We start from the raw sequence: 107,164 nt of genomic DNA on the forward strand, positions 1-107,164 counted from the left end.
TATCGCCGAATGACATTCAAAGCTCCTACCGCACCGGTCAAAGCTTTGAATCACATCCAGAAATCGCTGGGAATCACTTTCGGGCATCCCGTAGCCCCTTGTGGGAGAGGGTGGCTCGCCGCGATAGCGGCGAGACGGGTGAGGGGTATCTCTCCGCGAGCGCCCGTCTCACAGCTGATCTCGCGGACAGAGACCCCTTATCCGGCGCCATAGCCGAAGCTTCGCTTCGGCGTTCTTGAGAACGGCGGCCGAAGGCCACCTTCTCCCACAAGGGGAGAAGGGAAGAACGAGTCCGCGGCGGCGGCTCACCTCAATTAAACGCCATGCCGCCGCTCAGCGCGATGGTCTGACCCGTCATGTAGGCATTGTCGACCAGCAGCATCACCGCCTTCGCCACCTCCTCCGCCGTGCCGAAGCGGCCGAGCGGGATGCGGCTGACGAGCTGTTGCTGTCCGCTCATCATGTCGGTCTCGATCAGCGATGGCGCCACCGCGTTAACGGTGATGCCTTCCTTCACCAGCCGCGCGGCATAACCCCGCGTGAGGCCCTCCATGCCGGCCTTGGACGCGTTGTAGTGCGGCCCTATCGAGCCGGCACCGCGCGCAGCCCCAGAGGAGACGTTGACGATGCGGCCCCACGTCCGGGAGCGCATCGACGGCAGCACGGCCTGCGTGCACAGGAACACGGATTTCAGATTGACCAGGATGGTCCGGTCGAAATCCTCTTCGCTGAGATCATCGATGCCGCGCGTGATCGCGATGCCCGCATTGTTGACGAGGATGTCGATCGGTCCGAGTCCGGCCGTGACGCGCTCGACCATGCCGGCCACGGCCTCGCGCTGCGAGACGTCGGCTGCGGCGACGATGGCGCGGCCGCCGTGCTCGCCGATTTCGCCTGCCAGCTGCTCGGCCTGACCGATCTGCTCGCGGCAGTTGATCGCTACGGCGGCACCGGCTTCGGCCAGCGCGCGACAGACGGCCGCGCCAATTCCGCGCGAGCCGCCGGTGACGAGCGCCGTGCGCCCCTTCAGACTGTCTGACATGAGAAACTCCGATCCGATCACAGCGGGATCGTCGGGCGTCAGCCACTGCCGTTCAAGTCAAAAGGCCGCTACATGAATTAGCGCCGCCGGCGCGCCCTGGTGCGCGCCGCCTTCTTGGCGGCGGCGGAGCGGGTCTTGGCGCCTTTGGTGCGGCTCGCTTTCCGCGCAGCGGCCGAACGTGACGCCGCGGTTCGCCGGCTCGCGGCGCTCTTGGCCTGTTTTGACAACGCGCTGCGCGACGCCGTCGAGCGCGGCTCCTTCTTCAGGACATTTTCCACGGCGCGCGGCACGCGCGGCCGGCGCTTCGGGGTGCGCTTGCCCTGGCCGACCTCATAGGCATATTTGGCGCTGCGGCGCGTCGATTTCTTGGTGCGCCCCTTGCGCGGCGGCGGCAGATCGACGCCGGCGCGGCGTGCCTCGGAAAGGCCGATGGCAATGGCTTGCTTTGTCGAGCGCGCGCCGTGCTTGCCTTTACGAATCTTGTCGATCTCGTCCTTGACGAATTCGCCGGCCTGCGTGCTCGCAGATTTGCCGGCGCGCTTGTCCTGCTTCGCTTTGCGAATGATTTCCTGTCTTGGCATGGGTCGAGTTCCCTTCGAGATGACAGGGATGTCTCACCGCAACGCATAACCCGGACGATTGATCCTTTTCAGTTCCTCAGCGCCGCCAGCAGTTCGTCGGGGCGCTCGGCCATGATCATGTGCCCCGCGCCCGGCACGATGACAGTCTTCGCATGCGGGATCGCCGCCGCCAGCGCCTTGCCGGCTTTCGCGGGGGTCATCATGTCTCGCTCGCCGAGAATCAGCGTGGTCGGGACCCTCACGCTCGCAGCCGCGGCAAGTGCATTCGCATAGGCATTGCAGGCCGACAGATCCCTGAACAGCACGCCCGGCTCGCAATGCTTCAACACGGCCTGCGCGCCGCCATGCATCCAAAGGCCCGGCGCGAGGCTCCCGCCGAGCTCGGCCTTGAAGCCGAGACCCCAGATCGAGACCATGTCGACGGCGTCCTGGTCATTGGCTTCTGCGGCTTTGAGCAGATCCGGGCCGACGGTCATGGTCGCGGCGGTGCCGATCAGGCTCAGCGCAGAAACCTTGTCCGGATGCCGCGCCGCCGCCTCCAGCGAGATCAACGAGCCCATGGAATGGCCGATCAGGTGGGCCTTCGCGGCGCCGGCCGCATCCAGCAGCGCCGCGGTCCAGTCGGCCATCTCGGCGATGGTCGACAGCGACGGCCCGGCCGAGCGCCCGTGGCCGGGCAGGTCTGGCGCCAGCACCGAAAAGCCGTGATGGGCGAACCAGCGCGTGTGCAGCCCCCAGGTCGAATGATCGAAGCCGGCGCCGTGAATGAAGGCGACCGTCGGCAGCGACTTGTCGAAGTCGCGGCCGCCGGTTGTGACAAACACATCGGTACCGTTGACGGAAACCTTCATGGCGTCAGACCTTTTGCGAGATGCGCAGCGCTTGGTTGAGATCGTCGATGATGTCGCTTGCCGTCTCGATGCCGACCGAGAGCCGCACCAGCTCCTCGCCGATTCCGGCGGCCTTGAGCTGCTCGGCATCCATCTGCTGATGTGTGGTCGAGGCGGGGTGGATCACCAAGGTCTTGGCATCGCCGACATTGGCGAGATGGCTGATCATGCGCAGCGATTCGATGAACTTGCGCCCGGCGGGCCGGCCGCCCTTGATGCCGAAGGAGACGATGGAGCCGGCACCGCGCGGCAGCAGCGCCCTTGCGAGCTGAAAGTCCGGGTGGTTCTCCAGCGAGGGATGCAGCACCCAATCGACGGCCTTGTTGGCTTTCAGCGCGTCCAGCACGAGGTGCGTGTTCTGCATATGCCGGTCCATGCGCACGCCCAGCGTCTCGATGCCCTGAAGCAGCTGGAACGCGTTGGTCGGCGACAGGCATGCGCCGAAGTCGCGCAGGCCCTCGGTGCGCGCGCGCATGATGAAGGCCGCGGTGCCGAACTGCTCGTCGAAGACGATGCCGTGATAGCCGCCATAGGGCTCGGTCAGTACGCCGAACTTGCCGGAGCCGCGCCAGTCGAAGCGGCCGCCGTCGACGATGGCGCCGCCGATCGCGATGCCGTGGCCGCCGATCCATTTGGTCGCCGAATGCATGACGATATCGGCGCCGAGCTCGATGGGGCGGCTGAGATAGGGCGTGGCGAAGGTGTTGTCGATCAGCAGCGGAATTTTTGCCTCATGCGCGATCGCCGCGACCTTGGGAATGTCGAGCACTTCCAGCCCGGGATTGCCGATGGTCTCGCCGATCACGAGCTTCGTGGTCGGCCCGATCGCGGCGCGGAACGCGTCGAGATCGCGCGGCTTGACGAAACTGGTGGTGATGCCGAAGCGCGGCAGCGTATGCGCCAGCAGGTTGATGGTGCCGCCATAGAGTGAGCTCGATGCCACGATGTGGTCGCCGGCGTTCAAAAGTGTCGCGATCGCCAGATGCAGCGCGGCCATGCCGCTGGCGGTGCAGATCGCACCGACACCGCCTTCGAGCGCCGCGAGCCGCTCCTCCAGCACACCGGTGGTCGGATTGGAGATGCGCGTATAGATGTGGCCGGCACGCTCCAGGTTGAACAGCGCGGCGGCGTGATCGGAATCCTGGAACACATAGGACGTGGTCTGGTAGATCGGCACGGCGCGGGCGCCGGTTACGGGATCCGGATGCTGGCCCGCATGCAGGCTCAGGGTCTCGAAGGCAGGCGGCTTTGGCGCGGGCATGCGTGGCCTCGTTGGTCGATCGGCGGAGGCCGCCCTTGTGCCACAAAAAGAAGCGCTGCGTCAGCCCATTGACAGCGCCTCTAAGACCGGATCGCCTGCGCGATAAACCCGGCCTCGCGCAGCAAGATCTCCGCGTCTGGTAGCTTCGAACCTCTTCTCGTTGGCCGCGACGATTCCGCGCGTCCTGCGCCGCATCGCGGCGAGGATGGCGATGATGCAGTTCGCGTTCGGCCAGCTCACGGTCAGCCTCCAGCACATCAAGGCCCAACGCGCTCACGCTCCCTTCTGCCCCGCCAGCCGATCCCGCACCTCGGCCGCAATCTCGAACGAGCGCAGCCGGGCGGCGTGATCGTAGATCTGGCCCGTCGTCATCAGCTCGTCCGCGCCGGTCTCGGCGATCAGTGCCTTCAGCTTCTCCTCCACGATTCTGGGCGAGCCGACCGCGGAGCAGGACAGCGCCTGGCCGACACCGGCCTTCTCCGCCGGTGACCACAGCACATCCATGTCGTCGACCGGCGGCGGCAGCGGGCCCGGCGTGCCCCGGCGCAGATTGATGAACTGCTGCTGCAGCGATGAGAACATGCGCTGCGCCTCGGCGTCGCTATCGGCGGCAAACACGTTGACACCAATCATCGCATAAGGCTTGTCGAGTTGCGCCGAGGGCTCGAAGCGCGCGCGATATTCGCGCAGCGCCGGCATCATCATCTGCGGCGCGAAATGCGAGGCGAACGCGAAAGGCAAGCCCAGCATCGCCGCAAGCTGCGCGCCAAAGGTGCTCGATCCCAGGATCCACAGCGGCACCTTCGTGCCCATGCCCGGCACCGCGCGGATCGCCTGGTTCCGTTGCACATCGCCGAGCAGCGCCTGCAATTCCAGCACGTCATGCGGAAAGTTCTCCGCAGCCGTGGCAAGGTCGCGCCGCAGCGCCTTTGCTGTGAACTGGTCGGTGCCCGGCGCCCGCCCGAGGCCGAGATCGATCCGTCCGGGAAAGAGCGATTCCAACGTGCCGAACTGCTCGGCGATGACCAGCGGCGAATGGTTCGGCAGCATGATCCCGCCGGACCCGACGCGGATGGTTTTCGTTCCCCCCGCGATATGGGCGATCACCACTGACGTCGCCGCGCTTGCGATCCCCGTCATGTTGTGATGCTCGGCCAGCCAGAACCGCTTGTAGCCCCAGGCCTCCGCATGCCGGGCGAGATCGAGCGAATTGCGAAACGCCTGCGCGGCGTCGCCACCTTGGCGGATGGGCGCGAGGTCGAGCACGGAGAAGGGGATCATGTGTGGTACCCGTGAAGGGCGCGTGTGCGCGGGGCCTCACATATAGGGGCCCAGGGGTGGGAATGCTGCTCGAACTTGTCGCGCGACTTTGATCTTGACGGAGCAGCGCATCCTTCGCGCTGCAGCCCGCGCCGCCCGTTCACAACACTGTTATTGCGATCTATCGCGCCCTTCGTCTCAACTGGGCGTTTTGCGCCTGTTGTTGTAGCTTGCCGGAGTACTGCTCGGTTGCCAGGAGGAACTGACATGACCACGGTCGTACTCAACCGCCGCAACCTCCTCGCCGCTGGCGGCTCGGTGCTCGCAACCGGGGTTTTGGCGAGCGGAGTTTCCGGGCTGCTGTTGCCCGCCCGTGCCGAAGGTCTCGCGCCGACCGAGTCGATGTCGGGCGGGGCGAACAACTATCGCAAGGGCGCGGCGATCGTGGAGCGGATCGGAAAGGGTGGCTTCTGGATGAGCGGTACCGTGCGCCGCGCCGGCGACGGGGCTCCGCTCGCCGGGCAGCGCATCCAGATCTGGGCGCACACCGTCGAGGGGCAGGAGCACGAGCCGCAGAGTCATGGCGCCACGCTCACCGACAAGGACGGCAAGTTCCGGCTCGAGATGCCGCAGATCATTCCCATCTTCGGCCAGCCGCATGGCCACCTCGCCTATGACAGCGGCGAGTTCAAAACCGTCTTTCTGCGTCCGGTGATGCGGAGCGCAAAGGAAACCAGCCTCGAGGCGCACTTCGTCCTGCAGCCGGCTTGAGCCGCGAATTGCAAATGAAGGGATGGGAATCGGCCCGGGCGATCCTGATCTGGGTCGCCCTTGCCTTGGCCATTTGCGTGCCGATCGCCGCCGCAGCAGGAAGCGACCTGCTCGCTTGGCGCGGTCCGGTCTACATCCTCGCCGGCTTCGCAGGGATCGTCGCCCTCGGTCTTGTGCTCGTTCAGCCCCTATTGATCGGCGGATATTTGCCGGGGCTGTCGGCTTATCGCGGACGGCGTGCCCATCATTGGATCGGCGGCGCGCTGGCCTTTGCGGTGGTGATCCATGTCGCCGGCCTCTGGATCACCAGTCCGCCCGACATGATCGACGCCCTTACCTTCTCATCGCCGACGCCATTCTCGCCCTTTGGCGTGGTCGCCATGTGGGCCATCTTCGCTGTCGCGCTTCTGGCTCTCTTGCGGCGGCGGCTGGGATTGCGGCTGCGAACCTGGCGCATCGTCCATATTCCCCTCGCGATCGTCATCGTCGCAGCCAGCGTGGCCCATTGCCTGCTGATCGAGGGGACGATGGAGACGATCTCGAAGGTTGTGCTTTGTGCGCTCGTTCTCGGGGCGGCCATCAAAGTGATGGCTGATCTGGTTTGGAGAAAGCGGAGGCTGCGCGGAGAGGGCATTGCGCGGCAGTAGGCGTCGGATGGGTAGGGCACTTGCGAAACCCATCGTGCTTCGTCATCGGCAAGCCTCGACGGGCTTCGCTGCCGCCTTGGCTCTCTGCGCTACGGCGGACAAATCGCTCTCCCGATCGCACGAGCTGGACGTGATCAGAGATCACGATTTGTCGTGCGCGTACTTCTCCAGAAGCAGCCGATTATATTCATCTCTCACGGCTCTCCGCGAAATATGCCCTTTTCGGTCTTTGGCAATCTTCAGAAGATCGGGATCAGTCGGTGCCCGTGATTTCCGCCTAAATCTCGCAAAGAGTGGGGTCGTAGGCGCCGACGTCCTTCCAAACAGCCGGTCAAACCATCCCATTGTGTCCTCCCGGACAGACGGCAGATTACGACATTATCACCATGAATTTGAGGGTCAAACGGATTGCGTCCGCGGCTAATGGCCCCGGATTACGCTTGCACTCCATCCGGGTTGCGCCACTGGAAAAAGCGAACGGTGCGCGGCGGGAGTGTTGCGTGGCGGCAAGCGTAGGATGAGTAGAGCACTTGCGAAATCCGCCACGTTTCGCCGCCGAACGGGTTTGGTGGATTTCGCTACCGTTTTCACTGCCTGAGCTACGGCGGACAGATCGCGCTAGCCATCCTACGCGTATTTTGTTGGCCTCTTCTTGCGAACACGTCGGGCATCGTCAGCGCCGATGTCTGCTGCTCTGCTTGCCGCAGATGGCGACGGGGCGTATCCTTGCGTGATGGCTGTCAGCGCTCCTGATCTGAAGGCGTTCCTGCTCGCCACGCCGTTCTTCGGTGGTCTCCCGAAACCGAGTCTCGACCTCCTGATCTCGATGCTGGTCGAGCGCCGCTTTGATGCCGGAGCAACCGTCGTGGCGGAGGGCGAGCAGGGACGCTCGATGTTCATCGTCAAATCCGGTCGGCTGGCGGTGCGCAAACGGGCGAATTCGGGGAGCGTCATCCCAATTTCCGCTCTGGAGCCTGGTGATTTCTTTGGTGAAATGACGCTGATTGAAATGCAGAATCGCTCCGCCACGGTGATGGCGGAAGGGCCGACGGTGCTGTACGAGTTGACCGCCCAAAAGCTCTACGCTTGCTACAAGGCCGATATCCACGCCTATGTGATCGTCCTGCAGAACATCAATCGCGAATTGTGCCGACGGCTGCGCCGTGCCGACGAGCGCTTCATGGGACAGCGGATGCGTGACGACAATTGACCGTCCGTAGACGGGTACAGCGCTTGCGAAACCCATCATGCTTCGTCACTGAGGCAAGGCCTCGATGGGTTTCGCTTCGCTCTAGCCATCTTACGAGCTAGCAGACGTCGACTTGGTCTGTGCTTCACTAACGCTCCGTTAAACAGCGAGCCATAAAGCAGCCTAGCGGATTGTGAGTAAAACAACTCGCATGCGCTACGCTCGTGAAGGAATTGGTTGCGCCTCAAGTGCGTCGCTATTGCGAGATATTGAAACAAGAAGCCACTCAAAACTGTCGAGCCGATTAAGAGTATGGACCAGCTTTTTACGGCCAAGTTAATAGTTAATCTCCTCGCAGGGGGGCTAGTGGTCTTCGTTGTCTTAGCGCTGCTCAGGTCCGTGATAAGTGGTGGCAAGCGGGTTGTTTGGGAAATTCTGCGAGTTACGGCAGGACTGGTATGCATGTGTATGGTCGGGCTTTCCCGGCATGGCAACATCGGTCCATGGGGCGCGTGGGTTGGCTTCGGCGGCATCGTTGCATTGCTATTGGCAAGTCTATTCGTTGGTCGCTCGTACAGGTTCAAGGGAAAGCCGCCGTAACAAAGCTGATATCGGGTCACTGCAATTTTTACCCGTCGGGCAAAACACCCGCCCCATACAAAACCTCATCAATCCCCTGCCGTAAAAATATTCCACTTTACCGAAATTCGGAATTGCGGCATTCTCCCACCCATCCCGGCCCGAGGAGAGGGACGATCGTACGTCGTCACGAAACGTGGGCGGGGGTGCGGTGGACGCGGCAGCGTCGGGCATGCCTAGGCGAGGCCAGGGCGAGATGAACCTCGTGAGGTCCTTGACTGCGTGCGGACGGACGGCGCCCGTGTCCGGCGAAGCCCTTTGGGTGAAGCCGGATTGCTGCGTACGGCAAAACCGTGTGGTCCTGACCGTCGTTGCTACGGTCAAGCCTTGCGGAGATGCTTTGAGGCTCAACCGGGCCTCGCGGCATCGCCAATTCGCGAGGTGACGGAGGCCAGAAGGAACTCGGCTCCGGGGAGAGCAGGCATAAGCCGTCAAACCACTGCGCAGGGAAGGCCGTGTGTTCGGCTTCACCTGTATGCCGCTGTGCAGTTTTTCTGCGTGTGCTTTCGCACAGCGGACCGTGGGTGCCAGCCGGCACCCGGCCTTCCCTGCGCCCTCTTCACCGAAGAGGGGCGCGGAATAGAGCAAAACTCGGGCGCATCGAGCCACGAGAATGCCTTGTCATGTGTGGAACACTGGTGCTGCCGGACAGGATTGAACTGTCGACCTCTCCCTTACCAAGGGAGTGCTCTACCACTGAGCTACGGCAGCAGATGCTGGCACAGAATCGGGCCGCCACCAGGCCCGCCAAGCGGGGCGATGGATGCCACAAGGCCCCCTCATGTGCAAGCTTGCCGGCCCTGCCAAATCGAGAAAATCGGCGCGGTTGCCCGACCGAGGCGGCCTTATTGCCCCGAAATGACCGATTTTGGGGTGATTTTTCTGCCGGCGAGCCCCAGCCATCTGGCCAGTTGGTCCCGCCCTCGAATTCGACCAAATCTCGCTGGCTTCGTTGCGCCGGCCTCTTGTACCTCTTGAGATGTCGTCATTCGGTGGCATCCTGCCGCCGACAACGTGATGGGCCACGATGAGCGACGAGACTGACAAGACGCGGGCCGCTGATCGCCGGCAGGACCGGCTGAAATCGGCGCTGCGCGAAAACCTGAAGCGGCGGAAGGTGCAGGCGCGCGAACGCGCCGCAGGGACCGAGCCTTCGCAGAACGACGATGATTCCCTGGGTAAGGGGACCGCCGGCGAGACCGGCAGTTGAAGGCCGGCGGCTAACATTTTGGAGTGCATCGAAGTGGCAATGGGGCAGGACGGACAGCAACGAACCGACCGCGACGCGCTGATGTCGCGGTTCACCCGTCCCGAGCAAACCTTTCCGACGCTGGCATCAGCCGAGATCGCGCGTATCAGGCATTTCGGCGAGGTCCGCAGCTATGCCGACGGCGAGTTCCTGTTCGAGACCGGCAAGCCCGGGCCCGGCATGTTCGTCGTGCTGTCTGGCCATGTTGTCATCGCCCAGCGCGACGGGCTCGGCCATGTCACGCCCGTGATCGATCAGGGGCCGGGGCAATTCCTCGCCGAGCTCGGCCAGCTCTCGGGACGGCCGGCGCTGGTCGACGGACGCGCCGAGGGCGATGTCGAGGTGCTGCTGGTACGCCCGGACCGGCTGCGCGCGCTGCTGGTGGCCGAAGCCGAGCTTGGCGAGCGCATCATGCGCGCGCTGATCCTGCGCCGGGTGAGCCTGATCCAGGGCGGCATTGGCGGCCCCGTGCTGATCGGTCCGTCGAACTCCGCCGGCGTGGTGCGCCTGCAAGGCTTTCTCACCCGCAACGGCCAGCCGCATCATCTGCTCGACCCCAACAGCGAGCATGACGCCGCCGAGATCATCGCGCGCTATTCGCCCGAGCCGGAGGATTGGCCGCTCGTCGTCACCGCCGACGGCACCGTGCTGCGCAACCCCAGCGAAACCGCGCTTGGCCGCGCCATCGGCATGATCGGCGGCGCGAAGGATGACCGCATCTACGACGTCGCAATCGTCGGCTGTGGACCGGCAGGCCTTGCGACGGCGGTCTACGCGGCGTCCGAAGGGCTGTCCGTCGCCGTGCTCGACACCCGCGCCTTCGGCGGTCAGGCCGGCGCCAGCGCGCGCATCGAGAATTATCTGGGCTTTCCGACCGGCATCTCGGGCCAGGCGCTTGCGGGTCGCGCCTTCACCCAGGCGCAGAAATTCGGCGCCGAAATCATGATCCCGATGTCGGTGAAGTCGCTGGACTGCTCGCGCAGCGCCGGTACGTTCGCGCTGGCGCTGGATTGCGGCGACACATTGCGGTCACGCGCGGTGGTGGTCGCGAGCGGCGCGCGTTATCGCCGGCCCGAGATCGAGAACCTCGACAAGTTCGAAGGACGCGGCGTCTGGTACTGGGCATCTCCTGTCGAGGCGCGGCTCTGCGCCGGCGAGGAGGTGGCGCTGGTCGGTGCCGGCAATTCGGCCGGCCAGGCCGCCGTGTTCCTGTCGGGGCATGCGAAGAAGGTGTTGATGATCATCCGCGGCGGCGGCCTGGGCGCGAGCATGTCGCGCTATCTGATCGAACGCATCGAAGCGACGCCGAACATCGAATTGATATTCAACACCGAGATCACCGCGCTCGAAGGCGACGAGGCTTCGCTGCTGCGCCGCATCCGCTGGAAAAGCCGGCTTTCCGATGACGAGGATTCTGCCGATATCCGCAATCTCTTTCTGTTCGTCGGCGCCGATCCCGCCACCAACTGGCTCGACGGCTGCGGCGTCACGCTCGACCGCGGCGGCTTCATCGTGACCGTCGCGCAATCCGAGCAGAATCAGGGCCGGCTGGTGGCGCCGCTCGAGACCTCCGTGCCCGGCGTCTTTGCCGTTGGCGACGTCCGCTCCGGCTCGGTCAAGCGCGTCGGCGGCGCCATCGGCGAAGGCGCGCAGGTCGTGGCCTCCCTGCACGGCTATCTCGGCGACGCCGCAAAACCGGCGCTTTAGGCAAGCAGAAGACAAGGGAATGTAGCTTGCCATCTTGTCGGCAGCTACAGACTATCCCCTCATCCTGAGGAGCGCGCCTAAGCGCGCGTCTCAGGCCCCGAACCACGATCCGGCCCTCATGGTTCGAGACGCGTGCTTCGCACGCTCCTCACCATGAGGGTCTAAACACAATATGTTCAAGGGAGGACTAAATGGCTGAACTCGTCGTGCTCTACAAGACGCCCAAGGATGCTGCGGCCTTCGACAAGCATTATGCCGAGACCCACATCCCGCTCGCCAAGAAACTGCCCGGCTTGAAGAAGTACGCGGTCAGCACCGGCCCGGTCGGCTCTCCCGCTGGTCCTTCCGGAGTCCACCTCGTCGCCATTCTCACCTTCGACAGCGTGGCCGCCATTCAGGCGGCATTCGGCAGCGCAGAAGGCAAAGCGGCAGCGGGCGACGTGCCGAAATTCGCCAGCGGCGGCGCCGACCTGCTGATCTTCGACACCAAGGAAGTGTGAACCACGCGCAAGGGCGGCCCGCATATCGCGGGCCGCTCTTCGAAGATGAATCAAGTTCGTCGAAAACCTGCTGTCGTTTGTGACAGCGCTGCAAAAAATCCGAGCACGCGTTTGTCTTTTCGCACGATGGCGCATGGCTCGGGGCGCATGTGCGGCGCCATCGCATGTGGCAATCCGATGAGGACCGTAATATCAATCGCCTGACCTCAATGCTGGACACGTAGGAGAGACGTCATGGTGCTTGGGTTGAGCCTGTCTGCGTTTACGATGATCCATGCCGTCATCAGCCTGATTGCCATCGTCGCGGGCCTCGTCGTGATGTTCGGCCTGCTCGGCTCGAAGTCGATGCCGGGCCTCACCGCGATCTTCCTGCTGTTCACTATCCTGACCAGCGCGACCGGCTTCCTGTTTCCTTTCGAGAAGCTGCTGCCGTCGCACGTCATCGGCATCATCTCGCTGTTGCTGCTCGCGATCGCCTGCATCGCGCTCTACGGCATGAAGCTCGCAGGCGCCTGGCGCCCGATCTATATCGTGACCGCGATGGTCTCGCTCTATTTCAACGTCTTCGTGCTGGTCATCCAGTCGTTCCTGAAGGTGCCGGCGCTCGCCGCGCTCGCGCCCGCCGTGCCGCCGGCGCCGCCCTCGGGTCCGGTGTTCGCGGTGGTACAGGGCATCGTGCTGGTGTTCTTCGTGCTGCTCACCATCGGCGCCTGGCGCCGCTTCAGGCCGATGGCGTTTGTCTGATCGTTCAAGGAGCCTAGCAATGCCCACCATCACCACCAAAGACGGCGTCGCGATCTTCTACAAGGATTGGGGCTCGGGCCAGCCGATCGTGTTCAGCCATGGCTGGCCGCTCTCGGCCGACGACTGGGACGCGCAGATGTTGTTCTTCGTCTCGCACGGCTACCGCGTCATCGCGCATGACCGCCGCGGCCACGGCCGCTCGGCGCAGGTCGCCGACGGCCACGACATGGATCATTACGCCGACGACCTTGCCGCGCTGACCGCGCATCTCGACCTCAAGGACGCCATCCATGTCGGCCACTCCACCGGTGGCGGCGAGGTCGTGCACTACATCGCGCGCCACGGCGAGAGCCGCGTCGCGAAAGCGGCGCTCCTGGCCGCGGTGCCGCCGCTCATGGTGCAGACCGCGGCCAATCCCGGCGGCCTGCCGAAGAGCGTGTTCGACGGTCTCCAGGCGCAACTCGCGGCCAGCCGCACGCAATTCTATCGCGACCTCCCCGCCGGCCCGTTCTATGGCTACAATCGTCCCGGCGCAAAGCCGTCGGAAGCGGTGATCCAGAACTGGTGGCGCCAGGGCATGATGGGCGGCGCAAAAGCGCATTACGACGGCATCGTCGCGTTCTCGCAGACCGACTTCACCGAGGACCTGAAGAAGATCAACGTGCCGGTGCTGGTCATGCACGGCGACGACGACCAGATCGTGCCTTACGCCGATTCCGCACCGCTGTCGGCCAAGCTGCTGAAAAACGGCATCCTCAAGACCTACAAAGGCTTCCCGCACGGGATGCCGACCACGCACGCCGAGACCATCAACGCGGACCTCCTGGCGTTCTTCAAGGAGTGAAGCTTCGCGTGCTCCGCCGGATCTCACCATCGCTCGTCACCGCGCCATGATCCGCGTCGCCCGGGAGAGGTAAGATGCTGAAAATGGAGGATATCAATAGCCTCTAGTCCGCTGCGCAGATAGTTTGGCGCGGAAATTTCGGCGCTCGCGCGCGTTGAGTCCCGTCCGCCCTTGAAGGAGAAGCGTCGGCGATGTCTCCCCAGCTCAAACTGATCGCACTTGACGCCGACGATCTCGCTGTCATCTCGACCCATGTCCAGGACGCCCGTGTCCAGGCCTCCGACATCATCTGGCGGCAGAGCGAGAAGCGGCTTGTCGTCGGCATGAGCCGGCTGGACTGGGAGCAGACGTTGGAAGGCGAGGCCGAGCCGCGCCGGCTGGTCGCCGCGCTCCGCTTCGACCGCGTGCTTGCCTGCAAGTCGCGCAACATCGACCTCGCCGCGCCGGACAAGGTGCTGGACCTCGTCGGCATCGAGTTTCACCCCCAGGGTGGCCGCAGCGAGGAGCCCGGCGGCAGTGCCCTGCTTCTGTTCGCCCAGGGCGGCGCCATCCGCCTCGACGTCGAATGCCTGGAATGCGAGCTGACCGACCTCGGGACGGACGCGCTGGGGGCGGGTCCGGGGATCGAGGGGTGAGAATGGCATGCCAAGCCAACGCATTCCGCTGTCGTTCTGGCGAAAGCCAGGACGACAGCGGAGGGAAACGACCCGGCCCAAGGGTTGACGCCGCTTCCCCGCCGCGCCATTGAGCAGGGGTCGGGTGAGCCAATCCGCCCCAAAGACCAGCCAGAAGCCCAGCCAAAATGCCCGTTCGTCTCGACCGCAGCAGCGCCGATTTTGACCAGCGATTCGCGGCCTTCCTCGCCGCCAAACGCGAGGTCTCGGCGGACGTCGAGGCCGCCGCGCGCGCAATCGTCGACGACGTCGCCAAGCGGGGCGATGCGGCCCTGCTCGAGGCCACGAAAAAATTCGACCGGCTTACGCTGGATGCCGCCTCCCTGCGCGTCACCGCCGCCGAGATCGAAGCCGCGACAAAGGCCTGTGATGCCGCGACGCTGGACGCGCTGAAGCTCGCGCGTGACCGCATCGAGATCTATCACCGCCGCCAGCTTCCGACGGACGAACGTTTCACCGACCCGCTCGGCGTCGAGCTCGGCTGGCGCTACACCGCAATCGAATCCGCCGGCCTCTATGTGCCCGGCGGCACCGCGGCCTATCCGTCCTCGGTGCTGATGAACGCCGTGCCCGCGAAGGTCGCCGGCGTTGCGCGCCTCGTCATGGTGGTGCCCTCGCCCGACGGCAAGCTCAACCCGCTGGTGCTGGCGGCAGCCCATCTCGGCGGCGTCACCGAGATCTACCGGGTTGGCGGCGCACAGGCCGTGGCCGCGCTCGCGCACGGCACCGCGACGATCGCCCCGGTCGCCAAGATCGTCGGGCCCGGCAACGCCTATGTCGCCGCCGCAAAGCGGCTGGTGTTCGGCAAGGTCGGCATCGACATGATCGCCGGCCCGTCCGAGGTGCTGGTGATCGCCGATGACACCGGCAATGCCGACTGGATCGCCGCGGATCTGTTGGCACAGGCCGAGCACGATGCCAGCGCGCAATCGATCCTGATCACCGATTCCGCGCGGCTTGCCGCCGAGGTCGAAGAGGCAGTCGCGGCGCAGCTGAAGACGCTGCCGCGCGCTGCGATCGCCGGCGCCTCGTGGGCCGATTTCGGCGCCATCATCATGGTGAAGGATATTGCTGGCGCCATCCCGCTCGCGGACGAGATCGCCGCCGAGCATCTCGAGATCATGACGAGCGATCCCGATGCGCTCGCCGCCAAGATCCGCAATGCAGGTGCGGTGTTCCTCGGTGCGCATACGCCGGAGGCGATCGGCGATTATGTCGGCGGCTCCAACCACGTGCTGCCGACAGCGCGCTCGGCGCGGTTCTCCTCGGGCCTGTCGGTGCACGACTTCATCAAGCGCACCTCGATCCTGAAATGCGGCCCGGATCAGCTGCGTGCGCTAGGTCCGGCCGCGATGACGCTTGGACAGGCGGAAGGGCTGGACGCCCATTCGCGCTCGATTGGATTGCGCCTCAATCAGTCATGACAAGGCCGCCCGAACAGGACGACTCGACCAATCGCATCGTCGGCGTCACGCTGGACGAGGACTCGATCGGCCGTTCCGGGCCGGACATTGAGCATGAGCGCGCGATCGCGATCTACGACCTGATTGAGCAGAACTTGTTCGCGCCCGACGGTGCGGAAGGGCAGGGCCCGTTCACGCTGCATATCGGCATCACCGGCAACCGCCTGATGTTCGACATCCGCCGCGAGGACGGCACGCCCGTGGTCGCGCATCTGTTCTCGCTGACGCCGTTCCGACGGATTGTGAAGGACTATTTCATGATCTGCGACAGCTATTATCAGGCGATCCGGACCGCGACGCCGGACAAGATCGAGGCCATCGACATGGGCCGCCGCGGCATCCATGACGAGGGATCGCGCACGCTCCAGGAGCGGCTGAAGGGCAAGGTGCGGGTCGATTTCGAGACCTCGCGCCGGCTGTTCACGCTCATTACTGTCCTGCACTGGAAAGGCTAAGCGCGATGGCGGCGCCGCCACGCGCACGCGATCCGCAATCGGTGCTGTTCGCCTGCGCGATGAACAGCGTGCGCTCGCCGATGGCAGCGAGCCTGTTGCAGCACATGTTTCCGCAGGGCCTCTACGTGAAGTCGGCCGGTGCCAGGAAGGGCGACCTCGATCCATTTGCGGTGTCCGTGATGGCCGAACTCGGCCAGGACATCTCTGCCCACAAGCCGCAGACCTTCGAGGAGCTGGAGGATTGGGAGGGCCTGAACTTCGACCTCATCATCACATTGTCGCCGGAGGCCCACCACAAGGCGCTGGAGCTGACCCGCACGCTCGCCGCCGAGGTCGAATACTGGCCGACGCAGGATCCCACCACCATCGAAGGCAGCCGTGACCAGAAGCTCGCCGCCTATCGCGCGGTTTGCGATCAGCTCTTGATGCGCATCCGCAGGCGGTTCGCGAAGGTGGGTGCGGCGAGCGGATAGCATGCGGCGTGCGTAACACCCGCGTCACAGAGCGCACGCACACGCGTGTTGGCAACTCTCGAATCACCAAACCTCCGGTTCCCGGGTTGTGAAACCGGCCCCCTTCCGATAGGTTCCGCGCGCAATTCACCCCGCTTCATCCCCCAAATCACCTGATGCTCGGCCGCCCCAAATTCGTACTTGCCTCCGGTTCGCCGCGGCGCCTTGCGCTGCTCAATCAGGCCGGCATCGAGCCGGACGCGCTCCGGCCGGCCGACGTCGACGAGACGCCGAAGCGGGGCGAGCTGCCGCGCGCCTGCGCCAACCGCCTTGCGAGGGCCAAGGCCGATGCGGCGCTCAAATCGGTGCAGCTGGATGATGAGCTGCGCGGCGCCTTCATCCTCTCTGCCGACACCGTGGTGGCGGTCGGCCGCCGCATTTTGCCCAAGGCCAACCTGGTCGACGAAGCCGCGCAGTGCCTGCGGCTGCTCTCGGGCCGCAACCACCGCGTCTACACCGCGATCTGCGTCGTCACGCCGCGCGAGGCCTTTCGTCAGCGCCTGGTCGAGACCCGCGTCCGCTTCAAGCGCCTGTCGGAAGACGACATCCAGGCCTATATCGGCTCGGGCGAATGGCGCGGCAAAGCCGGCGGCTATGCTGTGCAGGGCATCGCCGGCTCGTTCGTGGTCAAGATGGTCGGCTCCTACACCAACGTGGTCGGCCTGCCGCTGTACGAGACCACGACCCTGCTCGGCGGCGAGGGCTTTCCGATCCGCTTCGGCTGGCTCAACGCCACCGCGCTGTGAGCACGACAGCGCCGTCGACAAAAATCGCGAAACAACCCCATGCGCAGTAGAATGGCCCCACCGGCCCGCCGCGCGAACGCCTGCGCCGCCGAGGAACCCGTTTTCCCGCCAGGCTGTTGAACTCCTTCACCTCGTGTAAGCGCCGACACCATGAACGATCACCTCAAAACGCCCGCCAAACCCCTCAAGACCTGCCCGATCTGCGGAAAGCCGCAGTCGCAGGCGACCCGCCCGTTCTGCTCCTCGCGCTGCCGCGACGTCGACCTGAACCGCTGGCTGAAGGGCTCCTACGTCATCCCCGGCCGCGACGACGAGGTAGACGACGTAGAATAGAAAGCAATATCAATGATTTGTTGAGTTCAGGAACGCCGCGCGCAGCCGCGGCGATACTGCCCCACCTTGTGCACAGCCGGGCCGCGCCCGGCGCAGCCTTCAGGCGAAGGCGGGTGGACAGGCCGCTCTCGGCCCACTATAAACCGCCCGCTCGATGGGCTTTGGCCCCTCTCTTGGAGCACGCCCAGGTAGCTCAGTTGGTAGAGCATGCGACTGAAAATCGCAGTGTCGGTGGTTCGATTCCGCCCCTGGGCACCAACTACGCTTTCTCGCGCTGAAGCACGAAGTTAAGTAAGGCCAAGATCGGCACGCGTTACGCGCGCGCTGGCCGTTCCTGGCTGGGCATATGCGACGGTCTACCTGCACCTCCAGGCGAACGCCGGAGCGGCGCAGAATTTCGTCACCAGCAATGGCGCGCGCGGCTCGGTTGTGACCGGACTCAACGCGCATGGGGACGCCCTTGCTCTTGGCATCACCTACACCTCTCCCTTTTCGGTCCTGGGCGGCCAGGCCGTCTTCTCGCTCATCACGGCGCCGGGTAACGTCGGCATCGGCATCGACGCCCAAACCCTCTAGCAAGCCGGCGTTGCGCAAATGAGCGCCATCTCCGCCGGGTCACTTCAATGCGGCACTGAGCCAGCATCGCTGCAGATGGCCTGAAAGGTGGCAGTTCGACGTCCCAAGAGCCCGCTGCTCTGCCGCATCCGCTCGCTGTACGCGCCCGGCTGCAGCTGATATGCTCTTGGCCATAGGACGGTAAATGGCAGCTGGCCACAGACTTTCCCGCGATGCCGGCCTTCTGATCGGATTCGATCCCGCTCGCATCTTCTCGCAACGCCTCGATATAACGCTGAACAAATTCGTCTACGGCTGCCGCGTCCCTCGCTCACATTGGGAGATGTGCCATGGCTGCATCGGACTGGCGTCTCGAAGGCGAATGGATGAAGAATTGCACCTGCGCGTTTGGCTGCCCCTGCGATTTCAATGCGCCGCCCACCAAGGGCTATTGCAAGGGAATGTTCGGCATGCGGATCGCCAAAGGACATTTCGAGGGAACCAGGCTCGACGGTCTCTGCTTCGCGATCACGGTCGATTTCCCCGGCCCGCTGCATGAAGGCAACGGGACAATCCAGCCCATCATCGACGAACGCGCCGCGCCGGAACAGCGCCAAGCGTTGTTCAATATCTTTTCAGGCAAGCATTCGGCCGAGGGTACGTTTTTTCAGATTGTCAGCCTCATCGTCACCAAGATCCACGATCCGATTTTTGCCCCCTTCGAATTTTCCTTCGACAAGGACGGCCGCGTCGCAAAACTCATCGCCACGGGCGTGCTCGAGACCGACGTCGAGCCGATCAGGAATCCGGTGACGGGTGATCCGCATCGCATCCAGGTGGTGATGCCCGAGGGATTCGAGCACAGGGCTGCCGAGGTCGCGTCCGCCAACATCCGCTCGACCGGTGCGATCCCGTTCGAGACCCAGGGCACGCACAGCTCGCTCGCCCATGTCGTGCAAACGCCCGAGGGCATTGCGGCATGATGCGGCGCTGACATCGAGACGAGGCCTCGGTGTCGGCGCCTCATCGCGATCCTGGAAAAATCCATGCGGGGGCGCGTGATGCTGGAACGCCTACTTCACCGCGACCGGCTGATCGTCGCGATCGGGACCGCTACGGTGGCGGCGCTCGCCTGGGCCTATCTCGCCGGGGGCGCCGGCATGGACACCGAGATGATGGCCGCCATGCCGGACATGGCGCCAATGCCGTGGACGCCACTCTACGCTGCGCTGCTGTTCGTGATGTGGTGGGTGATGATGATCGCGATGATGGCGCCGAGCGCGGCACCCACCGTTCTCTTGTATGCGACCGTCAAGCGCAAGCAGGAGACTGCATCCCGGGCCGCAATCGACGCCTGGATCTTTCTCGCCGGTTATCTCGTGACATGGGCGGGGTTCAGTGTTGTCGCGGTCGTGGCGCAATCGGCGTTGGAACGCTTGGGATTGCTGTCGATGGCGATGGCCAGCACCAGCGCAATCTTGGGCGGCAGCATTCTGCTGGCCGCAGGCCTCTACCAGTTCACGCCGCTCAAACATGCCTGCCTGCGCTACTGCGACAGCCCGCTGCTGTTTCTCAGCCGGCATTGGCGGCCCGGCACGCGCGGAGCATTCCGGATGGGAGTTCGCCACGGCAGCTATTGCGTCGGCTGCTGCTGGTTTCTGATGGCATTGCTGTTCGTCGGCGGCGCGATGAATCTGGCCTGGGTCATCGGCATTGCGCTCTATGTCGCCGCTGAGAAACTGCTGCCGCTCGGCCGGCGATTGAGTTATGCGGCGGGCGCGGTCCTCATCCTGTCCGGCACGATCGTTCTGGCGCGCGCGATGTGAGAGGCCGGGACCGATGACCAATGCTATCGCCTTCCAGCCGCCTCCGTGGTCAAACTGATGTCGTCAGAAGGATTGAGCTTTGCCCCAACCAAAGCTTAAGGCTGCTTCACCTGGCTTCGCGCTATGAACAGCACCCGCGCGGCGCTTGCGGCCGCGGCGCCACCAAAGTCGTGGCGACGGGCCGTGAGGAGGCTCAGCTCCACTTCGCTCCCTTGGCAAGGTCCTTCCAACAACCGTCTGCGCGTGGCGCCTATGTCCATTCGCAATTGTGAGACTTGAGCACGAGCCGCGTTCCCGCCTCCGTGCTATTGCTGCTCCTCGCAATCCCGCGAGGCCCCCATGCTCCCTACTCCCGCCGACATCTTCACCGAGCCCGAGGACGTTTCGCCCGACGGCCTTGCCAATCTCGGTCCGCTCCGCCGTCTCGCCGGCAGTTGGCACGCGGACAAGGGCCTCGGCGTCAATCCGAAGGCGGAGGGGCCGGAGCAGCGTGCCAAGGCTGGCGGATCGGCGGCCTGAGACCGGAGAATCACATGAAGCCTTATGTCATCTGCCTGATGCACGCCAGCCTGGATGGCCGCACGCATCCCAGCCGCTGGCGTCCGAAGGGTGCGGGCACGGATTGGTTCGAGAAAATCCATGACGAGCTCGGCGGCGACGCCTGGGTGATCGGCCGCGTTACTGGCTCGGAATTCGCCAAGGGCAAGCCGTATCCGACCGGGACGAGCGAGAAATTTCCGCGCGAGAACTGGTTCGCACGACGCGATGCGAAAAGCTTTGGGGTCGTGCTCGATGCGCAGGGCAAGATCGGCTGGGGCCGCTCCGACATCGGCGGGGATCCAATTGTCGTCGTGCTAACCGAAAGCGTGCCGGATTCGCATCTCGCAGGGCTGCGCGGCGAGGGTGTGTCCTACGTCTTCGCCGGCAAGTCCGAGATCGATCTGGCGCTGACGCTGGACATTCTCAGCCGTGAGCTCGGCGTGAAGCGTCTGTTGGTGGAGGGCGGAGGTATCGCCAATGGCGCGTTCCTGCGCGCGGGTCTCATCGACGAATTCAATCTGATCCTCAGCCCCGCGGTGGATGGCGCGAGCGGCGCGCCCTTCGTGTTCGACTCGGCGGCCGCGGACAGCGACAAGCGTGCGCCCATCGTGGCGATGACGCTGGAGAGCACGCGCGAGCTCGGCGGCGGGGTCCTGCTGCTGCGCTATCTGATCCAGAACGACCCGCAGGCCGTGGCCAAGTAAGCGCCGGCATGTCGGAATCATCGGAGCACATCGTCATCGTCGGCGCCGGCGCCGCCGGCCTGATGGCAGCGCGGGAGCTGGCGCGTGCGGGCAGACGCGTGACCATCCTGGAGGCGCGCGAGCGCTGCGGCGGGCGCATCCATCCGCTGCCGGGATTGCAATTCGGCTATCCCGCCGACGGCGGAGCCGAGTTCGTCCATGGCGAGGCGCCGGTCACGCGGGCTTTGCTGCGCGAAGCCGGGCTGTTCCTTCAGGAGATCGAAGGGACGCAATGGAGCTTTGACGGCACAAGCCTCTCGCGTGAGGACCGCCACGATCCGCATGAGGCGGAGCTGCAAGCCGCGCTGCGGGACTTGAAGAATGATCTGACTGTGGCCGATTTCCTGCGCCGTCATTTTGCCGGGGAGGACTATGCGCGGCTGCGCCATTCGATCGAGCGGATGGTCGAGGGCTATGACGCGGCAGACCCCGAGCGTGCTTCGACGCTGGCGTTGCGCGAGGAATGGATGGATGGCGGTCACGCTCCGCAGGCGCGCATCAACGGTGGCTATGCCGCACTGATCGATTTTCTGGCGGCCGAGTGCCGCGCCTGCGGCGTTGCGATCCGGCTCGGTTGCGCCGCGTTGGCGATCGTGGAAGAGGGCGGCGCCGTAGCGATTCGCTGCGCCGGCGGCGATGGGCTTGTCTGCGACCGGGCGATCCTCACCGTGCCGCTGCCGCTGCTGCGCGAGATCGCGCTGCCGGCGAGCGTAAGCGCGAGGCTTGCTGCCGCCGACGACATCGGCTTCGGCAACGTCATCAAGATCCTGCTTTGCTTCGCGCGGCCATGGTGGCGCGACCGACAAGACGACCTCGTCGACATGACCTTCCTGCTGTCCGACGAAGCGATTCCGGTGTGGTGGACGCGATATCCTGACCAGCATCCCCTGCTCACCGGCTGGTTCGGCGGTCCACGGACGGCGGCGCTGTCGCATCTCGATTCGAAAGGACTGATCGAGGCCGGGCTCGATTCGCTCGCCGCCATCTTCAAGCGGCCACGCGAGGACATCGCGCGCGATCTCGTGGCGGCGGCCGCGAGCAATTGGGCGCACGATCGCTTTGCCCGCGGCGCCTATTCCTGGGCGACGCCGCGGACGCGCGAGGCGCAAGCGATACTCGCCCGCGCCGACGGCTTGGTGCTGTTGTCCGGCGAAGCGCTCTACCGCGGCCGCGATATGGGCACGGTTGAAGCGGCGCTGACGAGCGGCCTGGAGACGGCAGGGATGATCTTGCGGAGCTAAGAAAGAAGGCCCGCATCTCTGCGGGCCTTGCGGGCCCTTTTCGTCTTACCAGCGACCGCCGCCGAAGCTGAACGTTACGCCGGGACCACCGCCGTAATATCCGTACGGGCCGCCGCCATAATAGCCGTGGTGCCGCGGGTAATAGCCGTAGCTGCGGTAATGGGGGCGATAATGGCCATGGTGGTGATGACGCCAGTGATGATGGTGCCGATGGCCGTGATAATGGTGCCTGTGCTGCGCGCTGATGTCGGTCGATCGGCTGTCTTGCGCGTTCTGCTTCGCGCTCGAATTATTGGCCGCGTTCGCCGCAGATCCCCCGGCAAGCGCCGCAGCACCGATGGCCATCGCGACAAAGAGATACTTCATGTCATCACTCCGGTTGAATGTCGTGTGACAACAGATGAGCATGCAACGCGTTCCCACCAGAGCGGGCGTCGAAACGACGCAGCGTCTGACGTCCGGTTCGTGCGAATGACGCGTGTCGTCGGATTTATTGTCGCAAGGTAGGCGTTGTTGCGCCGCTGCCATCATGCCGCCGCGAACAGAGGATGCTACTTGAACGGATCCTGAATCGACGGCGCCGATTGCCGGATACGGCGCACGCTGACCGGCGTGCCGTCGGAGACGAACAAGAGCTCGTAGCGCCGGCCTTCGCTGTCGGTGGCGGAGCAGGTGACGTCGTTCACCTTCCTGGCGGCGAAATTGCCGGTCTGGCGGCAGATTCCGGTGGAGGTCTGCTCGGACGGCACCGGCAGGCCGTCGACCTTGGGACGGTCCTTGGAGTTGAGCAGCATGCGGTCGATCGGCAGCTCGTAGGAATTGTCGTCGGCGCGCTTGCCGTTCTCGCCCGAGAACGACACCACATGATTTGCGTCGGTGGGATCGTCGACCGCGACCGCGAAATTGACCCGGCCCTTGTCGCCATGGGCGTAGGCGATCGTCTTGCAGGCATAGGTGCGCCCGGCGACTTTGAGCGTCTTGCACTTGCCCGACATCAGCGCCAGCAGGTCAATGAAGGCGTTCTGCTGCTCGAGCGGATTTTTGACGGGAATGGGAGCGGAAGACTCGGCAAAGCAAGGGCTTGCCAGGGCAATGAGGGCGGCACCGAGGACCGGTCGGCGGAGGCGCATCGGAAGGCTCATATGCCAGAGAACCAGGGAAAAGCTCCGTCCGATAAGCATCGAACCGCAAATTGGCTGCGATCCCGTGTGCCTTGCCCAACCCATCTGGAATACCACCGCGTCATCCCAACGGCGATTCGCCGAAATCGCCCAGCCTGTCCCAGCCGGCACTTGCCGTCAGGCTAGTGTTTTTTTGGTGGCAGAGCTAGCCCATCGCCGCCTGCCAACGCCGATCGCGCAAGGATGGCCGGCGGTGCAGGCGGGCGTCGAGCACGGCGCGGGCGCGGGAGAGCTCGCCGCTGCGCATCAGCGCGACGAGGTAGGTGTCCTCGATCAATTCGCGCTGGGCGTGGCTGCCGCCGATGCGCACGACGTCAGCCAGCACCGGCGCGAGCGTTTTCACGCACGCCGTGTAATCCTCATCCGCAAAGGCCAGAAGCGCGCGGCAGATCGCGGGCACCACCGGGCCGGCCGGCAGCTTGCCGTCCGCGAGCCGCTGTTCGATCACCGCAAGGCGCGCGGCAAGCGCCTCGTGATTCTGCGTTGCGGCGGCGAGCAGGGCCATGTGGACGTCGGCGAACGGCAGGCTCGACTTCGGAAACAGCTCTTGCGCGGTGGCATCGGCATCGAGCCAGAGCGCCTTCGGTACGGTGTGGCCGTAGGTCGAGAGGCGCCACAACAGCGATGCGGCGTCGGTGATGACGTTGAGCGGCGGCGCCTGCGTCACCGACGGCTGGAGCACGTCGGCATAGATCGACAGCGCCCGGGCTGCATCGCCGTGCTCCAGCGCGCCGAGCGCCTGGTGCCAGCGGATGTGACCGTGCAAAATTCCGGCCCGGTCGTAACACGGGATCCAGTCGTCAACGAGACGATCGGCCGCCTCGAACGAGCCGTCCTCGAACATCGCATGCAGCACGGCATGCGCGGCATGGGCGTTCGCCCGGCGCAGTCCGAAGCCGCGCTCGGTGACGTCGCGGCCGCGGGCGACGTCGCCATCCTCCGTCATCGCCCAGCCATACATGGTGAGAAACCACCAATCTTCGCCATAGTGCTGCGCGACGCTCTCGCAGAGCTCATGCCGGGCGCGGTCGTGATCAGCCATGCCGGAGAAGGCGAACAGACCGAACGCGCCGAGCGGCAGCGACAGCACCAATGCATCGCGCGGCCATGTCTCGACGTGCTTGCGCGTCGCCGTGATCGCCTCGGGCAGCCGTCCCGCGATCGCCAACGCCAGCGTCTCGACATGGGAGCGCTCGCGTTCGGTGCCGCGTTTGGCCACGAGCTCGCGCGCGATCGCCGCCTTGCCGCGCGCGAGATCGCCCTGCTGGTAGAACGCGTGCACGCGGGCGCGGGCGATATGGGCCAGCGCGAAATCCGGGTCAGTCGCAATCGCGCGCTCCAGCGCCTCTGCCGTGCCGGTCCACCCCGAGAGCATGAGGTCGACGCCGTCGCGATAGGCGGAGGCTGCCGCATCGGATGTGGTGGAGAGCGGCAGGCCGTAGCGGTCTTCGTGAGCCATGGTCGTCTCCGCAGTTCAAGCCGTCCGCGCCCGGCGTCCTTCGATCGGATAGGCGGGATCGTTGTAGCCTGGCGTCGAGGGATGGCCCGGCACGACCAGCCGGTCGATCAGTGCCTCGTCCTCTGCGGTGAAGCGATAGTCGAGCGCGCGGATGTAGTCGTTCCACTGTTCTTCCGTGCGGGGGCCGGCGATGATGGAGGTCACGAAAGCGGAGTTCAGCACCCAGGCGACCGCGAACTGGCCGGCGGTGATGCCCTTGTTCTCGGCGTGATGCTTGATCTCTTGGGCGAGCTGGAGCGATTCCGGCCGCCATTCGGTCTGCATCATGCGGGTGTCGTTGCGGCCTGCGCGCGTCTCCTTGTCGGGGGGCGCATCGGGCTTGTATTTGCCGGTGAGTACGCCGCGCGCCAAGGGACTGTAGGGCACGATGCCGAGGCCGTAATAGGCGCAGGCCGGAAAATGCTCGACCTCGGGCATGCGGTTCATCGCGTTGTAATAGGGCTGACTCACCGCGGGCCGGTCGATGCCGAGCCGGTCGCAGATGTTGCAGATCTCGGCGACGCGCCAGGCGCGGTAGTTCGACACGCCGAAATAGCGCACCTTGCCCGCGCGGATCAGGTCGCCCATCGCGCGCACCGTCTCCTCCAGCGGCGTCGCGTGGTCTTCCTTGTGCAGATAGTAGATGTCGATGTGGTCGGTGCCGAGCCGCGTCAAGCTCTCGTCCGCTGCCTGCAACACCCAGCGCCGCGACAGCCCGCCGCGATTGGGATCGTCTCCCATATCATGGTTCATGCGATTGGCGAGTTTTGTGGCGAGCACCCAGGCGTGACGATTGTGGGCAATCGCGCGTCCGACGACCTGTTCGGATGCACCCTTCGCATAGGCATCTGCGGTGTCGATGAAATTGATCCCGGCATCGAATGCCTTCGCGACGATCCGCTTGGACGCGGCTTCATCCGTCGGCCCGCCGAACATCATGGTGCCCAGACAAATCGGCGACACTTTCAGGCCGCTACGGCCAAGCTGGCGGTATTGCATGGGCTGTCCTCGATATTGGTGGAGGGCAGCATAGCCAGCAACGCCGGTCATTGCGAGTGTAGCGAAGCAAATCCAGAGATGTGTCTGCGGAGGGATTCTGGATTGCTTCGCTGCGCTCGCAATGATGGTGGGCACGCTTGTGCCTCATATTTAGTGTCATCGCCCGCGAAGGCGGGCGATCCAGTACTCCGAGACGGTTGTGATTGATTGAGGGGCCGCGGCGTGCTGGATTCCCCGCCTTCGCGGGGAATGACAGCCGTGGGTGTGGAATTTACCCCGGCCCCTTCAAGAACTTGAACACGCCATTGGCCATCACGATGCAGCGGTCATCGACCGAGACCTCGGTGCTCATGAAGATCAGGCTGCGCGTCGCCCGCACGACGCGCGGGCGGGAGATCAGGATGTCGCCGATCTGGCCGGCCTCGACGAAATGGGTGTCGAGCTGCACCGTCGCCATGAACTCCTTGCCGGAGACGTAGCGGGCGGTCATGCCGCAGGTGCGGTCGGCGAAGGTCATCATCACGCCGCCCTGGACCATGCCGCGGCGGTTGTGGTGCTTGTCTTCGGTGGCGAGCGCGAACTCGTAATGGCCGTCGACCTTGCGTTCCCACAAGGGGCCGATCAGGTGCATGAAGCCGGTGGTCTCGAGAATGGTCCAGCCCTCTGATTTCAGGCTTGCGGCGGCCTTGTTGGTCATGTCGTCGTCCATTCCTGTGCGGCCCTTGCGATCTCATTTCATCGAGGCCGGACGTGGTGTAGTCAAGCATCATGAGACCGTTCGACGATGCCACACGGCGGAATATCGCCGCCGCCTGCGCGGCCTTCGCGCGCCTGCCTGAGGAAGAAGCGCCGGCGGCATTGAAGCGTGCCGCGGTGGCAGTTGCGCTGACCGCGGCAGGCGAGGGCGATGACACTGCGTTGCTGCTCACGCTGCGCGCATCGCATCTGCGTGCCCATCGCGGCCAATGGGCCTTGCCGGGCGGACGTTGCGATCCCGGCGAGACGCCGGTCGAGGCGGCGCTGCGCGAGCTCGACGAGGAGCTTGGCCTTCGCCTCACCAGCGCCGACGTGCTCGGCACCCTCGACGATTATCCGACACGCTCCGGCTATCTGATCACGCCGGTCGTGGTCTGGGCGTCGGATAGCGCCGTGATCAGGCCGAACCCGGACGAGGTGGCGTCCGTCCATCGCGTCGCGCTCGCCACGATCGAGCGCGAGGACGCTTTCGACTTCGTCGCGATCCCCGAAAGCGCGCGACGCGTGATTCGCTTCCATCATCAGGCGAGCCTGATCCACGCGCCGACGGCCGCGCTCATCTACCAATTCCGCGAGGTGCTGGCGGGCCGGCACACCCGCGTGACTGAGCTGGAACAACCGGTGTTCGCCTGGAAATGACGATGGTAAACGGCACGTTAACGTGACGGTTACCGGATGCCTGCTAAGAGGGCAGCATGCATCACCCACCGATTCGACGCGCCCTGACGCTGGTTCCATTCGCGCTCGTGCTGCTCGCACCCGCCGCGCGCGGCGGCGCCGATGCGCTTCCGCCCGCCGTCAGCAATGCCAACGCTCAGCTCCTGTCGCAGTTTTTTGCGCAAGGTGGGGCCTCGCCGGCTGTGCTCGAATATCGCCGCAAGCTCGCGGAATATCAGGCGGCGCGGGCCGCCTTCGACGCCGAAGCGGGCGCCTATTGGAGCCAGATTTCGGAGAAGCGCCGCACCCGCAACGCCAAGCGGCGCAGCGGCCAACAGATCACGCTCGACGATTACGTGCTGGAGCATCCGCCGCTCTACAGCGGGCCGAAGCGCCCGGTGAACCCGGAGCCGGAGGAAGCGCCGGAGCGCCCGCCACGAAAGCCCATTCCGGTGGTCGCTGATTTCCTGCGCGCAGCGCAGGAGCTCTACCAGTTCACGCCGCAGCGCCCGACCAACGAGGTCGAGTTCAAGCGCGCCTATGCGCGCTACGCGCTCGCCTCGGGGCTGACGCGGGAGCAGGCCGTGCGGGTCTACTCGTTCGAGACCGGCGGCACCGGCAGTTACGACGTGCAGGCGGGAATCGAGCATGGTGGCAAGCGCGCGATCTCGACCGCGATGGGCTACAACCAATTGCTCACCACCAACAGTGTCGAGCTCTTGGCCGAGCAGGGCCATGAATTCATCCGTGCGCTTTCGGAGAAGGTGGCGCGCAGCTCGGGCCCGGCGCGCCAGGCGCTCGAGCACAAGCTCGCGGTACTGAAGAAAATGGTCGCGCATGCGAAGTCGGTGCCCGACACCTGGTCCGAGCACGAGAAGATCGGCAACACCGCCCAGGGCTGGGCCATGCATGCCATGGTGCTCGACGTCGATGTCGGCCCGATGCTCCAGACCCACAAGCTCCTGACCTCGGTGCTGTTCGCGCGGGCCAAGGGCTATACCCGGCCGCTCAGCGCGGCCGAGCTCGAGATGATGAACCTCACCGGCGATGGCACCGGCCTCGACATGGTGACGATGCCGCAGGCGATGCGCGAACAGGTGCCGACCTCGAACTTCTTCCAGCGCGGCGGCTACGAGCGCAATCCGGTCGCGATCCGCCACAACACGGTGGCGAAGTTGCTGGCGGTGACGGATGATCGCATGGACTCGAACAGCAGCAAGGCCGGCGCAAAGGAGCTGGCGGGGGCGTTTTAGTGAGCGCTGTCGTAGGTAGGCAAAGCGAAGCGTACCCACTGGAATACTGGATCGTCCGCCTTCGCGGACGATGACGCCGAGTGTGTGGCGCCGCTATCGCCCACCAGGTCAAGCCCTACTGATCCGGCCCGAACTTGAACTTGCCGTCGCCTTCGAGATACGGGCCGGTGCGCATGTAGAGCTGGCCGTTGTGGCCGATGAAGAACAGCGTCCCCTTCGGCACTTTCTTGGCGCCCTTCAGCAGCTCGCCGGCATTGCTGGTGCCCATCTTATAGGAATAGGTCTTGCCCTCCTTGTCGTAGGCGTAGCCCGTGTCGGGCTTGAGCTCCCACGGCGTTGCCGCGGTCTGCGCCAGTGCGGGCGCGGCAACGGCGCCGAGCGCGACTGCAATTGCAAATGACTTGGTTGAAAATCCCGTCATTCCCATCCTCCCACCGTCGGGACATTCTGGGTTTGAACAAATCACGAACGGTATTTCCGGGTCAATTCGCGAAAGCGCCGCAGCGCATCACGTCTCGCCCAGCGGTTTGTGATTTTCCCTTCGTCCCCTCGCGACTATGTTCCGCTTTCCGTCTAGAACGCAACTCGACAAATTATGGGTGGGGATGATTCGGATGCGCCATGTGATTAAACTCTGCTGGGCTGCTGCATTGTCACTGACGGCGCTGGCACCAGCCGCCCGGGCCGATGATTACCAGCTCAGCCACAACCAGCGCATTTCGTGCAGCCGCGGCCTTGCCCCCGGCAAGCTGAACACCGCGACCTGCAAGTCCTACACCTATCTGTTCAACACCAAGACCTCGGAATATTTCCGCTGCCAGGTCTCGCTGGCGCTGACCCGCGACAACAAGGAAGTCATCAACGTCCAGACCGACGGCGGCTGCACCAGGAAGCCGCGCATCTTCGAGACCGACGGCAAATACGATTTCGACGCCACCGAGACCGAGCCGCCGAACACCAACTCGTTCTTCGGCCCCGGCGGCTATTCGGTCTGGGCCGCCGATGCCAGCGCGCAAAAGGTGCGCGGCTGCATCATCATCTCCTCCGGCCTCGGCTCCGATATCTCCAAGTGCCTGGACATGACCTTCCAGTGAGGGTGCGCTCCCTCCTGCTTGCGGGGAGTGTTGGCGAGAGCGGGCATCCGCGGTCGGGGCAATCCCCCTAGAGGAGAGAGCCTCGCGACCTCTCCGCGAGCGGGAGAGGCGAGCGCTGCGCCACCTCGCCGCACCCCGCCGGGTTCCCCAAAAAAATCGAGCCGGAACGGCCGTTTACCGCAGTCCTGTTTTGCCTTTTGGATGGGTTGACCCGTCCCCTTCATCCGGCCAATTTCGCCGCCGGTTTGGGGAGTACAACAACCATGAAACGGACGATCTTCGGCGTAGCCGCGGCTCTTGCTCTGGCGGCGTCGGCGCCTTGCGCTCAGGCGCAATCCTTCATCAATGTGCTGACCGGCGGCACCTCCGGCGTCTACTATCCGCTCGGGGTCGCGATCGGAAAGATCTACGGCGATAAGATTCCGAATGTGAAGACGCAGGTGCAGGCCACCAAGGCGTCGGTCGAGAACCTCATCCTGCTGCAGCAGGGCCGCGGCGAGCTCGCCTTCACGCTGGGTGACTCGCTCAAAGCCGCCTGGAACGGCGAGGAGGAGGCGGGCTTCAAGACCAAGCTCGACAAGCTCAGGACCATCGGCGCGATCTATCCGAACTACATCCAGATCGTTGCGACCACTGAGTCCGGCATCAAGACGCTCGCCGACCTCAAGGGCAAGAGCCTCTCGGTCGGCGCGCCCAAATCCGGCACCGAGCTCAATTCCCGCGCGATCCTCGCCGCCGCCGGCATGAGCTACAAGGATCTCGGAAAGGTCGAATATCTGCCCTTCGCCGAGTCCGTCGATCTCATGAAGAACCGCCAGCTCGCTGCGACGCTGCAATCGGCCGGCCTCGGCGTCGCCTCGCTGAAGGACCTGTCGACCTCGAGCCCGATCACGGTGGTGTCGGTGCCGAAGGAGACCGTCGACAAGATCGGCCCGCCCTTCATCTCCGCGATCATTCCGGCCAACACCTACACCGGGCAGGACAAGGACGTGCCGACGGCTGCCGTCGTGAACTACCTCGTGACCAGCTCGGCGGTGTCGGATGATCTCGCCTATCAGATGACGAAACTGGTCTACGAGTCGCTGCCCGAGCTCGCCAACGCGCATGCAGCCGGCAAGGAGATCAAGCTCGAGACGGCCGCCAGCGGCAGCCCGGTTCCGCTGCACCCCGGCGCGATCCGCTATTACAAGGAAAAGGGGCTGATCAAGTAATACAGGTGCCATGGCCGGGCTCGACCCGGCCATCCATCCACCAGGATTCATCTTTCGATGGATGCCCGGGTCAAGCCCGGGCATGACGATTTCAGGGCGCGGGGACATATCGATGTTGCAGGCAGAGGGCACCGAAGCTGCGCCCATCAAGGTCGAGTTCGACAATTTCGAGCACGGCTTTCCGGAAGGCTTTGGTCCGGGCTGGTGGGGCCATCTCGCTTACTGGATCGGAATCGCGTTTGCCACCTTCCAGCTCTATGTCGCCGCCTTCAACTATCTGCCGAGCCAGGTGGTGCGCGGCGTCCATGTCGGCTTCCTCGTGCTGCTCACCTTTGGCCTGATCGGCAATTTCACCGCCAAGAGTAATTTCGGCCGTGCGCTCGGCTGGGTGATCGGCGGCGCCGGTTTTTTCTGCGGGCTCTATCAATGGATCTTCTATGCCGACCTGATCGCCCGGGACGGCGATCCCACGCGGCTTGATCTCGTCGTTGGCACGCTGCTGGCCGTGCTGATCTTCGAGGGCACGCGGCGGCTGATGGGCGCGGCGCTGCCGCTGATGTGCGGCGCCTGTCTCGTCTACTGGTTCTTCGGCCAATATCTGCCGTCGCCGCTCAACCATCGCGGCTATGATTTCGACCAGATCGTCACGCATCTGTCGTTCGGCACGGAAGGCTTTTACGGCGTGCCGATCTACGTTTCGGCGACCTACATCTTTCTGTTCATCCTGTTCGGCTCCTTCCTGGAGCGCGCCGGCATGATCCAGCTCTTCACCGACGTCTCGCTCGGCCTGTTCGGCCGCACCCGCGGCGGACCTGCCAAGGTTGCTGTGTTCGCCTCGGGCATGATGGGCACGATCTCCGGCTCCGGGGTTGCCAACGTCGTCACGGTTGGCCAGTTCACGATCCCCTTGATGATCAGGTTCGGTTACCGCCGCGCGTTCGCGGCGGGCGTCGAGGCGACGGCCTCGATGGGCGGGCAGATCATGCCGCCAGTGATGGGCGCGGTTGCCTTCATCATGGCCGAGACGCTCGGCGTGCAATATTCGGAGATCGTGAAGGCGGCGGCAATTCCTGCGATCCTGTATTTCGCCTCAGCGTTCTGGATGGTGCATCTGGAAGCCGGCAAGCACGGGCTCGTCGGCATGAAGCGCTCGGAGATCCCGAGCGCCTGGAAGGCGCTGGTGACGCGCTGGTATCTCGTGTTGCCGCTCGCCGCGCTCGTCTACATGCTGTTCGAAGGCTTTACGCCGCTCTATGCCGGCAGCATGGGCCTTGCGCTGACCGTGGCGCTGATCCTGGGGACCAGCATCACGGCCGGCATGTCCGCGACGGTCATTCGCTACATCTTCTGGATCGGCCTCGCGCTGGTCGTCGCCGCGCTGTCGCGCGACGGCCTCCAGATCGTGCCGGTCGCTTGCGTCGTGGTCGGGCTCATCGTGATCACGGCGTTCGTGCGCGGCGGCTTTGCGGCGTTGCGCGCCTGCCGTGATGCCTTGGCCGAGAGCGCCAAATCCGCCATCACCGTCGGCATGGCCTGCGCCATCGTTGGCGTCATCATCGGCATGATGTCGCAGACCGGTGTCGGCACCATCTTCGGCGGCTGGGTGATTGGCCTCGGCGAGAAGAGCCTGTTCTTGGCGCTGATCATGACCATGCTGCTGTCGATTCTGCTCGGCACCGGCATCCCGACCATCCCGACCTACATCATCACCGCCGCGCTCGCCGCGCCGGCGCTCGCCAAGCTCGGCGTTCCCCTGATCGCGAGCCACATGTTCGCGTTCTATTACGGCATCATGGCCGACCTCTCGCCGCCGGTGGCGCTCGCCGCGCTGGCGGCGGCACCGATCGCGAAGGAGAACCCGGACAAGATCGGCTGGGAGGCGATGCGCATCGCGCTCGCCGGTTACGTCATCCCCTTCATCTTCGTCTATTCGCCTGCGCTGATGCTGCAGGCCGGCGATCCCATGGCGGCCAAGCTCGGCTTCTACGGCGCGGTGGCACTCGCGAGCTTCAAGGCGCTGGTGGCGATTGCGCTGTTCGGCATGGTCGCGATCGGCTTCCTGTTCACGCGGCTAACGCTGGTCGAGCGGCTGGTCGCGCTCGGCGCCGCGTTCTGCCTGCTCGGCGAATTCCCGTTCAGCGACACGGCCGGCTTCGTGCTCTCCGCGGCGCTGGTGCTGTGGCAATGGCACCGGCGTCCGCCGGCGGCGGTCGAGGCAGTGTGAGCCTCTGCTTGGCAACGGCAGGCGGCGTCAAGGCGCTGGCGCTGTCCGCCTTCACGTTGGCCTGGACGCATTCGATCGCGAAGGTCGAGTGGCAGGAAGACTGGCGGGCCACGCCCGCCGGCCTCGAATTGGTGCAGGCCCGCGTCAAGGGCACTGGCCCCGGTATGGAGCCGCCGCCCGCGGCGCGGCTGGTCGACGGCTGGTTTCAGTGGCAGCCGAACCGCGCGCCGATGCCGGAGGTGGTGCTGGGCAATTCGGGCACGGCGGGGGAGTGGCGGCTGTGCCATGCTGGAAAGTGCCGGACATTGTCAGAGATTGTCGGCCATCCGATCGGTGCTAACGTCACCAAAATGAGCATCTGCGAACAACAATAGAAATAAGGGAGATCACGATGGATCGGCTCAACGGCAAGGTTGCCATGGTGGTGGGCGCCGGCTCGATTGGACCCGGCTGGGGCAACGGCAAGGCGACCGCGGTGACCTTTGCGCGCGAGGGCGCGCAGGTGTTTTGCGTCGATCGCAACGGTGCGGCGGCCGAGGAGACCGCGAAGATCATCAATGGCGAAGGCGGCAAGGCGACGGCATTCACGGCCGACGTCTCGCGGCCTGCCGAGATCGAGGCGATGGTGGCGGCGTGCCTGAAGGCCCATGGCCGCATCGACGTGCTCGACAACAATGTCGGCATCGCCGAGATGGGCAGCGTGGTCGAGGTGACCGAGGAGAGCTGGGATCGTGTCTTCAGCGTCAACCTCAAGAGCGCCTATTTCGCTATGAAGCACGTCATTCCCGTGATGGTGAAGCAGGGTGGCGGCTCGATCATCAACATCTCCTCGATCGCTTCGATCCGCCACATGGGCATCTCCTACGTCACCTACGGCGCCTCGAAGGCGGCGATGAACCAGATGACGCGCACCACCGCGATCGAGTTCGCGCGCCATCATGTGCGGGTCAATGCAATCCTGCCCGGCCTGATGAAGACGCCGATGGTCGAGCACTCTGCCGGGCTTGCCGCGAGCTATGCCAAGGGCGACGTCGAGGCGATGTGGCGCGCGCGCGATGCGCAGGTGCCGATGGGCCACATGGGCGATGCCTTCGACGTCGCCAACGCCGCGCTGTTCCTGGCGTCGGACGAGTCGAAATACGTGACGGGGATCGAGCTCGTGGTTGATGGCGGGATCACCTGCAAGGCGGGGGCCTAGGCGCCGCCGTCGTGCCGGATCTGCGCTTCGCTCATCCGGGACGACAGCGGAGGTGAGAGCTACCTACTGTGCCAGCGCCAGAATCCCGCCCGCAAACGCGTGCCAAGCCGCCGTCTCGCTGACCGGCCAGTTCAGCACCTTCACCGCCAGCAGTGCGAGCGTGCCGTAGATGTAGACGAGATGCACGCGGCCCATGGTGCGCCAGTCGCGCACCATGGCGACGAGGAGCAGGAGCGAGGCGACGGCGGCCGGCGCGATGGTGACGGGCACCGGCGGCGGCCCCGGCGGTCCTGGAGGCGCGAGGAAGGTGAGGAACCAGCGCGCGATCGCGGCATCCAGAATTGACACCGCCGCGAGCAGCATCAGGCGCTTGTGGACCTCGGGTCTCCGCGCGTTCACGATCGCGAGCACGAATACCATCGCGAAAAACGCGATCCCGCTCATCGGGACGATCGAGAACGCGATGCCGGCCTCCTTCTGCCCGAGCGTGGCGGAATGCTGCATCACATGCACGGAGGCCAGGAAGCCGAAGATCGTCATCGCGGTCGCGAGCGAGACTCCGGCGATGCCGAGTGCGCGGTGATTGGCCACGCGGCCCGAGGCTGCGAGCCAGGTCTGAAGCACGAAATAGAGTGACCAGGTGAAGAACAAGAGACCGTGAAAATGAATCACGGGACTTGCGGAGAATGTCCGGTTGGCAAGCGGCACCCAATAGGTCGGTGCAAAGCCCAGAAACGCGGTAGCCGCGCAAGCGAGCGACATATGGGGATAGAAATATCGTGCTGGCGACGCATCACGCGCGCGGACACGACGGTCGTCGATCAGGGTCGTCATCTGGAATGAGTCTGGCAAGGCGGGGTTTGGTTCAATCCCGCTGTCGTCCCGCACAAGTGTAAGCGCAGATCCGGGACGATGAGACTATCCCCCCGCGCTCAATTCGGCGCGATCGAGCTCTTCCTCAAGCTTGTGGAACGCGTCGTCGCCGATCACCTCGGTCGCGCGCAGGTCGAAGATCGATTTGCGCGCGGCTTCGATGGCGCGGCGGCGCAGGGGATCGGCGGGCAGCTCGCCATTGGCGATGCCGCCGTTCGGATCGTTTTCCGCCTGCATCAGGATCGCGCGATATTCGAGCCGCAGGATTTCCGCTTCCTCCGACGGATCGCTCTCGATGGCGTCGAGCGCGGCGCGATAGGCGACCGCGCGTCCGCGCGCGACCTCGATGCCGACGGGATCGTCGTCCCTGAGGGCGAACGTCAGGATCAGCGGCCGCAGCGTCAGGCCCTGGATCACCAGCGAACCCAGCACCACCGCAAAGGCGATGAAGACGATGAAATCCCGATGTGGAAAGTGTTCCGGCAGGGCAAAAGCGGTGGCGAGCGTGACGAGGCCGCGCATGCCGCACCAGGAGATGATGAGGCCGCCCTTGGCAGAGGCGACCTGCTTCGGATCCTTCGGGCGATAGATCCGCTGCGCGATCAGCGCGCGGAGCGTCGTCCGGTAGAACGTCACCCAGAGCAGCCGGACCAGCACCACCGTGAGCAGGATCCAGGCGGCGGCGACGCAATATTCCCAGCGCACGTCGGCATCGAGCCGCGTCCAGATCGGTCGCATCTGCATGCCGATCAGCATGAAGGCGAGCACGTTGAGCACGAACACCATCGTCTCCCACACCGCATAGGAGGGCACCCGTAGCCGCGCCGGCATGCGCAGCCCCGCCCTGCGTGCCATCGTCATGGCATAGACGACGATGGTGAGAATGCCGGAAAGCCCGAGATGCTCGGCGGCGATCCAGACCAGGAAGGTGGTGGCGAACTGCAAGATGATCGCGCTCGGTGCCTCTTTCACCCGTTCGATGAACAGCGGAACAATGCGGCCCGCGAGCAGGCCGGCGATGACGCTGCCAACCAGCGCCAGCGCCATGGTCGGTGCGACCTGGCTCCACGTCAGGTGCTCGGTAGCAACCGCGCCGACCGCGATGCGATAGATCAAGAGCGCAGTCGCGTCGTTGAGCAGGCTCTCGCCCTCCAGGACCTTCACCATCCGGTGGGGCAGCTTCACTTGGCTGAGGATCGCGACCGCAGCCGCGGCGTCCGGCGGCGCCACGATGGCGCCGAGCGCGACCGCGGCAGCCCAGGGCATATCGGGCATCAGCCGGTGCGCGACATAGGCCACGGCGGCCGTGGTCAAGCCGACCGCGGCGACGACCAGGGTCGAGACCGGAACCCAATTGTTGCGCAGATCGCGCGGCGAGGTGTCGAACGCGGCATCGAGCAGGACCGGTGCGACAAAAAGCGCCAAAGCCAGGTCCGGCTCCAGCGTCCAGGACGGGCTCGACGGCACGAAAGCGATCAGCGCGCCACCAATGGCGAGGAAGGTCGGGTAGGGGACCTTGATCCGCCGCGCCAGCGCCGATAAGCCGACGGCGCCGAGCAGAAGCACGATGATCCATTCGAATGTCGACACGATGATTCCCGAAACCGATTTGAGCGGCGCCACAAGCTAGCACCAATCCGGCCGTAATGATGGATAGTGGGGCGACCGGCAAGATTGAAGGCAAGACGTTCCGATCGTGACGAACATGCGTTCCTTTCTCATTCGACTGTCAGGCGCGGGGTTGCTCTGCGCGCTCTCGGTCGCCGCGGCCCATGCCGCGACGGGCGGCGAGCCGGTCGCGGTGGCGCAGGTCGATGTCGCGCCATGCCTTGCGGCGACCGCGGCCGACGATATGGACAAGGCCCTCACGGCCTGCGCGGCAGTGATCGACGATGAGAAGACCGCGAAGGAAGACCTGATCAAGGCACTGGTCGCGCGGGGCGCGCTTTATGCGCGGCACGAGCAGATCGACCGTGCGATCGCGGACGACAGCCGGGCTCTGCAGCTCGATCCCGGTCTCGCCGACATCTTCAACGCGCGCGGTGAGCTCTGGCTGAAGAAGGGGGACAGGCCCAAGGCAGTGCAGGATTTCGGCGCGGCATTGAAGATTGATCCCAACCACGAGAAGGCCAAGGCCAATCACAAGGCAATGGCGCGCGAGCTCGAGCGGATCGGGGCGCAGATGGCGGTCGCCGGCAAGCCCAGCTTCAATTGCGCCCGTGCGCGACGCGCCGTGGAAAGGGCGATCTGCGGCAATCGCGAGCTCGCCGATCTCGACCGGGAGATCTTTGCCGCCAATGAGCGCGTGGTCCGGGAGACGCGCAATGCGGGTGAAGCCAAGACGCTCCAGCGCGCGCAGGATGAATTCGTCGCGCGTCGCAATGCCGGATTCGGCCGGCCAGGGTACGACCTGAAGAAGGCGATGCAGGAGCGCCTGCAGCGGCTGAACGGTGTGGACGAATATTGACGGGACCTCCGCCTCTCTCCGCAAGCGGGGCGAGGGAGTGCGGGCAGCTCTCCGCACGCCCGATTTGAACCCATCCTTTGCCACCAGACCGCAAATCCGGCGTCGGATCGCTCCGCGGCCCTCGTCGCGCGCGCCGAAGCGAATGTGCGCACCTCCGCGAGGTCGAGAAGGTGATCTGTGCCGATCCGCAACTCGGCGTGCTGGACCGCCAGATCGCCGAGACCTACGAGCGTGTGCTGCGGGCTGCGACAGCGCGTCTGGCGGCCGACCTGCGCAAAACCCAGCGCGATTTCCTCACGACGCGCAACGCGAGCTTCGGCCGCCCCGGCTATGATCTGAAGAAGGTCCCGAAGGACCGCCTGCAGTGGCTCAATGCGATGGCAAGCTGAGAAGCACTGAAGAACCGAAGTCGCACGGCGGGCTCGGTTAGCTCTCCCGCTTGCGGAAGAGATCGATGTCTCCCCGGCGGTGCGAAGCATCTTCCAGAGCGCGGCGGGTGAGGGCTTTATCGCCTTGCAGACTTCCTCCATAGGCCTCCCGACGCGGAGGCACCCCAGCCTCCTCGCAGGCGGAAGAGGGAGTGCCGATGCGCGCAAGCTCTACGCCTCTCCTCCAAAAGGCCCATCCTTTTCGGCTTGAACCGCGGCCCGTTCCCGGGAAAATACGCGTCAAGCAAGGCCGGCACTTGATCCTAGTCCTGGCGGGACGCTTCTCCTGCCGTCAGGTCAAGACGAGGCGACCAAAGGGAACGGGAGCGCGGGAATGAACATCCAGGGCAAGAGTCTCTATCACGAGGTCCATGCGCGCTCGCTGGCCGATCCGGAAGGATTCTGGGCCGAGGCGGCCAAGGAGATCGACTGGATCGAGCCGCCGAAAACGATCTTCGATGCGACGCAAGGAACCTACGGCCGCTGGTTCACCGGCGGCGTGGTCAACACCTGCTACAATGCGCTCGACCGCCATGTCGAACGCGGCCGCGCCGACCAGGTCGCGCTGATCCATGATTCGCCGCTGACGGCCAGCATCACCAAATTCACCTACGCCGAGCTCTTGAGCGAGGTGCAGGCACTCGCCGCAATCATGCAGGATTTTGGTGTCGCCAAGGGCGATCGCGTCATCCTCTATATGCCGATGGTGCCGGAGGCGGTCGTCGCGATGCTCGCCTGCGCGCGCATCGGCGCGGTGCATTCCGTGGTGTTCGGCGGCTTTGCTGCCAAGGAGCTCGCCACCCGCATCGACGATGCGCAGCCAAAGCTCATTCTCTCCGCGAGCTGCGGTGTCGAGCCTGGCCGTATCGTGCAGTACAAGCCGCTGCTCGACGAGGCGATCAAGCTCGCGAGCGCGAAGCCGAAGGCCTGCATCGTGCTGCAACGTCCGCAGCACACCTGCGACCTCACTCCGGGACGCGACTATGATTGGGCGAGCCTGCGGCGCAAGGCGCTGAACGACGGCAAGAAGGCGCCCTGCATGCCGGTTGCCGCGACCGATCCGCTCTACATCCTCTACACCTCGGGCACAACGGGCATTCCCAAGGGTGTGGTGCGCGACAATGGCGGCCATCTCGTCGCGGTGAAATGGTCGATGTTCAACCTCTATGGCGTCAAGCCGGGCGAGGTCTGGTGGTGCGGCTCGGACATCGGCTGGGTGGTCGGTCACAGCTACATCGTCTACGGCCCGCTGCTGCACGGCGCGACCTCGATCATGTATGAGGGCAAGCCGGTCGGCACGCCCGATGCCGGCGCGTTCTGGCGCGTCATCAGCGAGCACAAGGCGGTCGCCTTCTTCACGGCGCCGACCGCTTTCCGCGCCATCCGCAAGGAGGATCCCGAAGGCAAATTCATCCGGCAATATGATCTCTCGAAATTCCGCACGCTGTTCCTCGCCGGCGAGCGCGCCGATCCGCCGACGGTGGAATGGGCGGAGCAGCAGTTGAAGGTGCCGGTGATCGATCATTGGTGGCAGACCGAGACCGGCTGGTGCATCGCCGGCAACCCGGTCGGCCTCGGCATGCTGCCGGTGAAGCACGGCTCGCCGACGGTGCCGATGCCGGGGTATCAGGTCGAGATCGTCGACGAATCCGCAAAGCCGGTCGGCCCCAACACCATGGGCTCGATCGTCATCAAGCTGCCGATGCCGCCGGGCTGCCTGCCGACGCTGTGGAATCAGGACGCGCGCTTCAAGGAAGCGTATCTCAGCGAATTCCCCGGCTATTACAAAACCTCGGACGCCGGCTACAAGGACGAGGACGGCTATGTTTTCGTCATGGGCCGTACCGACGACATCATCAACGTCGCCGGCCATCGCCTCTCCACCGGTGGCATGGAGGAGATCCTGGCGTCGCATCCGGACGTGGCCGAATGCGCCGTGCTCGGCATCAAGGATGCGATCAAGGGCGAGGTGCCCTGCGGCTTCCTGGTGCTGAAAGCGGGCGTGACGCGTTCGCCCGCCGAGATCGAGAAGGAGATCGTCGCGCTGGTGCGCGACAAGCTCGGCCCGGTCGCCGCCTTCAAGCTTGCGATCACCGTCGGCCGCCTGCCCAAGACGCGCTCCGGAAAGATCCTGCGCGGCACCATTAAGAAGATCGCCGACGGCGAAGCCTGGACCATGCCGGCGACGATCGAGGATCCGAAGGTGCTCGACGAGATCGGCGCGGCGCTGAAGGGACGGGTGTGAATTGTGCGCTCCGGTCGTCATGCGCGGGCTTGACCCGGGCATCCATCAATGAGCAGGCAATTGCCTTGATTTCGATGGATTGCCGGGTCAAGCCCGGCAATGACGAATGAGACAGGACCGATCAATGTCAGCCAAGCTCGCGCAGTATGGCGCCATCTTCCTACTCGCCATCGCACTCTCCGCCTGCTCCGCGCGTTACCAGACGCCTATAGCGGTCGGCGGCGACGATGACGACGCGGTGTGCCAGAGCCGCGGTTATGCGCAGGGCTCGCCGGAATACGTGGCCTGCCGCAAGGATCGTGATGTCCAGCGCAATGCGGCCACCGCGCGTGCCGATCGCCGTCAGCGTGATCTCGGCGAATACATGCTGAACCATCCCGAACGGCCGTGAGTGCCGACCCGGAATTATCGTGCCGCGCCGCTTGCTCGCATTCACGTCTCCCATGATGCGCCTGCAACGCAGCAGTCGAAATCCTTGTCCGCTCTCTGTTCCGACGTTGACTCGCGCAACAACGCGCTACAAATAGCTGAAGGAGATGCTGACCTTGACGGTGCGGTTGGCGCCGTCACATCGGCGAATGTGAACACACGGGACGCGGCTAGCCGGCGTGCACCGTCCGCGGATGCCGATCATGCAGCAGCTTCGCCAGGTCGTCGCGATCGCCAGGGCGGTCTCTGACGGCAATCTCGAACAAGGCTTCCTGGATATCCCGGGGCATGTCGCCCCACGCTGCCAGGACAGCGCGTCCCAGCATCAACGCAAAATGATCTTCGTCGTCCCGCATCGCTGATCCTCCGCGCTGGAAACAATGCGAGGTCGGCCGCATCGTTCCCGGCAGAGGCGTCGCGAAAGTTCCCCTCGCAAACAAAAACGCGGCGGATCGCTCCCGCCGCGTTCGAACCGGATGCAGTGCAGGGAAGTGAGCCTACTCCTGCTCGTTCTCCTGCTTCTTGCCGCCGAGCGTCTTGAGCTTGGCGAATACCGCGTCGACATTGAGGTCGTCGCTGGATTTCTGCGCGGGCTCGTACTCGTCCTTGCGGGTGGTCTCGGAGGCCGGCAGCAGCGTGGCGCCGCCATAGGCTGCGTCGATCGGCTTTTCCTTGGCTGCGCGCTGCACCTCGAAATCGAGCTCGATCTGCGAGCACAGGCCGAGAGTGACAGGGTCGATCGGGGTCAGCGCCGACGTGTTCCAATGGGTGCGGTCGCGCACGCTCGCGATCGTGCTCTTGGTGGTGCCGACCAGACGCATGATCTGGGCGTCCTTCAGCTCAGGATGGTTGCGCAGCAGCCAGAGGATGGCGCTCGGGCGCTCGTGGCGGCGCGAGACCGGCGTGTAGCGCGGGCCCTTGCGCTTGGGCTGGGGCGGCAGCACCACCTTGCTCTCCTGGAGGCGGAGCCGGTAGTCCGGGTTCTTCTCGCCCTTCTCGATCTCCTCGCGGGTCAACTGGCCGTTGGAGAGCGGGTCCATGCCCTTGATGCCCTGGGCCGCGTCGCCGTCGGCGATCGCGCGCACCTCGAGGGGATGCATCTTGGTGAAATCGGCGACCTGGTCGAAGGTCAGCGCGGTGTTGTCGAGCAGCCAGACGGCGGTCGCCTTGGGCATCAGAGGTGCGTTGCTCATGGCAAATCTCCTTTGTGCTTCGCCCACCCCTCTGGAGGCGAAACCGGTGGTCATCAGCGATGACAGGGAATTCGCGCTATATAAGCCCGGAGGGGGTAGCCACGCAATGGTTCTGCTATAGATAGTGCCTTGACAGCGCCCGAAAGGGGGCCCAATTCCCTCTGAAGTGCCTGTAAAGTCCAGGCAGACTGTTTTAAAGCCCAATCCATCCATCGACCGCCCCCCGCCAGAAGGCGAAACGGGTGATTCGGTCCCGAGATCGCTCAATGTCAGCCAAACCAGACCTCAAGATCGTGCTTTGTTCTCCCCGCGGCTTCTGCGCCGGGGTGGTCCGGGCGATCGACACCGTGGAACGGGCGCTCGATAAATACGGTGCTCCCGTCTATGTTCGCCACGAGATTGTGCACAACAAGTACGTCGTCGATGGGTTGAAGAAGAAGGGCGCGATCTTCGTCGAGGAGCTCGCGGAAATCCCTGAGAATACCACCGCGCCAGTGGTGTTCTCGGCCCATGGCGTGCCGAAGTCGGTTCCGGCCGATGCCCAGTCCCGCAATTTGTTCTCGCTGGATGCGACATGCCCGCTGGTGACCAAGGTGCACCGCGAGGCCGCGATCCACTTCAAGCGGGGCCGCGAGATCTTCCTGATCGGCCACTCCCATCATCCTGAAGTGGTCGGCACCCTCGGCCAGCTTCCAGTCGGCGCCGTGACCCTGATCGAGACCGCCGAGGACGCCAAGACCATCACTCCAAAGGACCCCAACAACCTCGCCTTCGTGACCCAGACCACCCTGTCGATCGACGACACGGCGGAGATCGTGGCGCTGCTCAAGGAACGCTTCCCGAACATCAACGGGCCACACAAGGAAGACATCTGCTACGCCACCACCAACCGCCAGCTCGCGGTGAAGAAGGTGGCGCCGGTGGTGGACGCCCTGATCGTGGTCGGCGCGCCGAACTCGTCGAACTCGCAGCGCCTGCGCGAGGTCGCCGAGCGTGAGGGCTGCAAGACCGCGGTGCTGGCGCAGCGCGCCGCCGACATCGACTGGGGCAAGTTCGACAACATCGCCAGCCTCGGCATCACCGCGGGGGCATCCGCGCCGGAAGTGATCGTCGAGGAGATCATGGACGCGTTCGCAGAGCGCTACACGCTGCATGTGGAGACGGTCTCGGCCGCGGAAGAGAACGAGTTCTTCCCGCTGCCGCGCTCGGTGCGCCCCGAAGCCGCCGCAGAGTAAATCTGCATGGCGGTCTACACCGACGTTGCCGCCGATGAGCTTGCGGATTTCCTGAAGCAATACGATCTCGGCGAACTGCTCTCCTACAAGGGCATCGCCGAGGGCGTCGAAAACTCCAACTTCCTGCTGCACACGCGCCAGGGAAACACGCAGGCCTCGTTCATCCTCACGCTCTATGAGAAGCGCGTGGCGAAGAACGACCTGCCGTTCTTCCTCGCGCTGATGACGCATCTCGCCGAGCATGGCATCAACTGCCCGTTGCCGGTGAAGGCGAGGGACGGCGATGCGCTGCGCGAGCTGGCGGGCCGGCCGGCCGCGATCATCACCTTTCTCGAGGGCATGTGGCCGCGCAAGCCGAATGTGGCCCATTGCGCCGGCGTCGGCGAGGCGCTGGCGAAGATGCACCTGGCTGGCGCCAACTTTGCGATCAAGCGCGCCAATGCGCTCTCGGTCGCGGGCTGGCGGCCGCTGTTCGATGCCGCCGCAAGCCGCGCCGACGAGGTGCAGCCGGGTCTGCGCGCTTTTCTCGCCGCCGAGCTCGATCATCTCTCGAGCGGGGTCTGGCCCACCAATCTACCGGAGGGCGTGATCCACGCCGACCTCTTCAACGATAACGTCTTCTTTCTCGGCGACCGGCTCTCGGGGATCATCGACTTCACCTTCGCCTGCAACGACATACTGGCCTATGACGTCGCGATCTGCCTCAACGCCTGGTGTTTCGAGCCGGATCATTCCTTCAACGTCACCAAGGCGCGCGCCTTCCTCAATGCCTATGGCCGGGTGCGAAAGCTCTCCGAAGCCGAAGAGGCGGCGCTGCCGCTGCTCGCGCGCGGCGCTGCGATCCGTTTCCTGCTGACGCGGCTGGTCGACTGGCTCAACGTGCCGCCGGGCGCGCTGGTGCGGCCAAAGGATCCGCTGGAATATGTCCGCAAGCTGCGCTTCCACCAGAGCGTGACGAGCGTGCGCGACTATGGGCTGATGCCGTCAGGACTGGTGGCGTGAGCGAGCGTCCCAACGTCACGATCTATACCGACGGCGCCTGCTCGGGAAATCCCGGTCCGGGCGGCTGGGGCGCAATCCTGAAGTTCGGCGACAAGGAGAAGGAGCTGAACGGCGGCGAGCGCCACACCACCAACAACCAGATGGAGTTGATGGCGGCGATCTCCGCGCTCGAAGCACTGAAGAGGCCGTGCACGGTCGATCTCTATACCGACAGCCAATATGTCCGTCAGGGCATCACGGGGTGGATCTTCGGCTGGAAGCGCAACGGCTGGCGCACCGCCGACAAAAAACCGGTGAAGAATGTCGAACTGTGGCAGCGTCTCGATGCCGCGCTGAAGCAGCACGAGGTCCGCTGGCATTGGGTCAAGGGCCATGCCGGGCACCCGGAGAACGAGCGTGCCGATCAGCTGGCGCGGGACGGGATCGCGATGGCGCGGTTGCAGCAGAGAGTGCAGGAGTAAGCGTCTCGGGCGTCGCCAAGCTCTCTCCAGCGTCATCGTCCGGCCAACCGAGGGTGAGGCTACTACGCCGCCCCGATCACGATCCCGACCGCCAGCACGATGGCGCCGCCGAGCACGATCTGGAACACGGCCTGGAGAAACGGCGTGTCCATGTAGCGCGAGCGGATGAAGGCGATCGCCCACAATTCGAAGAACACGACGACGCAGGCGATGGCGGTCGCGACCCAGAATGCGTTGGCCCAGCTGTCGGGCACGAGATAGGGCGCGGTGTGGCCGAGCCCGCCGAGCGTCGTCATTGCGCCGCAGGTGAGGCCGCGCAGCCAGGGCGAGCCGCGCCCCGTGAGCGAGCCGTCGTCGGAGAGCGCTTCCGCAAAGCCCATGCTGATGCCGGCGCCGATCGACGCCGCAAGGCCGACCAGAAACGTCTGCCAGTTCTGATGCGTGGCGAAGGCTGCCGCAAACAGCGGCGCGAGCGTCGAGACCGATCCGTCCATCAGGCCCGCGAGGCCCGGCTGCACATATTGCAGCACGAACATCCGCCGCCGCGTGCGGTCTTCCTCGGCGCGCACGTCGGGCTTGAGGATCTCGTCGGTGAGCGCGACGGCCCGGTTCTCGTGATGCCTCTCTTCCTCGGCGAGATCGCCGAGCAGGCGGCGCACACCGACATCCTCGGCCTGCTCGGCAGCCCGCGCGTAGAAGCGCTCGGCTTCGAGCTCCATGGTCTCGACTTCCTTCCGGATCGTGTCGAGCGGCAGGTTCTTGGTCAGCCATATCGGGCGCCGGCGCAGGAAACCCTTCACGTCCTCGCGGCGGATCGGCGGCAGATGCGTACCAAACCGCGCCTCGTAGAGCTGGAGCAGGCGATGCCGGTGGCCGCGTTCCTCCTCGGCCATCTCCTCGAAGATCTTGGCCGTGTCCGGGTAGCGCTCGCGCAAGTCCTCGGCGAAGGTCATGTAGATGCGGCTGTCCTCCTCCTCGGAGGAAATCGCGACCGCAAGCACCTCGCGCTCGGTCAGGTCGGCAAAGTTCTTCACGACGGCCCTGCCATTAGTTTAGAACTATTCTAAACTATAGGCCGCCGCGGTTCCCCGGTCAAATCAGCCGGTGCGGGCCTTGGCGAGGAAGTCCAGCAACAACCGGCTGACTTCGGCCGGCTGCTCCTGCTGCACCCAATGACCGGCGCCATCGACGAGATGGCAGCCGAGCATCTTCGTGCACGCGCGCGCCTGCATCGCCTCGAACGCGCCGGGGCGCTGATAGGTGCCCCAATCCTGCTTGCCCGAGATGAAACAGGAGGGCACGTCGATGCTGCGGCCAGAGAACAATTGCAGTTCGCGATTGAAAGCGCCCGAGGTGCCGCAGCGATACCATTGCAGCCCGCCCTGGAATCCGGTGCGGCCATATTCGGCGCTGTAGTAGGCGAGCTCGCGATCCGGCAGCCATTGATTGGCGGCGATCGCGGCCGGCGACGGCATCTGCTTGGCCACCGTCTCGGCCATCGTCTCGTTCAGGTCCATCACGTAGTAGGTCGGCAGCTTCGCCAGTTCATTCGCCGACCATGACGCCAGCGGATACGGCTTGTTGTCGGACCAGTCCGCGCTCTTGTGATGATAATAGGCGCGCAGGAAATCGTGTACGCCCTGCGGCGCGCAGTGCATGTCGGCGTTGGCTGCGCGTGTCGAATAGTACCATTGATAGTGTTTTCGCGGACGCGGCAGCGCTGCGAGCTCGCGATGAACGGCGTCTTCGGCCGCGGGCTTTGCCGGCGTGTCGACTGTGTTGAAAGGCAGCGGCGGCGGTCCGCCGAACGGCGCGCTCATCATCGTCACCGAGCGAAACACGTCGGGTCGGATCAGGGCGCACCAGGCCGCGACCGCGCTGCCGAAATCGTGGCCGACCACATCGAGCTGCCGGTAGCCGAACGCCGCCACCAGGGCGAGCGCATCACGCACCAGGTTGAAGAGCGAGAAGGGCGCGAGATCGCCGTCGTACTCGGCGCGCCATCCCATCGTGCGCCCATAGCCGCGCTGGTCCGGCGCGATCACGTGATAGCCCGCCCCAGCTAGCACCGGCATCACCTTGCGCCAGGAGAAGGCCAGCTCGGGAAAGCCGTGCAGCAGGAGCATGCAGGGCCGGCCCCCGGTCTCGAACCCGGCTTCCAGCACATGCATGCGCAAGCCGTTGATGCCATCGACATAGCGTGCGCGGATGCCCGCGGGGAGCGGGATGTCGGGGAGATCGGCCATAGGCGCTTCCTCGTCATGGCCCGGCTTGTCCCGGCCATCTACGTTCTTCGTTGCCGTTGATTGTAAGAACCTAGATGCCAGGCACAAGCCCGGGCATGTGAAGAGAGGCCGTTCCGCTAGGCCGCCGCGCAGACGAAGCCGCTGCCCTTGCGCTTGATCTTGCCCACCGACGGCGATGGGAAATGCGCCGTGCAGCACAGCGTGTCGGTGTCGCAATAGCGCTCCAGGAAGCCGCGGCGCGTTTTCGCCGCGGTCGCCTGATCGACGTCGAACTTCATCGACAGCTCGGGATAGAGCGCCTGCAACGGCGAGTGGATGAGATCGCCGGAGAACACCGCATCGTCCTTGCCGCGTCCGGCAGTGAAGGCGACATGGCCCGGCGTGTGGCCCGGCGTCGGCAGGATGCGGATGTGATCGCCGATCTGATGGTCGCTGCCGACGAGTTCGTGGCGCCCCGCCTCCACCACCGGCAGCACGCTGTCGGCAAAGGGCGGGATCTCCGCCTTCGCATTCTGCTCGGTCCAGTAGTCGAACTCACGCTTAGCGAAGACGTAGCGCGCCTTGGGGAAGGTCGGCACCCAGCGGCCGTTCTCGAGCCGGGTGTTCCAGCCGACATGATCGGCATGCAGATGCGTGCACATCACGAAGTCGATGTCGTCCACCGATACGCCGGCAGCATTGAGCCCGCGCAGATACGTGTCGTCGGTCTTCATGTGCCATTTCGGCCGCTGCGGCCGCGGCTTGTCGTTGCCGATGCAACTGTCGATCAGAATGGTGTGATGCGGCGTCTTCACCACGTAGGACTGGAAGCACAGGATCAGCGTGTCCTGCTCGTCCAGTGCCTTGGCCTGCCGCATCCATGCCCGGTTCTCGGCCAGCACCTCCGCCGTCAGCCCGGGAATGAACTCCAGCGCCGGGAAGAACGGGACTTCCTGCTCGATGACGCGATGGATGGTGAGCTCGCCGACGGAGTATTTGAGGCTCATGAGAGCTCCTGCGAATTATGCCGGAGGCGGCGCCGAGATTTTCACGGAAGCCCGCTCCAGCATTCTCTGATGGAAGGCGTCGAGCTTCGGATAGGCCTTGCGCCAGCCGCAATCGGCGAAGCGGAAGTCGGCATAGCCGAGCACGCAAACGAGGCCGATCTGCGAGATGTCAAACGGGCCGTTCAGAACCTCTGGCATATTCTCGAAGCGTGCCATGCCGGTCCAGGCCCTGTTCCAATGGTCGTCCGACCATGCCTGCCATTGCAGGCCCTGCGGCCGCACCATCTTCTCGTAGCGGCACAGCAGCATGGAATCGAGCATGCCGTTGAGCAGCGAGTGGTTGGTCTTGGTCTTCCAGCGCCGCGGCCCGTAGTCCGGGATCAGGCTGCCGCCGGCGATCTCGTTGAGATATTCGACGATGACGTAGGAGTCCAAAATCACGTCGCCGTCGTTGGTGATCAGCACCGGCAGCTTCTTCAGCGGCGTGATGCGCGAATAATCCTCGTTGGCCATGCCCGGCGCGACCGTTGCGGGCACGAGCTCGATCTTGTCGATCAGCCCGAGCTCGATCGCAGCGATGCGCACCTTGCGGGCGAAGGGCGAGGCGGGGGAGAAGGTTAGTTTCATCTGAATAACCTCTATCCAAACATACAAGCCTCATCCTGAGGAGCGCGCCTCTTCGCGCGTCTCGAAGGATGGAATGGGAGGCGTTCTCTCGTCACCCGGCCAATGCGTCGAGTGACCGTGTTATTGGCGCATCCTTGACGCGCATTGCGCGCTCCTCAGGATGAGGCGGAGACGCCTACGCCGCGATGATCTCCTGGCGCTGCTCGCCGAGACCTTCGATGCCGAGCGTGACGACGTCGCCGACATTGAGGAAGGTCGGCGGCTTCATGCCGAGGCCGACGCCGGGCGGGGTGCCCGTGGTGATGATGTCGCCGGGCAAGAGCGTCATGAACTGCGAGACGTAGGAGACGCACTTGGCCATCGAGAAGATCATCGTCTTGGTCGAGCCGGTCTGGCGGCGCTGACCGTTGACGTCGAGCCACATCGAGAGCTCCTGCACGTCCTTGATCTCGTCCTTGGTGGCGAGCCATGGGCCGAGCGGGCCGAACGTGTCGTGCGACTTGCCCTTGGTCCATTGGCCCAGGCGCTCGGTCTGGAAGTTGCGTTCGGAGACGTCGTTGCAGACGCAATAGCCGGCGACGTAGTTCAGCGCGTCGGCTTCCGAGACATATTTGGCGCGGGTGCCGATGATCGCGGCGATCTCGACTTCCCAGTCGAGCTTGGTCGAGCCGCGCGGCTTCTCGACCGGATCGTTCGGGCCGGAGAGCGAGGTGTTGGCCTTCATGAAGATGATCGGCTCGGTCGGGATTGCAGCGCCCGTCTCCTTGGCGTGGTCGCTGTAATTGAGGCCGATGGCGACGAATTTCGAGATGCCGGTGACGGGTGCGCCGAAGCGGGGCTTGCCGGACACCGCGGGCAGCGAGGCGGGGTCGAGGCCCGCCAGCTTTTTCAGAGATTCCGGCGCATAGGCCTCACCGGTCAGGTCCTTCACATGCGCCGACAGGTCGCGCAACTGGCCGGATTTGTCGATCAGGCCGGGCTTTTCCGCACCCTTCTCGCCATAACGAACAAGCTTCATTCTCGTTTCTCCCTGGGAATGGACCGATCGGTTGAACAGCTTCATGGAACAGGGCGGCGGGAAATTCAACCGCTCACTGCCGGGCGTTTCCGCATTACACCCCCTCATCCTGAGGGCCCGTCGAAGGCGGGCATCTCGAAGGATGGCCGCGGGCGGGGCCTTCATGGTTCGAGACGCGCGAAGACGCGCTCCTCACCATGAGGAGTACCGTCACCCCAGCGCCACAAACCTGAACGCATCTCCATCCCGCTTGATATGCCCGGCCGAGAAATGCCCGCCGATCACCAGCGTCGGCGTGTCGGCAAAGCGGCCGAACAAGTCGCGCCGCGTTTCGGCCGATTGCGCCTGGTTGGAATCCGCGGTCGAGGACCAGTCGAGATGCGCCATCTGGCAAGGATGATGAGCGACGTCGCCGGTGAGCAGAGCCTGCTCGCCGTCGGACTGGATCAGGATGCTCATATGGCCGGGGCTGTGGCCTGGCGTCGGGATCATGCTGATCTCGTCGCAGAGCCGGTGGTCGCTCGCGATAAGATCGGCTCTGTCGGCATCGATGATCGGCTGCACGGAATCATTGAACACCGCTGCCTTGTCCGGTTCAGCGGAGTGGTCGCGCCAGTGCTCGTATTCGGTCTTGCCGAAGACGTACCGCGCCTTCGGGAATGTAGGCACCCATCGGCCGTCGACCAGCGTCGTATTCCAGCCGACATGATCGACGTGAAGATGCGTGCACAGCACCGTGTCGATGCTGTCAGGCGCAAAGCCTGCCGCTGTCATCGTCTCCAGAAATGGTGTGCTGCGATGATTCCAGGTTGGGACGTTGCGGCCCTGCTTGTCGTTGCCGAGCCCGGTGTCGACCACGATCCGGCGCGTCGGCGTCTCCACCACCAGCGAATGGATCGACATCTTCAGCCGGCCTTCTTCGGTGGCGAAATGCGGGATCAGCCACGGCAACTTCTGGATCTCTGCGTTCCCTGCGAGCGGCAGGATGAAGCGGGTCGAGCCGACCGTCTCCAATTCCACCACCTTCGTGATTTTGACCCTGCCCACCTTCCACCGCATCGGCGCCTTCCCATGTTCTTGTTTTGGTGCCGAAACATGCGGCCTTCCGCCATGGAGCGCAATGGATCATCTGACGCGATGCGGCGTTACCGCGGGAACCGGAGGAGGAGCCATGCCAGAGCTTGCAATATCCGCTGAAAAAGTCGCTTTCATCATTGAGAAGGCGCGCGAATTGGACGTCAAGGAGGGCGATTCCGATCCGGATTCCGGCTCGAACCCGAGCGATGACGATGCGCTCGACGTTCTCGAGGACGACGGCTCCGATCCCGTCGTCCAAGAGCTCGGGAGCTTCATGATTGCCCTGAACGAGGACGAGCAGCTCGATCTCGTCGCGCTGACCTGGCTCGGCCGCGGCGACGGCACGATCGATGATTGGGACGATTTGCGCACCCGCGCAGTGGAGGCGCGGAGTGAATATCGCAGTCCGCGCCGCGAAACGGTGCGCTATCTGCTCGGCGAGCCCATGCTGGGCGATCTGCTCGCCGACGGTCTCGACGCATTCGGCATCGACTGGACCGACGAGCGCACCACCGCTGATTCCTCGGCTCCAAGTCAGCAGGACGAAGACGAGCCGACCAAGCAGCGGTGAGACGGAGAGTGCTCTCCCCGTAAGAACGGGGAGAGCGAGATGCGCGACTACAGCGTCCCCGGGAACGCGCCGCCATCCAGCAAAATGTTCTGCCCGGTGATGAAGCCGGCCTTGGCGCCGCACAGGAAGGCGCAGGCATAGCCGAACTCGTCGGGCTGGCCGAATCGGCCGGCGGGGTTCTGCTTGGCGCGCTCGGCCAGGATCTGCTCCGGCGTGACGCCGCGCTTGTCGGCCTCGGCCTTGGCGGTGCCCGTCAGGCGGTCAGTCTCGAACGGGCCAGGCAACAGGCCATTGATGGTGACGTTGTTGATCACGGTCTTGCGCGACAGGCCGGCGATGAAGCCGGTGAGGCCGGCGCGCGCGCCGTTGGAAAGGCCGAGGATGTCGATCGGCGCCTTCACGGCGGCCGAGGTGATGTTGACGATGCGGCCGAACTTGCGCGCCATCATGCCGTCCACCGTCGCCTTGATCAGCTCGATCGGGGTGAGCATGTTGGCGTCGATTGCCTTGATCCAATCGTCGCGAGTCCAGTTGCGGAAATCGCCGGGCGGCGGGCCGCCGGCATTGTTGATCAGGATATCAGGCTCGGGGCAGGCCTTCAGCACGGCCTCGCGGCCTGCCGGCGTCGTGATGTCGCCGACGATCTCGGTGACGGTCACGTCGGGATAGGCTTTGCGGATGTCGTCGGCCGTCTTCTTCAAGGCCTCGGCACCGCGCGCGGTTAGGGTGACATGAACCCCGGCCTCGGCCAGCGAGATGGCGCAGGCGCGCCCGAGGCCCTTGCTGGATGCGCAGACGATGGCGCGGCGACCTTTGATCCCAAGATCCACTGTTTCACTCCCGTAATGTCAGATTGGTTTTGGACAGCGGCTACTCTATCCAACCTCGACGCTGCTGATAAGGGACGGGCCCGCTTCAAAATGCATGGCGCGCGTTGCGGCGATGCAAATGCGCAGGCATGGTCCGGAAGAATTTATCGCGGTTTTCCGAAGAGATCATGCCCAAACAACAAAGCGCGATCTTATCGCGCTTCAGATGCGCCGCTCCTGCTTGAGGCGGTCGATCGCGGCAGCCGCCTCCGGCGGCAGCGACTTGAATCCCATCTGTCCTACCGTCGAGAACAGCGGGCGCAGATGCGAGCCGGCGAGAAAAGGCGGCTGGCGGTTGGCCGGCACGATCTGGTCGAACACCGCTACCAGCGTGGTGGCGACGAGGCCGACCCTGATGGTGCCGAGCGCGGCGCCGCCGAGCCGGTCGCCGATGCCGGCCTCGCCGATAGTGTCGTTCAGCGCGGTGCGGCCGATATGCCCGAGCAGCATGCCGATCACCACGAAGATGGCGAAGAACCAGATCCAGTTCTGGAGCAGCGGTGAATTCGCGTTGGCTGCGATCTGCGGCGCGATCAGCGGCATCAGCGCCACCGCCATCGGCGCGGCGAGCAGATAGGCGAGGATGGTCATGGCGCTGCGCAGCAGCCCGGTCCTGAAACCGAGGCCGACCGCGATGGCGAGTGCCGAATAGACCGCGAGATCGAAACTGTTCATGCCTGCGAGCCCACCTCGGCGAACGCTGCTGCGCTGGAACGAATGAACGCCAAGCCGATCATTCCGGTTTCAGATCGCTAAAATCGTCTGTATTGATGGCTTCAAAAGCTCAGGGATTACGCCCAAGGAAATCGTCATGGCAGACCTATTCGACGTCAGTAAAGAAACCATCCTCGTGACCGGCGCGAGCCAGGGGCTGGGGCGGCAATTTGCCCGGGTGCTGGCGGCGCATGGTGCATCCGTCGCGCTTGCGGCGCGGCAGACCGACAAGCTGAAGAGCCTGGAAGAAGAGATCCGCGGCACGGGTGGTCGCGCCGCGGCTGTCGCGCTCGACGTCACCGATACCGCGTCGATCGCCAGGGCGGTCGATGCGGCGGAAGCCGCGCTCGGGCCTGTCACCGTGCTGATTAACAATGCCGGCATCGCCATCGAGAAGCTCGCGACCGAGCAGACCGAGGCTGATTGGGATGCCGTGATCGGCGCCAACCTGAAGGGCGCCTACTTTCTCGCGACGGAAGTGGTGCGGCGCATGATTGCGCGCAAGCAGCCGGGCAACATCGTCAACATCGCCTCCGTGCTCGGCACCGGCGTGCTGAAGGCGGTCTCTCCTTACGCGATCTCCAAAGCCGGCATCCTCCAAGCGACCAAGGCGATGGCGCTGGAGCTTGCGGGCCAGAACATCCGCATCAACGCGCTCGCGCCCGGCTATATCGATACCGAGATGAACCACGCCTTCTGGTCGACGCCCGCAGGCGAGCGCCTGACCAAGCGCATCCCCCAGCGCCGCGTCGGCGCCGAGTCCGATCTCGACGGCGCGATCCTGCTGCTGGCGTCGAACGCCTCGCGCTACATGACGGGCAGTGTGGTGACGGTGGACGGCGGGTTCTTGTTGAATTGAGTTACGCTGCGCTATTGGCGCGCGAGAGCTTTACTCCGATCTCGTCCCGGACAAAGCAACAGGCATCAGATTGCGTCCCGCGGCCGCCGCGACCCGGCTCGGCCGCGCCCGCGCGACCATGGCACGAAAGGCATCCTCCAGTGCCTGCACAGCGGGGTGTTTGTCAGGGACTGTCCAAGGGGTGGTCCAGGCACGGTCCTGGCAGCATTCCCCAAAAATGACGATGCACCCTGATTTTGCTGCGGCCAAGCTGGCTCTATGCGGAACTCCTGGCAAGTGCATGCCAAGCGGCCCCAAAACCGGTCCATCCGCATGTCACAAAGTCGAAAAAAACGTTCCCGCAGCCCTTTCCAAAGGCGGCCCGCCTTGTTACATACGCCCCGCACCCGACGGGCTTTGCCCCGGGTCGCCTTCCAAGGAAGCCTTTGGGACGGACGAAGCAAGCCACGCGAACAGCGCCGGCCTCAACCGATCGTCCCCGGCCTTTGGCGAAGGCAAAGCAAGTGTTTAACGCGGGGTGGAGCAGCCCGGTAGCTCGTCAGGCTCATAACCTGAAGGTCATAGGTTCAAATCCTATCCCCGCAACCAAATTCGGATTGACCAGATCTGATACGAAATGGCCCGCATGAAGCGGGCCATTTTTGTTCAGTAAATGTTTGTTTGCTAAAGCCCGCCCCTCAAAATTCCCTAACCACCTTCCCGTCCGCGCCCACCAGCGTCGACGGCGCCTCCCCAAACACCAGCCCCTCCGGCTGAAACTTGATCGTCTTCCCGCCCTCGACGAACTCCGCAAAATTGCGCGGCGTCGCCGAGTGCACGCCGTTCGCCAGGAAGTCATCGATCTCGTAACAGGTGTCGGGCTTGCCACCGGAGCCTTCGCCCAAAAACTTCTGGAAGGTCTGGCTCGCGATCTTGGCCTTCTTGCGTGCCGACCAGTTGGTGTAGCGGCGGTAGAGCTTTGGCAGGATCACCGGGCCCTTGTCGGTCGCGAGCACAGCGGTCTCGCCGGCCCTGGGCTCGCGCAGGCCGAAGTCGAAGGCGCCAATCGTCTTGGCGAGATGTTTCCAGACCGGCAGCTTCTTCGCGCGCGCCGTCTTGGCGAGCGCGAGGAAGGCCCTGATCTCGTCCTCATTCATCGAGGAGTAGAACGTCGGATAGGCAAAGCCCTGCTCGACCAGCCAGTGATTGATGTCGATGGTCTCGCCACCAATCGTCACCTCGATGTCGCCGACCAGCCGCGCATAAGTGTCGAACACCTCGTTCGGCGCATCGACATGGGTGAACACGCGGCAGGGAAGGGTGACTTCGCCGGGACGGCTGAGGAAATCGTGCAGCACCTTGCTGGCGGTGGCGCCGAGGAATTGCCGGTAGGAATGCGTGACCTCGTGATAGGCCTGCCGCTTGGCCTCCGTCAGCCCCTTCTTCTCGGCCGTCGAGAGAGGCGAGGGCTGGTAGTGCAGCTCCGGTGCGTCGATGCCCTGGAGGCGGACGGTGAGCTTGCCGTTCTTGATCGGTGCCGTTGTGGTCCGGCCCTTGACCTTGGCGCCCCCGAAGGCGTGGGTCGGCTGGAATGGCGAAGAGTCGTTCTTGCGGAAGCGGATCGCGTCCGGCGCGATGGCCACCACGACCTTGGTGGTGTCGGCGTCCGACCGCCCCTCCGGCCAGAACTGGCCGACATCAATCGTACCTTCAACCTCCAACAGTCCAACGGGCATTGGCCGCTCCTGTCACGGCGCACGACGACTTCTGAGGAAGCGATTCGCGCGAACAGTGAGGCGTAACCGAGCATCTTCGTGCGACAGGCCCATGACGGCGGCCAGGACAGGCGCGACGCGTTGCCGCCGTGGCGCCAGCTCTCGGCTACGCCATGCTGGCAACGACGTTGTCACGGGGGCATGCGCTCGAAGGGGTAGAGCGCCGGACGGCAGGCCTTGGGCGAGTGGCGTCAGTCGCAATAAGGCGCCCGCGCGCCTGTCGCGCGGGCGGCAATGGGTTCTTGAACCAAGAAGAATGCTTCTGAAGATCACGATCGGTGCGGACAGACCATCGTCAGATAGAGCAGCGTCGGCGCCTTGTCCTCGCCATTCCTGTACTCCCACTCCAGCCGGATCTCGTGGCGGTGCGCATAGGCATCGCTCGCCTTGTGCGTGATGATGTTCGTCTTCATCGGGATCGGCGGTTCGGAATTGAAACATTTCCGGACGCACGCATCGAGCAGATCGCATCGCGTCAGAGGGATGACACCGGGCTCGTCCTTGGACAGCGGGGCCGTGTTCGGCTGGGTGCTGAGGTCGACGCGGGCCCGGCCCTTCTCCTTGTGCCAGTACTTGGCGCTTCCCTGCGGCCACTTGGATGGCGGGTTCAGGATCAGGTGGTACTGGCCATATTCCAGCGTCGGCAGATCGATGTCGTCCGATTCCTTGAGCTTGGCGACGCTCTTTTTCATGTTCGCCAGGGGATAGTAATTTCTGTTCATCAAGTCTCGAAATGCCTTGCCGCTATATACCAGTCCGGCCATCGCCTCTTTCCCCGATATGCCTGTTGTCAAAACTTGGTGCTGGCGGCCGAAATACGCGTCACGCTGCCGCCGATCACACATTCGTTGTGTGCAGGCACGCTACCACCCACGACTGCACTTCGTCCAGAGAGCCACGATCCGGTAACATCGCGTATCGCGCAAGCCCGATTGCCATGCATTCCTCTATGGGTAATGTACGCCAAACGCCTCGCAGGCGTTGGAAGCGGGACTGCCGAGGCAGTTCGTTGAAGGGGCTGAAATGCATTGCTTCGCGTGTCAGTCGACGATTGATCCCGGCGATAGCTGGTGCTCCAAATGCGGAGCGGCGGTGCGCGAGCGTGTTGATCCCGACAGCGAGCGACGCTTTGTGACCATTCTGCGCGCTGACGTCGTCGATTCCACGGGACTTGTTGCCGAGCTGGAGCCCGAGGCGGCGGTGTCGCGTCTCGAACCGGCTCTTGCGGCGATGAGAGGCGCGGTGCGCCAGTTTGGCGGCATCGTCAGTAAAGAGTTGGGCGACGGGTTGGCCGCGGTATTCGGCGCTCCGATCGCCGACGACAACCATGCCCCGCTAGCGTGCCACGCAGCCATCGAACTTGTCCGGCGTGTCGGCAGCCTGGGGGACCCGGGGCTTCAGGTCCGGGTTGGCCTCCACTCAGGCCATGTAGTGGCCTACATGGTCGCCAGCGAATTTTCCAAAGTCTATGAGATCGGCGGAGCCGCCCAGCATCTGGCAGCCCGGCTGGAAGCCGCGGCCGAGGCGAACCAGATCTATGTTTCGCAAGCCTGCCAGGAGCTCGCGGACGGACATGTGCGCTTTGAATTCCTGGGCCGAAAAGCGCTCCGTGGTTTTGGCGAGCCCATGCCCGTGTACCGGATCATGGGCGCGAGCGATCTGTCGAGCTGGCGGGTCCGACGTGCGCGCAGCGTTTCCCGTTTCGTCGACCGCACGACGGAGCGGGCATTGCTATGGCGCGCGACGGAAAGGGTCGCCGCCGGCCGGCAAACGGTTCTGCTGATGGGGGATGCCGGCATTGGTAAGTCGCGGCTCGCACATGAGTTCGCCCAGGACCTTCGAGCCAGCGGCTGGCGGCTGATCGATGCCGAGTGCAGCCCGAATCTCCAGGGCGCTCCGTACAGCGCCCTCAAGCGCTTGTTGCTGTCGGTATTTGATGCAGCTGGGAGGGATCAGACCAGGACGGATAATCCCAGAGGCGCGTTGCCGGTGGTGCAGCAGCGCGCCATCGATGCGGTCCTGGACTTACCGATTTCCGATCCGCAATGGGACGAATTGGAGCCTCACGCCCGCGGCCGCGCGATTTCAGACGCGAGCTGCGCGATCGTCGCGAGCGTCGCCCGTCGCCAACGCACCGTCCTTCTGATCGAAGACCTGCATTGGATCGATCGGGCCAGCGACACGATTGTGGCCACCCTCTCCGGGCTGCAAAGCCCCGATTTGCTTGTGCTGCTGACGACGCGGCCCAACGGAATGCCGGTGTGGATCGCAAATTGTCAGGCGGAGATCGTGGCGATGCGGCCTCTCGACGACGATTCGGGTCTGGCCATGCTCGCGGAGATGCTTGGCCCCGCTACCTCGAATACGGACCTGAAGAATCGGATCATCTCTCACACGGCCAACGTTCCGCTGTTCATCGAGGAGGTCTGCCGCAGTCTGAAGGACAGCGGCCTGCTTCTTGGCCAGTGGGGTGATCTTTCCGTTGTGCGTCCTGTGGACGAGCTCGGCATTCCCAGCAGCATTCAAGGTGTGATCGCGGCACGGCTCGATCGCGTGTCTCGGCAGGAAAGGTCACTTCTTCAGATCGCCGCGGCGCTCGGACGCCGGGCCAACCAAGCCATGTTGCGGAAAGTAGCGGCCCTGCCGGAAAAAGTCCTGCAGGATTGCCTCGCCGCACTCGACCGGGCCGAATTGCTGGTCAAGATCGACAGTGAGTTGGAGGACTCGCTCGAATTTCGGCACGAGATGGTCAGGCAGGTGACCTACGATTCGATGGTCGAGAAGGTGCGCGAAAGCATCCATGCCAGCATACTTGCCGCCCTCGAAGGCGACGAGGCATGGGCCGACGATCCGGATACGCTCTGCTATCACGCGACGCGAGCAACGGACTGGCAGAAGGCGTTCGAGCATGGCAGGAGCGCTGCTCGAAAATGCCTGGTTCGCTCGGCCTATGCCGGCGCGGTCGACTATTTCGAGATTGCGATGGGATCTCTCGACAAGACCCCAATGACGCACGCGCGAGAGGTGGACGCCATTGACATCCGAATGGAAGCACGTCTGGCCTTTGCCGGATCTGGGCGCGTCGCGGAAGCCCTGGATCTGGGAAGGGAGGCCGAACGGCGAGCCGATGCGATCAACGACATTGAGCGCAAGGTCGCGGCCATGACCATGAGGGCGGGCGCACAGAACTTCTATGGAGCGCCGGTCGAAGCTGTCGCGATCGGGGAAGACGTGGTGGATCTGGCCGAAAGCTCGGGCAATCCCGGCTGGCGCAACCTCGCCCAATATGGTCTTGGGCAGGCCTATTTTCTTTCCGGCCGCTACCATCACGCCGAGAAGATGCTGGCCACGGCCCGCGCCCATCTCGCGAGTCCAACAGCGAGTGCTCCGATCGGCACGACCCCACGATCTTTGCTCCTCCTTTGCTGCATGATGAACAGCATCACCCGCACCGTGATGGGCGAGCTCGATGTCGCCGAGCAGCTCCAGCGTGAGGCCGCTGCGATAGCGGGGGAGACGGGTCGTCCCTACGACCGCGTCGCAGCCGCCTATAGCGGCGGCTGGCTGAAGCTGGGGCAGAATGATCCGGCAGCCGCCGCTTCCATCCTTGAGGACGGGTTTGTCCTCGCGCAGAAGCACGGCATCCGGCTGTTCGTGCCGGTGCTCGCCTGCCATCTCGGCATGGCCTATCTGGACCAGGGCCTGTTCGACCGGGCGCGGGGCATGTTGACCGAGGCGCGCGAGGAGGCGAAGGCGGTCGGCTATACCTCGGCGGTGCTGCGCAGCTCGATCTACCTGGCGCTGGCGACCTGGCGCCTCGGCGATGCCGGGACTGCGCAGAACATGCTGCGCGAGGCGCGCAACACGGCGCGCCAGCAGGGGTTTTCGGGCCTCGAGGCCGAGGCCCTGCTTGGCGAAGCCGTGGTGACGCCGGCGTCCAGCGCCGAAGGCAAGGCCGCCGTCCTCGCCGCGCTGCGCGCCAGCATCGCGATCGCCTCCGAGAGCGGCGCGCGGCCGCTCCAGCACAAGGCCGAGGCGATGCTGAACGATATGCTGGCGCGGGGCGACGAGCTGACCTGACCCCGACAGGGTCCGCGACGGCACCGCTGCGGCCGACCTCAGCGTCACTGCGAACGAACTGAGGCCGACCGACGGGTTCTATGCTTGCCGCGAGCCTCACTTCACCAGCGGACAGCCACCGTCCTTCAACGGCCGAAACGCCTGGTCGGTGGGCACCTCGGCGAGCAATTTGTAGTAGTCCCATGGCACCTTCGATTCCTCCGGCTTCTTCACCTGGAACAGGTACATGCTGTGCACCATGCGGCCGTCCTCTCGCAGTACGCCGTTGTCGGTGAAGGCGTCGCGCACCGGCAGCTCGCGCATCTTGGCCATGACCGTCTTGGTGTCCTTCGTGCCCGCGGCCTGCACGGCCTTGAGGTAATGCAGCGTGGCGCTGTAGGTCGCGGCCTGGTTCATCGTCGGCATGCGCTTGACGCGCTCCAGGAAGCGCTTGCCGAAGGCGCGGGTCCTGTCGTTGAGATCCCAGTAATAGGCCTCGGTGACGATCAGCCCCTGCGCGAGTTTGAGCCCAAGGCTGTGCACGTCGGAGATGAACATCACGATCGCAGCCAGGTTCTGGCCGCCGGCGACGATGCCGAACTCGCCGGCCTGCTTGATCGCGTTGATGGTGTCGCCGCCGCCATTGGCGAGCCCGATGATCTTGGCCTTGGAGGCCTGGGCCTGGAGCAGGAATGACGAGAAGTCCGCGGTGTTGAGCGGATGCTTGACGCTGCCGAGCACCTTGCCGCCAGCCGCCCTCACCACTTCGCCGGTGTCGCGCTCGATGGAATGGCCGAACACGTAGTCCGCGGTGAGAAAGAACCAGCTGTCGCCGCCGTTCTTGACGATGGCGCTGCCGACGGTGTGGGCGTTGGAATAGGTGTCGTAAGTCCAGTGAGCGGTGTAAGGCGAGCAGGATTTCCCGGTGATGTCGGAGCTGGCCGCATCGGTTACGATCATGATCTTTTCGTACTGCTTCGACAGCTCCATCACCGCGAGCGCAGTGGCCGAAGTCGGCAGGTCGATGATCATGTCGACGCCCTCGGTCTCCCACCATTTGCGGGCGATGGTGGAGGCAACGTCGGGCTTGTTGAGCACGTCGGCCGAGGCCAGGTCGATCGGCTTGCCGAACATCTGTCCGCCAAAATCCTCGATCGCCATTTTGGTGGCCTCGACGTTCCCCATGCCGCCGATGTCGGAATAGACGGAGGAGAAGTCGGAGAGCACGCCGATCTTGAGCGGTGCCTGCTGGGCAGAAGACGGGCTGGTCGCGAGCACGGCGAGTCCGGCCGCGAAAGCGGCACGCATAATCCGACACATGGCATTTCCTCTGATATTTATAATTGGTGCACCAGCCCAGATTGCCTCTCTGAAGTGCCAATTCTTGCGTAACGGCGCCGCGCTCACCGGCTGAATTGACGCGGGCGATCGCGCCAACTACGGTTTGCGCAAACATGGGAAGCGTGCGCATGCAACCCGCCTGACGACTGTTCGGGCCGGCTCCGCGCAGATCGCAAATCAGGGGACGGAAATGACCAGCGATACCGCAGCCACCATCGCGAAAGCCCGCGAGCATTCCATCGGCGATCTCCTACGTCGGTCGGCAGGCCGCGAGCCGAGCAAGCTCGCGGTGAGCTGCGGCGATGTGAGCTGGAGCTTTGCCGAGATGGACATGATCTGCAACCGGCTCGGCCGCGGCTTGGTCCGTCTCGGCGTCAAAAAAGGCGACCGTCTCGCCGTGCTCTCGCGCAATTCGCACGCCTTCGCGGCGCTTCGCTTTGCCGTGGCACGGATCGGCGCCGTGCTGGTGCCGATCAACTTCATGCTCAATCCGGACGAGATCAACTTCATCCTGAAGAGTTCTGGGGCAAAGCTGCTCGCAACCGGTCCTGATTTCGTCGAGCCAGGGCGCGCGGCCAGCGCCAAGGATTGCGCCGTCGAGAAGATGATCTGGGTGCCGGGCGAGGATCCGGCCACGGCACCTTCGGGCCTCACCACCTTCGATGATATCTTGCATGCCGACGGCTCGTTCCTGGACGCGTCGGTCGACAGCCGCGATCTCGCACAAATCGTCTATACCAGCGGCACGGAATCGCTGCCCAAGGGCGCGATGCTGACCCATGAAGCCGTGATGTGGCAGTATGTTAGCTGCATCATCGACGGCGGCATGAGCGTGGATGACAAGTTCCTGCACGCATTGCCGCTCTATCATTGCGCCCAGCTCGACGTCTTTCTGGGGCCGCAAATCTATCTCGGCGCTTCCGGCGTGATCACGGGCAAGCCGACCGCCGACAACATCCTGGCGCACATCCAGGCGCACAAGATCACCTCGTTCTTCGCGCCGCCGACGATCTGGATCGCGATGCTGCGCTCGCCGAATTTCGACAAGACCGACCTGTCAAGCTTGCAGAAGGGCTATTACGGCGCTTCAATCATGCCGGTGGAGGTGCTGCTCGAACTGCAGCGCCGCCTGCCCAACGTCAGATTCTGGAATTTCTACGGCCAGACCGAGATTGCGCCACTCGCGACCGTGCTGCGACCGGAGGATCAGTTGCGCAAGGCCGGCTCGGCCGGCAAGCCGGTGCTCAACGTCGAGACGCGGGTGGTCAACACTGCCATGGAGGACGTCAAGGTGGGTGAGGTCGGGGAGATCGTGCACCGCTCGCCGCATCTGCTCTCCGGCTATTACAACGATCCGGTGAAGACCGCGGCGGCGTTTTCAGGCGGCTGGTTTCACTCGGGCGATCTCGCGACCGTCGACGACGAGGGCCACATCACCGTGGTCGATCGCGTCAAGGACATGATCAAGACCGGCGGCGAGAACGTCGCAAGCCGCGAGGTCGAGGAAATGGTCTACCGCATCCCCGCTGTGTCCGAGGTCGCCGTCGTCGGCCTGCCCGATCCGCGCTGGATCGAGGCGGTGACCGCGATTATCGTGGTCAAGAACGGCGAGACGCTGGACGAAGAGGCCGTCATCAAGCATTGCGCCGGCCAGATGGCGCATTTCAAGGTGCCCAAGCGCGTCATCTTCGTGGATAGCTTGCCGAAGAATCCGAGCGGCAAACTGCTCAAGCGGGAGCTGCGCCAGCGCTTCGTCGGCGGCGACACGCTCGACAAGGCGATCCAGAAGAATTTTGGAACATGAACGCGCTTTTCGCCTCTCCATGCGTGCCGGGAGAGCTGGAATTTGAGAGAGAATCCCGGGTGAGGGAGCCCCGCGACTCCACGGTCAGCCTTGGAACAACAGCGTTTCCACATCGTCATTGCGGAGATGCGCCCTCAATACTTCTTCACCGTCGCGGCGAACGCCAGCCACAGCGCCATCGAGGCTAGCCCAAAGCTGCCGAGCAGCAGGAACGTCGGGCCGTAGCCGATCCATTGCGCGATCCAGCCACCGAGCGCGGGACTGAAGCTCGCGCCGACGCCCTGCACCGTGATTACCGCGCCTTGGCCTAGATTGATGCGACCGGTTCCGTTAAGCGACCGCGCGACCATGCCGGGGACGGCAACGGTCTGGAGTCCGGTGCCGATGCCGTCGAGCACCTGCATCGGCACGACGCCCCACCATCCCGTGACGAAGAAAGCGAGCACGCCGCGGATGGGCAGGAACATGAAGGAGATGAGGATCACCGGCCAGTAATTGCGCTTGCTCGCGGCCTTCATCGCGATCAGCGAGGTCACGATCATCACGCCCTGCGCGATCACGACAGTGGTCGCGACGAAGCTCGGGCCATTGGCCTGGCCGTCGGCCACTGCCGCAAGTCCATAGAGTGGCACGATCGCGGCATTGCCGAGATGGAAAAGGGCGAGCGCGAGTGCCAACACGAGCAGCGGCTTGTGCTTGAGCAGCATCGTCATCGCATCCGGCGGAGCTTTGGAATCGTCCTCCTTGCTGCCGCGCGCGGCGCGATCGTCGATCGCCTTGGCAGGAATCATCAGCACGCAGGCGATCGCGATCGCGCCGAATATGGCCGCCAGCACGAACACGGCGACATAGCCGAACTTGTAGCCGAGATAGCCCGACAGCGCGGCGCCGACCATGTTGCCGGCGTGGTTGAATGCCTGATTGCGGCCGTTGAGCGCGTTGAAGCCCTTCTGCTTGGCGATGCCGAGCGTGATGCCTGTCACCGCTGGCACGATCGCGGCGCTCGCCAGCGATTGGGCGACCTGGGAAAAGGTGACGGCCCAGAAATTTTGCGAGATCAGGATGATTGCAGATGCCAGCACCACGCAGATGCCGGGGATGACGACCCACATGCGCTTGTTGCGGCTGGAATCGATTAAGCCGCCGATCGGGGTGGTGATCAACATGCCCGCGACGTTGCCGATCGTCAGTGCAGTGCCGATCAATCCACTCGCCCAGCCGCGCTCCTGGAGGAAGACGCCGACGAACGGCCCGATGCCCGACTGCATGTCGGCCATGAAGAAGTTGAGCGCGAATAGGGGCCAGATACGAGACGGTGAAGGGCGCGATGTCATCGAGACGCTGAACGCAATGCTGCCGATCGAATAGGATCTCGCATGAGGCGGAGGGTTCGGGCCCATAGATGCCCGGGCGGACCAGAACCTAACCTGCGCTCGTCGCGTTGGTTCCGATCGCCCTTGCGATCGCAGGACCGCGACGTCATGTCATACTTGCGACTGTCTCAATCAGGATCTCGGCCATGCCACTCTGGACTTGCGAAACCTGCGGCGCGCAATTTCCGGACAGCGGACGTCCGCCCGCATCCTGTCCGATCTGCGAGGACGAACGGCAGTTTGTGGGCTGGAAAGGGCAAAGTTTCCTGACGCGCGAGGCGCTGGCAGAACGCCACGGCGTCGTCTGGCGCGACGATCTCGGCCTGACCGGCCTCTCGCTCGAGCCGAGCTTCGCTATCGGCCAGCGCGCGCTGCTGGTCCCGCTCAGCGGCGGCTGCATGATGTGGGACTGCATACCGCTGGCAACACCAGAGGCGATTGCGCATGTGCGTTCGCTCGGCGAACTGAAGGCGATCGCGATCTCGCATCCGCATTATTATGGCGCGCTCGCCGACTGGAGCGAGGCGTTCGGCGGCGTGCCGGTCTATCTACACGCAGATGATCGCCAATGGGTGACGCGGCCGCATGCATCGATCGTGCACTGGACCGGCGATTACCACCGCATCTCCGACGACGTGCTGCTGCTGCGCACCGGCGGTCATTTCGCCGGTGCCACCGTGTTGCACTGGCGGCATGGTGCGGACGGCAGGGGCGCGCTGCTCACCGGCGATATCGTGCAGGTGACGATGGATCGCCGGTTCGTCAGCTTCATGTATTCCTACCCCAACTACATGCCGCTCAACGCCGCCGCGGTGCGGCGGATCGCATCTGCCGTCGAGCCGCTCGCCTTCGACCGCATCTATGGCGCCTGGTGGGGCCGCAACGTCGCCGCAGGCGCCAAGGCCGCTTTTGCTGCCTCGGTCGCACGCTATCTGGCGGCCATCGCCTGAGTCACATGCCGGTTTGGGAGCGCTTGCCGCGCCAGAATAACTGTACTATAAGTACATTATTGAGTGCGGGCGCGATGGCGCGCTGGTGGATTCGGCATGATCGGTGCATTGCCAAACGCCGCACGCCTTGCGATGCGTGAGCGGGAGTTTGGCCCATGACGGCAGCGAGCGATTACGAGATATTCGAGGCCGGCGACGTCACGCTCCAGTCCGGCACCGTCTTTCCCGGGCTGAAGCTCGCCTACAAGACTTATGGAACGCTGAGCTGGGCCAGGGACAACGTCATCCTCTACCCGACCTCCTTCAGCGCGCAGCACGTCGACACCGAATGGCTGATCGGGCCCGACGGCGTGCTCGATCCAACACGCTACTTCATCATCATACCGAACCTGTTCGGCAACGGCCTGTCCTCATCGCCGTCGAATACCGCCGCGCCGTTCCCGAAGGTCACCTATCACGACGCGATCTCGGTCCAGCACCGGCTGCTCACCGAATGTTTCGGCATCTCGAAGCTCGCGCTGGTCTATGGCTGGTCGATGGGCGGTATGCAGGCCTATCATTGGGTGGCGCTGCACCCTGATATGGTGGAGCGCGCAGCGATCGTCTGCGGCAGCGCGCGCTGCGCGCCCTATAATCATGTCTTTCTGGAAAGCGTGAAGGCCGCCCTGACCGCCGATCCCGCCTTCCGCGATGGCCGCTTCGTCGAGAAGCCCGTCGCCGGCTACCGCGCGATGGGACGTGTCTATGCCGGCTGGGCGATGTCGCACGGCTTCTATCGCGACGAGATTTGGCGCGACGCCGGTTTCACCTCGCTCGAAGATTATCTCGTGCGTGGCTGGGATGCCGCCTTTGCGCGACGCGACGCCAACGATCTCCTGGCGCAGATCGAGATCTGGCAGAATGGCGATGTCAGCCGCTGCGCCGCATTCGGTGGCGATTTCGGCCGCGCGCTCGCCGCGATCAAGGCACATATGTTGCTGATGCCCGGTGCGACCGATCGCTATTTCGACGTCCGCGACAACGAAGATGAGCTCGGCCGGTTGACCAGCGCGAAATCGGCGGTATTGCATCCGATCCCGTCGCTGCACGGCCATCGCGCCGGCAACCCCGTCAACAATCCGCGCGATCAGGCTTTCATCAAGGCCGAGATCGCAGCGCTTCTCAGCAGGTAGGCAGGCATTCGGACATGGCTGACACAACCGTTTCAGATCCCGGCCATCGCTTGAAACCGCTGACACCGGCGATGCTGCGCCAATTGTCGGTCCGCTCCGACCTCAGGGGCGCGGCGCAGAGCCTCGGTCATTATGGCGCGATCGTGCTGGTGGGCATGCTGATTTGGATGGTCGCATCGCGCCATGGCGTGCTCTGGGCGCTGCCGTTGATGGCTGTGCAGGGCTATATCGTTGCCTTCCTGTTCATGGCGGTGCACGAGACAGCGCACAAGACCGCTTTCAAAAGCCGCGGCCTCAATCTCGCTGTTGGCTATCTCTCGGCTTTCATCATCGGATTGCCTTACGAATATTATTGCCTGTTCCACTGGGATCACCACCGCTACACCCAGGATCCGGACAAAGACCCCGAGCTGATCGTCGGCGTGAAGCCGAAATCCGACACCCAGCTCGCGATCGCCTATAGCGGCCTGCTTCAGGTCGCCGGCCGGCTATGGCTGATGCTCGGCCATGCCGTCACCGGCAAGGTCGTCGTGCCCTGGATCCCTGAGAGCAAACGCGCCATCATCGTGGCCGAGGCGCGCGCCTATGTCGCGCTCTACGCGATGTTGCTTGCGCTGTCGCTGTGGCTCTCGTCGGCCATGCTGCTCTGGGTCTGGACCGTCCCGCTCGTGGTCGGGCAGTTGTTCCTGCGGCCCTATCTCTACGCCGAGCATACTGGCTGCGACCGCACCCGCAGCGCCTTCCAGAATACCCGCACGACCTATACCGGCGCGATCGTCAAATGGTTCGCGTGGAATATGCCCTATCATATCGAGCATCACGCCTATCCCTCGATCCCCTTTCATGCGCTGCCGAAGCTGAACGAGATCGTCGATAGCGAGATCGTCCATCGCGGCCGCGGCTACATCAGAACGACGCGCGAGACCTGGGCCTGGTTTCGTCGGCAGCGGCAGCTTGGCTAGCTAGCTCAACGCAAAGGCCCCGATCGCGGAGCGATCGGGGCTCTGTCGACGATGCGAGGTATCAGTAGATCCCGTAGGCGCAGACATTCACGACGCGCACGCGCAGGCCGTGACGGGTCTGGATGAGGCGCTCCTGGTAACAGTTGCTGACGCCGGTGTTGACGTAGACGCCGCCAAAGCCCCAGCCGGGACCCCAATGGTGATGGCCCCAATGGTGATGGAAGCCGCCGGCCGAGGCGGCGGTGGGGGCGAGCGCGGCAACGCCGAGCGAGCCGGCAGCGATCAGACCAAGTGCAAGCTTACGAAACATCTTCATTCTCCATTTGGCGCAGTGCCATTGTTGTGTCCCTGCATCTCGGTCGGACCGAGACGCGAATGCGTTCATGGCGTTGGCTGAGAATCGTGTTTCAGGATTGTTTCGTGCGCCGCGACAATAGTGCCGCCGTCAGGCTTTCCGCGTCACGTGATAGCGTGCGGCCATCGCCTGCGTCAGCTCGATCATCTTGTCGCGGAGATCGGCGGGCTCCAGCACTTCGGCCTCGGGGCCCAACCGCAGCAGTTCGGCCGCGGCATGCCATGACGTCTTGCCGACCGGGACCCTGGCGATGCGCCAGCCGTCTGCGTCGGCGGTAGCTTCAAGCTGCGTGCGTGCCTTGACGTAAGGCTGGCTCAACGCGTCCAGCAGCTTGACGCCGAATGGCGACAGCCGGACGATCGCCACATTGGGGTGCATCTCGGCCTCGAGACGAAGTGTCGCGGCCTGCCAGTAAGAAGCGAGATCGAACCCGGCGGGACGATCGAAGCGATCGTCGAGCGCCGTGCAGTCGAGCACCCGCGCAACGCGGTAGGTGCGCACATTGCCGTCGACTTGCCCTGCGAGATACCAGCTGCCGCCCTTCAGCACGAGGCCGAGCGGAGCGACGCGGCGCTGCTTCTCAGCGCGCCAGCTCTGGTAGCGGATCTTGATCAGCGTCCCGCGCAAAGCTGCGCCAGCGATGGTGCGCAGATGCTTTGGCTCTTCGGCCTCGCCGAACCAGCCCGGCGCGTCCAGGTGAAATCGCTCCTGCATCCGTCCGGCGTCCTCGCGCAGATTCGCGGGCAGCGCCGCCATCAACTTGTTCTGCGCGGCGATCATCGCGGCGTCGAGCCCGAGCGCCGCGGCCGGGCCCGGCAATCCCGCCAGGAACAGCGCGCCTGCCTCGCTTTGCGACAGTCCGTTCAGCCGCACGCGATAGCCGTCGAGCAGGCGATAGCCGCCCTCGGCGCCGCGGTCGGCGTAGACAGGCACGCCGGACGCAGCGAGCGCATCGATGTCGCGATAGATCGTGCGCACCGACACCTCGCAGGCTTCCGCCAGCTCGGGCGCGGTGACCTGCCCCTTGGCCTGGAGGGTGGTGAGGATCGACAACATCCGGCTCGCGCGCATGATCTCCTTAGATCATACCTGACACAAGATGTCAGGTATGCTCCGCTACAAGCTGCACTATAGCCAAAAGGCCAGATGGGAGACCCGCCATGACCGATCCGAACCGCATCACGCTGTATTATTCGCCCCAGAGCCGCGCCACCGGCACGCGGGTGCTGCTGGAGGAGTTGGGTGCCCCCTATGATCTCCATGTCCTCAACATGAAGGCCGGCGAGCAGCGCAAGCCCGCCTATCTCGCCATCAACCCGCTCGGCAAGGTGCCCGCGGTCCGCCACGGCGAGGCGCTTGTGACCGAGCAGGTCGCCATCACCATCTATCTCGCCGATCTCTTCCCGCAGGCGGGGCTGACGCCCGCGTTGAACGATCCGCTGCGCGGGCCCTACCTGCGCTGGATTGCCTATTACGGCTCATCCTTCGAACCGGCCCTCATCGACAAGTTCATGCAGCGCGAGCCGGCGCCGATCACGCAATCGCCCTATGCCGATTACGACACCATGCTGGGCGCCCTCGAGACGCAGCTGGCGAAGGGGCCGTATCTGCTCGGCGAGCGCATGACGGCGGCGGACGTGCTGTGGGGCGTCGCGTTAAGCTGGACCATGATGTTCGGTATCGTGCCGAAGAAGGACGTTTTCGTCCGCTATGCCGAGCGCATGACATCGCGGCCTGCGTTCCAGCGCATCAATGCGGCGGATGAGGAGATGGCCGCGCAGCATGCGGCGGCCGCTGGAGGGTGATGGGTCGCGCGCCCGCGGCGCGCTGGTCGGGACGACGATGCAATATGGGGCGGCATCGTCGGCCACAAGCTCTCAAAACCGCGGCGGCCGCTTCTCCGCGAACGCCTTGATGCCTTCCTTGATCTCGTCGCCGCGCATACTGTCGCGGTGACGCTGGTCGGCGGCGGCTTCGTCCAGCTCCCCGCGGGCGAATTCGTTGATGGCGCGCTTCATGCCGCGCATCGCCTGCGGCGCGTTGCCGGCGAGGATAGTGGCGAGCCTGTCGACCTCCTCGTCCAGGAATTCCAGCGGCTCCATGGCAGTGAGATAGCCGATGCGCAGCATTTCGGGAGCGCTGATCTTCTGCGCGGTCAGAAACAGTTTCTTGGCATTGTCGACGCCGAGCCGGGTCACGTAGCGTTTGATGCCGCTCGGGTAATAATGCAGCCCGAGCCGCGCCGCCGGCATGAACATCTCGGCGGTGTCGACGCCGATGCGGAAATCGCAGGCCAGCGCGAGGTCGGTCGAGCCGCCATAGACGCCGCCGTTGAGCCGGCAGATCGTCGGTACGCCCAAATCCTCGAGCCGATTGACGACCGCCTCGAAAGCCGAGCCCGCGCTCTGCTGCTCCTGGGCGCTGACAGCGCGTTCCGCCACCGAATTGAGATCGTAGCCCGCGGAGAAGGCGCGCCCGGTGCCGGTGAGCACCAGCACGCGGATCTCAGGATCGCTCTCGATTCGGTCGAACAATTTGACCAGTTCGCCAAGATCCTCCGCCTGGAGCCGGTTGAGATGCTTTGGTCTATTGAGGCGGATCGTGGCGCGTGCGCCAGTGATTTCGAGCACGGGGCTGGTCGCGTCGGCTGCGTCCGACATTCTTGTCTCCATTCATGTGTTTTCGAGCGCGCGCCGCTTCGCCTCGGCGTCGATGGTCTTGGCGAGCTCGGGATGCCGCGCCATCAGCACGCGGAAATCGACGAGGTCGAGCACCAACAGCCGCGACACTTTCGTGGTCGAGACATTGGCGCCGCGCTTGTTGTTGCCGAGCAGCGCCATCTCACCGAAGAAGGCACCCTCGCCGAGCTGCACCTTCTTGCCGGGCAGGTCGACCTCGACCTCGCCGGCGGCGATGAAATACATGCAGTCGCCTTGCGTGTCCTTGCGGATGACTACGGTGCGTGCTGGCAGCTCCATGGTACGCAGCATGTGGGTGACGTCGGCGATGGCCGCAGGCCCGAGCGCCGCGAAGAACGGCACCTTGCTGACGGATTCCCAGGTCTTGAGGAAATTGTCGCGCCTGGTCTCCGCGGCAAAGCCGGTCGCCAGAATACCGGTCCATAGCCCGAACACGCCGAGGCCGGAGATCATGACCAGCGCCGCCACCATGCGTCCGAGTGGAGTGATCGGCACGACGTCGCCATAGCCCGTCGTCGTCAGTGTGGCGACGGCCCACCATAGCGCGGCAGGGACGCTGCCAAACGTCTGCGGCTGCACGTCCCGTTCCAGGAAATATTCGGCGACCGAGGCGAGGAAGATCACCATCAAGAAGATCACGAGCACGCTGATCAGCGGTCCCGATTCCAGCACCAGCACGCGGCGCAGCTGCCGCAAGCCCGGAATGCCCGGCACCACCTTCAGCACCCAGAGCACGCTGAGCAGCCATGCCGTCTTCGGCTCGACGCCGAGAACCAGCGCAGTCGGCACGGCCAGCGCTCCGACCGCGTCGACGATGCCGGCCGAGGACGACATGTAGAGCGAAAGCCGCCCCTGCCGCGCCATATGGCGCAGCCGGACCAGCCACTCGAATACGAAATAGAGGAGGCAGGCCCACAGCAGGATATCGACCCAGCGGCGCGACGCCTCATAAGCCGGATTGACCGTCAGCAGCACCATGCCGAGCACGCCAACGCCGACGGCCACATAGGCCGCCTTGGTCATGTTGCGGCCGGCCGTGGCGGCCGCGAACTGGGCCAGAGCGGAGATCAGCGGCTTGGACATGGGGAAGGCGGCTCGGTTCTGGCTCGTGGTCCCGGCTGGGACTTCAGGACCAAAGTGCCCGCCCGGGCCTAGGCCGTCAACGACGGCCTCGGGCCGCAGCGTCGTCGGGGGCGGACACTGAGGGCAGGCAAGGTGCCTGGCGGAGCGCCAAGCCGAGAGACGCTACCTGAAATGCGGTGGCTCGTCGTAGCCGCGGCGGCTGCTGAAAAACAGCAGCACCATCAGGCCAATGCCGACGACGACGGAAAATCCGGCCCCCAGCGCGAGGGCCCAATAGCCTTCCGCCGGGATCGGCTCGCCTTCGACCGCCATGGCGGAATAGGCGAAATAGCCAACCGCCGCCAGCATTCCCAGCAGGAAGATGACGAGGAGTGTACGCATGGCGCGTTCTCCGGTTGCAATCCGGGAGCCAACGGTTGTGGCTGGTGACGGTTCCTGAGTTCCTGCCGTCGATCTCCCGGGCAGGACGTCCGTCAGCCCGAGCTGAGGGCATCAAACCCGCGGATCAGGCGCTCTGGGCAGTCTTGACCACCACGACATTGCTATCGTCGTGCTGGGGCGAGCCGGCATCGCGGGCGGCCTGTTCATTCTCACTGGCATGACGTTTCAGATAGTCGCGGCGCATCCCGATCTCGTCGCGGACGAGCTCATAGCCGAGCTTGAAGGTATCGAGCCCGTCGGTGCTGATCGTACCGTCTCTGAGTCCAATGACGGCCCCGCGCAAGATGCTCTCCAACTCATCCTGGAGGCACTCGAGCTGATCCAGCGAATGGGCGTGCTCGATCCGCTCGCCGATGTCGAGAATGGCGGTGGAGAGCTCGCTGGCCTTCTCCGGCGCGATCCTCGTGATCTTGGCGTAGATCGCAGCGAAGATCGAGCCGATGATGCTGAACGCGGCGGCGCCCAGATACAGCAGGTCGCTGTACTTATCCATGAACGACTTGGTGTCGTCGTTGATGTAATCGGCGGCGCCCCGATGCGCGATCACGAAGGCATCCTTCTCGACAGAGGCCGGCTCTATCCTGGTGGCAAAGCCGTTGTCGAGCCCGAGCGCGGATTTGTTCTCGTAGACGATGCGCGCGAGCTCGCCTGCGGTGGTCGGCGACATCCTCGATTGTGCGACCAGGAGCCATTCGAGCCCGATGGTGTCGAGATCGTCCTCGGGAATTTGCGGGGATGTCGATAACGTGCCCGCTGTCAGCGTCTCGTCGGAAATGCCCGGGAATTTGCGCGCCAGGGCCTTGGCCTCATCGATCGCGTTGAGCGTGAAGCCGCCGCGCTTGGCGACCTGCTGATAGGACTTGTCCCTGACAGCTCTGGAGGCGTGGACGATGGCAATCACCGCGCCAAAGCCATTTGCCGGGGCAAACAGCTTGTCGAACGTTGCGCCCTGCGGCGCCATCTGGATTTTCGTGGCATCGGGGCCGTCGGGGACGTCGAGAACACTGCGGACGAAGGCGAGCGAGGATTCGTTCTCGGCGAGGACCGCGACCTTCTTCTTTTTCAACTCGGCGAGCGACTTGATCTTCTGTTGCCGGGACCAAGCAGGAGCACGAGATCGTGCTCGAGGACCGCAAGCGTGCGCGCCCGCAGCGGCACTTTTGCGTCCGTGCGCAGCACGGCGAGGTCGGCCTGCTTGCGGTCGAACTGTGCGATCGCCTTGCCGTTGTCCGCATTGTTGGCAATCTTGATCCGAAAGCGCGAGGCGTTGTTCTTCAGGAGAGCGGCGAGCTTGGCCGCGAACAGCGCCTCGTCGCTATTGGGCCCGCCGACGGCAAAGGTCAGCGTTTCCGAATTGTGCACCAACGTGCGGCCGGCCCAGACGGTGGCAAGCGACAGCAGCAGAGTCAGCACGACGTAGAGGAAAACCTGCTGCTGGTTGGTCTTGATCACTTTGGGGCGCCGGGGCGGAGGCTCGATCGGTGATGCGGTGGGGCCTTCAGCACTCATGGCAGCACTCTGGCCTTATTCTTTGGCTGGCGGCGGCGCGTGGACGGGAAGCGCAGCGGGCGCTTGTAATTCGTAAACGCCTGAAAAAAGAACGTATTTCTCTACCGGTGATGATAGCGCCAAGGTCGCGGAATGCAAATTTCGAGCCGTAGGTAACCTTACTCGGCGCCACCGCGGCGATTGGTCATCCTATCACCAGTTAGCCACAGTTGATGATTTTCCGGTTCCCCCCGGCTGCATTCCGCCGCGGGAGATGTCATAAATCACAGGTCCCGGCCGTTTGACCGGTCCAAGAAGAAGTTGCGCTGAACGCTCCAATTTTTCTTGTCACGTCATGAGGGCGTCAGCTTGTCGTTTCCACCCATGTCATCGGCGGTTCCGGTTGAAGCGCTCATTGGCTGGATGCTGCTGCTCACCTTCAAGCACATCATCGCCGATTTCGTCCTCCAGACCGCCTGGATGGCGCAGGGTAAGGATCAGAAGCACGGCTGGGCCCTGCCGCTTTTGGTGCACTGCCTCGTTCACCTTGCGGTTGCGTTGCCGCTGATCCTGATCGTGGCCCCGAAATTCTGGTTCGTGGCATTCATCGATTTCGTGATCCACATCACGATCGACCGCGCCAAGGGATTGGTCTCGGCCAATTTCGGTGTCGACATGGCGCACCCCTGGTTCTGGACCCTGATCGGCGTCGATCAGGCACTGCATCACCTCACCGGCTTCGGCCTCTCCATCTTCATGGCGGCGAACTGAGCCCGGGCTAGCGCGATGCGGGGCAATTCCTGACCGGCATAAAGGCGCGGCCAGAGCGCTGTGGCGGCAGTCGCGTCCCGCGATTCGCGGCCAGGGCGCAAGGACCCCGGGTGACTACCGGGCGGCGTGGTTAACCTTTCGTTAGAGAATTGCGCGGCATCTTCCGTACACGAGGGAGAACTGCAATGTTTTCAAGCCGCGACACCTTTGAAAGCGATTTCTGCCCGGTCCGCGACGAGCTCCTTGGCGAGATGTACCGCGCCAGCGAGAGTGGCCTGCCAAGGTTGGTCGAGAGTGTTGCCCCTGACGCGCGCGCCAGGCTGGCGCTGTTCTGCTATCGCCGCAGCCATCTGCATCCGCTGGCGCTCGCGATCGCCGCAAGCTGTAGCGAGCGCGACCTGATCGAGAACGGCGGCCGCGTCGGTTCGACGCTCTATGCGCTGTCGCGCGCAGGCGCTGCGAAATCCTCGCCGTCGCTCTCGGGCGGGCGCAAGCCGATCACGCTGTCGACCAAGCCGCTCTCGGTGCTGGCCCCGCTCGAGGACGAGCTCGACGACGAGATCAGCGGCGAGATCGGCGTAGCCGTTCCGGCTTAGACGGCCTCTAGCGCCGGGAGCCCGAATTTCCGCCGCGCCATCGTGCATTCGGCGTCACCCGGCATGCAGGTGCGGCACACCTCCGGCCGCACCGCGTAGATGCCGCATGCCGTCGTCGTGCCGATCTCTCCCTTTAACGCCGAGCAGCGATCGCCCTCGCAGCGCATCCCGGATTGGCGCGCGTTGACGAGCGCCTCCGGGATAGCTGCAAGCTCTTCGTCGCTCTCGATCGAGAAGCGCGGCCAGTTCGCCGAATAGCCGCAGCAGGCACCGCAACTCTGGCAACAGCTCGACGGATCGAGCGGCGAGATCTGTTCCATCGTGGTCACGTGTCCTTTGGCGGACCCCAGACCAGGCTCTGCCGCCATCTTGCGCGCAGCACGTCGCGCCGCTCCGGATATTTTTCGTCGAGATAGGTCGCCTCCACCACGCGGTCGGTGCGGAAGCTGCGGAAGTCGCTGCGCAGCTCGCACCAAGCCGCGAGCAGGCGCACGGCTTCGAGATAGCCGACCGAAATCGGCCAGATCATGCGCTCGCTGGCGCGGCCCTGCTCGTCGCGATAGCGCAACATAATCTTCTTGCCTTCGTGGATCTGCGTGCGCGTGCGCGCCATGTCGAGGCGGTCCGGCTCCCTGTTCCAGCTTGGCCGCGCGCGGCTCGCCGGCTCCAGCACGAAGGGACGCAGGCGCTCGGGGACGGTGTCGGCGATCTTGGCCATCAAATCTTCGGCGGCGCGCGCCAGCGCGGAATCGGCATGGCCCGCGACCCATTGCGCGCCCAGCACTGCTGCCTCGATCTCGTCGGGCGTCAGCATCAGCGGCGGCAGGTCGAAACCCTTTTCCAGGATGTAGCCCATGCCGGCTTCGCCGCGAATCGGGACGCGCTGGCCGATCAGCGTTGCGATGTCGCGATAGATGGTGCGCTTCGAAGTCTCGAGCTCGGCCGCGATCGCGTCCGCCGTCAGCGGTTTACGCGTACGCCTCAGCACCTGGATGATCTGAAACAGCCGGTCGGCACGTCTCATGACTGGTCTCTTGTTCGTGGTCTTTTCAAAAGGCGGCGCGCGGCTGCTGACAGGATGTTGGCAGCAGGGGAGTTCTATACCGGGACAACACGTCGACTGAAGAGGATTTGTCCATGATCATTCCAACCCATTTCGGCTCGGCCGGTCCGCTGTGGCGCGCCCAGATGTGGCAGGCCCGGGGGCTTCGCCGCCTCGTCTCGTTCGATCTCATGGCTGCTGACCTCCGATTTGCGTTCGCAAGCGTGGTGGCACGCTCGCTGATCCAGGCTGCGGACGCGCTCGTCCACCACGTCATGGCCCGCGCCTGGCAGGGGGCCCGTTTTGCAGAAGATATCACGGCTGCTGCCACCATGGTGGCAGCAGCCGGCAGATAGGTTCCGGCAGTTTTCGGTAGGTTCAGGAGAGGTTTCATGATCACGCTTTACGGCTTTGGCACCGGCTTCGGCCTGCCGGAAATCAGCCCCTTCGTCACCAAGACGGAGGTGCAGCTCAAGATGGCGGGGCTGCCCTACCGGAAGGAGCGCGCGATGCCGCCCGCTTCGCCCAAGGGGCAGCTGCCCTTCATCGACGACGGCGGCGAGGCGGTGGCCGATTCCACCTTCATCCGCGCCCATATCGAGCGGCGCTACGGCTTCGATTTCGACGCCGGCCTGTCGCTGACCGAGCGCGCACAGGCCTGGGCGTTCGAGCGGATGATCGAGCACCACGTCTATTGGGCACTGGTCGGGGCGCGTTGGGTCGATCCGGTCAATTTCGCCAAGGGCCCGTCGCATTTTTTCGACGGCGCGCCCGAGCACAACCGTGAGAAGCTGCGCGAGGACGCGCAATTCCGTGTTGCCGAGAATTATCTGCTCTCCGGGTTGGGCCGCCATGCGCCCGACGACGATGTCGATCTCGCCGTGCGCTCGCTGTTCGCGCTCTCGGTGCAGCTCGGCGACAAGTCGTATCTGATGGGCAGCAGGCCCTGCGGTGTCGATGCCACCGCTTTCGGCGCACTTGCCGGGATCCTGACGCCGTTCTTCGAATCGGCCTTGCGCAAGCGCGCCGAGGGATTTCCGAACCTCACCGCCTATGTCGACCGCATGATGGACACGTATTATCCGGAGTTCGCCTGGACCCCGCTGCGGCAGGCGGCTTGAGACGCAATTCGCGTCCACCGCTCGCTGCACCTCTCCCGCTTGTTTGGGGGAGGTGGTCGGCGCGAAGCGCCGGGTGAGGGTCTCAACCGTAAAACGGAAGAGCCGGCCCATCGGGCCGGCTCTTCTCTTTGGGAAACCTTCGCCGTGGCTACTTCACCAGCGAGTACTTGCCGTTCTTCACCGTGAGCAGGATGCGCGAGCGGTCGTCGAGGCCGTAGCGGTCCTTTTCGGTGAAGTTGTAGACGCCCTGGCTTGCCGCCAATTCCTTCTCCGTCAGCAAGGCCTGACGAATCGCTTCGCGGAATTCCGGCGTACCGGGCTTGGCCGTCTTCAATGCCGCCGGAATGATACGCTTGAGGATCTCGAACGCATCGTAGGAATGGCCGGCGAACTGGCTGCGGCTGTTCGGACCATACTTGGCTTCATAGGCCGAGTTGAGTGCGAGTCCCGGCTTCTTGGTCAGCGCGGTGTCCGGTTGATCTTCCGGGTCCATCACCGGACCCGAGGCCATCAGCACGCCCTCGGCCGCTTTGCCGGCGATGCGGATGAAGTCCATGCTGGCCGCGCCATGGGTCTGGTAGATCAGGCCCTGATAGCCGCGCTCGCGCAGCTCGGTCTGCGGCAGCGCGGCCGCGGTGCCGGAGGCGCCGACCAGGATCGCGTCGGGATTGGCGGCGACGAGCTTCAGCACCTGACCGGTCACCGAGGTGTCGGGACGGGCGAAGCGCTCCTCGTCGACGATGGTGATGCCCATCGGCACGGCCTGGGCCTTGAGGTCGTTGAACCAGAGGTCGCCATAGGAGTCGGAATAGCCGATATAGCCGAGGGTCTTCACGCCCTTGGCCTTCATGTGGTCGTACAGCACCTTGCCCACGATCGGGATCGGCTGCGGCATCGCCACCGACCATTTCATGCGCTCCGGCGTAATCGGGAAAGGCGCGAGGCCGAAATGCGGAATGCCGGCCTCGTTGGCGACGTTGGAGACCGCGATGGTCGGCGGCGTCAGCGCCGAGCCCATGATGATGTCGGCCTTGGATTCGGTCACGAAGCGGCGGGCGTTGGTGGTCGCGGTGGTGGGATCGCCGCCATCATCGAGCACGATCACTTTCAGCGGCACGCCGCCGATCTCCTTCGGCACGAATTCCAGCGCGTTGCGTTCGGGAATGCCGAGCGCAGCGCCCGGGCCGGTCGTGGTGGTGGTGATGCCGATGGTGATCTCGCTGGTCTGAGCCAGCGCGGGCAGGGCCGGCAGCGCCAGCGCGGCCGCGGTGACGACAGCGGTCAGGTAAAAGCGTTTCATCTATTCCTCCCTTTACGTTCTTCTTTGAAAGCAGAAATCGGGGGGTAATTCAGCCCCCTCTTTTGGTGATGCGGCGATTAGCTCCGGGCTCTAACTCCCCGTGAATTTGGCTACCATTTCCGCGGGGAACGGTGCCGATTTCAGCTTGTCGAGGTTAACGGGATCGCGCCCGACCAGGACGCGGGTCTCGAATCCCTCGAGCGCCAGCGCGTCACCCTTGTAGACGTTGTGCTTCACCTCGAAGCTCGAGCGCTTGATGCTCTCGATTCTGGTCTCGATCGTGATCCAGTCGCCGTAGGTCGAGGGGATGTAAAACTTGGCCCGCGTGTCGACCATGGGAATCCCCACCAGGCCGTATTTGCGGACTAGATCCTGTTTGGAGAATCCAGCGACCTCGAACAGGGTCGACGTCGAATCGTCGAACATCGCGAAATAACGCGGGTAGTAGACGATATTGGCGGGGTCGCAATCGCCCCACTGGATCTGGACGTCGCGCCTGTTCACGAACATGCGACGCGCCTTATTTCGGCGCCATGCGCAGCGAGCCGTCGAGGCGCACCACTTCGCCGTTCAGATAGGCATTCTCGACCATGTGCAGCGCGAGCGCGGCGAACTCGTCGGCGTTGCCAAGCCGGCGAGGGAAGGGGATCGCGGCGGCGAGCGAATCCTGGGCTTCCTGCGGCAGGTTGGCGAGCAGGGGCGTGAGGAACAGGCCCGGCGCGATCGTCAACACGCGGACGCCGAATTGTGCGAGCTCGCGCGCGATCGGCAGCGTCATGCCGACGATGCCGCCCTTCGAGGCCGAATAGGCGGATTGGCCGATCTGGCCATCATAGGCGGCAACCGAGGCGGTGTTGATGATGACGCCGCGCTCGCCGGTTGCCTGCGGTTCGAGCTTGGACATTTCGGCGGCGGCAAGGCGCAGCATGTTGAAGGTGCCGATCAGATTGACCTTGATCACCTTGTCGAAATCAGCGAGCGCCATCGGACCGTCGCGGCCGACCACGCGTTTTGCAACGCCGATGCCGGCGCAATTGACCAGCACGCGGGCTGGGCCGTGGGCCTTGATCGCCTGCGCGATGGCGGCTTCAGCCGAGGCGGCATCGGAAACATCGCAGGTCACGGCCACACCCTTGATCTCGGCGGCAACCGTCTCCGCGAGCTTGGCATTGAGGTCGCACACCGCGACCTTGGCGCCCTGCGCCGCCAGTTTTCGCGCGGTCGCCGCGCCCAATCCCGATGCGCCGCCGGTGACGATGGCTGGCTGATCCTTCAACAACATGGCGTTCTCCTAGAGCGATGGTTTCTTACCCGACCGATATCACACGGTCGAATGGATTGGCAGCATAGAGCTCGTCGATCAATGCAGCGCGATGCTCGAGCACGGCGCGCTGGTTGATCGAGCCCTTGTCGGTGACCTCGCCCTTGTCGATCGAGAGCGGCGTGTCCATCAGGATCGCGCGCGTGATCCGTGTGGACGAGCCGGTCGCCGAAGACAGGAAACCGGTCAGGCGTTCGCGGAACGCCTCGCGCACGAGCCGGTCGCGCGCAGCGACGACGAGATCGTCGGCGGGCAGCGTCGGATTGATCAGCCGGCAACCGTCGAGGTCGAGCACCACGAGCGCAGAGATCTCGTCACGGTTGATGCCGGCGATGACGACATCGCGCACCAGCGGCGCGCAGGCCGCAACGAAGCGCGCGCGCAAGGGGCCGACGCTGACCCAGGTGCCGCTGGCGAGCTTGAAGTCTTCACTGACGCGCCCGTCGAAGTCGAAGCCGGCGTTGAGATCGTTGGGATCGGCGGGCTTGAGCGCGTCGCCCAGCTTGTAAAATCCTTCCTCGTCGAACGACTTCGCGCTGATGTCGGGCTGGCGCCAGTAGCCGGGCATCACGTTCGGCCCCTTGGCGCGGACCTCGAGCTTGCCGTTGTTCGGCACCAGTTTTGCGTCATTGCCTGACACCGGGAGCCCGACATGGCCGGAGCGGCTGGTGCGCGGATTGACGGACATGAAGAACGGCGCGGTCTCGGTGGCACCTAAGCCGGTCAGCATCGGCACGCGATAGCCCTTCTCCTTCACCGCGAGCTCGTCGAGGCTGTTCCAGACGAAGGGCGACAGCGCCGCGCCCGAGAAGAACATCGCATGCAGCCGGTCGAAAAACTTTGCGCGCAGGCCCTGGTCGTCGCGCAAATACGGCAGCAGCGATTCGTAGCCTTTGGGTACGTTGAAATAGACCGTCGGCGAAATCTCCTGGAGATTGCGCACCGTTTCCTCGATGCCGCCGGGCACCGGCTTGCCGGCGTCCAGATACATCGAGCCGCCGTTGTAGAGCGTCAGCCCGATATTGTGGTTGCCGCCAAAAGTGTGATTCCAGGGCAGCCAGTCGACGATGACGGGCGGCTCGTCCTTGAGGAAGGCGAGCGTCTCGCGCAGCATCACCTGGTTGGCGCAGATCATGCGCTGGGTGTTGATGACGGCCTTGGGATTGCCGGTCGAGCCCGATGTCAGCAGGAACTTTGCGATCGTGTCGGGGCCGATCCTGCCGTGGACGCCGTCGAGATCGCTGCGGATCGGCGTCGCCATGAGGTCGGCGAGGAGGGTGACGTCGCGGCCCGGCACCTTGCCATAGGACGCGGCGATCTCGGTGCCGAGCGAGACATTGGCGGCGAGCGCACCGGCGAACTTGTCGGCATCCTCCGCGAAGACAAGGCCGGGCGTCAGCAGCTTCATCAGGTAGGACAGCTTGCCGTAGTCCTTTGACACCAGCGAGTAGGCCGGCGACACCGGGCAGAACGGAATGCCGGCATAGAACGCGCCGAAGGCGAGCAGTGCGTGATCGATCGAATTGCCGGAGAGAATGACGACTGGCCGCTCCGCCGACAGGCCGCGCGCGATCAGGCTTGATGCGATGTGCCGGCTCGCCGTGAGCAGCTCGGCATAGGTGATCTTGCGCCAACCGCGGCCGCCTTCGCGCTCGGCCATGAAGACGCGGTCGGGCGTCGTGTTCGCCCAATGATGCAGGCGGTCGGTGATGCGAAGGGGATAGTCGCCGAGCGGCTGCTTTGGCCTGAGATAGATCGTGCCGTCGTCGCGGCGTTCGATATCGACGAGGGGATCGCCGAACGAGATGGGCCGCAGCGGGAAAGTGCTCGCGCCGCGCTCCATGCTGGAAGAGGACGGCTGCGCGCTCATGACTTCGGCTTCACTTTTGCGGTCTTGTGTTCGAGGAACTCGCGGATCCTGCGCTTGGCCTCCTTGTCGCTCTGCGCGACGGTCGCCATCAGGGATTCCATGAGCAGGCCGGTCTGCGGATTGGCCTCCGCGATCATCGGCAGTGCCTGGAGCACGGCAAAATTCGTCAGCGGCGCGTTGGAGGCCACCTTGGTCGCAAGCTCCAACGCCTTGCCAAGTCCGTTACCGGCATCCGTCAGATATTGCGCAAAGCCGTAGGAGGCGCCTTCGGTCGCGCTATAGACCCGGCCGGTCAGCATCATGTCCATCATCCTGGCGACGCCGATCAGCCGCGGCAGGCGCACCGAGCCGCCACCACCGACGAAGATGCCGCGCTGCCCCTCCGGCAGCGCGAAATAGGTCGAGGGCTCGGCGACGCGGATATGCGCGGCGCAGGCGAGCTCCAGCCCGCCGCCGATCACGGCGCCGCTGAGCGCGGCGATCACGGGCACGCGGCTATACTGGATGCGGTCGAACACCCGGTGCCACATCTGGGAATGGAGCAGGCCGCCGGTCGCGTCGTGCTCGGTCAGCTCGGACAGGTCGAGACCGCTGGAGAAATGGTCACCGATGCCGTGAATGACGACCGCGCCGATATCGTCGGGCAGGGACGCAAAACACTCGCCGATTTCCAGGATGATGCCGTCATTGAGCGCATTGCGCTTGGCCGGCCGGTTCAGACCCACGGTCAGAATCCGGTCCGCCCGCTCGATCCTCAACAGCCCGGAGGCGCCCGCCTTCGCGGTCTCGGCGTTTCCCTGTGTCATTTGCGTCCTTGTCAGAATAGTTATGTTGTATAACGAATTTTGGGGGAGTCAAGGCGGGGGCGGTCCAGGCGCGCCAGAATGCTGCTCCAAAACGCGACGTCGTCCCGGCGAAGGCCGAAACCCATACCCCCCAGGGAGCACTTTGGCGAAGACCCCTTGCCCGGTACTCCGGCCGTCTACAATCGATGGACCACGCGGTAGGGGTCCGGGCCTTCGCCAGGAGGACGGCGGGGTGTGTTTTACATCACCTGGTGCACATCGATCACCACGCGGTCGGCATGGCGCGCGGCTGACGCCACGAAGATATGTTCCATCAGCCAGCGATAGGTCTCGTGCCCGGTCTCGAATCTCGGCACGGTGCGGAAATAGATCAGCTTCGGATCGACCGGCTCGCCGCGCTTGAGCTTTTGCAGCAGCTCCACCGGGCCGAAGCGCATGCCCTTGTTCTCGACATAAACGGTCGCGCCGTCGTCGGTCTGGAAGGCGTATCTGGCTTCGAGGTCGATCAGCTCGTTGGGACGGATGGTCTGGAAGTCGGCGCCGAAGGGGAGCACACGACCGGCGATCGCGCCCGTCACCTCGCCGCCGATGATCGGAATGATGCGTCGCACGCCGATCCCGGTCTCGCCGGCGCTGACGACGTCGCCGATTTTTGCTGTGATGGTGAAGACGTACTTTGTCTCGAGCGTCGGATTGGTCATCGCGTCACCTCGTCAATGCGCCATCATCCGCGTCGGCAGCCAGGTTGCCAGCAGCGGGAAGGCGATCAGGATCACGAGGCGCACCAAATCCGTCGCCACGAACGGGATCACGCCCTTGAAGATGGTGGAGAAGGAGACGTCCTTCACCACGCTCTTAATGACGAAGACGTTCATGCCGACCGGCGGATGGATCAGGCCAAGCTCGACGGTCATGACGATGATGACCCCGAACCAGATCGGGTCGAAGCCAAGATGCATGATCACGGGGAAGATGATCGGCACGGTGAGGATGATCATCGCCATGGCGTCCATCAGGCAGCCGAGCACCAGATACATCACCATGATCAGCGCCAGCACGCCGTAGGGACCGAGGCCGAGCCCGGTGAGGAATTCCGTGACCTTCTGCGGCGTCTGCGTCACCGTCAGGAAGTAGCCGAAGATCAGCGCGCCGATCAGCACCGTGAACACCGCGGCCGCGGTGCGCGTCGCCTGCAGCAGTGAGGCCAGCACCTTCTCGCGGTCGAGCCGGCCGGTCAGCACGCCGATGATGAAGGCGCCGGTGGCGCCGACGCCGCCGGCTTCCGTCGGGGTGAAGCGCGGCAGGAACGGCAGGCCGTACAGGCCGCCGATGACGAACACGAACAGCAGCACCGGCGCCCAGATGTCCTTCAATCCGGCAAAGCGTTCACGCCACGGCAGCACCTTGCCCTTGGGCAGGAAGTCAGGCCTGACATAGCCGATCAGGCCGATCGTGATCATGTACATGGTCATCGCGAGCAGACCCGGGATGATGCCGGCGATGAAGAGCTTGCCGATGTCCTGCTCGGTGATGATGCCGTAGACCGCGAGCACGGTGGAGGGCGGCAACATCGCACCTAACGTCCCGCCGGCCGCGATCACGCCGGTGGCAAAGGACTGTGGATAGCCGAAGCGGCGCATCTCCGGATAGGCGACGGCGGAGAAGGTCGCGGCGGTTGCGACCGAGGAGCCGCAGATCGCGGCAAAGCCGCCGCAGGCACCGACTGTGGCGATGCCGAGCCCGCCGCGCAGATGCCCGACGAAGCCATTGGCGGCGCGGAATAGCTCGCGGCTCATGCCGGAATTGCTGACGAAGGAACCCATCAGCAGGAACATCGGAATGACGCCGAAGGTGTAGTCGGTGACCGTGCGCATCGAAGTCTGGCCAACCAGCTTTAGCGCGGGCGTCGCGCCGACCAGATAGGAGAAGCCGGAGACGCCGACGAGGCCCATGGCCATGCCGACGGGCACGCGCAACAGCATCAGGACAAACAGGGAAACGAAGCCGATTACGGCGACGGCATCGGTGCTCATGATCACTCCGTCGCCTTGATTTTGGGATCGTGCATCTCTTCGGGATGGAAGATCAGCCGGTAGGTGCGAATCGCGATCAGCAGCACGGCGGAGACGTCGCCGATCCATGCGATCGCGAAGAATGGCCAGGTCGGCATGTGCATGTCGAAAGTCTGGACGTTGTCGTTGTAGGTGCCGCGCACCTTGTCGAACAGCGTCCAGGTCTGCACCGTGACGACGAACAGCAGCACCAGCGTTGCGAACACGTCGATCCAGCGCTGATAACGCGGCCCGACATTGCCCCAGACCAGGTCGACCGTGATGTGGGTGCCGCGATAGGAGGTCGCCGCGATGCCCCAGAAGATCAGGATGCCGAGCAGCATGCGGCCGATATCAAAACTGTCGGGAATCGAATAGTTTAGCGTGTTGCGCAGCAGCACCGACAGGAAGATGTCGAGTGCGACGAGGCCGACAAAGCCGGCCGCGATCCATTCGATCGAGTCGATAAAGCGATCCATCCAGGCGCGCTTCATGGGGAAAGAGTCCTTCCGACGAGTTCGAGATGTGCCCGTAATGGAGCTGCGCTCCCTCCCCCGCTTGCGGGGGAGGCATAGGCGGCCTTCGGCCGCCGTTCTTGAAGACAACGCCGATGCGGAGCATCGGCTACGGGAGAGGGTGCTTCCACAATTGAGGACCCCAAGAGGAGAGAGCCCTCACCCGCGCTAGGCGCCGACCTCTCCCGCAAGCGGGAGAGGTGCAGCGAGTGCGCCGCCACAGCGCATCACTCGGCCAGCGCGTTATACTTCTTCAGCGAGGCCTTCAGATCCGCAAGGGCTGCATCCGGATCGGCACCGGCCTTCTTGGCGCCGTCGCTCCAGGTCTTCACCAGCGGCTCGGCGGCCTTCTTCCAGGCCGCGGTCTGCTCGCCCGTGAGCTTGTAGACCTCATGGCTCGATTCCGCCTTTACCTTGTCGATGCCGGCGTCCTCGAACTTGCCCCAGTGCTCGCCGACCGCGCCTGCCATTTCGACCGTGCAATTCTTGTCGATCGCGGCCTTCTGCTTGTCGGACATGGCATTGTACTTGTCCTTATTGATCACGAACACGAAGGTCGTGGTGTAGAGCGGCGCCTCCATGTCGTATTTGGTCACCTTGTCGATGCCGAACAGCACCAGGGAGCCCCAGGGGAAGGTGACACCGTCAGCGACGCCGCGCTCGATGATGTCGCGCACTTCGGGCGCGGAGGACTGCACATTGGTGCCGCCGAGCGAGGTGACGAAATTCGCCATGGTGGCGTGGGCTGGACGGATCTTCAGGCCCTTCACGTCATCGGGAACCACGATCTTCTTGGTGCGCGAGTGGAAGGAGGAGGGCGAGTGGACGAAGGCGAGACAATACTTGACGTCCTTCATCTCTTTCTCGGCATATTTGCGGTACCAGGCATCCAGCCCCATCGAGCCGCCCTTGGCGTCCGAGATCAGGAACGGCAGCTCGCCGGCGCCGATAATTGGGAAGCGGCCGGGCTGGTACCCCGGATTGACATAGGTGACGTCAGCGATGCCATCGCGCGCCATGTCGTAATGGTCGAAGGCTTTGCCGAGTTGCTGGGCCGGAAACACCTTGCCCTTGATAGTGCCGCCGGAGTCCTTCTCGACCGCGGCCGCCCAGTCTTCCAGCGATTTCTGTAGGGGATGCGAGGCCGGCACCCAGTGCGAGATCTTCAAATCGAAGGTCTTGTCCTGCGCGAGCGCAGGCGTCACGCTTGCTGCCAGCAGCAACGCCAGACAGGCTTTCCTCATCACGCGTCTCTCCCTGTTTTCGACGGCGGGCTTCGACGGCCCCGGTCTCATTAATTAACATGTTATCTAATTGGCCGGCGTGTTCAAGCCGGAACTGACGCATGCCTGGCCGCGCCGCCATCTACGTCAGCCATGTTTGCATGGATTTGTCGCGCTGCGACGACGACCGCTCCCCTTTTGCTCAACGATTATATGATATAATTATCGTCAGCCGGCCGCGCGACAAGCAGGCCGCGACGAAAGCCTACAGCATCGGAAGGAGCAAGTATTGCGGACAAAAGTCGCAATCATCGGGGCAGGACCGGCCGGATTGTTGCTTGGGCAACTGCTGCACACATATGGCATCGACAATGTCATTCTGGAACGGCAGAGCCCAGACTATGTGCTCGGCCGCATCCGCGCCGGCCTGCTGGAGGAGGGGACCGTTGCGCTGCTCAACCAGATCGGCGCCGGATCGCGGGCACATGCCGAAGGCCTGGTGCATGAGGGCATCGAGCTCGCCTTCTCCGGCCGCCGTCACCGCATCGACATGAAGGCCGCGACTGGCAAGACCGTGATGATCTACGGCCAGACCGAGGTCACGCTCGACCTGATGAATGCGCGCAAGGCTGCAGGTCTCATTTCGGTGTACGAGGCCAGGGACGTGCAGCCGCATGATTTCGACGGTGCTCACCCGCGCGTCACCTATGTCAAGGACGGCATCACCCACACGATCGAGTGCGATTTTATCGCCGGCTGCGACGGCTTTCACGGCGTCAGCCGCGCCAGTGTCCCGGCCACGGCGCTCGAGGAATTCGAGCGGGTCTATCCGTTCGGCTGGCTCGGCATTCTGTCCGAAACGCCCCCTGTCAGCCACGAGCTGATCTATTCCAATCACGCGCGCGGCTTTGCGCTGTGCACCATGCGCTCGACCAAGCGCAGCCGCTATTATGTGCAGTGCTCGCTCGAGGACCATGTCGACCAATGGCCGGACGAGCGGTTCTGGGACGAATTGAAGCGCCGGCTCGACCAGGAGGCGGCCGACAGCCTCGTCACCGGTCCTTCGATCGAGAAGAGCATCGCGCCCCTGCGCAGCTTCGTCGCCGAGCCGATGCGCTTTGGCCGGATGTTTTTGTGCGGCGATGCCGCGCACATCGTGCCGCCGACCGGGGCCAAGGGGCTGAACCTCGCCGCGAGCGACGCGCATTACCTGTCGAGCGCGCTGCGCGAATTCTATGACGAGAAATCCTGCGCCGGGATCGACGCCTATTCCGCCAAGGCGCTGGCGCGGGTCTGGAAGGCCGTGCGCTTCTCCTGGTGGATGACCTCGATGCTGCACAAATTCCCCGACACTGGCACCATCGGCGCTCGAATCCAGCTCGCCGAGCTCGATTACGTCACGCACTCGCAGGCCGCGATGACGTCGCTGTCGGAGAATTATGTGGGGCTGCCGTTCTAGGACGGTGCGTCCACATCGTCATTGCGCGCCAACGGGTCCGCGCGAAGCGCGGCCCGATGACAGGCTCCGCGAAGCAAGCCAGAAATTTTCTTCGCGGAGACAGTCTGGAGTGCTTCGTCGCAAGGGCTCCTCGCAGTGAGGGCGGGATCGTTTCAAACGCCCGCGCAAATCCCGTTTAAAACTTTGTAGGTGATGCGTTCGTCACGTCCATCGCGTTCAATGCCAACGATCAGCAACGCGAGACAGCCATGACCGCAACCGATATCCCTGCTGGCTTCGAGCCGCTCTTTCGCAAGAGCCCTCTCACCGAGCCCTGGGAGCCGCTCTACGCGAAGAAGACCGACAAGTCCGTCATCATCGGCCTGCGGCTGGCGAAGCCGCACACCAACGGCCGCGGCCTGATCCATGGCGGCCTCATCACCGCGCTCGCTGACAATGCCATGGGCTACAGCTGCGCGCAGGCGACGGGCTGGACCACGTCGTTCGTGACGGTCTCGCTCTCGGTCGATTTCGTCGGCTCCGCCGAGATCGGCCAATGGTGTTCGATCGAGAGCGACGTGATCAAGACCGGCAAGACGATCTGCTTCGCACAGTGCCTGATCAAGTCCGACGACACCGTGATCGCACGGGCGAGCGGGACGTTCCGCGTGGTGCCGAAGAGGGATGACCGTCATTCCGGGGCTCGCGAAGCGAGAACCCGGAATCTCGAGATTCCGGGTTCGGTCCCGCGCACCGCCCCGGAATGACAGTCATCATCCGAATCTCCAGTCCGTCGTCTCCACCACGAGATCGATGAAGGCGCGCACCTTGGCCGAGAGCAGGCGCGAGGTCGGATAGACGATGTGAATCGGCAGTGCCGGCTGCTCATACTTCGCCAGCACGATTTTGAGCCGCCCGCGCTTCAGTCCTTCGGCGGCCTGATAGGCCAGCACCCGCGTCACGCCGCCGCCGCCCTCGGCATATTGCAGCGCCGCGTCGGCGCTGTTGCTGATAAAGCGGGGGGCCGCGGTCACCTCGATGTCTCGGCCGTCGCGCAGGAAGCGCCATGCGGACCAAGGGCCGAACTGGATGGTCTGGTGCGAGACGAGGGCCTCCGGCGTCCTGGGTTCGCCGTGACGTTTGAGATAGCCGGGTGCGGCCACCACGATCCGCCGCATCTCGCCGACCTGGCGCGCGACGAGTGAAGAGTCTGCGAGATGGCCGATGCGGACGGCGGCATCGATGGCGTCTTCCACGAGATTGACGAGGTTGTCGGACAGCCGCAATTCGGCTGTGACTTCGGGATAGCGCTTGAGGTAGGCGGTCATGACCGGTCCGACATGGAGCCGGCCAAAGCCGACCGGCGCCGACACCACGAGACGTCCGCTCGGCCGGTTGCGCTCTTGCCGCGCCGAGCCGTCGGCCTCCTCGACGTCGGCGAGGATGCGGCGGGCGCGCTCGAGATAGCGGGTGCCGACGTCGGTCAGCGTCACCTGTCGCGTGGTCCGCTGCAACAGTCGCGCACCGAGATGTTCCTCCAGCGCCGCGATCAGCCGGGTCACCGCTGATGGCGATAGGCGCAGCTTGCGCGCCGCCGGCGCGAAGCCGCGCAAATCGGCGACGGTGACTAAGACGTGCATGGCTTCCAGGCGATCCATGGCATTATTGCATATATTGCAACGGTGAAGTGTCAAGCGACCAGATTGTTCTGGCGGCTGGCAAGGCCATCTTAGCTGGCGAAAGACGGAAGAATGCGCCGGATTTCAGGAGACGTTCCGATGACGACAGCAGCCCACACCTATGCCAGCGACGTCGCCTTCTCGCCGGCGGTGAAGGCGATCCAGGCGCGCAAGGGCTCGCGAGCGGCCTATGCCCGCGCCGAGCAGCGCGGCTGGCGCACCGAGGTCGACGACAACCTCGCGGCGTTCCTCACTGAGGCCAACAGCTTTTACTTCGCCACTGCCTCGGCGGACGGCCAGCCCTATATCCAGCACCGCGGCGGCCCGAAGGGATTTCTCAAGGTGCTCGACAAGCAGACGCTCGCCTTCACCGACTATGCCGGCAACCAGCAGTTCATCACCCAGGGTAATCTCTCGGAGAATCCCAAGGCCTACATCTTCGTGATGGACTACGCCCATCGCCGCCGGGTGAAGATCTGGGGTGAGGCGCGCGTCGTCGAGGACGACGAGGCGCTGATCGCGTCGCTGATGCCGAAGGGCTATCGCGCGCGGCCGGAGCAGGTGATCCTGTTCAAGATCGCGGCGTGGGACACCAACTGCCCGCAGCACATCCCGCAGAAGTTCGATGCGGCGGATGTGGCCGCTGCGCTGGCGGCGAGGGATGCCAAGATCGCGGAGCTGGAAGCGGAGGTGGCGGCGCTGAAAGAGAAGGCGGCGGGCCGTTAGGCACGGATTTCGCAGCACCCTCCGCTGTCATGCCCGCGAAGGCGGGGCATCCAGTACGCCGCGGCCCCTCGGTTCAATCACAACCGTCTCGGCATACCGGATCGCCCGCTTTCGCGGGCGATGACAGCAAGTATGCCGAAGCCCTTCGAATCTAGATCGCACTCTCGCCTTCGTGCTGGAAGCCGAGATAGCTGGCTGCGACGCGCTCGTTTGCCGCGATCTCGCTGGCCTTGCCGCTGAGCGCGAACTCGCCGAGCTCCATCACATAAGCCTGGTCCGCGATCTTCAGCGCGGCCTGCGCGTTCTGCTCGACCAGTAGGACGGAGACGCCGCTGGCGCGGAGCTCGGTGACGATGCGGAAAATGTCGGCGACGATGATCGGGGCGAGGCCGAGGCTCGGCTCGTCCAGCATCAGGAGCTTCGGCTCGCCCATCAGCGCACGGCCCATCGCGAGCATCTGCTGCTCGCCGCCGGAGAGTGTGCCGGCGAGCTGCTTGCGCCGCTCCTTCAACCGCGGAAACAGCGCGTAGACCCGCTCCATCGAGGCTTTCGCCCTGCTTCGCTCGATGCGGAAGGCGCCCAGCTCGAGATTGTCCTCGACATTCATGGTCACGAACAATTCGCGGTGCTCGGGAACGAGGCCGAGGCCCATCGCGACGCGGTCCTCGATATCGAGCTGCGCCAGATCCTGGCCCGCAAAGGCGACGCGGCCCTTGAGCGGCAAAATGCCCATGATGGCCGAGAGCAGCGTGGTCTTGCCGGCACCGTTGGCGCCGACGATGGTGACGATCTGGTTGGCCCCGACCTCGAGCGAGACCGAGCGCACGGCCTCGACCTTGCCATAGGCGACATGTGCGTCGGTGACGGACAACAGCGCGCTCATGCCGCCACTCCGAGATAGGCCTTGATCACTTCGGGATCGCTCTTGATCGTCGCGGGTGTTCCCTCTGCGATCTTGGTGCCGAAATCAAGCACCACGATGCGGTCGGCGAGGTTCATCACGAAACCCATGTCGTGCTCGACCAGCAGCACGCTCATGCCGCCGTCGCGCAAATCGCGCAGCAGCGTCGCGAGCCGTTGCTTCTCCATATGGCGCAGGCCGGCGGCGGGCTCGTCGAGCAGCAGCAGCATCGGATCGACGCAGAGCGCGCGGGCGATCTCGACGATGCGCTGCTGTCCGAGCGACAGCGAGCCTGCAAGCTGGTGCATCTGCTCGGCAAGTCCGACACGCTCGATCTGGCGGGCGGCCTCGGCAAGCAGCTTGGCCTCGTCGGCACGGTCGAGCCGCAGCATCGAGGCGATCGGCCCCGAATGGCCCCGCAGATGCGCGCCGATCGCGACGTTCTCCAGCACCGTCATGTCGGGGATGAGCTTGACGTGCTGGAAGGTGCGGGAGATGCCGAGCTTGACGATCTCCTGCGGCGGCGCCTTGTCGACCTTGTTGCCGAGCACCGAGATCGAGCCCGAGGTCGCCGACAGTACGCCGGTGATCAGGTTGAACGTCGTGCTCTTGCCGGCGCCGTTCGGGCCGATCAGCGCGACAATCTCGCGGGCCTGGACGTCGAAGGAGACGTTGTTGACGGCGACCACGCCGCCGAACTGCTTTCGCGCTTTTTCGACCTGGAGCAGAATGCCGGATGGGCCTGCAGCGCGAGCGCGTGATTCGAGCTTCAACGAGGTATCGGGCTTCCTGCCGGTGGTGCGCTCGGGCAGGAACGACATCAGCCAGGGCCAGAGGCCGCCGGGCGCGAGCTGCAGCAGCGCCACCAGCATGATGCCGAACACGATGGTCTCGACCTGGCCGGAGCCGGGCAGGATCAGCGGCAGATAGCTTTGCAGCACCTCCTTCAGCACCACGACGATGGCCGCGCCGAGCACGCCGCCCCAGACATAGCCGGCGCCGCCGACGACCGCGATGAAGAGATATTCGATGCCGGCCTGGGCGCCGAACGGCGTCGGGTTCACCGCGCGCTGAAGATGCGCGTAGAGCCAGCCGGAGAGGCCGGCCAGCACCGCGGCATGGATGAACACCAGCAGCTTGGCGCGCGGCGTGTGCACGCCGAAGGCTTCCGCCGCGACATGGCCGCGCCGGAGCGCGCGGATGGCGCGGCCGGTGCGTGAGTCCAAGAGGTTCACCGTCAGCAGGGCCGAGACGATGACGGCGACCCAGATTGCGTAATAGATCGACCCGGGAGAGAGCATTTTGAACGCGCCGATCGACAGCGGCGGGATCGCCGAGATGCCGTCGTTGCGGCCGAGAAACTCCAGCTTGCTGAAGAGGTAGAACAGGCCGAGGCCCCAGGCGAGCGTGCCGAGCGGCAGGTAATGGCCGGAGAGGCGGACGGTGATCAGCCCGAGCAGCACCGCGAGCGATCCGCTGACCACGAGCGACAACGGCAGCGTCAGCCAGGGCGACAGGCCGTAGCTTGTCGACAGCACCGCGGTGGTGTAGGCGCCGAAGCCGACGAACGCCGCTTGCCCGAACGAGGTCAGGCCGCCGACGCCGGTCAGCAGCACGAGGCCCATCGCGACGAGGGCGGCAAGGCCGATATTGTCGAGCAGCACGATCCAGAACGGCGGCATGCCGGGCACAAACGGGATCGCCGCCATGACAAGCGCGAAGATGAGGATGGGAAGCCGGCTCTGCATCGCGCGTCAGTCCTTCTCTTCCTCGACCGCGGGCGCGGCGAGCGAGCGCAGCAGCAGCACCGGGATCAAGAGCATGAAAACGATCACCTCCTTGTAGTTGGAAGCATAGAAGGACGAGAACGCCTCGACGATGCCGACGACCAGCGCCGCGACGGCGGTCAAGGGATAGCTGACGAGGCCGCCGATGATCGCGGCGACGAAGCCCTTCAGGCCAATCAGGAAGCCGGAATCGTAGTAGAGCGTCGTGATCGGCACGATCAGGATGCCCGACAGCGCGCCGATGACGGACGCCAGCAGGAAGGCGATCTGCCCTGACAGCGTGGTGCGGATGCCGGCGAGCCGTGCCCCTAACCGGTTGACGGCGGTGGCGCGCAGCGCCTTGCCGTAGAGTGTCAGCCCGAAGAACAGCCAGAGACCGATGATGAAGGCAATGGTGATGGCGTAGACGGTGATGCTCTGGCCGGTGAAGCGCAGCGCGCCCGCGGTGAAGGCGCCGGACAGCACGGCCGGTCCGCGCTGGCCTTCGGCGCCGAAGAACAAAAGGCCCAGCCCCTGGAGCGCGAGGTGCACGCCCACCGATGCGATCAGCAGCACCAGCACGGAGGTGTGCGCCAGCGGCTGGAAGGCGATCCGGTAGAGATACAGGCCGATCATCGCCACGATCACCAGCGATAGCGCGATGCAGATTGCCACCGGGGGCTTCTGGGCGGCGAAGTAAACGGTCAGCGCCAGCACGATCGCCGGCAGCACGATGTTGGCAACGATGCTGCGCAGGATCAGCCGCCCGTGCAGCGCCTTGCGCGCCACGAACAGATCGAAGACGAAGGCGCCGATGCCCAGCGCCAGCGCGAGTTTTGCCGTGCCCGGCATCTGGCCCGCCGCCAGCGAGGCATAGGTCAGCGCGCCATAGGTGACGAATTCGCCCTGGGGAATGAGGATGACGCGGGTGACGGCGAACACCAGCACCAGCGCCAGGCCGAGCAGCGCATAGATCGCGCCATTAGTGATGCCGTCCTGCACCAGGAACAGCATGATGGTGGTATTCAAGACCGGACGCTCCCCCTAAAGATGACGGACCGGTCCCCCCATTGTGGTGGACGGTCCGCTCACAGCCATTGAAAAACGCTGGCGATATTTGATATGATCCATAACAATTATCAAATATAATCTCAAGCGTGGCGCGGGCGATCGGGCCGAATTTAGCGGGATTACGAGCAAGAGGCGATGACCGTTTCCAAAACTGCTGAAAAGTCCTCCGAAAAGCCGGCCGACACGGCCAAGGGCCGCAAGGACGCCGCCGAGGCTCAGCCCGAGGCGCTTCAGCTCGGCGAGCTCTCGGAGCAGCTCGGCTACGTCTTGAAGCGGGCCCAGCTCAAGGTGTTCGAGAATTTTTTGCGTTGCATGGCCACGCTCCAGCTCACGCCGGCGCAATTCTCGGTGCTGCTGCTGGTCGAGAAGAATCCGGGCCGTAACCAGACCGAGATCGCCTCCACCCTCGGCATTCTCCGGCCGAACTTCGTGGCCATGCTCGACAATCTCGAAAGCCGCGACCTTTGCGCGCGGATCCGCTCCACCAATGACCGCCGCTCGCACATCCTGGTCCTGACCGACAAGGGCAAGGCCGTGCTGACCCGCGCCAAGAAGCTCGTCGCCACCAAGCACGAGGCGAGGCTCAACGACCTGCTCGGGCAGGCCAACCGCGAAACCCTGCTCGCGATGCTCGCGAAAATCGCCAACGAGTTTTGAGGTGCGGCGGGACCGCGTAACCGGGCCGTCTCGTGGCAAGCCCAAGCCACATTCTCCGCTGTCATGGCCCGGCTTGCCGTCTTCGCTAACGCTTCGCCGGCCCAACACTGAAGAGCCCGGCGAAGCTATAGCGTAGCCGGGACCGGGCGATCCAGTATTCCAGAGCCGGCGCGGCTAAATCGAGAGGCCGCGGCGTACTGGATTCGCCGAATTCGAGGCCCGGTGGCGGGGAATGACAGCGCAGTGTGGAGAGCGACCTCAATCCACCAGGATCACACGGATATCGTTCACATTGGTCAGCGTCGGGCCGGGCTGTAGCAGATCGCCGGTCGCCTCGAAGAACGTGGTCGCGTCGTTGTTGTCGAGATAGACCTCTGGCTTAAGCCCCAGCGCCTTCATCTTGGCGAACGTGGCCGCGTCGATCAGCGCGCCGGCGGGGTCGGTGGGATGGCCGGCGCCGCCATCGGCGCCATCGGTGTCGCCGGCCAGCGCCGAGATGCCAGCCGTGTCCTTCAAGAGGCCCGCGAGCGCCAGCGCGTATTCCTGGTTCGGTCCGCCGCGCCCCTGGCCGCGCACGGTCACCGTAAGCTCACCGCCGGAGAGGATCGCGACGCGCCTGCCTTGCGCGCGCGCTTGCAGCGCGAGCTTGGCATGATCGGCAGCGACCTCGCGGGCCTCGCCTTCGAGATCGGCGCCGAGGTCGATGGTCTCGTAACCGGACTCGCGCGCCAGCTTCACCGCCGCGTCGAGCGACTGCTTGGGCCGCGCGATCAGCTCGAAATGCGCGCGCGCGAAGGGGGCGTCACCGGGCTTGCAGCTTTCATTGGCGGGATCATCCAGCGCGCGGCGAACGGCGTCGTCGATGTCGAGCTTGTATTTCGCCACGATCGCACGTGCATCTGAAAGCGTGGTCGGATCCGGCACGGTCGGGCCGGAGGCGATCGCGGAAGGGTCGTCGTGCGGCACGTCGGAGATCGCCAGCGTGACGATCTCGGCGGCATTTTTGCCGGCGCGCGCCAGCCGGCCGCCCTTGATCCGCGACAGATGTTTCCTGACCGTGTTCATCTCGCCGATCGGCGCGCCCGAGCGCAGCAGCGCCTTGTTGACCGCCTGCTTCTGCGCGAAGCTGATGCCGTCCACCGGCGCGATCCAGTTCGCCGAGCCGCCGCCGGTGAGCAGCACCAGAAGCAGATCGTCCGGCCTGGCCTCGCCCGCGAGCGCGAGCGTGTCGGCCGCACCTTTGAGGCCAGCCTCGTCAGGCACGGGATGGCCGGCCTCGACCACGCGGATGCGGCGCGTCGGCACGCCATAGCCATGGCGCGTGGTGGCGATGCCGACGAGGCGCTCCGGCGCGAGCTTCAAGGTGTCGAGATAGTGCCGCTCCGCGGCCGCGGCCATAGCGCCTGCGCCCTTGCCGGCGGCGAGGCAGATCACCCGTCCTTTGGGCGCGGGCCGCAGGTGCGGCGCCAGCACGACGTTGGGGTGGGCGGCGGCAACGGCAGCGTCGTAGAGTGCGCGGAGCAGGGGACGGCGGTCGGTCATGACGAAGGCCTTGGGCAGGGTCTCGGGCGAAGCGATGGCGGCGATACCGCCGCTCCCCTGCCTACCGCATCGGGCGCCAAAGCGTAAGCGCCCTCTGCCATCATTGGATTATGCAATCGCGTGATCATAATCGGCGCGCAAGCAAAAACCCCTGCGCGAGCCGCGCAGGGGGTGTTCTCGTCATCTGTTTCAGAGGGCTAGCCGCCGGCTTCAGCGTTGATCACGTCGCCGAACAGCTCCCAGCGCTCGCCTTTGAAGCGCTGCAGCTGCAGCGAACTGATCGGCGCGAAATCGGTCGGCGAGGTGTTGATCTTGATGCCGGGCAGCAGCACCTCGGTGCGGAAGTCCTTCAGGGTGGCCGCCTGTTTCATGACATTCGCGCGCGTCAGGTCGTCGCCGCAGTTCTTCAGGACCTGGACCAGCGTCTGCGCAACGCCGTAGCCGACGATGGTGCCGCCGTCGGTCTTGTCGCCTTCGGGGAAGTATTTCGTCATGAAATCAAGAAATGCTTTCATGCCGGCGTCGTTGGCCCATTGCGTGTCGGTGGTGTCCTTCAGATAGGCCGCCGAGATAATACCCTGCGCGTTTTCGAAGCCTGCCGGCTTGATCACGCTTCCGACCGAGGCCGAGACGTTGTTGAGGAAGTGGGTCGGTTTCCAGCCGATCTCGGCGTTCTTCTTGATGGCCTGCGCCGCAAATTTCGGCGTGGTGATGTTGACGAAGACATCGGCGCCCGTCGCCTTCAGCTTGACGATGTGATTGTCAATGGTCGGTTCCGACGTCTCGTAGCTTTCCTCGGCTACGATCATGTTCGCGGCCTTCGAACCAAGCCCGTCCTTCAGGCCCTTGAGATAGTCCTTGCCGTAATCGTCGTTCTGAAACAGAACGGCAATCTTCGCGTTCGGCATCTCCTTCAGGATGTACTTCGCGTAGATCTGCGTCTCGCTTTGGTAATTGGGCTGCCAGCCCATCGTCCAGGGGAAGTTCTGCGGATCGTTCCACTTGGTGGCGCCGGTGGCGACGAACAGCTGCGGCACCTTTTTCGAGTTCATGTATTTCTGGATCGCCGAGTTCGGCGGCGTGCCGAGCGAGTTGAAGATGAGCAACACCTCGTCGCTCTCGACCAGCTTGCGTGCCTGCTCCACCGTCTTTGGCGGCGAATAGGCGTCGTCATAGCTGATGAAATTGATCTTGCGGCCGTTGATGCCGCCCTCGTCATTGATCTTCTTGAAATAGGCGGCTTCGGTCCGCCCGATGATGCCATAGGCGGAGGCCGGTCCGCTGTAGGGCATGATGTTGCCGATCTTGATCTCGGTGTCGGTCGCGCCGGTATCGTATTTTTTCTGGGCCGATGCAGTGGAGGCGGAGGTCGCAATGAGCGCGAGCGCCAGTGACGCGGCCGCAAATTTGCCGGTGACAGCGGGCATTCCTATCTCCCTATTTTCTTGGTGTGCGCGTCCTTCTTCTTGGCTTGATTGTTTTGGTGACGCTGCGGCAATTCAATACGATTTGTCCGAGAGCTTCAAGGAAAAGCCCCTGCGGCAAGGCCGCAGAGGCTTCGTCTTTAGTCGATTGGGGTTACATCTTTAGCGACTGGTTAAGGCTAGCCGCCGACGTCGCCGCTCAGGATCTCGCCAAATCGCTCCCAATGCTCGCCCTTGAAGCGGATCAGTTGCAGCTGCGAGAGGGGTGCGAAATCGGTGGGCGAGGTGTTGACCTTGATGCCCGGCAACAGGCCGCCAGGCTCATAGTCCTTGATGCTGGCGGCCTGCTTCATGACGTTCTCGCGGGTCAAATTGTCACCGCAGGCCTTGAGCACGTGAACGAGGCCCTGGCTCACGATGTAGGCATACATGACCGAAGCGTCGGCGCGGTTCGCTTCCGGATAGTACTTATCCAGGAACTCGTTCCAGGCGATCATCGCCGGGTCGTTCTTCCATTGCGCGTCGGTCGGGTCCTTGAAATATTGCGACGAGATGATGTCCTGCGCGTTCTCGAACCCGGCCGGCTTGATCACGCTACCGATCGAGCCCGAGACGTTGTTGAGGAAATGCAGCGGCTTCCAGCCGAGTTCGGCGTTCTTCTTGATCGCCTGCGCCGCGAATTTCGGCGTGGTGATGTTCATGAACACGTCGGCGCCCGAGGCTTTCAGTCTCACGATGTGCGAGTCGATGGTCGGCTCGGAAACCTCATAGCTGTCCTCGATGACGATCATCGAAGCCGCCTTGGCGCCGAGCCCGTCCTTGAATCCCTTCAGATAGTCCTTGCCGTAATCGTCGTTCTGATAGAGCACCGCGATCTTGGCGTCCGGTTTGTTCTTCAGGATGTATTTGGCGTAGATGATGGTCTCGCTCTGGTAGTTCGGCTGCCAGCCCATCGTCCAGGGAAAGTTCTGCGGATCGTTCCACTTGGTGGCGCCGGTGGCGACGAAGAGTTGAGGCACCTTCTTCTGGTTCATGTATTTCTGGATCGCCGAGTTCGGCGGCGTGCCGAGCGAGTTGAAGATGAGCAGCACCTCGTCGCTCTCGACCAGCTTGCGCGCCTGCTCCACCGTTTTCGGCGGCGAGTAGCCGTCGTCATAGGTGATGAAGTTGATCTTGCGGCCGTTGATGCCGCCTTCGGCGTTGATCTTGCGAAAAAAAGCTTCCTCGGTCTTGCCGATCACGCCGTAGGCGGAGGCCGGTCCGCTGTAGGGCATGATGTTGCCGATCTTGATTTCGGTGTCGGATGCACCGGTGTCGTATTTCTTCTGCGCGGACGCTGTCGTGGACAGGGTTGCAGCCAGCACGAGGGCCCCCAATCGCACATGCATTGCAGGCATCTTGATCTCCCTAGGTAGGTTTGAATGTGCCGTGTTCTTGATTGGAAGCGATCGTTGCGCGTCGCTTCGGCACACATTGAATACCCTTCCCGGGCGGCCAGCAAGGAGAACGCCCCGCCGGAGCTGTCGCAGCGGCGCGCTCTTTTTTTGAGGGGATGCGGAATATTCCGGCGCGCGAGATGCGATGCGCCGTCAATCAGCTGCGCAGAAGTTGTCTTGGAAATTGCAGGCTATTTTGAATTGCCGCGTTTGCAGCGCTCAGCGTCCGATCTCGCTGGAGATGATATCGCCGAACAGCTCCCACTTCTTGCCCCTGAAGCGCATCATCTGGAGTTGCTCGATCGGGGCGAAATCGTCCGGCGCGGTGTTGATCTTGATGCCAGGCAGCAGCGTATCGGGTTCGAAATCCTTCAGGCTTGCGGCCTGCTTCATGACGTTCTCGCGAGTGAGATCGTCGCCGCACATTTGCAGTACCTTCACCATGGTCTGCGCGGCGGCATAGCCGAACACCACGCCGGCATCGAGCTTGTTGGCCTTGGGGTCGTACTGGGCGAGGAAGTTGTAGAACTTCTTCATGCCGTCATCGGCGTTCCATTGCGGGTCGGAGCCGTCCTTGGTGTAGCTCGCCGACAGGACGCCTTGCGAGATCTCGAGGCCTGCCGGCTCCAGCACGCCGCCGACCGAGGCCGAAACGTTGGAGATGATCTGCATTGGATGCCAATTGATCTCCGCCGCCTTCTTGATCGCCTGCGCGGCGAATTTCGGGCTGGTGATGCTGATGAAGATGTCGGCGCCGGCAGCCTTCAGTTTCACGACGTGCTCGTCGACCGTCGGCTCCGACGTGTCATAGGCCTCTTCCAGCACGATCATCGAGGCCTTGGTGCCGAGGCCATCCTTCAGCCCCTTCAGATAGTCCTTGCCGAAATCGTCGTTCTGATAGAGCACGCCTATCTTTCCCTCCGGCTTCGCTTTCATGATGTACTTGGCGTAGATCCGCGCTTCGCTCGTGTAGCTCGGCTGCCAGCCCATGGTCCATGGATATTGCTTGGGATCGTTCCACTTCGATGCGCCGCTCGCCACGAACAATTGCGGCACCTTTTTCTCGTTCATGTATTTGCGGATTGCACCGTTGGTGGAGGTACCGAGCGAGCCGAAGATCAGCAGCACGCCGTCGTTCTCGACCAGCTTGCGCGCCTGCTCCACCGTCTTCGGCGGCGAATAGGCGTCGTCATAGGAGATGAACTTGATCTTGCGGCCGTTGATGCCACCCTCGGCATTGATCTTGTTGAAATAGGCCTCCTCGGTCTTGCCGATTGCGGCATAGGCGGAGGCGGGGCCGCTATAGGGCATGATGTTGCCGATCTTGATCTCGGTGTCGGACGCGCCGGTGTCGTATTTCTTTTGCGCCAGCGCCTCGCTGCTCATTGCAGTGCACAATGCGAGCGCGGCCGACAGGGCCGCAACCTGAAAACGAACGGCGGTCATTGTTCTCCCACCCCGAGATGGATCGGCGCCGCATTGAACAAGATTGGCGCCTTCCGTCAACAAAAAGCCCCCGCGATCGTTCGCGGGGGCTTCTTCAGGGCTCGGCTATCGCGTCAGCGTGTCACTCGGAGGCGACGTCGCCGCTGATGATCTCGCCGAACAGTTCCCACTTCTCACCCTTGAAGCGCTGCATCTGAAGCTGCGAAATCGGGGCGAAGTCGGTAGCGCTGGTATTGATCTTGACACCGGGCAGCAGCGTGTCTGGAGCAAAGTCCTTCAACGATGCCGCCTGCTTCATGATGTTGGCGCGGGTCAGATCGTCGCCGCACATTTCCAGCACCTTGGCCAGTGTCGACGCTGCGCCATAGCCATAGACCATGCTGGTGTCCGACTTATCGGCACCCGGCATGTACTTGTCGACGAACTCGTTCCACTTCTTCATGCCGGGATCGTTGGCCCACTGCGGATCGGTCGAATCCTTGGCATAGGCCGCAGACAGCACGCCCTGGGCATTCTCGAAGCCGGCCGGCTTCATCACGCTGCCGACCGAGATCGACACGTTGGTGAGGATCTGGAGCGGCTTCCAGCTGAGCTCGGCGGTCTTCTTGATGGTCTGGGCTGCAAACTTCGGCGTGGTGTAGATCAGCAGCACGTCGGGATTGGCGGCCTTGATCTTAACGATATGACCGTCGATCGATGGCTCGGAGACCTCGTAGCTCTCTTCCATGATGATCATGGACGAGGCCTTGGCGCCGAGTCCGTCCCTGGTGCCCTTGAGGTAGTCTTTGCCGAAATCGTCGTTCTGGTAGAGGATCGCGACCTTGGCGTCCGGCTTCTCCTTCATCAGCCATTTCGCGTAGATCTGCGCTTCGCTCTGGTAGGAGGGCTGCCAGCCCATGGTCCAGGGGAAGTTCTTCGGATCGTTCCACTTGGTGGCGCCGGTTGCGACGAATAGTTGCGGGATCTTCTTGGCGTTGAGGTATTTCTGGATCGCCGTGTTCGACGGCGTGCCGAGCGGATTGAAAACCAGCAGCACCTCGTCGCTCTCGACCAGCTTGCGCACCTGCTCGACAGCCTTCGGCGGCGAATAGCCGTCGTCATAGGTGACGAAGTTGATCTTGCGGCCGTTGATGCCGCCTTTGTCGTTGATCATCCTGAAATAGGCTTCTTCGGTCTTGCCGATGATGCCATAGGCCGACGCCGGACCGCTGTAGGGCATGATGTTGCCGATCTTGATCTCGGTATCGGACGCGCCGGTGTCGTATTTCTTTTGGGCGAGTGCAGCGCCGGAGGTGAGGGCAATGGCCGCCGTTGCCGTGATCAGCGCGGCGGCTCGCAGTGTTCTTCCAAAATGCAATTCGTTCTCCTTGGTTAAAACGACAGACTTGACGAGAGGGATTCAGTTCTTTCTGAGCTTGCCAGCGAGTTGCTGGCCCAGAATCGCGATCTGCCTTGCGCCATGCGGCACGAGGTAGATGACGAGGAACAGGAGCACGCCGAATACCGCACCCGAGAGACCCTTGGAGATGCCTTCCGCGATGTTCGGCACGAAGATGATGAAGGCCGCGCCGACGATCGAGCCGGGCAGCCAGCCGACGCCGCCGACGACCATGCCGAGGAACAGCGAGATCGCGAGCGTGATGGTGTAGCTGTCGGGCGCCACGAACTGCACGGCGATGGCGCCGAGTGAGCCGGCGATACCGGTGATGGCTGCGGAGACGCCGAAGGCCAGCGTCTTGTAGAGCGCGACGTCCACGCCCATGGCGGAGGCCGCGATCTCGTTGTCGCGGATCGCCATGAAGGCGCGGCCCGAGCGGGAGCGCAACAGGTTCACCGCGAAAATGTAGATCGCGATCGTGACCACGAGCGTGAAGTAGTACAGCCACATGTCCTGCGACATCGGCAGGCCGAACGGCGCGTCCGGCTTGGTGACGACGAGACCCTGCACGCCGCCGGTCCAGTGCTCGAGGAAGTTCAGCTTCAGAAGCTGCGGCATCGCGGTGGCGAGCGCGAAGGTTGCGAGCGCGAGATAGACCCCGGAGAGCCGCAGCGCCGGCTGCCCGAACAGGAAGCCGAAGGCGAAGCAGACCACGCCGGCGATCGGCAAGGTCAGCGCATAATTGACGTTGAAGTGCTCCATCAGCACTGCGGTCGTGTAGGCGCCGACGGCGTAGAACGCGCTCTGGCCAAGCGAGAACTGGCCCGAGCCCCCGGTCAGGATGTTCAGTGCCAGCACCGCAAGTCCGTAGATCAGGAGCATCGTCATCTGGAAGATGATGAAGTTCTTGACGAAGACGGGCGCGATGAGCAACGCCGCGAGCACCACCAGCGAGGTGCCGGTGCCCAGCGTCATGGCCCGTTTCGGAACGGCCTCGACGGCTGGCGCTTCCGTTACGACATCTTCAACTGCGCTCATGATCAAACTCGCTTGACGATGTGCCGGCCGAACAGGCCAGCGGGTTTGACGACCAGGACGGAGATGATCAGCGCGAGCGCGATCGGAAGCTTTAGCTCGTTGCCGACGCCGGGAATGTAGGTGCCGGCGAGATTCTCGAAGACACCGACCAGGAAGCCGCCGACCACGGCGCCGAACGGGCTGGTCAGCCCGCCGAGCACCGCCGCAGCGAAGCCGTAGATCAGCACGCCGCCCATCATGTTGGGCTCCAGGAACACGACCGGGGCGATCAGCATGCCGGCGATCGAGCCGATCGCCGAGGCCATGCCCCAGCCCAGTGCGATCATCCAGGAGGTGTTGATGCCGACAAGGCGCGCCGATTCAGGCACCGAGGCGGCAGCGCGCATGGCAAGGCCGATCCGCGTGTACTGGAAGAAGAAATAGAGCCCGAGCAGCAGCAGCACGGTGACGCCGATCATGCCGGCCTGGTGGGTCGAGATCAGCTGGCTGCCGAGGAACGGGGCGGAGCCGAACGGGGTCGGGTACTGCTTGATCGTGAAGTCCCAGATCAGGCCGGCCGAGGAGTTGATGATCGCGAACAGCGCGATGAAGCCGGCGACGTTGGTCAGCACCGGCGCCTTCGCCAGAGGCTTGAACAGGATGCGTTCGATCGCGATGCCACCAATGAACGAGAAGATCAGCGTGATCAGAAAGGCACCCCAATAGGGCACGCCCCATTGCATCAGCTGCCAGGAAATGAAGGTCGAGAACATCGCCATCTCGCCTTGCGCGAAGTTGAGATGGTCGATGGCCTGGTAGATCATGACAACGGCCAGCGCCATGCAGGCATAGATGGCGCCGGTGGCGATGCCGGCCAGGACTTGGTTGGTAAAAAGCTCCATCGTCCCGGCTCCCTAAAACTTGCCCGATTGGGTTTGAACTGCAACGGCGTCGAACGTCCACCTCTCCCGCAGGGAAAGGTCGGCGCGAAGCGCCGGGTGAGGGGTTTTGGTCTTCCGGTGAAGCTGCGGCCCCTCACCCGATTTGCTGCGCAAATCGACCTCTCCCCGTTGGGGAGAGGTGTACGGAGAGCGCGGGTGATTCCTTGCCATCATCCGCTCCCTCAGTAACCCAGATAGGATTTGCGGATTTCTTCGTTGTTCGCGATGTCCTTGGCTTTGCCGGACATCACGATGCGGCCGGTCTCGATCACATAGGCCTGGTCGGCGAGCTCGAGCGCGAGCTGGGCGTTCTGCTCGACCACCAGGATCGACACTTTGTCCTCGCGGTTGATCTTGCCGAGGATGCCGAACAAATCGCGCACCACCAGCGGCGCGAGGCCGAAGGAGGGCTCGTCCAGCAGCATCAGCCGCGGCCGCAGCATCAGCGCGCGGGCGACCGCGAGCATCTGCTGCTCGCCGCCGGAGAGCGTGCCGGCCTGCTGGGTGTGCCGCTGCTTCAGCACAGGGAAATGCGCGTACATGCGCTCGATGTCGGAGACGATGCCGGCGCTGTCCTTGCGGGTGATGGCCCCGAGCTGGAGGTTCTCCTCCACCGTCATGTTGGTGAAGGTGCCGCGGCCCTGCGGCACATGGGCAATGCCGAACCGCACGATGCTCTCGGTGGAGCGGTTGTTCAGCGGCTTGCCGTCGAACTCGATGCCGCCGGTCGAGCGCACCATGTTGCAGATCGCGCGCAGCGTCGTGGTCTTGCCGGCGCCGTTGGCCCCTAACAGCGTCACGAGCGAGCCCTCGTTTAGCGAGAAGGACAGGCCATGGAGCGCCTGGACCTGGCCGTAATAGGCACGCAGGTCCTTGACGTTGAGCAGCGTCGTCATTGGTCCTTGCTCCCGAGATAGGCCTTGATGACGTCGGGGTCCGCCTGCACCTGGGCGGGCGTGCCTTCCGCGAGCTTCTTGCCGAAATTGAGCGCGACGACGTGGTCGGCGATCGACATCACGAGACCCATGTGGTGCTCGACCAGGAGCACGGTCATGTGGCGATCGTCGCGGATGCGGCGGATGAGGTCGCCGAGCACATGGACTTCCTCGTGATTGAGGCCGCCGGCGGGCTCGTCGAGCAGCAGGATCTTCGGGTCCGCCGCCAGCGCGCGCGCCAGCTCGACGCGCTTCTGCGTGCCGAAGGGCAGGCCGGAAACCACGGTGTGGGCGACGTCCTCGAGATCGAGATAAGCGAGGATTTCGTGCACCTTGTTATTGACGCTGGTCTCGCTGCGCCGGACCCAGGCCAATCTCAGGGAGTCGCTGATGATGTCGCTGGAGGTCTTTGAATGGGCGCCGACACGGACATTGTCCATCACCGAAAGGTTCGGAAACAGCGCCACGTTCTGGAAGGTGCGGCCAATGCCGATCTCGGCGATCCGGTGCGGCGGCCGCGACAGGATGCTGACGCCTTCCATCAGGATGTCGCCGGACGACGGCTGGTAGAGCCGCGACAGGCAGTTGAAGAGCGTGGTCTTGCCGGCGCCGTTCGGGCCGATCAATCCGAGGATCTGCCCCTTGTGCATGTTGAAGGACACGCCGTTGAGCGCGATGATGCCGCCGAACACGACGCTGACGTCGCGAACCGCGAGCAGGGGCGATGTCCCCTGCGCGAGCTGTGCCTGCGTCATCTCGTCTCGCCCACACCGATCAGTGGGCGAAGGGGCGATGCGAACCGCTCCCGCTGATGACAAAGGCTATCTGAATCCCTCGGCCACACGCGCAACTTTTCCTCCTGATTTCAGCTTTTTGCTGACGTCTTTTTTTGAATGCGGCATCAGACCCCCGAGTGCCGCTTCGATGTTCCTTACCATCGCAAGCAGACGCGGTCCAATGTCGTTGATCAAACGCTCTTCCGTGAAACGGAATGCGGGCGCGCCGCAATTGAATGCGTAGGGCCCGGTTCCGTCGTTGAGCTTGAGCGCGACGCCGGCGGCGCCGATGTCGTCGTGCCAGTCGCCGACGGAAATCGCAAAGCCATATTTCGCCACGGTCTCGCCGGAGCGTTCCAATCCGTCGCGCATCTTCGGCCAGCGGCTGCCGTAATGCTCGCGCAGCAGACGCGACAGTTCTGCGCGATCGTCGGCATCGAGCGCCCAGAAATAGGCGCGACCCATCGCGCTGGTTGCAATCGGCACGCGGGAGCCGACGTCAAGTTGAACGCCGACGGTCTCGCTGCCGCGGCTCTGCCCGAAATAGATCATGCTGTGGCGGTCGCGGCCGCCGACGGCGACCGCGCCGCCGGTCGCGCGCATCACTTCCTCGCGGAACGGTTCGGACAAATGCCGAACACCGAGATTGGCGAGCGCCGCATAGCCAAGCGACATCGCGGCCGGTGTGAGCTGATACTTCTCGAAGCGGGGAACCGGCGCAAGATAACCGAGCTTTGTCAACGTGTAGGTCAGGCGTGACACGGTCGGCTTGGGCAGATTTGTCCGCGCCGCGATCTCCTGATTGCCGAGAAGGCCGTCATTGGGTTCGAATGCGCGCAATACGTCCAGTCCGCGGGAAAGCGCGACGACGAAATTCCGGTCGGTCGCAGTCTTCTTTCCTGTACGCTTCATCCCTGATCTGCTTCTTGCGCGGAGTCGTTGACAACGTCCGTGCTTCAAAATAACCCTGCCGTCAAGATGCGGAATTAAATTCCGCACCGCGAAATCGAACAAAAGTTAATCCCACCAAGGAGGGACACCGTGAGCGAAGTGGTCAAGCTTGAGCGTCATGATGAAGTCGGCATCGTCACGGTCGACAGCCCTCCAGTCAATGCGCTGAGTGCCGCGGTCCGCAGCGGCATTTTGGAGTGCGTCAAGGCTGCAATCGCCGATCCCGGCATCAAGGGCATCGTGCTGACCTGTGCCGGCCGCACCTTCATTGCGGGTGCCGACATCACCGAATTCGGCAAGCCGCCGAAGCCGCCCGCCCTCAACGACGTGCTGTCCGAGATCGAGAACTCGCCGAAGCCGGTCGTTGCAGCGATCCATGGCACCGCGCTCGGCGGCGGCCTCGAGGTCGCGCTCGCCTGTCATTACCGCGTCGCGGTGAAAGAGGCCAAGCTCGGCCTGCCCGAGGTGAAGCTCGGCCTGCTGCCCGGCGCGGGCGGCACCCAGCGCCTGCCGCGCGCGGTCGGTCCCGAGCTCGCCGTCAAGATGATCGTCGGCGGCGATCCCATTGGCGCTGCGGAAGCGCTGAAGAACGGGTTGATCGAGGAGATCATCGAGGGCCCGGCGTCGGGCGGCGAAGCCTTCGTCCGCAAGCTGCTGGCCGAGAAACGTCCGCTGCGCCGCCTGCGCGACGACGATTCCAAGCTCGCGGCCGCCAAGGCCGATCGTTCCATCTTCACCAATGCGGTCGCGGCCATGACCAAGAAGTCGCGCGGCCTGGAAGCGCCGTTCGCAGCGGCCGACGCCGTCGGCTACGCCATCGACCTGCCGTTCGAAGAGGGCCTGAAGAAGGAGCGGGAAGGCTTCCTCAAGCTCGTCGCCAGCGATCAGTCCAAGGCGCAGCGCTATGCCTTCTTCGCCGAGCGCGAAGCCGCCAAGATCGCGGGCATCCCTGAAGGCACCAAGCCGCGCCCGGTCAACCGTGTCGCCATCCTCGGCGCCGGCACCATGGGCGGCGGCATTGCGATGTCGTTTGCCAATGCCGGCATTCCCGTCACCCTGATCGAGACCGGGGAAGAGCAGCTCAAGCGCGGCATGGGCGTGATGCAAAAGAACTGGGAAGCGACCGCGGCACGCGGCGGCATCCCGGCCGATGCGCCTGCCAAGCGCATGGCGCTGATCAACGGCAAGGTCGGGATCGAG

105 protein-coding genes, 3 tRNA genes and 4 pseudogenes are annotated in these 107,164 nt (G+C 64.2%); 53 read left to right on the top strand and 59 right to left on the bottom strand.

Features of this window, described 5'->3' with window-relative positions:
* Positions 1–310 precede the first annotated feature (310 nt).
* From IVB12_RS00015 to IVB12_RS00035, 5 genes are all read right to left on the bottom strand, one after another.
* Positions 311–1,042, bottom strand: a complete 732-nt coding sequence (locus IVB12_RS00015; RefSeq protein ID WP_247294421.1) for an SDR family NAD(P)-dependent oxidoreductase — start codon at positions 1,040–1,042, stop codon at positions 311–313.
* 77 nt (positions 1,043–1,119) lie between these two features.
* Positions 1,120–1,623, bottom strand: coding sequence for a DUF6496 domain-containing protein (locus IVB12_RS00020; RefSeq protein ID WP_247294423.1), 504 nt, complete (start codon positions 1,621–1,623; stop codon positions 1,120–1,122).
* 68 nt (positions 1,624–1,691) lie between these two features.
* Positions 1,692–2,474 carry an alpha/beta hydrolase gene (locus IVB12_RS00025; RefSeq protein WP_247294425.1) on the bottom strand — a complete coding sequence of 261 codons (783 nt, stop codon included), beginning with the start codon at positions 2,472–2,474 and terminating at the stop codon, positions 1,692–1,694.
* 4 nt (positions 2,475–2,478) lie between these two features.
* Positions 2,479–3,774: an O-acetylhomoserine aminocarboxypropyltransferase gene (locus IVB12_RS00030; protein WP_247294428.1), complete on the bottom strand. Its 1,296-nt coding sequence runs from the start codon at positions 3,772–3,774 to the stop codon at positions 2,479–2,481.
* 273 nt (positions 3,775–4,047) lie between these two features.
* Positions 4,048–5,055 (bottom strand): LLM class flavin-dependent oxidoreductase, encoded by a 1,008-nt coding sequence (locus IVB12_RS00035; RefSeq protein ID WP_247294430.1) that lies wholly within the window; start codon positions 5,053–5,055, stop codon positions 4,048–4,050.
* 246 nt (positions 5,056–5,301) lie between these two features.
* Here IVB12_RS00035 and IVB12_RS00040 point away from each other — a divergent pair, with 246 nt between their 5' ends.
* From IVB12_RS00040 to IVB12_RS00050, 3 genes are all read left to right on the top strand, one after another.
* Positions 5,302–5,805, top strand: a complete 504-nt coding sequence (locus tag IVB12_RS00040; protein WP_247281471.1) for a Twin-arginine translocation pathway signal — start codon at positions 5,302–5,304, stop codon at positions 5,803–5,805.
* Between the two features lie 14 nt (positions 5,806–5,819).
* A complete protein-coding gene (locus IVB12_RS00045) occupies positions 5,820–6,452 on the top strand; it encodes a ferric reductase-like transmembrane domain-containing protein (protein WP_247294432.1) in 633 nt (210 codons plus the stop codon).
* Positions 6,453–7,185: 733 nt separating this feature from the next.
* On the top strand, positions 7,186–7,662 hold the full coding sequence (locus tag IVB12_RS00050; protein ID WP_247294590.1) for a cyclic nucleotide-binding domain-containing protein: 477 nt from the start codon (positions 7,186–7,188) through the stop codon (positions 7,660–7,662).
* Positions 7,663–8,916: 1,254 nt separating this feature from the next.
* Here the strand turns inward: IVB12_RS00050 and IVB12_RS00055 are convergent.
* Positions 8,917–8,991, bottom strand: a tRNA-Thr gene (locus IVB12_RS00055).
* 316 nt (positions 8,992–9,307) lie between these two features.
* On the opposite strand from IVB12_RS00055, the gene IVB12_RS00060 reads away from it, so the two are divergent.
* From IVB12_RS00060 to IVB12_RS00145, 18 genes and pseudogenes are all read left to right on the top strand, one after another.
* The gene (locus IVB12_RS00060) at positions 9,308–9,490 is read left to right on the top strand and encodes a hypothetical protein (RefSeq protein ID WP_247294434.1); all 183 of its coding nucleotides are present in this window, start codon (positions 9,308–9,310) and stop codon (positions 9,488–9,490) included.
* Positions 9,491–9,529: 39 nt separating this feature from the next.
* Positions 9,530–11,236: a cyclic nucleotide-binding domain-containing thioredoxin-disulfide reductase gene (locus tag IVB12_RS00065; RefSeq protein ID WP_247294591.1), complete on the top strand. Its 1,707-nt coding sequence runs from the start codon at positions 9,530–9,532 to the stop codon at positions 11,234–11,236.
* A gap of 191 nt (positions 11,237–11,427) precedes the next feature.
* Positions 11,428–11,736 carry an EthD family reductase gene (locus IVB12_RS00070; protein WP_247281469.1) on the top strand — a complete coding sequence of 103 codons (309 nt, stop codon included), beginning with the start codon at positions 11,428–11,430 and terminating at the stop codon, positions 11,734–11,736.
* Between the two features lie 234 nt (positions 11,737–11,970).
* Positions 11,971–12,480 (top strand): hypothetical protein, encoded by a 510-nt coding sequence (locus tag IVB12_RS00075; protein ID WP_247294438.1) that lies wholly within the window; start codon positions 11,971–11,973, stop codon positions 12,478–12,480.
* A gap of 19 nt (positions 12,481–12,499) precedes the next feature.
* Positions 12,500–13,324 carry an alpha/beta hydrolase gene (locus tag IVB12_RS00080; RefSeq protein WP_247294440.1) on the top strand — a complete coding sequence of 275 codons (825 nt, stop codon included), beginning with the start codon at positions 12,500–12,502 and terminating at the stop codon, positions 13,322–13,324.
* Between the two features lie 191 nt (positions 13,325–13,515).
* The gene (locus tag IVB12_RS00085; protein WP_247294442.1) at positions 13,516–13,959 is read left to right on the top strand and encodes a DUF2948 family protein; all 444 of its coding nucleotides are present in this window, start codon (positions 13,516–13,518) and stop codon (positions 13,957–13,959) included.
* Between the two features lie 167 nt (positions 13,960–14,126).
* A complete protein-coding gene (hisD, locus tag IVB12_RS00090) occupies positions 14,127–15,422 on the top strand; it encodes a histidinol dehydrogenase (protein ID WP_247294443.1) in 1,296 nt (431 codons plus the stop codon).
* Complete coding sequence (locus tag IVB12_RS00095) at positions 15,419–15,916, top strand: UPF0262 family protein (protein WP_247294445.1); 498 nt, start codon at positions 15,419–15,421, stop codon at positions 15,914–15,916. The genes hisD and IVB12_RS00095 overlap by 4 nt, the downstream gene beginning before the upstream one ends.
* Before the next feature lie 5 nt (positions 15,917–15,921).
* The gene (locus tag IVB12_RS00100) at positions 15,922–16,389 is read left to right on the top strand and encodes a low molecular weight phosphatase family protein (protein WP_247294447.1); all 468 of its coding nucleotides are present in this window, start codon (positions 15,922–15,924) and stop codon (positions 16,387–16,389) included.
* A 155-nt stretch (positions 16,390–16,544) separates the two neighbouring features.
* On the top strand, positions 16,545–17,174 hold the full coding sequence (locus IVB12_RS00105) for a Maf-like protein (protein ID WP_247294449.1): 630 nt from the start codon (positions 16,545–16,547) through the stop codon (positions 17,172–17,174).
* 150 nt (positions 17,175–17,324) lie between these two features.
* Positions 17,325–17,507, top strand: a complete 183-nt coding sequence (gene yacG, locus IVB12_RS00110; protein WP_247281461.1) for a DNA gyrase inhibitor YacG — start codon at positions 17,325–17,327, stop codon at positions 17,505–17,507.
* Positions 17,508–17,689: 182 nt separating this feature from the next.
* Positions 17,690–17,765 (top strand) — tRNA-Phe (locus IVB12_RS00115).
* Between the two features lie 171 nt (positions 17,766–17,936).
* The gene (locus tag IVB12_RS00120; RefSeq protein ID WP_247294452.1) at positions 17,937–18,083 is read left to right on the top strand and encodes a hypothetical protein; all 147 of its coding nucleotides are present in this window, start codon (positions 17,937–17,939) and stop codon (positions 18,081–18,083) included.
* A gap of 329 nt (positions 18,084–18,412) precedes the next feature.
* Positions 18,413–19,045, top strand: coding sequence for a DUF1326 domain-containing protein (locus IVB12_RS00125; protein WP_247294455.1), 633 nt, complete (start codon positions 18,413–18,415; stop codon positions 19,043–19,045).
* Between the two features lie 63 nt (positions 19,046–19,108).
* Positions 19,109–19,888, top strand: coding sequence for a DUF2182 domain-containing protein (locus IVB12_RS00130; RefSeq protein WP_247294459.1), 780 nt, complete (start codon positions 19,109–19,111; stop codon positions 19,886–19,888).
* A gap of 339 nt (positions 19,889–20,227) precedes the next feature.
* Positions 20,228–20,380 (top strand): annotated as a pseudogene (locus IVB12_RS00135) (FABP family protein); the annotation flags it as partial.
* A gap of 41 nt (positions 20,381–20,421) precedes the next feature.
* Positions 20,422–21,132: a dihydrofolate reductase family protein gene (locus IVB12_RS00140; RefSeq protein WP_247294461.1), complete on the top strand. Its 711-nt coding sequence runs from the start codon at positions 20,422–20,424 to the stop codon at positions 21,130–21,132.
* A gap of 8 nt (positions 21,133–21,140) precedes the next feature.
* Complete coding sequence (locus IVB12_RS00145) at positions 21,141–22,412, top strand: NAD(P)/FAD-dependent oxidoreductase (protein ID WP_247294463.1); 1,272 nt, start codon at positions 21,141–21,143, stop codon at positions 22,410–22,412.
* Positions 22,413–22,457: 45 nt separating this feature from the next.
* On the opposite strand, the gene IVB12_RS00150 is transcribed toward IVB12_RS00145, so the two are convergent.
* The 5 genes from IVB12_RS00150 to IVB12_RS00170 form a co-directional block, all read right to left on the bottom strand.
* Positions 22,458–22,778 (bottom strand): hypothetical protein, encoded by a 321-nt coding sequence (locus tag IVB12_RS00150; RefSeq protein ID WP_247294466.1) that lies wholly within the window; start codon positions 22,776–22,778, stop codon positions 22,458–22,460.
* Between the two features lie 185 nt (positions 22,779–22,963).
* Positions 22,964–23,542, bottom strand: a complete 579-nt coding sequence (locus IVB12_RS00155; protein ID WP_247281454.1) for a hypothetical protein — start codon at positions 23,540–23,542, stop codon at positions 22,964–22,966.
* A 196-nt stretch (positions 23,543–23,738) separates the two neighbouring features.
* Positions 23,739–25,052: a tetratricopeptide repeat protein gene (locus tag IVB12_RS00160; RefSeq protein WP_247294468.1), complete on the bottom strand. Its 1,314-nt coding sequence runs from the start codon at positions 25,050–25,052 to the stop codon at positions 23,739–23,741.
* A gap of 15 nt (positions 25,053–25,067) precedes the next feature.
* Positions 25,068–26,090 (bottom strand): aldo/keto reductase, encoded by a 1,023-nt coding sequence (locus IVB12_RS00165; protein WP_247294470.1) that lies wholly within the window; start codon positions 26,088–26,090, stop codon positions 25,068–25,070.
* A 271-nt stretch (positions 26,091–26,361) separates the two neighbouring features.
* Positions 26,362–26,787: a PaaI family thioesterase gene (locus IVB12_RS00170; RefSeq protein ID WP_247294471.1), complete on the bottom strand. Its 426-nt coding sequence runs from the start codon at positions 26,785–26,787 to the stop codon at positions 26,362–26,364.
* Between the two features lie 71 nt (positions 26,788–26,858).
* On the opposite strand from IVB12_RS00170, the gene IVB12_RS00175 reads away from it, so the two are divergent.
* On the top strand, positions 26,859–27,485 hold the full coding sequence (locus IVB12_RS00175; protein WP_247294473.1) for a CoA pyrophosphatase: 627 nt from the start codon (positions 26,859–26,861) through the stop codon (positions 27,483–27,485).
* Positions 27,486–27,541: 56 nt separating this feature from the next.
* Positions 27,542–28,756: a hypothetical protein gene (locus IVB12_RS00180; protein WP_247294476.1), complete on the top strand. Its 1,215-nt coding sequence runs from the start codon at positions 27,542–27,544 to the stop codon at positions 28,754–28,756.
* A 115-nt stretch (positions 28,757–28,871) separates the two neighbouring features.
* Here IVB12_RS00180 and IVB12_RS00185 read toward each other — a convergent pair whose 3' ends face one another.
* Entirely contained in the window at positions 28,872–29,177 is a 306-nt protein-coding gene (locus IVB12_RS00185) for a hypothetical protein (RefSeq protein ID WP_247281448.1), read from the bottom strand.
* A 193-nt stretch (positions 29,178–29,370) separates the two neighbouring features.
* Here IVB12_RS00185 and IVB12_RS00190 point away from each other — a divergent pair, with 193 nt between their 5' ends.
* The 5 genes from IVB12_RS00190 to IVB12_RS00210 all read left to right on the top strand — a co-directional run bounded on the left by IVB12_RS00190 (position 29,371) and on the right by IVB12_RS00210 (position 34,483).
* A complete protein-coding gene (locus IVB12_RS00190; protein WP_247281447.1) occupies positions 29,371–29,850 on the top strand; it encodes a hypothetical protein in 480 nt (159 codons plus the stop codon).
* Positions 29,851–30,113: 263 nt separating this feature from the next.
* Positions 30,114–31,061 (top strand): TAXI family TRAP transporter solute-binding subunit, encoded by a 948-nt coding sequence (locus tag IVB12_RS00195; protein ID WP_247294478.1) that lies wholly within the window; start codon positions 30,114–30,116, stop codon positions 31,059–31,061.
* 112 nt (positions 31,062–31,173) lie between these two features.
* The gene (locus tag IVB12_RS00200) at positions 31,174–33,285 is read left to right on the top strand and encodes a TRAP transporter permease (RefSeq protein ID WP_247294480.1); all 2,112 of its coding nucleotides are present in this window, start codon (positions 31,174–31,176) and stop codon (positions 33,283–33,285) included.
* On the top strand, positions 33,246–33,659 hold the full coding sequence (locus IVB12_RS00205) for a DUF1850 domain-containing protein (RefSeq protein WP_247294481.1): 414 nt from the start codon (positions 33,246–33,248) through the stop codon (positions 33,657–33,659). Before IVB12_RS00200 ends, IVB12_RS00205 begins: the two co-directional genes overlap by 40 nt.
* Positions 33,660–33,676: 17 nt before the next feature.
* Positions 33,677–34,483 (top strand): glucose 1-dehydrogenase, encoded by an 807-nt coding sequence (locus IVB12_RS00210; protein WP_247294482.1) that lies wholly within the window; start codon positions 33,677–33,679, stop codon positions 34,481–34,483.
* Positions 34,484–34,546: 63 nt separating this feature from the next.
* Here IVB12_RS00210 and IVB12_RS00215 read toward each other — a convergent pair whose 3' ends face one another.
* Both IVB12_RS00215 and IVB12_RS00220 read right to left on the bottom strand, forming a co-directional pair.
* Entirely contained in the window at positions 34,547–35,317 is a 771-nt protein-coding gene (locus IVB12_RS00215; RefSeq protein WP_247294483.1) for a hypothetical protein, read from the bottom strand.
* An 84-nt stretch (positions 35,318–35,401) separates the two neighbouring features.
* Entirely contained in the window at positions 35,402–36,979 is a 1,578-nt protein-coding gene (locus IVB12_RS00220; RefSeq protein WP_247294484.1) for a sodium:proton antiporter, read from the bottom strand.
* Between the two features lie 82 nt (positions 36,980–37,061).
* Between IVB12_RS00220 and IVB12_RS00225 the strand changes: the two genes are divergently transcribed.
* From IVB12_RS00225 to IVB12_RS00240, 4 genes and pseudogenes are all read left to right on the top strand, one after another.
* The gene (locus IVB12_RS00225; RefSeq protein WP_247294485.1) at positions 37,062–37,823 is read left to right on the top strand and encodes a tetratricopeptide repeat protein; all 762 of its coding nucleotides are present in this window, start codon (positions 37,062–37,064) and stop codon (positions 37,821–37,823) included.
* Between the two features lie 155 nt (positions 37,824–37,978).
* A pseudogene (locus IVB12_RS00230) lies at positions 37,979–38,212 on the top strand (lysozyme inhibitor LprI family protein); the annotation flags it as partial.
* Between the two features lie 373 nt (positions 38,213–38,585).
* Positions 38,586–40,496 carry a propionyl-CoA synthetase gene (locus IVB12_RS00235; RefSeq protein ID WP_247294486.1) on the top strand — a complete coding sequence of 637 codons (1,911 nt, stop codon included), beginning with the start codon at positions 38,586–38,588 and terminating at the stop codon, positions 40,494–40,496.
* 124 nt (positions 40,497–40,620) lie between these two features.
* Entirely contained in the window at positions 40,621–40,887 is a 267-nt protein-coding gene (locus tag IVB12_RS00240; protein WP_247294487.1) for a hypothetical protein, read from the top strand.
* 208 nt (positions 40,888–41,095) lie between these two features.
* Here the strand turns inward: IVB12_RS00240 and IVB12_RS00245 are convergent, their stop codons facing one another.
* Together IVB12_RS00245 and IVB12_RS00250 are read right to left on the bottom strand one after the other, a co-directional pair.
* Positions 41,096–41,281, bottom strand: a complete 186-nt coding sequence (locus IVB12_RS00245) for a hypothetical protein (RefSeq protein ID WP_247294489.1) — start codon at positions 41,279–41,281, stop codon at positions 41,096–41,098.
* Positions 41,282–41,422: 141 nt separating this feature from the next.
* A complete protein-coding gene (locus tag IVB12_RS00250) occupies positions 41,423–42,118 on the bottom strand; it encodes a cell cycle transcriptional regulator TrcR (RefSeq protein ID WP_247294491.1) in 696 nt (231 codons plus the stop codon).
* Between the two features lie 266 nt (positions 42,119–42,384).
* Here IVB12_RS00250 and ispH point away from each other — a divergent pair, with 266 nt between their 5' ends.
* The 3 genes from ispH to rnhA are packed head-to-tail and all read left to right on the top strand — an operon-like array spanning position 42,385 to position 44,816.
* A complete protein-coding gene (gene ispH / locus IVB12_RS00255; protein ID WP_247294494.1) occupies positions 42,385–43,353 on the top strand; it encodes a 4-hydroxy-3-methylbut-2-enyl diphosphate reductase in 969 nt (322 codons plus the stop codon).
* Positions 43,354–43,359: 6 nt separating this feature from the next.
* Complete coding sequence (locus IVB12_RS00260; protein ID WP_247294497.1) at positions 43,360–44,355, top strand: homoserine kinase; 996 nt, start codon at positions 43,360–43,362, stop codon at positions 44,353–44,355.
* The gene (gene rnhA, locus IVB12_RS00265) at positions 44,352–44,816 is read left to right on the top strand and encodes a ribonuclease HI (protein WP_247294498.1); all 465 of its coding nucleotides are present in this window, start codon (positions 44,352–44,354) and stop codon (positions 44,814–44,816) included. The genes IVB12_RS00260 and rnhA overlap by 4 nt, the downstream gene beginning before the upstream one ends.
* Before the next feature lie 62 nt (positions 44,817–44,878).
* On the opposite strand, the gene mbfA is transcribed toward rnhA, so the two are convergent.
* From mbfA to IVB12_RS00295, 6 genes are all read right to left on the bottom strand, one after another.
* Complete coding sequence (gene mbfA / locus IVB12_RS00270) at positions 44,879–45,850, bottom strand: iron exporter MbfA (RefSeq protein ID WP_247294499.1); 972 nt, start codon at positions 45,848–45,850, stop codon at positions 44,879–44,881.
* A gap of 63 nt (positions 45,851–45,913) precedes the next feature.
* Positions 45,914–47,062 carry an alpha/beta hydrolase gene (locus IVB12_RS00275; protein WP_247294500.1) on the bottom strand — a complete coding sequence of 383 codons (1,149 nt, stop codon included), beginning with the start codon at positions 47,060–47,062 and terminating at the stop codon, positions 45,914–45,916.
* A gap of 116 nt (positions 47,063–47,178) precedes the next feature.
* Positions 47,179–48,048: an MBL fold metallo-hydrolase gene (locus tag IVB12_RS00280; RefSeq protein WP_247294501.1), complete on the bottom strand. Its 870-nt coding sequence runs from the start codon at positions 48,046–48,048 to the stop codon at positions 47,179–47,181.
* A 15-nt stretch (positions 48,049–48,063) separates the two neighbouring features.
* Positions 48,064–48,675: a glutathione S-transferase family protein gene (locus IVB12_RS00285; protein WP_247294502.1), complete on the bottom strand. Its 612-nt coding sequence runs from the start codon at positions 48,673–48,675 to the stop codon at positions 48,064–48,066.
* Positions 48,676–48,850: 175 nt separating this feature from the next.
* Entirely contained in the window at positions 48,851–49,693 is an 843-nt protein-coding gene (locus IVB12_RS00290; RefSeq protein ID WP_247294503.1) for a fumarylacetoacetate hydrolase family protein, read from the bottom strand.
* A 210-nt stretch (positions 49,694–49,903) separates the two neighbouring features.
* Positions 49,904–50,752 (bottom strand): MBL fold metallo-hydrolase, encoded by an 849-nt coding sequence (locus tag IVB12_RS00295; protein WP_247294504.1) that lies wholly within the window; start codon positions 50,750–50,752, stop codon positions 49,904–49,906.
* A gap of 112 nt (positions 50,753–50,864) precedes the next feature.
* Between IVB12_RS00295 and IVB12_RS00300 the strand changes: the two genes are divergently transcribed.
* Complete coding sequence (locus tag IVB12_RS00300) at positions 50,865–51,341, top strand: DUF3775 domain-containing protein (RefSeq protein ID WP_247294505.1); 477 nt, start codon at positions 50,865–50,867, stop codon at positions 51,339–51,341.
* Positions 51,342–51,388: 47 nt separating this feature from the next.
* Here the strand turns inward: IVB12_RS00300 and IVB12_RS00305 are convergent, their stop codons facing one another.
* Together IVB12_RS00305 and IVB12_RS00310 are read right to left on the bottom strand one after the other, a co-directional pair.
* The gene (locus IVB12_RS00305; protein ID WP_247294506.1) at positions 51,389–52,171 is read right to left on the bottom strand and encodes an SDR family oxidoreductase; all 783 of its coding nucleotides are present in this window, start codon (positions 52,169–52,171) and stop codon (positions 51,389–51,391) included.
* A 201-nt stretch (positions 52,172–52,372) separates the two neighbouring features.
* Positions 52,373–52,885, bottom strand: coding sequence for a CvpA family protein (locus tag IVB12_RS00310; protein WP_247294507.1), 513 nt, complete (start codon positions 52,883–52,885; stop codon positions 52,373–52,375).
* A gap of 136 nt (positions 52,886–53,021) precedes the next feature.
* On the opposite strand from IVB12_RS00310, the gene IVB12_RS00315 reads away from it, so the two are divergent.
* Together IVB12_RS00315 and IVB12_RS00320 are read left to right on the top strand one after the other, a co-directional pair.
* A complete protein-coding gene (locus IVB12_RS00315; protein ID WP_247294508.1) occupies positions 53,022–53,783 on the top strand; it encodes an SDR family oxidoreductase in 762 nt (253 codons plus the stop codon).
* Positions 53,784–54,294: 511 nt separating this feature from the next.
* Positions 54,295–54,371: transfer RNA gene (locus IVB12_RS00320), tRNA-Met, on the top strand.
* A gap of 89 nt (positions 54,372–54,460) precedes the next feature.
* Here the strand turns inward: IVB12_RS00320 and IVB12_RS00325 are convergent.
* Together IVB12_RS00325 and IVB12_RS00330 are read right to left on the bottom strand one after the other, a co-directional pair.
* Positions 54,461–55,498 carry a thermonuclease family protein gene (locus IVB12_RS00325; protein ID WP_247294510.1) on the bottom strand — a complete coding sequence of 346 codons (1,038 nt, stop codon included), beginning with the start codon at positions 55,496–55,498 and terminating at the stop codon, positions 54,461–54,463.
* A gap of 308 nt (positions 55,499–55,806) precedes the next feature.
* On the bottom strand, positions 55,807–56,301 hold the full coding sequence (locus IVB12_RS00330) for a hypothetical protein (protein ID WP_247277917.1): 495 nt from the start codon (positions 56,299–56,301) through the stop codon (positions 55,807–55,809).
* Between the two features lie 259 nt (positions 56,302–56,560).
* Between IVB12_RS00330 and IVB12_RS00335 the strand changes: the two genes are divergently transcribed.
* Positions 56,561–59,617, top strand: a complete 3,057-nt coding sequence (locus IVB12_RS00335; protein WP_247294512.1) for an AAA family ATPase — start codon at positions 56,561–56,563, stop codon at positions 59,615–59,617.
* A gap of 96 nt (positions 59,618–59,713) precedes the next feature.
* On the opposite strand, the gene IVB12_RS00340 is transcribed toward IVB12_RS00335, so the two are convergent.
* On the bottom strand, positions 59,714–60,916 hold the full coding sequence (locus IVB12_RS00340) for an ABC transporter substrate-binding protein (protein ID WP_247294514.1): 1,203 nt from the start codon (positions 60,914–60,916) through the stop codon (positions 59,714–59,716).
* A gap of 211 nt (positions 60,917–61,127) precedes the next feature.
* Here IVB12_RS00340 and IVB12_RS00345 point away from each other — a divergent pair, with 211 nt between their 5' ends.
* Positions 61,128–62,741 carry an acyl-CoA synthetase gene (locus IVB12_RS00345; RefSeq protein ID WP_247294516.1) on the top strand — a complete coding sequence of 538 codons (1,614 nt, stop codon included), beginning with the start codon at positions 61,128–61,130 and terminating at the stop codon, positions 62,739–62,741.
* Positions 62,742–62,875: 134 nt separating this feature from the next.
* Here IVB12_RS00345 and IVB12_RS00350 read toward each other — a convergent pair whose 3' ends face one another.
* Positions 62,876–64,075: an MFS transporter gene (locus IVB12_RS00350; RefSeq protein ID WP_247294518.1), complete on the bottom strand. Its 1,200-nt coding sequence runs from the start codon at positions 64,073–64,075 to the stop codon at positions 62,876–62,878.
* 185 nt (positions 64,076–64,260) lie between these two features.
* Here IVB12_RS00350 and IVB12_RS00355 point away from each other — a divergent pair, with 185 nt between their 5' ends.
* The 3 genes from IVB12_RS00355 to IVB12_RS00365 all read left to right on the top strand — a co-directional run bounded on the left by IVB12_RS00355 (position 64,261) and on the right by IVB12_RS00365 (position 67,198).
* A complete protein-coding gene (locus tag IVB12_RS00355) occupies positions 64,261–65,064 on the top strand; it encodes an MBL fold metallo-hydrolase (protein ID WP_247294520.1) in 804 nt (267 codons plus the stop codon).
* 155 nt (positions 65,065–65,219) lie between these two features.
* A complete protein-coding gene (locus IVB12_RS00360) occupies positions 65,220–66,236 on the top strand; it encodes an alpha/beta fold hydrolase (protein WP_247294522.1) in 1,017 nt (338 codons plus the stop codon).
* Positions 66,237–66,250: 14 nt separating this feature from the next.
* Entirely contained in the window at positions 66,251–67,198 is a 948-nt protein-coding gene (locus tag IVB12_RS00365; RefSeq protein ID WP_247294524.1) for a fatty acid desaturase, read from the top strand.
* A 61-nt stretch (positions 67,199–67,259) separates the two neighbouring features.
* Here IVB12_RS00365 and IVB12_RS00370 read toward each other — a convergent pair whose 3' ends face one another.
* Both IVB12_RS00370 and IVB12_RS00375 read right to left on the bottom strand, forming a co-directional pair.
* Positions 67,260–67,508, bottom strand: a complete 249-nt coding sequence (locus IVB12_RS00370; protein ID WP_247294526.1) for a hypothetical protein — start codon at positions 67,506–67,508, stop codon at positions 67,260–67,262.
* Positions 67,509–67,643: 135 nt separating this feature from the next.
* A complete protein-coding gene (locus IVB12_RS00375; RefSeq protein WP_247294528.1) occupies positions 67,644–68,624 on the bottom strand; it encodes a YafY family protein in 981 nt (326 codons plus the stop codon).
* A gap of 89 nt (positions 68,625–68,713) precedes the next feature.
* Here IVB12_RS00375 and IVB12_RS00380 point away from each other — a divergent pair, with 89 nt between their 5' ends.
* A complete protein-coding gene (locus IVB12_RS00380; RefSeq protein ID WP_247294530.1) occupies positions 68,714–69,358 on the top strand; it encodes a glutathione S-transferase family protein in 645 nt (214 codons plus the stop codon).
* Between the two features lie 72 nt (positions 69,359–69,430).
* Here IVB12_RS00380 and IVB12_RS00385 read toward each other — a convergent pair whose 3' ends face one another.
* The 4 genes and pseudogenes from IVB12_RS00385 to IVB12_RS00400 form a co-directional block, all read right to left on the bottom strand.
* Positions 69,431–70,213 carry an enoyl-CoA hydratase/isomerase family protein gene (locus tag IVB12_RS00385; RefSeq protein WP_247294531.1) on the bottom strand — a complete coding sequence of 261 codons (783 nt, stop codon included), beginning with the start codon at positions 70,211–70,213 and terminating at the stop codon, positions 69,431–69,433.
* Between the two features lie 12 nt (positions 70,214–70,225).
* Positions 70,226–71,335: a cyclic nucleotide-gated ion channel gene (locus IVB12_RS00390; RefSeq protein ID WP_247294532.1), complete on the bottom strand. Its 1,110-nt coding sequence runs from the start codon at positions 71,333–71,335 to the stop codon at positions 70,226–70,228.
* Between the two features lie 162 nt (positions 71,336–71,497).
* Complete coding sequence (locus tag IVB12_RS00395; RefSeq protein WP_247294533.1) at positions 71,498–71,716, bottom strand: hypothetical protein; 219 nt, start codon at positions 71,714–71,716, stop codon at positions 71,498–71,500.
* A gap of 124 nt (positions 71,717–71,840) precedes the next feature.
* Positions 71,841–73,285, bottom strand: a pseudogene (locus IVB12_RS00400) (TAXI family TRAP transporter solute-binding subunit).
* 402 nt (positions 73,286–73,687) lie between these two features.
* Here IVB12_RS00400 and IVB12_RS00410 point away from each other — a divergent pair.
* Complete coding sequence (locus IVB12_RS00410; protein ID WP_247277938.1) at positions 73,688–74,035, top strand: DUF3307 domain-containing protein; 348 nt, start codon at positions 73,688–73,690, stop codon at positions 74,033–74,035.
* A gap of 185 nt (positions 74,036–74,220) precedes the next feature.
* On the top strand, positions 74,221–74,631 hold the full coding sequence (locus IVB12_RS00415; RefSeq protein ID WP_247294539.1) for a hypothetical protein: 411 nt from the start codon (positions 74,221–74,223) through the stop codon (positions 74,629–74,631).
* Here the strand turns inward: IVB12_RS00415 and IVB12_RS00420 are convergent.
* Positions 74,628–74,951, bottom strand: a complete 324-nt coding sequence (locus IVB12_RS00420) for a YkgJ family cysteine cluster protein (RefSeq protein ID WP_247294541.1) — start codon at positions 74,949–74,951, stop codon at positions 74,628–74,630. The genes IVB12_RS00415 and IVB12_RS00420 overlap by 4 nt on opposite strands.
* 5 nt (positions 74,952–74,956) lie before the next feature.
* Positions 74,957–75,655, bottom strand: coding sequence for a YafY family protein (locus IVB12_RS00425; RefSeq protein ID WP_091890491.1), 699 nt, complete (start codon positions 75,653–75,655; stop codon positions 74,957–74,959).
* A 113-nt stretch (positions 75,656–75,768) separates the two neighbouring features.
* On the opposite strand from IVB12_RS00425, the gene IVB12_RS00430 reads away from it, so the two are divergent.
* The gene (locus tag IVB12_RS00430) at positions 75,769–76,029 is read left to right on the top strand and encodes a hypothetical protein (RefSeq protein WP_247294543.1); all 261 of its coding nucleotides are present in this window, start codon (positions 75,769–75,771) and stop codon (positions 76,027–76,029) included.
* Between the two features lie 36 nt (positions 76,030–76,065).
* Positions 76,066–76,794, top strand: coding sequence for a glutathione S-transferase family protein (locus tag IVB12_RS00435; protein ID WP_247294544.1), 729 nt, complete (start codon positions 76,066–76,068; stop codon positions 76,792–76,794).
* A 148-nt stretch (positions 76,795–76,942) separates the two neighbouring features.
* On the opposite strand, the gene IVB12_RS00440 is transcribed toward IVB12_RS00435, so the two are convergent.
* From IVB12_RS00440 to IVB12_RS00480, 9 genes are all read right to left on the bottom strand, one after another.
* Positions 76,943–78,094 (bottom strand): ABC transporter substrate-binding protein, encoded by a 1,152-nt coding sequence (locus IVB12_RS00440; RefSeq protein ID WP_247294547.1) that lies wholly within the window; start codon positions 78,092–78,094, stop codon positions 76,943–76,945.
* Between the two features lie 90 nt (positions 78,095–78,184).
* Positions 78,185–78,604: a thioesterase family protein gene (locus IVB12_RS00445; RefSeq protein ID WP_247294550.1), complete on the bottom strand. Its 420-nt coding sequence runs from the start codon at positions 78,602–78,604 to the stop codon at positions 78,185–78,187.
* Positions 78,605–78,614: 10 nt separating this feature from the next.
* Positions 78,615–79,376 (bottom strand): SDR family NAD(P)-dependent oxidoreductase, encoded by a 762-nt coding sequence (locus IVB12_RS00450; protein ID WP_247294552.1) that lies wholly within the window; start codon positions 79,374–79,376, stop codon positions 78,615–78,617.
* A gap of 25 nt (positions 79,377–79,401) precedes the next feature.
* Complete coding sequence (locus IVB12_RS00455) at positions 79,402–81,285, bottom strand: feruloyl-CoA synthase (protein ID WP_247294554.1); 1,884 nt, start codon at positions 81,283–81,285, stop codon at positions 79,402–79,404.
* Positions 81,282–82,091, bottom strand: a complete 810-nt coding sequence (locus tag IVB12_RS00460; RefSeq protein ID WP_247294555.1) for a crotonase/enoyl-CoA hydratase family protein — start codon at positions 82,089–82,091, stop codon at positions 81,282–81,284. Before IVB12_RS00460 ends, IVB12_RS00455 begins: the two co-directional genes overlap by 4 nt.
* A 239-nt stretch (positions 82,092–82,330) precedes the next feature.
* Positions 82,331–82,792 (bottom strand): DUF3237 domain-containing protein, encoded by a 462-nt coding sequence (locus IVB12_RS00465; RefSeq protein WP_247294556.1) that lies wholly within the window; start codon positions 82,790–82,792, stop codon positions 82,331–82,333.
* Positions 82,793–82,804: 12 nt separating this feature from the next.
* The gene (locus IVB12_RS00470) at positions 82,805–84,124 is read right to left on the bottom strand and encodes a TRAP transporter permease (RefSeq protein WP_247294557.1); all 1,320 of its coding nucleotides are present in this window, start codon (positions 84,122–84,124) and stop codon (positions 82,805–82,807) included.
* Between the two features lie 2 nt (positions 84,125–84,126).
* Positions 84,127–84,636, bottom strand: coding sequence for a TRAP transporter small permease (locus IVB12_RS00475; protein ID WP_247277892.1), 510 nt, complete (start codon positions 84,634–84,636; stop codon positions 84,127–84,129).
* 248 nt (positions 84,637–84,884) lie between these two features.
* Positions 84,885–85,901: a TRAP transporter substrate-binding protein gene (locus IVB12_RS00480; protein WP_247277891.1), complete on the bottom strand. Its 1,017-nt coding sequence runs from the start codon at positions 85,899–85,901 to the stop codon at positions 84,885–84,887.
* Positions 85,902–86,169: 268 nt separating this feature from the next.
* Between IVB12_RS00480 and pobA the strand changes: the two genes are divergently transcribed.
* Complete coding sequence (gene pobA / locus IVB12_RS00485) at positions 86,170–87,339, top strand: 4-hydroxybenzoate 3-monooxygenase (protein ID WP_247294558.1); 1,170 nt, start codon at positions 86,170–86,172, stop codon at positions 87,337–87,339.
* 248 nt (positions 87,340–87,587) lie between these two features.
* A pseudogene (locus IVB12_RS00490) lies at positions 87,588–88,001 on the top strand (PaaI family thioesterase); the annotation flags it as partial.
* A 90-nt stretch (positions 88,002–88,091) separates the two neighbouring features.
* Here IVB12_RS00490 and IVB12_RS00495 read toward each other — a convergent pair.
* Complete coding sequence (locus IVB12_RS00495; RefSeq protein ID WP_247294559.1) at positions 88,092–88,976, bottom strand: LysR family transcriptional regulator; 885 nt, start codon at positions 88,974–88,976, stop codon at positions 88,092–88,094.
* A gap of 120 nt (positions 88,977–89,096) precedes the next feature.
* Here IVB12_RS00495 and IVB12_RS00500 point away from each other — a divergent pair, with 120 nt between their 5' ends.
* A complete protein-coding gene (locus tag IVB12_RS00500) occupies positions 89,097–89,723 on the top strand; it encodes a pyridoxamine 5'-phosphate oxidase family protein (RefSeq protein WP_247294560.1) in 627 nt (208 codons plus the stop codon).
* A 151-nt stretch (positions 89,724–89,874) separates the two neighbouring features.
* On the opposite strand, the gene IVB12_RS00505 is transcribed toward IVB12_RS00500, so the two are convergent.
* The 3 genes from IVB12_RS00505 to IVB12_RS00515 are packed head-to-tail and all read right to left on the bottom strand — an operon-like array spanning position 89,875 to position 93,419.
* Positions 89,875–90,606, bottom strand: a complete 732-nt coding sequence (locus tag IVB12_RS00505; protein WP_247294563.1) for an ABC transporter ATP-binding protein — start codon at positions 90,604–90,606, stop codon at positions 89,875–89,877.
* Positions 90,603–92,372, bottom strand: coding sequence for a branched-chain amino acid ABC transporter ATP-binding protein/permease (locus IVB12_RS00510; protein ID WP_247294566.1), 1,770 nt, complete (start codon positions 92,370–92,372; stop codon positions 90,603–90,605). Before IVB12_RS00510 ends, IVB12_RS00505 begins: the two co-directional genes overlap by 4 nt.
* Before the next feature lie 6 nt (positions 92,373–92,378).
* Positions 92,379–93,419, bottom strand: coding sequence for a branched-chain amino acid ABC transporter permease (locus tag IVB12_RS00515; RefSeq protein WP_247277881.1), 1,041 nt, complete (start codon positions 93,417–93,419; stop codon positions 92,379–92,381).
* 177 nt (positions 93,420–93,596) lie between these two features.
* Between IVB12_RS00515 and IVB12_RS00520 the strand changes: the two genes are divergently transcribed.
* Positions 93,597–94,118 carry a MarR family transcriptional regulator gene (locus tag IVB12_RS00520; RefSeq protein WP_247294568.1) on the top strand — a complete coding sequence of 174 codons (522 nt, stop codon included), beginning with the start codon at positions 93,597–93,599 and terminating at the stop codon, positions 94,116–94,118.
* Positions 94,119–94,376: 258 nt separating this feature from the next.
* Here the strand turns inward: IVB12_RS00520 and IVB12_RS00525 are convergent, their stop codons facing one another.
* The 10 genes from IVB12_RS00525 to IVB12_RS00570 all read right to left on the bottom strand — a co-directional run bounded on the left by IVB12_RS00525 (position 94,377) and on the right by IVB12_RS00570 (position 105,925).
* Positions 94,377–95,660, bottom strand: a complete 1,284-nt coding sequence (locus IVB12_RS00525; RefSeq protein ID WP_247294571.1) for a glycerate kinase — start codon at positions 95,658–95,660, stop codon at positions 94,377–94,379.
* Between the two features lie 197 nt (positions 95,661–95,857).
* Complete coding sequence (locus IVB12_RS00530; RefSeq protein ID WP_247294574.1) at positions 95,858–97,087, bottom strand: ABC transporter substrate-binding protein; 1,230 nt, start codon at positions 97,085–97,087, stop codon at positions 95,858–95,860.
* A 176-nt stretch (positions 97,088–97,263) separates the two neighbouring features.
* A complete protein-coding gene (locus IVB12_RS00535; protein ID WP_247294576.1) occupies positions 97,264–98,481 on the bottom strand; it encodes an ABC transporter substrate-binding protein in 1,218 nt (405 codons plus the stop codon).
* A gap of 258 nt (positions 98,482–98,739) precedes the next feature.
* Positions 98,740–99,966, bottom strand: coding sequence for an ABC transporter substrate-binding protein (locus IVB12_RS00540; protein WP_247294579.1), 1,227 nt, complete (start codon positions 99,964–99,966; stop codon positions 98,740–98,742).
* A 121-nt stretch (positions 99,967–100,087) separates the two neighbouring features.
* The gene (locus IVB12_RS00545; protein WP_247294580.1) at positions 100,088–101,323 is read right to left on the bottom strand and encodes an ABC transporter substrate-binding protein; all 1,236 of its coding nucleotides are present in this window, start codon (positions 101,321–101,323) and stop codon (positions 100,088–100,090) included.
* A gap of 42 nt (positions 101,324–101,365) precedes the next feature.
* Positions 101,366–102,382 carry a branched-chain amino acid ABC transporter permease gene (locus tag IVB12_RS00550; protein ID WP_247294583.1) on the bottom strand — a complete coding sequence of 339 codons (1,017 nt, stop codon included), beginning with the start codon at positions 102,380–102,382 and terminating at the stop codon, positions 101,366–101,368.
* A gap of 2 nt (positions 102,383–102,384) precedes the next feature.
* Complete coding sequence (locus tag IVB12_RS00555) at positions 102,385–103,263, bottom strand: branched-chain amino acid ABC transporter permease (protein WP_247277873.1); 879 nt, start codon at positions 103,261–103,263, stop codon at positions 102,385–102,387.
* Positions 103,264–103,484: 221 nt separating this feature from the next.
* Entirely contained in the window at positions 103,485–104,198 is a 714-nt protein-coding gene (locus IVB12_RS00560; RefSeq protein ID WP_247277872.1) for an ABC transporter ATP-binding protein, read from the bottom strand.
* A complete protein-coding gene (locus IVB12_RS00565) occupies positions 104,195–104,992 on the bottom strand; it encodes an ABC transporter ATP-binding protein (RefSeq protein WP_247294586.1) in 798 nt (265 codons plus the stop codon). The genes IVB12_RS00560 and IVB12_RS00565 overlap by 4 nt, the downstream gene beginning before the upstream one ends.
* Positions 104,993–105,058: 66 nt before the next feature.
* Positions 105,059–105,925 carry an IclR family transcriptional regulator gene (locus tag IVB12_RS00570; RefSeq protein ID WP_247277870.1) on the bottom strand — a complete coding sequence of 289 codons (867 nt, stop codon included), beginning with the start codon at positions 105,923–105,925 and terminating at the stop codon, positions 105,059–105,061.
* 129 nt (positions 105,926–106,054) lie between these two features.
* On the opposite strand from IVB12_RS00570, the gene IVB12_RS00575 reads away from it, so the two are divergent.
* A partial coding sequence (locus IVB12_RS00575; protein WP_247294588.1) for an enoyl-CoA hydratase-related protein occupies positions 106,055–107,164 on the top strand: 1,110 nt, incomplete at its 3' end.

It is taken from the genome of Bradyrhizobium sp. 179 (assembly GCF_023073535.1).
Lineage (GTDB): Bacteria > Pseudomonadota > Alphaproteobacteria > Rhizobiales > Xanthobacteraceae > Bradyrhizobium.

What these genes read in the sequence shown, in the direction of transcription:
- IVB12_RS00015 (WP_247294421.1), bottom strand. Translation starts at nt 1,042, where the DNA reads ATGTCAGACAGTCTGAAGGGGCGCACGGCGCTCGTCACCGGCGGCTCG.
- IVB12_RS00020 (WP_247294423.1), bottom strand. Translation starts at nt 1,623, where the DNA reads ATGCCAAGACAGGAAATCATTCGCAAAGCGAAGCAGGACAAGCGCGCC.
- IVB12_RS00025 (WP_247294425.1), bottom strand. Translation starts at nt 2,474, where the DNA reads ATGAAGGTTTCCGTCAACGGTACCGATGTGTTTGTCACAACCGGCGGC.
- IVB12_RS00030 (WP_247294428.1), bottom strand. Translation starts at nt 3,774, where the DNA reads ATGCCCGCGCCAAAGCCGCCTGCCTTCGAGACCCTGAGCCTGCATGCG.
- IVB12_RS00035 (WP_247294430.1), bottom strand. Translation starts at nt 5,055, where the DNA reads ATGATCCCCTTCTCCGTGCTCGACCTCGCGCCCATCCGCCAAGGTGGC.
- IVB12_RS00040 (WP_247281471.1), top strand. Translation starts at nt 5,302, where the DNA reads ATGACCACGGTCGTACTCAACCGCCGCAACCTCCTCGCCGCTGGCGGC.
- IVB12_RS00045 (WP_247294432.1), top strand. Translation starts at nt 5,820, where the DNA reads ATGAAGGGATGGGAATCGGCCCGGGCGATCCTGATCTGGGTCGCCCTT.
- IVB12_RS00050 (WP_247294590.1), top strand. Translation starts at nt 7,186, where the DNA reads ATGGCTGTCAGCGCTCCTGATCTGAAGGCGTTCCTGCTCGCCACGCCG.
- IVB12_RS00060 (WP_247294434.1), top strand. Translation starts at nt 9,308, where the DNA reads ATGAGCGACGAGACTGACAAGACGCGGGCCGCTGATCGCCGGCAGGAC.
- IVB12_RS00065 (WP_247294591.1), top strand. Translation starts at nt 9,530, where the DNA reads ATGGGGCAGGACGGACAGCAACGAACCGACCGCGACGCGCTGATGTCG.
- IVB12_RS00070 (WP_247281469.1), top strand. Translation starts at nt 11,428, where the DNA reads ATGGCTGAACTCGTCGTGCTCTACAAGACGCCCAAGGATGCTGCGGCC.
- IVB12_RS00075 (WP_247294438.1), top strand. Translation starts at nt 11,971, where the DNA reads ATGGTGCTTGGGTTGAGCCTGTCTGCGTTTACGATGATCCATGCCGTC.
- IVB12_RS00080 (WP_247294440.1), top strand. Translation starts at nt 12,500, where the DNA reads ATGCCCACCATCACCACCAAAGACGGCGTCGCGATCTTCTACAAGGAT.
- IVB12_RS00085 (WP_247294442.1), top strand. Translation starts at nt 13,516, where the DNA reads ATGTCTCCCCAGCTCAAACTGATCGCACTTGACGCCGACGATCTCGCT.
- hisD (WP_247294443.1), top strand. Translation starts at nt 14,127, where the DNA reads ATGCCCGTTCGTCTCGACCGCAGCAGCGCCGATTTTGACCAGCGATTC.
- IVB12_RS00095 (WP_247294445.1), top strand. Translation starts at nt 15,419, where the DNA reads ATGACAAGGCCGCCCGAACAGGACGACTCGACCAATCGCATCGTCGGC.
- IVB12_RS00100 (WP_247294447.1), top strand. Translation starts at nt 15,922, where the DNA reads ATGGCGGCGCCGCCACGCGCACGCGATCCGCAATCGGTGCTGTTCGCC.
- IVB12_RS00105 (WP_247294449.1), top strand. Translation starts at nt 16,545, where the DNA reads ATGCTCGGCCGCCCCAAATTCGTACTTGCCTCCGGTTCGCCGCGGCGC.
- yacG (WP_247281461.1), top strand. Translation starts at nt 17,325, where the DNA reads ATGAACGATCACCTCAAAACGCCCGCCAAACCCCTCAAGACCTGCCCG.
- IVB12_RS00125 (WP_247294455.1), top strand. Translation starts at nt 18,413, where the DNA reads ATGGCTGCATCGGACTGGCGTCTCGAAGGCGAATGGATGAAGAATTGC.
- IVB12_RS00130 (WP_247294459.1), top strand. Translation starts at nt 19,109, where the DNA reads ATGCGGGGGCGCGTGATGCTGGAACGCCTACTTCACCGCGACCGGCTG.
- IVB12_RS00140 (WP_247294461.1), top strand. Translation starts at nt 20,422, where the DNA reads ATGAAGCCTTATGTCATCTGCCTGATGCACGCCAGCCTGGATGGCCGC.
- IVB12_RS00145 (WP_247294463.1), top strand. Translation starts at nt 21,141, where the DNA reads ATGTCGGAATCATCGGAGCACATCGTCATCGTCGGCGCCGGCGCCGCC.
- IVB12_RS00150 (WP_247294466.1), bottom strand. Translation starts at nt 22,778, where the DNA reads ATGAAGTATCTCTTTGTCGCGATGGCCATCGGTGCTGCGGCGCTTGCC.
- IVB12_RS00155 (WP_247281454.1), bottom strand. Translation starts at nt 23,542, where the DNA reads ATGCGCCTCCGCCGACCGGTCCTCGGTGCCGCCCTCATTGCCCTGGCA.
- IVB12_RS00160 (WP_247294468.1), bottom strand. Translation starts at nt 25,052, where the DNA reads ATGGCTCACGAAGACCGCTACGGCCTGCCGCTCTCCACCACATCCGAT.
- IVB12_RS00165 (WP_247294470.1), bottom strand. Translation starts at nt 26,090, where the DNA reads ATGCAATACCGCCAGCTTGGCCGTAGCGGCCTGAAAGTGTCGCCGATT.
- IVB12_RS00170 (WP_247294471.1), bottom strand. Translation starts at nt 26,787, where the DNA reads ATGACCAACAAGGCCGCCGCAAGCCTGAAATCAGAGGGCTGGACCATT.
- IVB12_RS00175 (WP_247294473.1), top strand. Translation starts at nt 26,859, where the DNA reads ATGAGACCGTTCGACGATGCCACACGGCGGAATATCGCCGCCGCCTGC.
- IVB12_RS00180 (WP_247294476.1), top strand. Translation starts at nt 27,542, where the DNA reads ATGCATCACCCACCGATTCGACGCGCCCTGACGCTGGTTCCATTCGCG.
- IVB12_RS00185 (WP_247281448.1), bottom strand. Translation starts at nt 29,177, where the DNA reads ATGACGGGATTTTCAACCAAGTCATTTGCAATTGCAGTCGCGCTCGGC.
- IVB12_RS00190 (WP_247281447.1), top strand. Translation starts at nt 29,371, where the DNA reads ATGCGCCATGTGATTAAACTCTGCTGGGCTGCTGCATTGTCACTGACG.
- IVB12_RS00195 (WP_247294478.1), top strand. Translation starts at nt 30,114, where the DNA reads ATGAAACGGACGATCTTCGGCGTAGCCGCGGCTCTTGCTCTGGCGGCG.
- IVB12_RS00200 (WP_247294480.1), top strand. Translation starts at nt 31,174, where the DNA reads ATGTTGCAGGCAGAGGGCACCGAAGCTGCGCCCATCAAGGTCGAGTTC.
- IVB12_RS00205 (WP_247294481.1), top strand. Translation starts at nt 33,246, where the DNA reads ATGGCACCGGCGTCCGCCGGCGGCGGTCGAGGCAGTGTGAGCCTCTGC.
- IVB12_RS00210 (WP_247294482.1), top strand. Translation starts at nt 33,677, where the DNA reads ATGGATCGGCTCAACGGCAAGGTTGCCATGGTGGTGGGCGCCGGCTCG.
- IVB12_RS00215 (WP_247294483.1), bottom strand. Translation starts at nt 35,317, where the DNA reads ATGACGACCCTGATCGACGACCGTCGTGTCCGCGCGCGTGATGCGTCG.
- IVB12_RS00225 (WP_247294485.1), top strand. Translation starts at nt 37,062, where the DNA reads ATGCGTTCCTTTCTCATTCGACTGTCAGGCGCGGGGTTGCTCTGCGCG.
- IVB12_RS00235 (WP_247294486.1), top strand. Translation starts at nt 38,586, where the DNA reads ATGAACATCCAGGGCAAGAGTCTCTATCACGAGGTCCATGCGCGCTCG.
- IVB12_RS00240 (WP_247294487.1), top strand. Translation starts at nt 40,621, where the DNA reads ATGTCAGCCAAGCTCGCGCAGTATGGCGCCATCTTCCTACTCGCCATC.
- IVB12_RS00245 (WP_247294489.1), bottom strand. Translation starts at nt 41,281, where the DNA reads ATGCGGGACGACGAAGATCATTTTGCGTTGATGCTGGGACGCGCTGTC.
- IVB12_RS00250 (WP_247294491.1), bottom strand. Translation starts at nt 42,118, where the DNA reads ATGAGCAACGCACCTCTGATGCCCAAGGCGACCGCCGTCTGGCTGCTC.
- ispH (WP_247294494.1), top strand. Translation starts at nt 42,385, where the DNA reads ATGTCAGCCAAACCAGACCTCAAGATCGTGCTTTGTTCTCCCCGCGGC.
- IVB12_RS00260 (WP_247294497.1), top strand. Translation starts at nt 43,360, where the DNA reads ATGGCGGTCTACACCGACGTTGCCGCCGATGAGCTTGCGGATTTCCTG.
- IVB12_RS00275 (WP_247294500.1), bottom strand. Translation starts at nt 47,062, where the DNA reads ATGGCCGATCTCCCCGACATCCCGCTCCCCGCGGGCATCCGCGCACGC.
- IVB12_RS00280 (WP_247294501.1), bottom strand. Translation starts at nt 48,048, where the DNA reads ATGAGCCTCAAATACTCCGTCGGCGAGCTCACCATCCATCGCGTCATC.
- IVB12_RS00285 (WP_247294502.1), bottom strand. Translation starts at nt 48,675, where the DNA reads ATGAAACTAACCTTCTCCCCCGCCTCGCCCTTCGCCCGCAAGGTGCGC.
- IVB12_RS00290 (WP_247294503.1), bottom strand. Translation starts at nt 49,693, where the DNA reads ATGAAGCTTGTTCGTTATGGCGAGAAGGGTGCGGAAAAGCCCGGCCTG.
- IVB12_RS00295 (WP_247294504.1), bottom strand. Translation starts at nt 50,752, where the DNA reads ATGCGGTGGAAGGTGGGCAGGGTCAAAATCACGAAGGTGGTGGAATTG.
- IVB12_RS00300 (WP_247294505.1), top strand. Translation starts at nt 50,865, where the DNA reads ATGCCAGAGCTTGCAATATCCGCTGAAAAAGTCGCTTTCATCATTGAG.
- IVB12_RS00310 (WP_247294507.1), bottom strand. Translation starts at nt 52,885, where the DNA reads ATGAACAGTTTCGATCTCGCGGTCTATTCGGCACTCGCCATCGCGGTC.
- IVB12_RS00315 (WP_247294508.1), top strand. Translation starts at nt 53,022, where the DNA reads ATGGCAGACCTATTCGACGTCAGTAAAGAAACCATCCTCGTGACCGGC.
- IVB12_RS00325 (WP_247294510.1), bottom strand. Translation starts at nt 55,498, where the DNA reads ATGCCCGTTGGACTGTTGGAGGTTGAAGGTACGATTGATGTCGGCCAG.
- IVB12_RS00330 (WP_247277917.1), bottom strand. Translation starts at nt 56,301, where the DNA reads ATGGCCGGACTGGTATATAGCGGCAAGGCATTTCGAGACTTGATGAAC.
- IVB12_RS00335 (WP_247294512.1), top strand. Translation starts at nt 56,561, where the DNA reads ATGCATTGCTTCGCGTGTCAGTCGACGATTGATCCCGGCGATAGCTGG.
- IVB12_RS00340 (WP_247294514.1), bottom strand. Translation starts at nt 60,916, where the DNA reads ATGTGTCGGATTATGCGTGCCGCTTTCGCGGCCGGACTCGCCGTGCTC.
- IVB12_RS00345 (WP_247294516.1), top strand. Translation starts at nt 61,128, where the DNA reads ATGACCAGCGATACCGCAGCCACCATCGCGAAAGCCCGCGAGCATTCC.
- IVB12_RS00350 (WP_247294518.1), bottom strand. Translation starts at nt 64,075, where the DNA reads ATGACATCGCGCCCTTCACCGTCTCGTATCTGGCCCCTATTCGCGCTC.
- IVB12_RS00355 (WP_247294520.1), top strand. Translation starts at nt 64,261, where the DNA reads ATGCCACTCTGGACTTGCGAAACCTGCGGCGCGCAATTTCCGGACAGC.
- IVB12_RS00360 (WP_247294522.1), top strand. Translation starts at nt 65,220, where the DNA reads ATGACGGCAGCGAGCGATTACGAGATATTCGAGGCCGGCGACGTCACG.
- IVB12_RS00365 (WP_247294524.1), top strand. Translation starts at nt 66,251, where the DNA reads ATGGCTGACACAACCGTTTCAGATCCCGGCCATCGCTTGAAACCGCTG.
- IVB12_RS00370 (WP_247294526.1), bottom strand. Translation starts at nt 67,508, where the DNA reads ATGTTTCGTAAGCTTGCACTTGGTCTGATCGCTGCCGGCTCGCTCGGC.
- IVB12_RS00375 (WP_247294528.1), bottom strand. Translation starts at nt 68,624, where the DNA reads ATGCGCGCGAGCCGGATGTTGTCGATCCTCACCACCCTCCAGGCCAAG.
- IVB12_RS00380 (WP_247294530.1), top strand. Translation starts at nt 68,714, where the DNA reads ATGACCGATCCGAACCGCATCACGCTGTATTATTCGCCCCAGAGCCGC.
- IVB12_RS00385 (WP_247294531.1), bottom strand. Translation starts at nt 70,213, where the DNA reads ATGTCGGACGCAGCCGACGCGACCAGCCCCGTGCTCGAAATCACTGGC.
- IVB12_RS00390 (WP_247294532.1), bottom strand. Translation starts at nt 71,335, where the DNA reads ATGTCCAAGCCGCTGATCTCCGCTCTGGCCCAGTTCGCGGCCGCCACG.
- IVB12_RS00395 (WP_247294533.1), bottom strand. Translation starts at nt 71,716, where the DNA reads ATGCGTACACTCCTCGTCATCTTCCTGCTGGGAATGCTGGCGGCGGTT.
- IVB12_RS00410 (WP_247277938.1), top strand. Translation starts at nt 73,688, where the DNA reads ATGCTGCTGCTCACCTTCAAGCACATCATCGCCGATTTCGTCCTCCAG.
- IVB12_RS00415 (WP_247294539.1), top strand. Translation starts at nt 74,221, where the DNA reads ATGTTTTCAAGCCGCGACACCTTTGAAAGCGATTTCTGCCCGGTCCGC.
- IVB12_RS00420 (WP_247294541.1), bottom strand. Translation starts at nt 74,951, where the DNA reads ATGGAACAGATCTCGCCGCTCGATCCGTCGAGCTGTTGCCAGAGTTGC.
- IVB12_RS00425 (WP_091890491.1), bottom strand. Translation starts at nt 75,655, where the DNA reads ATGAGACGTGCCGACCGGCTGTTTCAGATCATCCAGGTGCTGAGGCGT.
- IVB12_RS00430 (WP_247294543.1), top strand. Translation starts at nt 75,769, where the DNA reads ATGATCATTCCAACCCATTTCGGCTCGGCCGGTCCGCTGTGGCGCGCC.
- IVB12_RS00435 (WP_247294544.1), top strand. Translation starts at nt 76,066, where the DNA reads ATGATCACGCTTTACGGCTTTGGCACCGGCTTCGGCCTGCCGGAAATC.
- IVB12_RS00440 (WP_247294547.1), bottom strand. Translation starts at nt 78,094, where the DNA reads ATGAAACGCTTTTACCTGACCGCTGTCGTCACCGCGGCCGCGCTGGCG.
- IVB12_RS00445 (WP_247294550.1), bottom strand. Translation starts at nt 78,604, where the DNA reads ATGTTCGTGAACAGGCGCGACGTCCAGATCCAGTGGGGCGATTGCGAC.
- IVB12_RS00450 (WP_247294552.1), bottom strand. Translation starts at nt 79,376, where the DNA reads ATGTTGTTGAAGGATCAGCCAGCCATCGTCACCGGCGGCGCATCGGGA.
- IVB12_RS00455 (WP_247294554.1), bottom strand. Translation starts at nt 81,285, where the DNA reads ATGAGCGCGCAGCCGTCCTCTTCCAGCATGGAGCGCGGCGCGAGCACT.
- IVB12_RS00460 (WP_247294555.1), bottom strand. Translation starts at nt 82,091, where the DNA reads ATGACACAGGGAAACGCCGAGACCGCGAAGGCGGGCGCCTCCGGGCTG.
- IVB12_RS00465 (WP_247294556.1), bottom strand. Translation starts at nt 82,792, where the DNA reads ATGACCAATCCGACGCTCGAGACAAAGTACGTCTTCACCATCACAGCA.
- IVB12_RS00470 (WP_247294557.1), bottom strand. Translation starts at nt 84,124, where the DNA reads ATGAGCACCGATGCCGTCGCCGTAATCGGCTTCGTTTCCCTGTTTGTC.
- IVB12_RS00475 (WP_247277892.1), bottom strand. Translation starts at nt 84,636, where the DNA reads ATGAAGCGCGCCTGGATGGATCGCTTTATCGACTCGATCGAATGGATC.
- IVB12_RS00480 (WP_247277891.1), bottom strand. Translation starts at nt 85,901, where the DNA reads ATGAGGAAAGCCTGTCTGGCGTTGCTGCTGGCAGCAAGCGTGACGCCT.
- IVB12_RS00495 (WP_247294559.1), bottom strand. Translation starts at nt 88,976, where the DNA reads ATGGATCGCCTGGAAGCCATGCACGTCTTAGTCACCGTCGCCGATTTG.
- IVB12_RS00500 (WP_247294560.1), top strand. Translation starts at nt 89,097, where the DNA reads ATGACGACAGCAGCCCACACCTATGCCAGCGACGTCGCCTTCTCGCCG.
- IVB12_RS00505 (WP_247294563.1), bottom strand. Translation starts at nt 90,606, where the DNA reads ATGAGCGCGCTGTTGTCCGTCACCGACGCACATGTCGCCTATGGCAAG.
- IVB12_RS00510 (WP_247294566.1), bottom strand. Translation starts at nt 92,372, where the DNA reads ATGCAGAGCCGGCTTCCCATCCTCATCTTCGCGCTTGTCATGGCGGCG.
- IVB12_RS00520 (WP_247294568.1), top strand. Translation starts at nt 93,597, where the DNA reads ATGACCGTTTCCAAAACTGCTGAAAAGTCCTCCGAAAAGCCGGCCGAC.
- IVB12_RS00525 (WP_247294571.1), bottom strand. Translation starts at nt 95,660, where the DNA reads ATGACCGACCGCCGTCCCCTGCTCCGCGCACTCTACGACGCTGCCGTT.
- IVB12_RS00530 (WP_247294574.1), bottom strand. Translation starts at nt 97,087, where the DNA reads ATGCCCGCTGTCACCGGCAAATTTGCGGCCGCGTCACTGGCGCTCGCG.
- IVB12_RS00535 (WP_247294576.1), bottom strand. Translation starts at nt 98,481, where the DNA reads ATGCCTGCAATGCATGTGCGATTGGGGGCCCTCGTGCTGGCTGCAACC.
- IVB12_RS00540 (WP_247294579.1), bottom strand. Translation starts at nt 99,966, where the DNA reads ATGACCGCCGTTCGTTTTCAGGTTGCGGCCCTGTCGGCCGCGCTCGCA.
- IVB12_RS00550 (WP_247294583.1), bottom strand. Translation starts at nt 102,382, where the DNA reads ATGAGCGCAGTTGAAGATGTCGTAACGGAAGCGCCAGCCGTCGAGGCC.
- IVB12_RS00555 (WP_247277873.1), bottom strand. Translation starts at nt 103,263, where the DNA reads ATGGAGCTTTTTACCAACCAAGTCCTGGCCGGCATCGCCACCGGCGCC.
- IVB12_RS00560 (WP_247277872.1), bottom strand. Translation starts at nt 104,198, where the DNA reads ATGACGACGCTGCTCAACGTCAAGGACCTGCGTGCCTATTACGGCCAG.
- IVB12_RS00565 (WP_247294586.1), bottom strand. Translation starts at nt 104,992, where the DNA reads ATGACGCAGGCACAGCTCGCGCAGGGGACATCGCCCCTGCTCGCGGTT.
- IVB12_RS00570 (WP_247277870.1), bottom strand. Translation starts at nt 105,925, where the DNA reads ATGAAGCGTACAGGAAAGAAGACTGCGACCGACCGGAATTTCGTCGTC.